The 84,047-nt window shown below is 65.8% G+C and carries 66 protein-coding genes and 1 tRNA gene (1 of these 67 running past the window's edge); 31 read left to right on the top strand and 36 right to left on the bottom strand.

Annotated features, from left to right (window positions below; all coding sequences use genetic code 11):
• Nucleotides 1-56 precede the first annotated feature (56 nt).
• From ABE464_RS14620 to aspS, 7 genes are all read right to left on the bottom strand, one after another.
• On the bottom strand, nucleotides 57-1,907 hold the full coding sequence (locus ABE464_RS14620) for a potassium transporter Kup (RefSeq protein WP_184997297.1): 1,851 nt from the start codon (nucleotides 1,905-1,907) through the stop codon (nucleotides 57-59).
• A gap of 128 nt (nucleotides 1,908-2,035) precedes the next feature.
• Nucleotides 2,036-2,626, bottom strand: coding sequence for a Holliday junction branch migration protein RuvA (gene ruvA, locus ABE464_RS14615; RefSeq protein WP_346472554.1), 591 nt, complete (start codon nucleotides 2,624-2,626; stop codon nucleotides 2,036-2,038).
• Between the two features lie 10 nt (nucleotides 2,627-2,636).
• Complete coding sequence (ruvC, locus tag ABE464_RS14610; RefSeq protein ID WP_346472553.1) at nucleotides 2,637-3,158, bottom strand: crossover junction endodeoxyribonuclease RuvC; 522 nt, start codon at nucleotides 3,156-3,158, stop codon at nucleotides 2,637-2,639.
• A gap of 129 nt (nucleotides 3,159-3,287) precedes the next feature.
• The gene (locus tag ABE464_RS14605) at nucleotides 3,288-4,019 is read right to left on the bottom strand and encodes a YebC/PmpR family DNA-binding transcriptional regulator (RefSeq protein ID WP_346472552.1); all 732 of its coding nucleotides are present in this window, start codon (nucleotides 4,017-4,019) and stop codon (nucleotides 3,288-3,290) included.
• Between the two features lie 83 nt (nucleotides 4,020-4,102).
• Nucleotides 4,103-4,735: an alpha/beta fold hydrolase gene (locus tag ABE464_RS14600; protein ID WP_346472551.1), complete on the bottom strand. Its 633-nt coding sequence runs from the start codon at nucleotides 4,733-4,735 to the stop codon at nucleotides 4,103-4,105.
• Nucleotides 4,736-4,846: 111 nt separating this feature from the next.
• Nucleotides 4,847-5,380 (bottom strand): GNAT family N-acetyltransferase, encoded by a 534-nt coding sequence (locus ABE464_RS14595; protein WP_346472550.1) that lies wholly within the window; start codon nucleotides 5,378-5,380, stop codon nucleotides 4,847-4,849.
• A gap of 172 nt (nucleotides 5,381-5,552) precedes the next feature.
• On the bottom strand, nucleotides 5,553-7,310 hold the full coding sequence (gene aspS, locus ABE464_RS14590) for an aspartate--tRNA ligase (RefSeq protein WP_346472549.1): 1,758 nt from the start codon (nucleotides 7,308-7,310) through the stop codon (nucleotides 5,553-5,555).
• A gap of 171 nt (nucleotides 7,311-7,481) precedes the next feature.
• Here aspS and ABE464_RS14585 point away from each other — a divergent pair, with 171 nt between their 5' ends.
• Nucleotides 7,482-8,432 (top strand): DUF3011 domain-containing protein, encoded by a 951-nt coding sequence (locus ABE464_RS14585; RefSeq protein WP_346472548.1) that lies wholly within the window; start codon nucleotides 7,482-7,484, stop codon nucleotides 8,430-8,432.
• An 82-nt stretch (nucleotides 8,433-8,514) separates the two neighbouring features.
• Here the strand turns inward: ABE464_RS14585 and ABE464_RS14580 are convergent, their stop codons facing one another.
• A complete protein-coding gene (locus ABE464_RS14580; RefSeq protein WP_346472547.1) occupies nucleotides 8,515-9,150 on the bottom strand; it encodes a hypothetical protein in 636 nt (211 codons plus the stop codon).
• Nucleotides 9,151-9,313: 163 nt separating this feature from the next.
• On the opposite strand from ABE464_RS14580, the gene ABE464_RS14575 reads away from it, so the two are divergent.
• A complete protein-coding gene (locus ABE464_RS14575; protein WP_346472546.1) occupies nucleotides 9,314-10,582 on the top strand; it encodes an MFS transporter in 1,269 nt (422 codons plus the stop codon).
• A 62-nt stretch (nucleotides 10,583-10,644) separates the two neighbouring features.
• Nucleotides 10,645-12,891 (top strand): glucosylglycerol-phosphate synthase, encoded by a 2,247-nt coding sequence (gene ggpS / locus ABE464_RS14570; protein ID WP_346472561.1) that lies wholly within the window; start codon nucleotides 10,645-10,647, stop codon nucleotides 12,889-12,891.
• A gap of 127 nt (nucleotides 12,892-13,018) precedes the next feature.
• Here the strand turns inward: ggpS and blaL2 are convergent, their stop codons facing one another.
• A complete protein-coding gene (blaL2, locus tag ABE464_RS14565; protein WP_346472545.1) occupies nucleotides 13,019-13,921 on the bottom strand; it encodes a L2 family extended-spectrum class A beta-lactamase in 903 nt (300 codons plus the stop codon).
• A 207-nt stretch (nucleotides 13,922-14,128) separates the two neighbouring features.
• Here blaL2 and ABE464_RS14560 point away from each other — a divergent pair, with 207 nt between their 5' ends.
• The gene (locus tag ABE464_RS14560) at nucleotides 14,129-14,989 is read left to right on the top strand and encodes a LysR family transcriptional regulator (RefSeq protein ID WP_346472544.1); all 861 of its coding nucleotides are present in this window, start codon (nucleotides 14,129-14,131) and stop codon (nucleotides 14,987-14,989) included.
• Between the two features lie 68 nt (nucleotides 14,990-15,057).
• On the opposite strand, the gene ABE464_RS14555 is transcribed toward ABE464_RS14560, so the two are convergent.
• Complete coding sequence (locus ABE464_RS14555) at nucleotides 15,058-16,914, bottom strand: ABC-F family ATP-binding cassette domain-containing protein (protein WP_346472543.1); 1,857 nt, start codon at nucleotides 16,912-16,914, stop codon at nucleotides 15,058-15,060.
• A gap of 344 nt (nucleotides 16,915-17,258) precedes the next feature.
• Between ABE464_RS14555 and ABE464_RS14550 the strand changes: the two genes are divergently transcribed.
• Nucleotides 17,259-19,652, top strand: coding sequence for a TonB-dependent receptor (locus ABE464_RS14550; protein ID WP_346472542.1), 2,394 nt, complete (start codon nucleotides 17,259-17,261; stop codon nucleotides 19,650-19,652).
• 218 nt (nucleotides 19,653-19,870) lie between these two features.
• Complete coding sequence (gene ybaL, locus ABE464_RS14545) at nucleotides 19,871-21,574, top strand: YbaL family putative K(+) efflux transporter (RefSeq protein WP_123730382.1); 1,704 nt, start codon at nucleotides 19,871-19,873, stop codon at nucleotides 21,572-21,574.
• A gap of 6 nt (nucleotides 21,575-21,580) precedes the next feature.
• Here the strand turns inward: ybaL and ABE464_RS14540 are convergent, their stop codons facing one another.
• From ABE464_RS14540 to ABE464_RS14525, 4 genes are all read right to left on the bottom strand, one after another.
• Entirely contained in the window at nucleotides 21,581-22,462 is an 882-nt protein-coding gene (locus ABE464_RS14540; RefSeq protein ID WP_346472541.1) for an AraC family transcriptional regulator, read from the bottom strand.
• A 167-nt stretch (nucleotides 22,463-22,629) separates the two neighbouring features.
• On the bottom strand, nucleotides 22,630-23,931 hold the full coding sequence (locus ABE464_RS14535) for an aminotransferase class I/II-fold pyridoxal phosphate-dependent enzyme (protein ID WP_346472540.1): 1,302 nt from the start codon (nucleotides 23,929-23,931) through the stop codon (nucleotides 22,630-22,632).
• A gap of 122 nt (nucleotides 23,932-24,053) precedes the next feature.
• Nucleotides 24,054-26,639 (bottom strand): ATP-dependent chaperone ClpB, encoded by a 2,586-nt coding sequence (clpB, locus tag ABE464_RS14530; RefSeq protein WP_346472539.1) that lies wholly within the window; start codon nucleotides 26,637-26,639, stop codon nucleotides 24,054-24,056.
• A 105-nt stretch (nucleotides 26,640-26,744) separates the two neighbouring features.
• Nucleotides 26,745-28,061 carry a retropepsin-like aspartic protease gene (locus ABE464_RS14525; protein WP_346472538.1) on the bottom strand — a complete coding sequence of 439 codons (1,317 nt, stop codon included), beginning with the start codon at nucleotides 28,059-28,061 and terminating at the stop codon, nucleotides 26,745-26,747.
• Between the two features lie 114 nt (nucleotides 28,062-28,175).
• Between ABE464_RS14525 and ABE464_RS14520 the strand changes: the two genes are divergently transcribed.
• On the top strand, nucleotides 28,176-28,886 hold the full coding sequence (locus ABE464_RS14520; RefSeq protein ID WP_346472537.1) for a glutathione S-transferase: 711 nt from the start codon (nucleotides 28,176-28,178) through the stop codon (nucleotides 28,884-28,886).
• Between the two features lie 117 nt (nucleotides 28,887-29,003).
• Here ABE464_RS14520 and ABE464_RS14515 read toward each other — a convergent pair whose 3' ends face one another.
• From ABE464_RS14515 to ABE464_RS14500, 4 genes are all read right to left on the bottom strand, one after another.
• A complete protein-coding gene (locus tag ABE464_RS14515; protein WP_346472536.1) occupies nucleotides 29,004-30,602 on the bottom strand; it encodes a hypothetical protein in 1,599 nt (532 codons plus the stop codon).
• Nucleotides 30,603-30,758: 156 nt separating this feature from the next.
• Nucleotides 30,759-32,480 (bottom strand): thiamine pyrophosphate-dependent enzyme, encoded by a 1,722-nt coding sequence (locus tag ABE464_RS14510; protein ID WP_259259384.1) that lies wholly within the window; start codon nucleotides 32,478-32,480, stop codon nucleotides 30,759-30,761.
• A gap of 84 nt (nucleotides 32,481-32,564) precedes the next feature.
• On the bottom strand, nucleotides 32,565-33,425 hold the full coding sequence (locus ABE464_RS14505; protein ID WP_346472535.1) for an SH3 domain-containing protein: 861 nt from the start codon (nucleotides 33,423-33,425) through the stop codon (nucleotides 32,565-32,567).
• Nucleotides 33,426-33,460: 35 nt separating this feature from the next.
• The gene (locus ABE464_RS14500) at nucleotides 33,461-33,943 is read right to left on the bottom strand and encodes a DUF3574 domain-containing protein (protein ID WP_346472534.1); all 483 of its coding nucleotides are present in this window, start codon (nucleotides 33,941-33,943) and stop codon (nucleotides 33,461-33,463) included.
• 250 nt (nucleotides 33,944-34,193) lie between these two features.
• Here ABE464_RS14500 and ABE464_RS14495 point away from each other — a divergent pair, with 250 nt between their 5' ends.
• From ABE464_RS14495 to otsA, 4 genes are all read left to right on the top strand, one after another.
• On the top strand, nucleotides 34,194-36,644 hold the full coding sequence (locus ABE464_RS14495; RefSeq protein ID WP_346472533.1) for a TonB-dependent receptor: 2,451 nt from the start codon (nucleotides 34,194-34,196) through the stop codon (nucleotides 36,642-36,644).
• A 140-nt stretch (nucleotides 36,645-36,784) separates the two neighbouring features.
• Entirely contained in the window at nucleotides 36,785-37,543 is a 759-nt protein-coding gene (gene otsB / locus ABE464_RS14490; RefSeq protein ID WP_346472560.1) for a trehalose-phosphatase, read from the top strand.
• Nucleotides 37,544-37,629: 86 nt separating this feature from the next.
• Nucleotides 37,630-39,411 carry a glycoside hydrolase family 15 protein gene (locus tag ABE464_RS14485; protein WP_346472532.1) on the top strand — a complete coding sequence of 594 codons (1,782 nt, stop codon included), beginning with the start codon at nucleotides 37,630-37,632 and terminating at the stop codon, nucleotides 39,409-39,411.
• Nucleotides 39,408-40,772: an alpha,alpha-trehalose-phosphate synthase (UDP-forming) gene (otsA, locus tag ABE464_RS14480; RefSeq protein ID WP_313213011.1), complete on the top strand. Its 1,365-nt coding sequence runs from the start codon at nucleotides 39,408-39,410 to the stop codon at nucleotides 40,770-40,772. The genes ABE464_RS14485 and otsA overlap by 4 nt, the downstream gene beginning before the upstream one ends.
• 112 nt (nucleotides 40,773-40,884) lie before the next feature.
• Here the strand turns inward: otsA and pgeF are convergent, their stop codons facing one another.
• Complete coding sequence (pgeF, locus tag ABE464_RS14475; protein ID WP_346472531.1) at nucleotides 40,885-41,664, bottom strand: peptidoglycan editing factor PgeF; 780 nt, start codon at nucleotides 41,662-41,664, stop codon at nucleotides 40,885-40,887.
• Complete coding sequence (rluD, locus tag ABE464_RS14470; protein WP_123730367.1) at nucleotides 41,664-42,659, bottom strand: 23S rRNA pseudouridine(1911/1915/1917) synthase RluD; 996 nt, start codon at nucleotides 42,657-42,659, stop codon at nucleotides 41,664-41,666. The genes pgeF and rluD overlap by 1 nt, the downstream gene beginning before the upstream one ends.
• Nucleotides 42,660-42,775: 116 nt before the next feature.
• Here rluD and ABE464_RS14465 point away from each other — a divergent pair, with 116 nt between their 5' ends.
• Nucleotides 42,776-43,660, top strand: a complete 885-nt coding sequence (locus ABE464_RS14465) for an outer membrane protein assembly factor BamD (protein ID WP_259259374.1) — start codon at nucleotides 42,776-42,778, stop codon at nucleotides 43,658-43,660.
• 48 nt (nucleotides 43,661-43,708) lie between these two features.
• Here ABE464_RS14465 and ABE464_RS14460 read toward each other — a convergent pair whose 3' ends face one another.
• The 3 genes from ABE464_RS14460 to sucC all read right to left on the bottom strand — a co-directional run bounded on the left by ABE464_RS14460 (nucleotide 43,709) and on the right by sucC (nucleotide 47,507).
• Complete coding sequence (locus ABE464_RS14460; protein WP_346472530.1) at nucleotides 43,709-45,343, bottom strand: NAD+ synthase; 1,635 nt, start codon at nucleotides 45,341-45,343, stop codon at nucleotides 43,709-43,711.
• Between the two features lie 97 nt (nucleotides 45,344-45,440).
• On the bottom strand, nucleotides 45,441-46,316 hold the full coding sequence (sucD, locus tag ABE464_RS14455) for a succinate--CoA ligase subunit alpha (protein ID WP_137190155.1): 876 nt from the start codon (nucleotides 46,314-46,316) through the stop codon (nucleotides 45,441-45,443).
• A 21-nt stretch (nucleotides 46,317-46,337) separates the two neighbouring features.
• Nucleotides 46,338-47,507, bottom strand: a complete 1,170-nt coding sequence (gene sucC / locus ABE464_RS14450) for an ADP-forming succinate--CoA ligase subunit beta (RefSeq protein WP_346472529.1) — start codon at nucleotides 47,505-47,507, stop codon at nucleotides 46,338-46,340.
• A 333-nt stretch (nucleotides 47,508-47,840) separates the two neighbouring features.
• Here sucC and ABE464_RS14445 point away from each other — a divergent pair, with 333 nt between their 5' ends.
• The 3 genes from ABE464_RS14445 (at nucleotide 47,841) to ABE464_RS14435 (ending at nucleotide 52,100) form a co-directional block, all read left to right on the top strand.
• On the top strand, nucleotides 47,841-49,454 hold the full coding sequence (locus ABE464_RS14445; RefSeq protein ID WP_346472528.1) for an ATP-binding protein: 1,614 nt from the start codon (nucleotides 47,841-47,843) through the stop codon (nucleotides 49,452-49,454).
• Nucleotides 49,455-49,526: 72 nt separating this feature from the next.
• On the top strand, nucleotides 49,527-50,915 hold the full coding sequence (locus ABE464_RS14440) for a sigma-54 dependent transcriptional regulator (RefSeq protein ID WP_346472527.1): 1,389 nt from the start codon (nucleotides 49,527-49,529) through the stop codon (nucleotides 50,913-50,915).
• Nucleotides 50,916-51,083: 168 nt separating this feature from the next.
• Nucleotides 51,084-52,100: an acyltransferase gene (locus ABE464_RS14435; protein WP_346472526.1), complete on the top strand. Its 1,017-nt coding sequence runs from the start codon at nucleotides 51,084-51,086 to the stop codon at nucleotides 52,098-52,100.
• Nucleotides 52,101-52,148: 48 nt separating this feature from the next.
• Here ABE464_RS14435 and pilB read toward each other — a convergent pair whose 3' ends face one another.
• From pilB to ABE464_RS14420, 3 genes are all read right to left on the bottom strand, one after another.
• Entirely contained in the window at nucleotides 52,149-53,873 is a 1,725-nt protein-coding gene (gene pilB, locus ABE464_RS14430; RefSeq protein ID WP_346472559.1) for a type IV-A pilus assembly ATPase PilB, read from the bottom strand.
• Nucleotides 53,870-55,906 carry a sulfatase-like hydrolase/transferase gene (locus ABE464_RS14425; protein ID WP_346472525.1) on the bottom strand — a complete coding sequence of 679 codons (2,037 nt, stop codon included), beginning with the start codon at nucleotides 55,904-55,906 and terminating at the stop codon, nucleotides 53,870-53,872. The genes pilB and ABE464_RS14425 overlap by 4 nt, the downstream gene beginning before the upstream one ends.
• A 179-nt stretch (nucleotides 55,907-56,085) precedes the next feature.
• Nucleotides 56,086-56,514, bottom strand: a complete 429-nt coding sequence (locus tag ABE464_RS14420) for a pilin (RefSeq protein WP_346472524.1) — start codon at nucleotides 56,512-56,514, stop codon at nucleotides 56,086-56,088.
• Between the two features lie 361 nt (nucleotides 56,515-56,875).
• On the opposite strand from ABE464_RS14420, the gene ABE464_RS14415 reads away from it, so the two are divergent.
• The 3 genes from ABE464_RS14415 to coaE are packed head-to-tail and all read left to right on the top strand — an operon-like array spanning nucleotide 56,876 to nucleotide 59,628.
• Nucleotides 56,876-58,135, top strand: a complete 1,260-nt coding sequence (locus ABE464_RS14415) for a type II secretion system F family protein (RefSeq protein WP_346472523.1) — start codon at nucleotides 56,876-56,878, stop codon at nucleotides 58,133-58,135.
• 7 nt (nucleotides 58,136-58,142) lie between these two features.
• Nucleotides 58,143-59,006 carry an A24 family peptidase gene (locus tag ABE464_RS14410; RefSeq protein ID WP_346472522.1) on the top strand — a complete coding sequence of 288 codons (864 nt, stop codon included), beginning with the start codon at nucleotides 58,143-58,145 and terminating at the stop codon, nucleotides 59,004-59,006.
• Between the two features lie 10 nt (nucleotides 59,007-59,016).
• Nucleotides 59,017-59,628, top strand: coding sequence for a dephospho-CoA kinase (gene coaE, locus ABE464_RS14405; RefSeq protein ID WP_346472521.1), 612 nt, complete (start codon nucleotides 59,017-59,019; stop codon nucleotides 59,626-59,628).
• A gap of 36 nt (nucleotides 59,629-59,664) precedes the next feature.
• Here coaE and ABE464_RS14400 read toward each other — a convergent pair whose 3' ends face one another.
• The 4 genes from ABE464_RS14400 to rimK all read right to left on the bottom strand — a co-directional run bounded on the left by ABE464_RS14400 (nucleotide 59,665) and on the right by rimK (nucleotide 63,433).
• Nucleotides 59,665-61,029, bottom strand: coding sequence for a HAMP domain-containing sensor histidine kinase (locus ABE464_RS14400; protein WP_123730355.1), 1,365 nt, complete (start codon nucleotides 61,027-61,029; stop codon nucleotides 59,665-59,667).
• Nucleotides 60,992-61,669: a response regulator transcription factor gene (locus ABE464_RS14395; RefSeq protein WP_019183933.1), complete on the bottom strand. Its 678-nt coding sequence runs from the start codon at nucleotides 61,667-61,669 to the stop codon at nucleotides 60,992-60,994. The genes ABE464_RS14400 and ABE464_RS14395 overlap by 38 nt, the downstream gene beginning before the upstream one ends.
• Nucleotides 61,670-61,804: 135 nt before the next feature.
• Nucleotides 61,805-62,296 carry a hypothetical protein gene (locus tag ABE464_RS14390; protein WP_259259358.1) on the bottom strand — a complete coding sequence of 164 codons (492 nt, stop codon included), beginning with the start codon at nucleotides 62,294-62,296 and terminating at the stop codon, nucleotides 61,805-61,807.
• A 243-nt stretch (nucleotides 62,297-62,539) separates the two neighbouring features.
• Nucleotides 62,540-63,433, bottom strand: a complete 894-nt coding sequence (rimK, locus tag ABE464_RS14385; RefSeq protein ID WP_259259357.1) for a 30S ribosomal protein S6--L-glutamate ligase — start codon at nucleotides 63,431-63,433, stop codon at nucleotides 62,540-62,542.
• An 88-nt stretch (nucleotides 63,434-63,521) separates the two neighbouring features.
• Here rimK and ABE464_RS14380 point away from each other — a divergent pair, with 88 nt between their 5' ends.
• The 5 genes from ABE464_RS14380 to ABE464_RS14360 all read left to right on the top strand — a co-directional run bounded on the left by ABE464_RS14380 (nucleotide 63,522) and on the right by ABE464_RS14360 (nucleotide 68,418).
• Nucleotides 63,522-64,001 (top strand): hypothetical protein, encoded by a 480-nt coding sequence (locus ABE464_RS14380; protein ID WP_346472520.1) that lies wholly within the window; start codon nucleotides 63,522-63,524, stop codon nucleotides 63,999-64,001.
• Between the two features lie 163 nt (nucleotides 64,002-64,164).
• Nucleotides 64,165-65,322, top strand: a complete 1,158-nt coding sequence (locus ABE464_RS14375) for an FtsX-like permease family protein (protein WP_346472519.1) — start codon at nucleotides 64,165-64,167, stop codon at nucleotides 65,320-65,322.
• 32 nt (nucleotides 65,323-65,354) lie between these two features.
• Nucleotides 65,355-66,533 (top strand): FtsX-like permease family protein, encoded by a 1,179-nt coding sequence (locus tag ABE464_RS14370; protein WP_346472518.1) that lies wholly within the window; start codon nucleotides 65,355-65,357, stop codon nucleotides 66,531-66,533.
• A gap of 47 nt (nucleotides 66,534-66,580) precedes the next feature.
• The gene (locus tag ABE464_RS14365; RefSeq protein WP_346472517.1) at nucleotides 66,581-67,720 is read left to right on the top strand and encodes an efflux RND transporter periplasmic adaptor subunit; all 1,140 of its coding nucleotides are present in this window, start codon (nucleotides 66,581-66,583) and stop codon (nucleotides 67,718-67,720) included.
• Nucleotides 67,717-68,418, top strand: coding sequence for an ABC transporter ATP-binding protein (locus tag ABE464_RS14360; protein ID WP_346472516.1), 702 nt, complete (start codon nucleotides 67,717-67,719; stop codon nucleotides 68,416-68,418). The genes ABE464_RS14365 and ABE464_RS14360 overlap by 4 nt, the downstream gene beginning before the upstream one ends.
• Before the next feature lie 78 nt (nucleotides 68,419-68,496).
• Here the strand turns inward: ABE464_RS14360 and ABE464_RS14355 are convergent.
• Both ABE464_RS14355 and ABE464_RS14350 read right to left on the bottom strand, forming a co-directional pair.
• Nucleotides 68,497-68,570 (bottom strand) — tRNA-Gly (locus ABE464_RS14355).
• A 124-nt stretch (nucleotides 68,571-68,694) separates the two neighbouring features.
• The gene (locus ABE464_RS14350; protein WP_346472515.1) at nucleotides 68,695-70,524 is read right to left on the bottom strand and encodes an autotransporter domain-containing protein; all 1,830 of its coding nucleotides are present in this window, start codon (nucleotides 70,522-70,524) and stop codon (nucleotides 68,695-68,697) included.
• Between the two features lie 205 nt (nucleotides 70,525-70,729).
• Here ABE464_RS14350 and thiS point away from each other — a divergent pair, with 205 nt between their 5' ends.
• Genes thiS through ABE464_RS14330 form a run of 4 tightly spaced genes read left to right on the top strand, consistent with a single transcriptional unit; the run spans nucleotide 70,730 to nucleotide 74,369 of the window.
• A complete protein-coding gene (gene thiS, locus ABE464_RS14345) occupies nucleotides 70,730-70,930 on the top strand; it encodes a sulfur carrier protein ThiS (protein WP_346472514.1) in 201 nt (66 codons plus the stop codon).
• 38 nt (nucleotides 70,931-70,968) lie between these two features.
• Nucleotides 70,969-71,763, top strand: a complete 795-nt coding sequence (locus tag ABE464_RS14340) for a thiazole synthase (protein ID WP_346472513.1) — start codon at nucleotides 70,969-70,971, stop codon at nucleotides 71,761-71,763.
• The gene (gene trmB / locus ABE464_RS14335) at nucleotides 71,763-72,497 is read left to right on the top strand and encodes a tRNA (guanosine(46)-N7)-methyltransferase TrmB (RefSeq protein WP_346468957.1); all 735 of its coding nucleotides are present in this window, start codon (nucleotides 71,763-71,765) and stop codon (nucleotides 72,495-72,497) included. The genes ABE464_RS14340 and trmB overlap by 1 nt, the downstream gene beginning before the upstream one ends.
• Before the next feature lie 24 nt (nucleotides 72,498-72,521).
• On the top strand, nucleotides 72,522-74,369 hold the full coding sequence (locus tag ABE464_RS14330; protein WP_179460220.1) for an SLC13 family permease: 1,848 nt from the start codon (nucleotides 72,522-72,524) through the stop codon (nucleotides 74,367-74,369).
• Nucleotides 74,370-74,468: 99 nt separating this feature from the next.
• On the opposite strand, the gene ABE464_RS14325 is transcribed toward ABE464_RS14330, so the two are convergent.
• Nucleotides 74,469-74,816 (bottom strand): Rieske (2Fe-2S) protein, encoded by a 348-nt coding sequence (locus ABE464_RS14325; RefSeq protein ID WP_346472512.1) that lies wholly within the window; start codon nucleotides 74,814-74,816, stop codon nucleotides 74,469-74,471.
• Nucleotides 74,817-74,995: 179 nt separating this feature from the next.
• Here ABE464_RS14325 and ABE464_RS14320 point away from each other — a divergent pair, with 179 nt between their 5' ends.
• The 4 genes from ABE464_RS14320 (at nucleotide 74,996) to ABE464_RS14305 (ending at nucleotide 78,193) form a co-directional block, all read left to right on the top strand.
• Nucleotides 74,996-75,271 carry a hypothetical protein gene (locus ABE464_RS14320; protein WP_121039319.1) on the top strand — a complete coding sequence of 92 codons (276 nt, stop codon included), beginning with the start codon at nucleotides 74,996-74,998 and terminating at the stop codon, nucleotides 75,269-75,271.
• A gap of 108 nt (nucleotides 75,272-75,379) precedes the next feature.
• Nucleotides 75,380-76,087 carry a fumarylacetoacetate hydrolase family protein gene (locus ABE464_RS14315; RefSeq protein ID WP_346472511.1) on the top strand — a complete coding sequence of 236 codons (708 nt, stop codon included), beginning with the start codon at nucleotides 75,380-75,382 and terminating at the stop codon, nucleotides 76,085-76,087.
• A 54-nt stretch (nucleotides 76,088-76,141) separates the two neighbouring features.
• The gene (mscL, locus tag ABE464_RS14310; RefSeq protein ID WP_319212825.1) at nucleotides 76,142-76,555 is read left to right on the top strand and encodes a large-conductance mechanosensitive channel protein MscL; all 414 of its coding nucleotides are present in this window, start codon (nucleotides 76,142-76,144) and stop codon (nucleotides 76,553-76,555) included.
• A gap of 216 nt (nucleotides 76,556-76,771) precedes the next feature.
• A complete protein-coding gene (locus ABE464_RS14305; protein ID WP_346472510.1) occupies nucleotides 76,772-78,193 on the top strand; it encodes a M20/M25/M40 family metallo-hydrolase in 1,422 nt (473 codons plus the stop codon).
• A gap of 324 nt (nucleotides 78,194-78,517) precedes the next feature.
• Here the strand turns inward: ABE464_RS14305 and ABE464_RS14300 are convergent, their stop codons facing one another.
• The 3 genes from ABE464_RS14300 to ABE464_RS14290 all read right to left on the bottom strand — a co-directional run.
• Nucleotides 78,518-79,357 (bottom strand): TrmH family RNA methyltransferase, encoded by an 840-nt coding sequence (locus ABE464_RS14300; RefSeq protein ID WP_346472509.1) that lies wholly within the window; start codon nucleotides 79,355-79,357, stop codon nucleotides 78,518-78,520.
• Nucleotides 79,350-80,867 (bottom strand): alanine/glycine:cation symporter family protein, encoded by a 1,518-nt coding sequence (locus ABE464_RS14295; RefSeq protein ID WP_346472508.1) that lies wholly within the window; start codon nucleotides 80,865-80,867, stop codon nucleotides 79,350-79,352. Before ABE464_RS14295 ends, ABE464_RS14300 begins: the two co-directional genes overlap by 8 nt.
• 129 nt (nucleotides 80,868-80,996) lie before the next feature.
• A protein-coding gene (locus ABE464_RS14290) for an efflux RND transporter permease subunit (protein ID WP_346472507.1) crosses the window boundary here: on the bottom strand, nucleotides 80,997-84,047 show its 3' portion. The gene runs 75 nt beyond the window's last position; only the last 3,051 of its 3,126 coding nucleotides appear in the window; its start codon lies beyond the right edge, outside the window — the gene reads right to left on this strand; its stop codon occupies nucleotides 80,997-80,999.

Raw genomic sequence — 84,047 nt, 5'->3', positions numbered from 1 at the left:
GGCCGGCTCCGCGCGATGCAGATGTCACGAGGAGCCGGCCAGCGGCCGGCACTCCCTCAGATCTCGACCTGGGCGCCCAGCTCCACAAGCCGATTACCCGGAATCCGGAAGAACCCGGTCGCCGGCGCCGCGTTCCGGTGCATCAGCGCGAACAGTTTGTCGCGCCAGATCGGCATGCCGCGGTTGGCGGTGGCCACGATGGTCTCGCGGCTGGCGAAGAACGTGGTGTCCATCGGGTCGAAGTAGATCCCGCCGTGGTCGCACGAGCGCATCAGCGCCAGCGGCACGTCCGGCGTCTCCATGAAGCCGAACTTCACGTAGATCCGGTAGAACTCATCGCCCACCGATTCGATCTTCAGGCGCTGGCCCGAGGGCGCGTACGGCACCGGCAGGGTTACCACGTGCAGGAACACATTGCGCTCGTGCAGCACCTTGTTGTGCTTGAGGTTGTGCATCAGCGCATGCGGCGCCACCGAGGGGTCGGCGGTCAGGAACACGGCGGTGCCCGGCACCCGCACCGGCGGGGCCAGCATCAGGCCCGGCAGGAAGGTGTCGATCCGGATGCCGTCCTTGCGGATTTCATCGCGCAGCAGCTCGCGGCCACGGCGCCAGGTGCGCATCATGGTGAACAGCACGATGCCCAGCACCACCGGGAACCACGCGCCCTGCAGCAGCTTGGCGCCGTTGGCGATCACAAAGCCCAGATCGATCACGAAGAACACCGCGCACAGCGGGATGATCCAGTAGCGCGAGGTCGGCCACAGCGCGCGCGCCACCAGGGCCAGCAGCAGGGTATCGATCAGCATCGTCGCCGACACCGAGATGCCGTAGGCCACCGCCAGGTTGGAGGAGCTGCGGAAGGCCAGCACCAGCCCGATCACCATCACCGCGATGCCCCAGTTGATGCCCGGGATGTAGATCTGGCCGATGGTGTCGTGCGAGGTGTGGGTGATGCGCATGCGCGGGATGTAGCCCAGCTGCATGGCCTGGCGCGACACCGAGAACGCACCGGTGATGACCGACTGCGAGGCGATCACCGCGGCCATGGTGGCCAGGATGATCATCGGGTACAGCGCCCAGTCCGGCACCGCTTCGAAGAACGGGTTCTTGACCGCCTCGGGGTTGTTGAGCACCAGCGCGCCCTGCCCCAGGTAGTTCAGCACCAGGCACGGCAGCACGAAGAAGTACCAGGCGTGGCGGATCGGTTTGGCACCAAAGTGGCCCATGTCCGCGTACAGCGCCTCGCCGCCGGTCACGGCCAGCACCACCGCGCCGAGGATGAAGATGCCGTGCCAGCCATGCTCCATGAAGAAGCGCAGCGCCCACATCGGGTTGAACGCCTTGAGCACCTCGGGCGCATCGACGATGTTGTAGATGCCGATCGCGGCCAGCGAGATGAACCAGATGGAGGTGATCGGGCCGAACAGCTTGCCGATCTTCTCGGTGCCGAAGCGCTGCACGGCGAACACCGCCAGCAGCACCACCACCGTGATCGGCACGATGAAGGCATGCAGGCCCGGGGCCGCGACCTCCAGGCCTTCCACCGCGCCCAGCACCGAGATGGCCGGGGTGATCACGCCATCACCGAAGAACAACGAGGCACCGAAGATGCCCAGGATGCCCACCACGTAGGCCGAGCGCGAGCCGTTGCGCAGCGTGCGCTGGGTCAGCGCCATCAACGCCATGATGCCGCCCTCGCCCTCATTGTCGGCGCGCATGATGATGGTGACGTACTTGAGGGTGACCACGATGTTCAACGCCCAGAACGCCAGCGACAGCACGCCCAGCACGGTGTCATGGTCGCTGTTGAGCCCGTAGTGCGGTGAGAACGCTTCTTTCAGCGTGTACAGCGGGCTGGTACCGATGTCGCCGAACACCACGCCGATGGCGCCGATCATCAGCGCCATGCCGCCGGCCGCTGGCGCGTGCCCGTGCGGGGACTGGCCGTCGCTGTGCTGGGAGGAAGTGGTGGACATGGGGCTCCGGGCGGACGCGGTCGGTAGTGTCGGTAACTAGGGAAGGACAGGCGCGCGGCTCAGCGCAGCGCGGCCTGCAGGGCCTTGCGGATGACCGTGGCGACATCGTCGCCCTCGGCATTGGCATCGCGTGCCATGCGCGCGGCCTCGGTTGGCTTGTAGCCCAGCTGCTGCAGGGCCACGGTCGCCTCGGAGACCGGATCGGTGGCCGGTGCGGCACCGGCGATCGGCGCGCCGCCCCCACCAAAGTTGGCCGCGCGATCGCGCAGCTCCAGCACCATGCGCTCGGCGGTCTTCTTGCCGATCCCGGGGATGCGGGTCAGCGCGGTGATGTCACCGGCCTGCAGCATGCGGGCGAACTCGTCCACACTCACCCCGGACAGCACGGCCAGTGCGATCTTGGCGCCGATCCCGGTGACCTTCTGCACATCGCGGAACAGGCGGCGCTCACCCTCGCGCAGGAAGCCGTACAGCGAGACGCTGTCTTCCTTCTGCGCGTAATGGGTGAACAGCGTGACCTCACGCCCCAGCTCGGGCAGATCGTAGAAGGTGCTCATCGGCGCCTCCAGCTCGTAACCGACGCCATTGACGTCGACCATGAGCCACGGCGGCGCCTTGTAGGCCACGATCCCGCGCAGACGACCAATCATGCAGTGTTCCTCATTTCCGGCTCCAGGCCTGGCGTGCATTGACGCCCAGGCGCAGCGCCGTTGCCCGGACATGGGCGTGGGTGATCGCCACGGCCAACGCATCGGCAGCGTCGGCCTGCAGCTTGGTTTTCAAGTTGAGCATGAGCCCGACCATGTGTTGGACCTGTTGTTTTTCCGCACCGCCGCGGCCGACCACGGCCAGCTTGATCTCGGTGGCGGCATATTCGCTGACCGGCAGGTCGCGCATCACCACGGCCGAGATCGCCGCACCGCGCGCCTGGCCCAGCTTCAGGGCCGAATCCGGGTTGCGCGCCATGAACACCTTTTCGATGGCCACTTCGTCGGGGCGGTATTCCTCGACCAGCGCGGTCAGGCCCACCACCAGCAGCTTCATCCGCTGCGGGAAGTCGTCCGCGCCCAGCAGGACCAGCGGCAGGTGATGCACGTGCACCACCTTGCCGGTGGCGTCCACATCAATGATGCCCACCCCGGTGCGCTGTGAGCCGGGGTCGATGCCGAGAATGCGGGTCATGCGGCACGCACACGGCCGCCCGCGGCCCGGGAGGGACACATGCGGCGGGGATAACAGGGAACGGCTGGAGTCATCATGGTCCGCATTGTCCGCTCACCGGTCGCGCAAAGCGACCGGTGAAGCGCCCGCTCAGGCGTAGGCGTCCGCGCCGAGATCGGCGTTGGAGAACACGTCCTGCACGTCGTCCAGGTCTTCGAGCATGTCCAGCAGCTTCTTGACCTGCAAGGCGGTGTCGCCTTCGACCTTGATGTCGTTGTCGGCGCGGTAGGTGATTTCGGCGTGGTCCGGGGTGAACCCGGCAGCCTCCATCGCATCCTTGACGGCGTGGTAGCCGTCGGCCGCGGTGACGACATCGATCGCCCCGTCTTCCGGGTAGACCACGATATCGTCCGCGCCGGCGTCGATCGCGGCTTCAGTGACGGCCTCTTCGTCCGCACCGGCGGCGAAGTGCAGCACGCCCAGGCGCTTGAACATGAACGACACCGAGCCTTCGGTGCCCATGTTGCCGCCGCACTTGCTGAACGCATGGCGGACATCGGCCACGGTGCGCACGCGATTGTCGGTCAGGCAGTCCACGATCACCGCCACGCCACCGGGGGCATAGCCCTCGTAGCGGATCTCTTCGTACTCGACGCCCTCCAGCTCACCGGTCGCCTTCTTGATGGCGCGCTCGATCACGTCCTTGGACATGTTTGAGGCCAAGCCCTTGTCCATGGCCACCCGCAGGCGCGGGTTGTTGTTGGGGTCGCCTCCACCGCCGCGCGCGGCAACGCCGATCTCGCGGATGATCTTGGTGAAAATCTTGCCGCGCTTCGCGTCAGACGCGTTTTTGCGGTTCTCGATGGAGGGGCCTCTACCCATGGGGTGACTCTCGTGCTTCTGTCAGGAACAGGGCGCGAATTCTACCTGATCCATCGGCCCGCCCGTGTCAGTACCCAACCTGCTCAGGCAGCGTGGGCCGCGTCGTCGCGCCGGAACCGGCCATCGCGGAGGAACGCAGCGGTCTGGCGCGCCGCATCGGGCGAAAACACCAGCCCGCTGTGGCTGGCCGGGATCACGCAGTGGTCGGCCAGGCCCGGCAACTGGGTCTCATCCAGTGCCACGGTGCCATCGGAGGCATCGCCGCAGGCACCCAGCAGACTGCCCAACCCATGCGGGACCGAGCCGGCGATCAGGCCGACCTGCGCCCTGCCCTCCCAGGCCGGCAGGCCATCGAGCAACAGCTCCGAGCTGCGCCCCAGCGCCAGCGACCAGCCGTGATCGCTCAGGGAACGGGCGGTCACGCTGCCGCGCAGCGGCGAACCCAGGCAGACCACCCGCGATACCGGCAGCTCCGGCGCACGCCGCAAGGCCTCCAGCGCCACCAACCCGCCCAGGCTGTGCCCGACCAGCGAGACCGGGCCACTGCCCTTGAGCCGCTCGAGCAACTGCGGCACCGCCACCTCCGGCCCCCCGAACACGCTGGCGTAGCCAAAGGTATCCACCGAAAACCCACGCGCGCGCAGGCGCCAGGCCAGGGGGCCGACCCAGGCGCGTGCGTTCCAGATGCCATGCAGCAGTAAAACAGGGGGAGTCATGGTGTCAGCCTAGCCCGTTGGGCTGGGCGCCTGCAGAAGGAAACAGCGTCATTAGACGAATGGACCGGACAACGGCAGGTGAAGCCATGATGGCCCTGCAGGGAGCGGCACTCAGGCGGCGGTGGGCGGGCGGCGCAGGATGAACTCCAGGTCGCGCACGTTGCCGACCGGGAACTCGTAGGTGCCGACCTTGCTGAAGCCATAGCGGGCATAGAAACGCTGCGCGCCGAAGTTCTCCGACCAGACACCGAGCCACAGCGTGCGCGGCCCCTCCCGCTCCAGCCAGGCAAGCGCCGTTTCGAACAGACGGCTGCCCCAGCCACAGCTCTGCTGGTCCTTGATCAGGTACAGGCGCTTGAGCTCGCCATCGCCGGGCTGCACCTCAACATGCGGCAGCCCACAGGGGCCGGCGGCAGCATGGCCCACGGCAACACCGTCCAGCTCCAGCAGCCAGACCGCGTAATCGGGGTGTTCAAGAATGATGCGCTGGCGCTCCGCCGGGTACGCCTCATCAAGGAAAGCCTGCAGGTCTTCCGGCGGATACAGGTGGCCGAAGGTTTCCACGAAGGTACGGGCGGCCAGCACCGACAGGGTCTGGGCATCGTCCGGGGTGGCACGGCGGATGGTGTAGCGGCCTGGGGTCACGGCGGGAGCATCGGCATCGGCGAGAAGCGCCAATTTACCTGAACGCGGCGACGATGGCGCCTCCATGACTATCGACGTTTTCGATCACCACGGGCGCCATCATCGGGCGAGCACCGACTCCTGTCGGCGCCGCCCCCCCATCCACACCGACCGATGGCCGGCGTTTCCCGGCTTATTCCTTGACGGCGCGCGGGCGTACCTGGACGTGCACTTCCGCCAGCTGCTCGTCCGGGATCGGCGACGGGGCGCCGGTCATCAGGCACTGCGCGCCGGTGGTCTTCGGGAACGGGATGACATCGCGGATCGACTCGGTACCGGCCATCAGCGCGGCGATACGGTCGATGCCGAAGGCGATGCCACCGTGCGGCGGCGCGCCGAAACGCAGCGCATCGAGCAGGAAGCCGAACTTGCCCTCGGCCTCTTCGGCACCGATGCCCAGCAGGTCGAACACCGCACTCTGCATGTCCGAGCGGTGGATACGGATCGAGCCGCCACCGATCTCGTTGCCGTTGAGCACCATGTCATAGCCGCGCGACACCGCCGTCTTTGCATTGGCGCGCAGGTCGGCGATGTCGTCCACCGCCGGGGCGGTGAAGGGGTGATGCAGGGCGACGTAGCGCTGGGCTTCGTCGTCGTACTCGAACATCGGGAAATCGGTGACCCACAGCGGGGCCCAGCCGTCGGCGACCAGGTTGAAGTCCTTGCCGGCCTTCAGGCGCAGGGCGCCCATGAAGTCGGAGACCTTGTTGTAGCCACCGGCGCCGAAGAACACGATGTCCCCGTTACCGGCGCCGACGTGGGCGACCAGCGCGGCGAAGGCTTCTTCGCTGAAGAACTTGGCGATCGGCGAGCTGACTTCGCCGCTCTCGCTGATCTTGATGTAGGCCAGGCCCTTGGCACCGTACTTGGCGGCATGCGCGGCGTACTCGTCGATCTGCTTGCGCGACAGGCTGGCACCGCCCGGGATGCGCAGCGCAGCCACGCGGCCATCGACATCGTTGGCGGCCGCGGTGAACACCGGGAACTCGCTGGTCCTGACCAGTTCGGCCACGTCCACCAGCTCCAGCGCGATGCGCAGGTCCGGCTTGTCCGAGCCATAGCGACGCATCGCCTCGGCCCAGGTCATGCGCGGGAAGCTGGCGGCCAGCTCCACGTCGACCACTTCGGCGAAGATGGCGCGGATCATGGTTTCCACGAAGTCCTGCACATCGCGCTCGCGCACGAAGGCGAATTCCATGTCCAGCTGGGTGAATTCCAGCTGGCGGTCGGCACGCAGGGCCTCGTCGCGGAAGCAGCGCGCGATCTGGTAGTAGCGGTCGAAGCCGGCCACCATCAGGATCTGCTTGAACAGCTGCGGGCTCTGCGGCAGGGCGTAGAACTCGCCCGGGTGCATGCGCGCCGCCACCAGGAAGTCGCGGGCGCCTTCCGGGGTGGCCTTGGTCAGGATCGGGGTTTCGATGTCCTGGAAACCGGTGGCGTCCAGGTGACGGCGCAGGGCCTGCACCAGCTTGATGCGGGTGCGCTGCATGCGCTGCATTTCCGGGCGGCGCAGGTCCAGGTAACGGTACTTCAGGCGGGTTTCCTCGCCCGGGTTCTCGTGCGCGTGGAACGGCAGCGGCTCGGCCTTGTTGAGGATGGTGATCGACGTGGCGATCACTTCCACGCTGCCGGTGCGGAGTTTGTCGTTGGCCGCATGCCGCGCGCGCACCACGCCCTCCACCTGCAGCACGTCCTCGTAGCCCAGGCTGGCGGCCACCGCGAACACGGCCGCGTTGTCGACTTCCACCGTCACCTGCACGATGCCTTCATGATCGCGCAGATCGATGAAAACCACGCCACCCTGGTTGCGGGCAACGTCGGTCCAGCCGGCGAGGGTTACGGTTTGGCCAATCAGGGTCTCGTCGACCAGGCCACAGAAGTGGGTACGCATGGGGGTAAAGCTCCGCAGGAGAGTGCCGACGCCAAGCTGCGCCGGAAAGCCCGTTATTCTGCGGCCGCCAGCCCGGCGGGGCAAATCCGGGCGCCGCGGCCGGGCATCACGCGCTCTGAACCGGGGGCATTCCTATAGTCCGCGCACCAACGACCGCACGGGGATGTCGCCATGCAACGCCGTCTGAGCACCGTCTGCCTCACCCTTGCCCTGGCCTGTACGGCCCCGGCCCTGCACGCCCAGATGAGTACCCGGGCCTATGCCCCGGAAAATCTGTCGCAGCTGTCCTCCTCCGACCGCAGCCGGGTCATCACCCAGGAATACGCCGACCAGTCCAATGGCCGCCGGATCCCGGATGACCAGCTGCGCTTCTATCTGGCCCAGGTCAACTCGGGCTGGAGCTTCTCCCGCATCAAGCAGGACATCGCTACCTCGCTGCGCGGCAACGGCGGCGGCAACTGGAATGGCGGCGGCAACGGCCCGGGCAACAACGGCACGGTCCGCTGTGAAAGCCAGGACAACCGCGAGCGGGTCTGCAACACCGGCTGGCGCAGCGCGCAGCTGTCGCGCCAGATTTCCGGAACCACCTGTACCGAGGGCCGCAACTGGGGCTCGCGCAACGGTACCGTCTGGGTCAGCGGCGGCTGCCGTGCCGAATTCGTCGAGGGGCGCGGCAATGGCGGCAACTGGGGCGGCGGTGGCGGCACCGGGGCCACCATCCGCTGCGAGAGCCAGGACAACCGCGAGCGCACCTGCAACACCGGCTGGCGCAATGCCACCCTGGTCCGCCAGATTTCGGGCTCGGCCTGCGTGGAAGGCCAGACCTGGGGCGTGCGTAATGGCGCGGTCTGGGTCAACCGTGGCTGCCGTGGCGAATTCGCCGAAGCGCGTGGCAACAGCGGCGGCAACTGGGGCGGGCCCGGCGGCAACAGCAACTACAGCGTGACCTGCAGCAGCAACGACAAGCGCCAGCAGACCTGCGCCTGGGACGACCGCCAGGGTCGCCCTGCACTGGTACAGCAGCTGTCGGGAACGGCCTGCGTGGAAGGCCGCAGCTGGGGCTACAGCAACGGCAGCCTGTGGGTCAGCGGCGGTTGCCGTGCCCGGTTCGGGGCGCGCTGAGCGCCCCTTTCCGGATAGGTGCCGACCGTTGGTCGGCACGCTCGCGGTGACGCCGGCCCGCGGCCGGCATTACCGCGCGGCGTTACGGCGCAGGTGTTTCACTGCCCCACGGTGCCGGCGGCAATGCCACCGGCTTGCTCAGGTCGAACACCACCTGGAAGTGGCGCCCGCCCGGGCGGGTCAACTCATAGACGAAGCGCTGGTCCGGCTCCACTTCCATCGCCCAAGTGTTCTGCACTGACGCGAGCATGTCGGCCTTGCGGAACATCGCGACCGAGTCCGAATCCACCGGGAACGACTGGCGCTGCGCGGTACCCGGCGGCTTGCTGTCGCCACCGTAGAGGGTGACCGCATCCGGACTGCCGTCTTCGTGGCGGTGATCATGCTTCAGGCGCAGACCGTTCTCGGTGCGGGTCAGCACCCAGGTGCGCGAGTGGTCGTCACCGACATGGAACGGGATGCGCAGTTCATGCGCCGGATCCTCGCAGCCGCGCACGTGCATAACCAGCCGCTTGCCCTCGAAAGGATCAGGCGCCTCGGTACGGGGCTCATTCACCGCGATGCGGCCTTCAAAGGCCTTGCCACAATGCGCGGCGACGGCCGACATGAAGGCATCGGACGGCGCCATCGATACTTCATGGCCAACCGTGTCGTTCGAGCCGCTGCAGGCGGTGACCGCCAATGCAGCGGCCAACGGAAGAAGTTTGACTACGTTCATGCCCCCCACCCTAACGGGCACGACCGGACAGCGCAAACCGCGTGCCGGATGCGACGGACACGCTCATGGGCGCGTCGCTTCCGCTGCAACCGGGGCTTCATTCCCCCTGTGTTATGGTCGATCACGTGATTTGTTCGCCTTCTTCCCCACGAAGGGCGCACGCATGTTGCGGTTGACCGCCCTCCTCGCGGGGGTGGCACTGCTGCTGACAGGCAGCGGCCTGCTCGGCACATTGCTGGCGGTGCGTGGTGGTGAAGCCGGCTTTGGTGCCGGTACGTTGGGGTTGGTGATGTCCGGCTATTTCGCCGGGTTTTTCATCGGCACCTTCTTCGCCCCCTCGCTCATCGGCCGGATCGGCCATATCCGTGCGTTCGCCTTCTTTGCCGCCCTCGCCGCCATTGCGGTGCTGGTCCACCCGCTGTGGATCAATCCCGTGGGCTGGGGCGTGCTGCGCATCCTGACCGGCATCGCGCTGGTGGGCCTGTACACCGTGATCGAGAGCTGGCTCAACGCCGAGCCCGATCCGCGCCTGCGCAGCCGCGCCTTCTCGCTGTACATGGTGGTCAATCTCTCGGCGCTGGCACTGGGCCAGGTGCTGCTGATGCTCGGCGATGCCGGCGCGACCTCGATGTTCATGCTCACCGCCATCCTGGTATGCGCGGCGGTGTTGCCGGTCACCGCAACGCGCCTGCGCCCGCCGGAGATTCCCTCGGTACCGCGCCTGAAACTGGCGCGCCTGTACGCCATGGCACCCGTGGCGACCGTGGCCGCCGGCCTGTCCGGCCTGGCGATGGGGGCGTTCTGGGGCCTGCTGCCGGTGTACGCCGGTGAGATCGGCCTGGACGGCAACGGCGTGGCCTTGTTCATGCTCACCGCCATCGCCGGCGGTGCTTTGCTGCAGTGGCCGCTGGGCCATATCAGCGATGGGCATGACCGGCGCACCGGGCTGGTCGCCTTGAGCCTGGCGGCCGCCGGTATCGCCGTGGTGGCGTCGCTGCCGATGATCCAGATACAGACCCATCTGGTGTTCGGCCTGTTTTTCTTCTACGGCGGGCTGGCCTTCGCGCTGTATCCGTTTGCGGTCGCGCACATGCTTGACTACCTGCCGCGCGAAGATCTTCTGTCGGGCTGCTCCAGCCTGCTGCTGGTGCATGGCGTGGGCGCCGCGCTTGGCCCTGCGTTGGCGGGTGCGGCCATGCAGCGCTTCGGCGCGCCGGCACTGCCGCTGTATTTCGCGGTGGTGTTGATGCTGCTGGCGCTGTTCACCACCGCGCGCCTGCTCAGCTTCCAGCGCCTGCGTACCCATCCGGTCGGCTTCCGACTGATGCTGCGCACCACGCCCTCGGCGCTGGAACTGATTCCCGAGACCGACACCGCGCCGCCGGATCCCGATACCCCCCTCCCCTCTGACTCCGATAAGGAAGTGCATTGACTGTTTCGACACCGACCTCCCTCACTCCAACCCGTACACCGCCGGCCCCGCCGGCACCGCAACTGATTCTTGCCACCGATCTGGATGGCACCTTCCTCGCCGGCGATGCCGCCGCGCGCCATCGGCTCTACCGGCTGGTCGACCAGCACCCCGGCATCCGCCTGATCTTCATCACCGGCCGCGGCCTGGAAGCGGTGATGCCCCTGCTCTCCGATCCTGCCATTCCGCGCCCGGACTACGTGGTCTGCGATGTCGGCGCCACCGTCGTCGATGGCCACACCCTGCAGCCGCTGCAACCCCTGCAATCGATGATCGACGCACACTGGCCGGGCGAGCAGGTGGTCGCCGCCGCGATGCGCCCGTTCACCGCGCTGCAGCGCCAGGACGTGCCGCAGGAACGCCGCTGCTCGTATTTCTGCGATCCCCAGACGCTGGCGCCGCTGCGCTCACAGATCCAGGCGGCCGCACAGGCGCTGGGCTGCGATGTGCTGTATTCGGCCGACCGCTATCTGGACATCCTGCCGCCCGATACCGACAAGGGGCGCACCCTGGCCGCGCTTGCGCGCCTGCTGGAACTGCCGCGCGACCGCATTCTGGTGGCCGGTGACACACTCAACGACCTGTCGATGTACACCTCCGGTTTCCGCGGCGTGTGCGTGGGCGATTCCGAGCCGGCGCTGACCGCTGCGACGGCAGATCTGAAGCACGCCTTCCATGCGCAGGCCCCGGGCTGCGGCGGCATTCTCGAAGCGATCGAGCATTTCGGTCTGCTCGCCGACGACGATCCCTTCCTGCGCCCACCAGCGCAGGCGCGCGCGGACGGTGCCGATCTGGTGATGGTCTACCACCGGCTGCCCTTCGATGAAGTGATGGAAGACGGCGTACTGGTGCAGCGCCCGCCGCGCTCACCGAACGGCATCATTCCCTCGCTGTTGAGCTTCTTCGAAGGCGGCCAGAAAGGCTCCTGGGTCGCCTGGGGCATCGATGATCCCAAGCGCGGCCCGTTCCAGACGCATCTGGCGGTGGATGCCGAGCGCTATCCCACCCTGACCGCCGCGCGCGTACCGCTGAGCAAGCAGGAAGTGGACATCTTCTACAAACGTTTCTCCAAGGAAGCGTTCTGGCCGATGCTGCATGTGTTCTGGGAACGCGCGAAATTCCGCGAGGAAGACTGGCAGGTATTCCTGAAGGTCAACCGCAAGTTCGCCGAGGCCACCGCCGCCGAAGCCGCGCATGGCGCGACCGTGTGGATCCACGACTACAACCTGTGGATGGTGCCGGCCACGCTGCGCGAGCTGCGCCCTGATCTCAAGATCGCCTTCTTCCACCACACCTACTTCCCGTCGGCCGATGTGTTCAACGTGGTGCCCTGGCGCCGCGAGATCATCGGCAGCCTGCTCAGCTGTGATTACATCGGCTTCCACATTCCACGCCAGGTGGAGAACTTCGTGGACGTGGTACGCGGCGCGATGCCGGCCGAGCGCCTGGCGTGGGAAAGCTGCGCCCCGCGCTTCCTCACCTACGGCTGCGCAGTGGGCCTGGATACGATGACCACGCGCCTGCGCGTGGGCGACCGCGAAGTCGCCCTTGGCGCGCATCCGGTCGGCACCGATCTGCGCCGCATCCACAACGTGCTCGCGCGCAGCGATGTGCGCAACGACATCTTCAAGCTGCGCCGCGAGATCGGCGCACGCAAGCTGGTGCTGTCGGTGGAGCGGCTGGATTACACCAAGGGCACGCTGGCCAAGCTGGAGGCGTTCGAGCGCCTGCTGGAACAGCATCCGGATCGCCAGGGCAAGGTCACCCTGCTGATGATCTGCGTGCCGGCCGCGCGCGAAATGACCATCTACCGCACGTTGCAGAACCAGATCGAGCAAGCGGTCGGGCGGATCAACGGGCGCTTCTCGCGATTGGACTGGACCCCGGTGCGCTTCTTCGCCCAGGCACTCCCGTTCGAAGAAGTGGTCGCGCACTACGCCGCCGCGCAGGTGATGTGGATCACCCCGCTGCGCGATGGCTTGAACCTGGTGTCCAAGGAGTTCGTGGCCACCCAGGGCATCGAGGGCAGCAACGGCGTGCTGGTGCTGAGTGAGTTTGCCGGTGCGGCCGCCGAGCTGAAGGGCGCGGTACTGACCAATCCGCATGACCCGGCCGACCTCACCGCCGGCCTGTTGCAGGCGTTGTCGATGCCCGACGAGGAAGCCACCGGGCGCATGCGCCAGCTGTTTGGCAGCGTGGAGTATTACGACGTGGATCGCTGGGGCCGGGACTTCCTGGACGCGGTGCGCACCAGCCACGCCGAAGGCTGACCGTGTACAGGTAGTGCCGGCCGCGGGCCGGCTGCGTGCGGGGCGGTTTTCCGGGGTGGCCGCCCCGCGCCCGGCACTACCATCGGCGCGCACCGACCAACGGTCGGTGCTTACCGCGCGGCATGGGTTATCCAGCGTTCTGCATGATGCCTTCGGCGATCACCGCCACCTGCCGCAGCACGTCGTTTCGGCCGGCATCATCCACCGTCGCGCCCTGCAGGTAGCTGGTCAGCACCCACGGTGCACCGCCGGCGAGCGGCCACAACAGAGCGATGTCATTGGTGGTGTCCTCGCCATTGCTGCCGGTCTTGTCACCCACCCGCCACGCCTTGGTCAACCCGGCGCGCAGCCGTGTATCGCCGGTTTCGTTGTCGATCAGCCAGTCGGCCAACTGCTGTTTCGAGGCGGGCTTGAGGACGTCTCCGAGCACGAAGCGCTGCAGGCTGGCCGCCATCGCGGCCGGGCTGGTGGTGTCGCGCGGGTCGCCCGGGGCGAAGCGGTTCATCTCCGGCTCGAGGCGATCGTTACGGGTCACCGCATCGCCGTTGGCACGCAGGAACGCGGTCACGCCGGCCGGCCCGCCGACCACGCCCAGCAGCAGGTTCGCGGCGGGATTGTCGCTGGTGATCATGGTCGCCCGGCACAGGTCGCGCACGGTGACGTCCTTGCCGATATGCCGTGTGGTCACCGGCGCATGCGAGAGCATGTCCTGCTGGCGCACGGCCACGCGCTGATCCAGCGAGAGCCTGCCCTGATCAGCCAGATGCAGCACGGCGGCGGACAGCACGAACTTGAAGGTGCTGCACATCGGGAAGCGTTCGTCCTGCCGGTTGCCGGTGCGCCAGCCGGTGCCGGTGTTGAGCAGGGTCACGCCCAGGCGACCGCCGCTTGCTACTTCCAGCGCCGCGAAGTCCTTCGCCGCGACGGCGGGTTTCGGTGCGGGCAGCGGGGTCTTGGCGAAGGCGGTGGCGGCCAACGCAGAGGCGGCGGCCGCGCCGGTCCATTGCAGGAACTGACGTCGAGCGATCATGCAGATTCTCCTTGGCGAAGGCCCGAGTATTGGCACGCGGCCGTGCTTCCACCAGCGACGTTTTTCAGCATGAGCCATTACTTCATCTAATACCCAAGGCTGCCACCGTTCGCAGCACTCCTGATGGCACTGCCGCGCCCGGCCTCCATTGCTCCACCTCTGCCCGGGCAATGCGAAGATGCATCATCCCTGCTCACGGCTCGCCGCATGCTCCGCCCCCAGTTGCCGCTCAATGCCCTGCGCGCCTTCGAGGCCGCCGCCCGGCACCAGAACTTCACCCGCGCCGCCTTGGAGCTGTGCGTCAGCCAGGCCGCGCTGAGCCATCAGATCCGGGCACTGGAGGATCGGCTCGGGGTGTCGCTGTTCACCCGATTGCCGCGCGGGGTCGCCCTGACCGATGAAGGCGCCCGTCTATATCCGGTGCTCAACGAGGCCTTCGACCGCATCGCGGTGAGCCTGGACCGGTTCGTCGGCGGGCATTTCCGCGAGGTGTTGAGCGTGGGCGTGGTCGGCACCTTCGCCACCGGTTGGCTGCTGCCACGCCTGGGCGACTTCAACGCGCGCCATCCGGATATCGAGCTGCGCCTGCAGACCCACAACAACCGCATCGATCTGGCCGGTGAAGGGTTGGACCTGGCGATCCGGTTCGGCGATGGCGACTGGCAGGGGCAGATCAGCGACGCCGTGCTGGATGCCCCGTTCGCGCCCCTGTGCGCGCCGGCGCTGGCCCGCACGCTGCGTCAGCCGCGCGATCTGGCCAACGTGGCGTTGTTGCGCTCGTACCGCAGCGACGAATGGCCACGCTGGCTGCAGGCCGCTGGCGTGCCGGAACTGGACGCGCGCGGGCCGGTGTTCGATTCGTCACTGACGCTGGCCAGTGCCGCCGCTGCCGGTGCGGGCGTGGCGCTGCTGCCGTTGAAGATGTTCGAGCAGGATCTGGCCCAAGGCCGGTTGATCCAGCCTTTTGCGCAGACGTTGGACCTGGGCAGGTATTGGCTGACGCGGCTGCGCTCGCGCCCCGAGAGCGATGCGGCGCGGCGGTTCCGGGAATGGTTGGAAGCGCGGTAAACCCACGCATGGCGTGGATCTACGCGGGCGGATGCGGACGTACGAACGTGCCGCATCCCCCACTGCGATCAGGCGTCTAGCAGCTCCATCCACGTCTGCTCGGCCTTGCTGAGCAGGGTGGCGGTCGCTTCGCGGTCACGGCCGAGCACGGCCATGCGGGTCGCATCGGCATAGTTCTTCGGATCGGCCAACTGGCGGTCCAGATCGGCCAGCAGCGCTTCCAGTTCGCCCACCTTGGCTTCGGCGGCGGCCAGCTTGTGCGGGTTGGCCGGCTTGCGCGCGGGCAGCGGCGGGGTCGGCGGCACCGGCTCCGGGGCGGCCGCGGCCATCTTCTGCTTGGTGCCCTGCGCGGCCGGTCGCGAACGCAGCCACGCCGCGTAGGCATCCAGATCGCCGTCGAACGGCTCGACCACGCCATCGGCCACACGCCAGAACGTGTCGCAGACCAGACCGATCAGATGGCGGTCATGCGACACCATCACGATCGCGCCTTCGAAGTCGGCCAGTGCTTCGGCCAGCGCTTCGCGCATTTCCAGATCCAAGTGGTTGGTCGGTTCGTCGAGCAGCAGCACGTTCGGCTGCTGGTAGGCGATCAGCGCCAGGGCCAAGCGCGCGCGCTCGCCACCGGAGAAGCCATCCACCGGTTCGAAGGCACGGTCGCCGGCGAAGTTCCACTTGCCGAGGAAATCGCGGAAAGACTGGTTCGGTGCGTCCGGGGCCAGGTCGCGGAAGTGCTCCATCGGCGACTGGCCTTCATGCAGCGACTCCACCGTGTGCTGGGCGAAGTACCCGATGCGCAGGTCCGGGTGCGCGGCGCGCTCGCCGCTGATCGGGTCCAGCTCGCCCACCAGGGTCTTCACCAGGGTGGTCTTACCGGCCCCGTTCGGGCCGAGCAGGCCGATGCGCTGGCCGGCTTCCAGGCCGAAGCCCACGTTGTGCAGGATCACCGAATCGGCACCGTAACCGGCCTCGACCTGGTTCAGGCGGATCAGCGAGAACGGCAGTTTGGCCGGCGGCGCGAACTCGATGCGGAACTCGCGCTCGGCGCGCACCGCTTCGGTACCGGCCAGCTTGGCCAGGCGCTTCATGCGGCTCTGCGCCTGCGCAGCCTTGCTGGCCTGCGCCTTGAAGCGATCGATGAAGCTCTGCAGATGCGCACGCTCGGCCTGTTCCTTGTCGTGGGCGAGCTGCTGCTGGCGCAGCTGTTCGGCGCGCTGGCGCTCGAAATCGGTATAGCCGCCGACGTACAGCTTGGCGCCGCCCCCGTGCAGATGCAGGGTGTGGGTGGCCACGTTGTCCAGGAACTCGCGGTCATGCGAGATCAGCAGCAGAGTGCCCGGGTACTTGAGCAGCCACTGTTCCAGCCAGAACACGGCGTCCAGATCCAAGTGGTTGGTCGGTTCGTCGAGCAGCAGCAGGTCGCTGGGCATCATCAGCGCGCGGGCCAGGTTCAGGCGCACACGCCAGCCACCGGAGAACGAGGACACCGCGCGGGAGTGCGTCTCGGCCGGGAAGCCCAGACCATGCAGCAGCTTGCCGGCACGCGCCTCGGCGTCATAGGCACCGATCTCGGCCATGCGCTGATGCGCGGTGGCCACCGCTTCCCAGTCTTCACGCGCCGCGGCCTCGGCCTCTTCGCGCATCACGGCGGCCACCTCGGTGTCGCCCTCCAGCACGAACTGCAGCGCCGGGTCGGGCAGCGACGGGGTTTCCTGGGCCACGCTGGCGATGCGGATCTTGCCGGGCAGATCGACGTCGCCCTTGTCCGCCTCCAGCTCGCCCTTCACGGCAGCGAACAGGCTGGACTTGCCGGCGCCATTGCGGCCGACCACGCCGACGCGGTACCCCGCGTGCAGGGTCAGGTCGACGTTGGACAACAGCAGCCGCTCGCCACGGCGCAAGGCGAAGTTACGAAGGGAGATCATCTTGGGGGTCCATATAACGGAATGGAATGTGCTGGTGAGCACCTTTCCTGCGACGTAATTCTAGCGTTAACGAATACTTGACGGGCCCCGGGATGCGCGGCGGGACTCGTTCCTCTCTCCCACGACCCCGCCTGCGCTTCCCCGGGACCCTCCTGTCGGATCGATCGCCGCACGTAAATGGTTGCTGCTGCAACGTTTTTTACGAACGTGGCGAAAATTTGACAAGCGATGAATATCCCGTTAATTCGTCTATTGCGCACCGCAACAACCGCCTTCGCTGACCCGATCCTCGATGTCGTCATGTCGCTTTGGTGCAGCACCGTCACTACCGGAGCCACATCCTGATGAACCGCAAGACCAGTACGCTCGCCGCCGCCGTAGCTGTCGCGCTCGGTATGTCCAGCTTCGCCGCCACCGCCCAGGACGCACCGGCCCGCACCGCGGCCAACACCCTGGACACCATCATCGTCACCGGCACCCGCGTGGCCGACCGCACCGTGGCCGAGTCGCAGTCGCCGATCGACATCATCACCCCCGAGGCATTGCAGTCCACCGGCACCACCGAGCTGGCCACCGCGCTGGCCCGCGCCCTGCCCTCGCTGAACTTCCCGCGCCCGGCACTGACCGATGGCACCAGCGGCATCCGCCCGGCGCAGCTGCGCGGCCTCTCCCCTGACCAGGTGCTGGTGCTGGTCAACGGCAAGCGCCGCCACACCTCCGCGCAGATCAACGTCAACGGCAGCATCGGCCGCGGCTCCTCGGCAGTGGACATCAACGCGATCCCGATCGCCTCGATCGAGCGCGTGGAAGTGCTGCGCGACGGCGCCTCGGCGCAGTACGGCTCCGATGCCATCGCCGGTGTGATCAACATCGTGCTCAAGGGGTCCTCCTCCGGCGGCAGCCTGGCGCTGGATGCCGGCCAGTACTCGGCCGGTGACGGCAACAAGTACCAGCTCTCCGGCGACACCGGCATCGGCTTCGCCGACGGCCGCGGCAGCGTGCATGTGGCCGGCCAGATCGTCCAGCAGGACGAGAGCAACCGCGCCGGCCCCTACCAGGGCACCGCGCCCAACACGGGCAACTTCCCGAACATCGGCCAGACCACCTTCGTGGTCGGTGACCCGCAGGTGGATGCTACCGCGGCCTCGGCCAATGCCAGCTTCCAGTTCAGCGACCACGTCTCGGCCTACGCCACCGCGATGGCCAGCAACCGCGACATCACCTCGTTCGCGTTCTACCGCTCGCGCAATAACAGCAACCAGGGCGCGCTGCTGGCGCAAACCTACCCGGACGGCTTCGTGCCGGAGATCAATCAGTACTCCAAGGACCGCTCGCTGGTCGCCGGGGTCAAGGGCGATACGGACAGCGGCTGGAACTGGGACGTCAGCTACAACTACGGCGCCAACAAGATCGATTTCCACACCCGTAACAGCATCAACTACGCACTCGGCGTGAACAGCCCGCGCTCGTTCTACGATGGCGCGCTGGAGTACACCCAGAACATCGTCAATGCCGATGTGACCAAGACCCTGGACTGGGGCCTGGCCTACCCGGTCACGCTGTCCTTCGGCGGTGAATACCGCAAGGAAAAGTGGGAGCAGTCCGCTGGTGAACTGAACGCCTATACCGGCAGCGGTGCGCAGGGCTTCGGCGGCTTCACCCCGCTCAACGCGGTGGATGCCGACCGCGACAACTACGCCGTCTATGCCGGCCTGGAAGCCGACCTCACCGACAAGTTCTCCGCCGGTGTGACCGGGCGCTATGAGGATTACTCGGACTTCGGCGACAAGTTCTCCGGCAAGCTCTCCGCGCGCTATGCCTTCACCGACAAGGTCGCCCTGCGCGCCACGGCGTCGAGCGGCTTCCGCGCCCCGTCGCTGGCCCAGCAGAGCTACCAGGCCGTCACCAGCACGATCGTCAACGGCGTGTTCGTCGAACGCGGCACCTTCCCGACCACCAGTCCGGCCGCGCAGGCCCTGGGCGCCAGCCCGCTGAAGGCCGAAAGCTCGACCTCCTACAGCCTGGGCCTGGTGCTGCAGCCGGTGGATCGCCTGTACCTGACCGTGGATGCGTACCAGATCGACATCGACGACCGCATCGTCTTGTCGACCAACATCACCACCAATGCCGCCGCCAATTCGCTGCTGTCCGGGCTGGGGCTGCCGGGCGTCACCGCGTTCTCCTACTTCACCAACGGCGTGGACACCCGCACCCGCGGCGTGGATGCCGTTTCCAGTTACACGATTCCCTTCGCCGCCAGCTCGCTGGAGCTGACCGCGGCCTACAGCTACAACGAGACCGAGGTGAAGAAGTTCATCGCCTCGCCGGCGGTGTTCGGCGCGCTGGGCATCACCCAGTCGCTGATCGGCCGCGATGAGATCGGCCGCATCGAGGACAGCTACCCGCGCGACAAGGCCATCCTCAGCGGCACCTGGCGCACGGACCATTGGGACCTGAACCTGGCGGCCACCCGCTACGGTTCGTTCACCGTGCGCAACTCGGCCACCGCCCTGCGCGACCAGACCTATGACGCCTCGTGGGTGCTCGATGCCTCGGCCAGCTACAAGCCGAGCGAGAACTGGACCCTGACCCTGGGCGCGGACAACATCCTGGACCAGTACCCGGACCGCACCGTGGACCTGCAGAACTCCACCTGGGGCATGCTGCCGTACAGCAACTACTCGCCGTACGGGTTCAATGGCGCCTACGTGTACGGGCGCGTGACCTACAAGTGGTAAATAGATCTGCCTGAAAAACGCAGTGCCCCGGTTCGCCGGGGCATGTGCGTTCTGGCCGCGAGAAACCGGGATTCCGCGCATTCACCGTTCAACACACCCGCTGTCCCGGACAGCACATGACCTGACCACGGGGACATAGCAGCAATACGGTCATCGATGTTTGCCCGGATCGGCCGCATCGGTGAAAATCGGGGCATCCCCTATTTCTGCGAGCCCCGATGCACCATGACACCGACCTGATCAACATCGTTGCCGTTGGCCTGGGGCTCGCCTTCATACTCGGCGCGCTGGCCAACAAGCTGCGTTTGTCTCCGCTCGTCGGTTATCTGATTGCAGGCATCTGCGTAGGGCCGTTCACGCCGGGCTTCGTTGCCGACCAGGCGCTGGCCAACCAGCTGGCCGAAATCGGCGTGATGCTGCTGATGTTCGGGGTCGGTCTGCATTTCTCGCTCAAAGACCTGATGGAGGTCAAAGCGATCGCCATCCCGGGCGCGATCGGCCAGATCCTGGTCGCCACCCTGCTCGGCTGGGGGCTGGCCGCGCTGATGGGCTGGCCGGTTATCTACGGCGTGGTGTTCGGTTTCTCGCTGGCCACCGCCAGTACCGTGGTGCTGCTGCGCGCGATGGAAGAACGGCGCCTGCTGGAAACCACCCGCGGCAAGATCGCCATCGGCTGGCTCATCGTGGAAGACCTGGCCTGCGTCCTGGCCCTGGTGATGATGCCGGTGCTGGCCGGCGTGTTCGGCCCGGATGCGGCCAATGAAACCCATACCGTGGGCAGCGTGCTGGCCAGCATTGGCTGGACCTTCGTGCAGCTGGGCCTGTTCGTGGCGGTGATGCTGGTGGTCGGCCGCCGGGTGATTCCGTGGATCCTGGAGCGCATCGCCGGCACCGGTTCGCGCGAGCTGTTCACCCTGGCCGTGCTGGCCATCGCGCTCGGCGTGGCGTTCGGCTCGGCGATGCTGTTCGGCGTGTCCTTCGCGCTGGGCGCGTTCTTCGCCGGCATGCTGCTCAACGAATCGGAGCTGAGCCACAAGGCCGCCAACGATTCGCTGCCGCTGCGCGATGCGTTTGCGGTGCTGTTCTTCGTCTCGGTCGGCATGCTGTTCAACCCGGCCATCCTGATCGAGCACCCGTGGCAGGTGCTGGCCACCGCGGCGATCATCATGTTCGGCAAGTCCGCCGCCGCGTTCGTGATCGTGCGTGCCTTCGGCCACCCGACCGGGACCGCGCTGACCATTTCGGCCAGCCTGGCGCAGATCGGCGAATTCGCCTTCATCATCGCCGGCCTCGGCGTGACCCTGAAGATCCTGCCGCCGACGGGCCAGGCGCTGGTACTGGCCGGTGCGCTGATCTCGATCATGCTCAACCCGCTGGTATTCGGCCTGCTCGACCGCTGGCTGCTCAAGAACCAGGAAACCGCCCCCACCACCGTGGAGACGGAATTGCCGCCGGGCCCGTCGCTGGATCTGCACGACCACGCCATCGTGATCGGCTACGGCCGCGTCGGCAGCGCGCTGGCGCAGGTGCTGCGCGATCGCGGCGTGCCGGTGATGATCATCGACGACAACAAGGAACACGTCGCCGAAGCGCACGCGGCGGGCCTGCCCGGCATCCGTGGCAGTGCGGCTTCCGACCGCGTGCTGGCCGAGGCGCATCCCGAGCGCGCCAAGATCGCCGTGCTGGCCATCCCGCAGCCGCTGGAAGCCGGTGAGACACTGGCCAAGCTGCGCGCGCTCAATCCCGGCCTGACCCTGCTGGCGCGCGCGCACAGCGACGCCGAGGTGAAGCACCTGCTCGCCCACGGTGCCGATGGCACGGTGATGGCCGAGCGCGAGCTGGCCTACTCGCTGGCCGAGATGGTGATGTCCACCCCGCCGTACCGCACGATGGGGCAGCAGCACAGCATCCCGGTGGTGTAAGGGCCGCTACACCACCGGCACGCAGACATCAGCGCGCAGAATGCTCTCGGGTACCTCTTCCGGGTCATCCAGGTAGTGGTAGTACAGCTCCGCATCGCGCAGCGTATAGCCACTGTCGGGCAACCAGTCGCGCAGCAGCGCGTCCGTGGCCGCTTCCAGGCCCGCGTAGCTGCCGACATGGCGCAGCACCGCATGTGTGCCGCCTCCCAGCGTCAGCGCACGCAACGGGGCTGGCAGCGCCACCGGCGTGCGCCCGAATCCCATCGCGCAATCGAACACGCAGCGTTGCGCCGGCGCGTCGCGGTGGTCCGTCCGTGCGATGCCGATCAGCTGCTGCAGCTGCTCGGCCCAGCCCTGCTCCGCCGCCCAGGTGAAGATCTCGCCGAAGGCCTGATCCAGATCATCGAAAGCCCCTTCCCTGCGTAGCGCCACCACATCGAAAGGCGCCAGCGTCGTCACCGTGACCTGCAACGGCACCGTCCCGTCCGCGTGATCGCCCGCCGGCAGTGACAGCCGCTGCTGCCAGCGGCTGCGCAGCGCGGCATCCTCGCGCAGGCGGGTGGGGGTGGCATCCAGTGCCTGGCGACAGGCCCGGGCCAGTGCCTGCGGACTTTCGAAGCCGACGTTGAGCGCGACCTCGGTGACGCGGCTGTCGGTCTGGCCCAGCAGGGTCAGCGCCTGCAGCAAGCGCAGGCGCGCCACGGTACGCCCGGGGGTCTCGCCGGTCAGCGCACGGTACAGGCGATGGAAATGGAATGGCGACTGGTGCGCGATCGCGGCCAATGCCTCCAGATCGGGCAAGGGATCGCCAGCACGCAGGCAAGTCTGCAGATGGGCGATGACGCGGTCGATACCGTGGCGCTGGCGTACCTGGGCATTGCGGTGCATGGCGGGTTCCCTCTCTTGGTGACGCTCAGCGTGCGTCCTCCCCAAGGCCGCCGCGTGGCCGATCTTGCGCAGTTGCAGGAACGTCAGCCGATGCTAACCCTGCCGGCGCAGACACGCCAAAAAACCCCACGGCGGCCGGCCCGCACCGGCCGCCGTGGGCCCTGCCTCTACGCCTTGGCCAACGCCTGCTCCAGGTCCGCCAGCAGGTCATCGATGTGTTCAATACCCACCGACAACCGCACCGTATCTTCGCTGACGCCGGCCTTCTCCAGCTCGGCCGCATCCAGCTGCCGGTGCGTGGTCGAGGCCGGATGCGTGGCCAGTGATTTGGCATCGCCCAGGTTCACCAGCCGGGTGAACAACTGCAGCGCGTCCAGAAAACGCGCACCCGCGGCGCGGCCACCGGGCAGGCCGAAGGTCAGCACGCCGGAGCCGTGGCCGCGCAGGTACTTCTGCACGAGCGCATGCTCGGGGTGATCGGGCAGCGCGGCATAGTTGACCCAGGCGACCTTGGGATGGCCCTGGAGGTGTTTCGCCACCGCCAGCGTGTTGGCGTTGATACGATCCAGCCGCAGCGCCAGCGTCTCGATGCCCTGCAGGATCAGGAAGGAATTGAACGGTGAGATCGCCGCGCCGGTATTGCGCAGCGGCACCACCCGCGCGCGGCCGATGTAGGCGGCGGGCCCGAGTGCGTCGGTGTAGACCACGCCGTGGTAGCTCACGTCCGGTTCGTTCAAACGGCGGAAGCGCTGCTTGTGCTCCGCCCAGGGGAAGCGCCCGGAGTCCACGATCGCCCCGCCCAGACTGGTGCCATGACCGCCGAGGTACTTGGTCAACGAGTGCACCACGATGTCCGCACCGAAGTCGAACGAGCGCTGCAGGTACGGCGTCGCCACCGTATTGTCCACGATCAGCGGCACGCCATGCGCATGTGCGATCTTCGCCACCGCCTCGATGTCGGTGATGTTGCCGCGCGGGTTGCCGATGGATTCGACGAACACCGCCTTGGTACGCTCATCGATCAGCGCGCCGAACGCCTGCGGGTCGCGATAGTCGGCAAAGCGCGTCTCGATCCCGAACTGCGGCAGCGTATGCGCGAACAGGTTGTAGGTGCCGCCATACAGGGCGCTGGCCGAGACGATGTTGTCGCCGGCCTCGGCGATGGTCTGGATCGCGTAGGTGATTGCGGCCTGCCCGGAGGCCAGTGCCAGTGCGCCGATGCCGCCCTCGAGCGCGGCGATGCGCTGCTCCAGCACATCGGTGGTCGGGTTCATGATGCGGGTGTAGATGTTGCCCGGCACCTTCAGGTCGAACAGGTCCGCACCGTGCTGGGTGTCATCGAAGGCGTAGGCCACGGTCTGGTAGATCGGCACCGCCACCGCGCGGGTGGTGGGGTCGGGTCGATAGCCGCCATGCACGGCGATGGTCTCCGCGCGCCACTGTGATTCGGGACTGCCGTGTTCTGACATCGCATCGTCTCCAGGTGAATGCCGACGATACCGAACAAAAAACCCCCGCCGAAGCGGGGGTTCATGCCAAACATGCATGGTCTGAGGCGCAACGGTTATCAGACCACCGTTACGCGCGGAGCTCAGCCCTTCACGAACACCAGCTTGCCCTCGGCCGCATCGACCCGGATCACATCGCCGTTGAGGAACTCGCCGGACAGGATCTTCTGCGCCAGCGGATTCTCCAGCTGCGACTGGATCGCACGCTTGAGCGGGCGTGCGCCGTAGATCGGATCGAAGCCCACATTGCCAAGCAGCTCGAACGCCGCATCGCTGACCTCGATGCGCAGGCCACGTTCGGCCAGGCGCTTTTCCAGCCCCTGCATCTGGATGCGCGCGATCTGCTTGATCTGCACCTTGTCCAGCGGATGGAACACCACGATGTCGTCCAGGCGGTTGATGAACTCCGGGCGGAAGTGCGCCTGCACCACGCCCATCACCGCCGCCTTCATCTGCGTGTAGGCCTCCGGGCTGTCATCGCTGCTCATGTCCTGGATCTGGTGCGAGCCCAGATTGGAGGTCATCACGATGACGGTATTGCGGAAGTCCACCGTGCGGCCCTGGCCATCGGTCAGGCGGCCGTCGTCGAGCACCTGCAGCAGAATGTTGAACACATCCGGATGCGCCTTCTCCACCTCGTCCAGCAGGATCAGCGAATACGGGCGGCGACGCACCGCCTCGGTCAGGTAGCCACCTTCTTCGTAGCCCACATAGCCCGGGGGCGCACCGATCAGGCGCGCGACGCTGTGCTTCTCCATGAACTCGCTCATGTCGATGCGGATCATCGCGTCGCTGCTGTCGAACAGGAACTCGGCCAGCGATTTGCACAGCTCGGTCTTGCCTACGCCGGTCGGGCCCAGGAACAGGAACGACCCGCTCGGGCGATCCGGATCGGACAGGCCTGCACGCGAGCGACGCACCGCATCGGAAACCACCTTGATCGCCTCTTCCTGGCCGACCACACGGTTGTGCAGCACCTCTTCCATGCGCAGCAGCTTGTCGCGCTCACCTTCCAGCATGCGGTTGACCGGAATGCCGGTCCAACGCGAGACAACCTCCGCGATCTCCTCGGCGGTCACGCGGTCCTGCACCAGCTTGAACTCGGTGGTTTCCACTTCCTGCGCGGCAGCCAGCTGCTTTTCCAGCTGCGGAAGCTGCCCGTACTGGATTTCGCTCATGCGGCCGAAATCCTGGCGGCGCTGGGCCGATTCCAGTTCCAGCTTGGCCTGCTCGATCTGTTCCTTGATCCGGGTCGCGCCCTGCAGGGTTGCCTTCTCCGACTTCCAGATCTCGTTGAGATCGGAGAACTCGCGCTCCAGTGCATCGATGTCATTTTCAAGATCGGCCAGACGCTGGCGCGAGGCGTCGTCCTTTTCCTTCTTGAGCATCTCGCGCTGGATCTTGAGCTGGATCACACGGCGCTCAAGGCGATCCAGTTCTTCCGGCTTGGAGTCGATCTCCATGCGGATGCGCGAGGCAGCCTCGTCCATCAGGTCGATGGCCTTGTCGGGCAGCTGGCGGTCGGCGATGTAACGGTGCGACAGCGTGGCCGCCGCGACGATCGCCGGGTCGGTGATTTCCACGCCATGGTGCACGGCGTATTTTTCCTTCAGCCCGCGCAGGATCGCGATGGTGTCTTCCACGCTCGGCTCGCCCACCAGCACCTTCTGGAAACGGCGCTCCAGCGCGGCATCCTTCTCGATGTACTTGCGGTACTCGTCCAGCGTGGTCGCGCCGACACAGTGCAGCTCGCCGCGCGCGAGCGCCGGCTTGAGCATGTTGCCGGCGTCCATCGCGCCATCGGCCTTGCCCGCACCAACCATGGTGTGCAGCTCGTCGATGAACAGGATCACCTGCCCCTCGCTCTTGGCCAGGTCGTTGAGCACGCCCTTCAGGCGCTCTTCGAACTCGCCGCGGAACTTGGCGCCGGCGATCAGCGCGCCCATGTCCAGCGAAAGCACGCGCTTGCCGCGCAGGCCTTCGGGTACTTCGTCGTTGATGATGCGCTGGGCCAGGCCTTCCACGATGGCGGTCTTGCCCACGCCGGGCTCGCCGATCAGCACCGGATTGTTCTTGGTGCGGCGCTGCAGGACCTGGATGGTGCGACGGATTTCCTCATCGCGGCCGATCACCGGATCCAGCTTGCCGCTCTCGGCACGCGCGGTCAGGTCGATGGTGTACTTCTCCAGCGCCTGGCGCTGGTCTTCGGCATTTTCCGACTGCACGGTCTCGCCGCCGCGCACCTTGTCGATGGCGGTCTCGATCTTCTTCCTGTCGGCACCGGCCGCGCGCAGCGCCATGCCCAGGGTGCCGCCATCGTCCACCGCAGCCAGCACGAACCACTCACTGGCGATGAAGGCATCGCCATGCTGCTGGGCCAGCTTGTCGGTGTTGTTGAGCAGCCGGTTCAGATCGTTGCCGATCGACAGGTTGCCTTCCTGCCCGGAGACCTTGGGCAGGGCCTCCAGGGTTTCATTCAAGCGTTCGCGCAATACCGGCACGTTGACGCCGGCCTGGGCCAGCAGCGGGCGCGTGCTGCCGCCCTGCTGGTCCAGCAGCGCGCTGAACACGTGCACCGGTTCGATGATGTTGTGGTCGCGGCCCACGGCCAACGACTGCGCGTCGGCCAGCGCCTGCTGGAAACGCGAGGTGAGCTTGTCCATCCGCATGTTCTTGTCCTCGATGTAAACGGGGCTGGCCGTGCCAGCACTGTCCCTGAAATGCGGTTACGGGGGCGTGTTTCAAGGGTGGATGAGATGCCGATTCAGGGTTCGTCAGGCCGTCGGTGGCCGGGCCAGCAGCGATGGTTCGGGCGGCTGCGGGACCAGGCAGCCGAGACCGGCGGGCAGGTCCAATGCCACGGTGTAGCCCCCGGTGACGCCGTAGCCGATCCGCCACGACGACGGGAACAGATCCGGCGGCTGGAACGCGATATCCACCGCAATGTCGCTCAACGTATCGGTGACCTGCAGTGGCGTGCTGGCGGGCGCGTACTCGATGTCCTCCGCACCGCGCGTGGTGATCACGTTCCTGCGCTGGATCGCAGCGGCCGGCACCGACGAGCGCGGCGCACCGCGCATCTGGAAGGCCCCATGGAAGCCCGTATCGACCAGCATCAGGTTGTTCTCGCGGCCCCGGATCGGAAAGCGGACCTGCTGGAAGGGACCCCACAACGAGGAGGTGAAGACCGTCCGCCGCGTGCACGCGGCCGGCGACTGTGCCCCCAGCAGGGTCAGCGTTTCACGCGAGAGCGTGATCCGACCCAGCGCGCGCAATACATCCAGCCCGATCAGGTTCAGCTCGCGCGCGGGTTCGCTGTTGAACGACACATCGCGCACGCGCTGGCCGCCCAGCTCGATGTCGATCGGTGCCGCCAGGCCCGCCTGCTGGATGTCGCCGGCGACGATGCGCGACACCACGAAGTTCTCCGTCACCGACAGGCCGAGCGACTCGGCCAGCGCGCGGCTGATGTGCGAGCGCGGGGCGCCGGTATCGACGATGAAGGACGCCTCCCGGGCGACCGGCGCGCCATCGCGCGTGCCGTGCAGGGTAAGCGTCACCGAGGGCAGCTCATTGCTGAACTGGATCGGCACCGCCACGTCCTGTGCGCGCGCTGCCGAAGGCACCGCGCTGCGCGGCCAGGTGGTGAAGGACGCGAACGCCGGCCGGGTGACATCGGGGACTTCATCGCCGGCCCTGAGCATCGGCACGATGGTGCGCTGGTAGTCCTCGCGCACGCGCAGCATCAGGCTCGCCCATCCCGCGATGTCGCCCTCGATCAACGCATTGCCCGCGAGGGTGGATTCGCAGAGAAAGGCCAGCCCCTGCAGCGCGGGGGGTGCATCCCGGGTTTCCTCCAGGCACTGGCGTGCTGCACGGTTGGAGGCGGCCAGCTCGCCACGGACGCGGTGATACCCCGCCGCGCCCAGGTGACGACGCGGACCGGGTGCGCCGCTCATGTCGCGCAACGTGGTCAGCTCCGCACGCAGCACCGCATCGCTGTAGCCGAACCCATCGTGCAGCGCCACCGGATCGGCCGCTGCCGTGGCCGGCAACACCGCCACACACATTGCCAGTACCCACCTCCGCATCGCGTACTCCCATCAACCGCCCCGCTCGACCCTAGCACGGGAACCACGCTGCGCTCACGCCTGCTTCCCCGGGCGTGGGCGATGCTGGCCACAGGTGACGCACGGAGTGGCTGCATGCATTACGAACTGTATTACTGGACCGGCATCCAGGGTCGCGGCGAGTTTGTCCGCCTCGCGCTTGAGGATGCCGGCGCTGGCTACACCGATATGGCGCGGGTGCACGGCGATGCCGTGATGCAGCCATATCTGGACGGTAAGGTGGAGGGTCTGCAGCCGTTCGCTCCGCCGTTCCTGCGCACGGGCAAGCAGGTCATCGCCCAGGTCGGCGCGATCCTGGATCATCTGGGACCGACGCTCGGTCTGGTGCCCGATGCCAGCTCACGGCGGCAACAGGCGCTGCAGTTGCAGATGACCATCGCCGATCTGGTCGCTGAGGTGCACGACACCCATCACCCCATCGCTGCGTCGAAGTACTACGAGGATCAGAAGCACGAAGCCAAGGCGCGCGCCGAGTCGATGCGGGCCGAACGCATGCCCAAGTTCCTGGGGTATTTCGAGAGTGTGCTCAAGCACAACGGCGGGCGGCATCCGCTGCGCGAGCATTCGTATGTGGATCTGTCGCTGTTCCAGCTGCTCAGCGGGCTGGACTACATGTTCCCGCGCCGCATGCAGGCGCTATGGCCCACGCTGCCGCAACTGCGCGCGCTGAAAGACCGGGTGGAAACCCGCCCCAACATCGCGGCTTACCTCGCCTCCGAGCGGCGCCTGGCGTTCAACACGAATGGCATTTTCCGGCACTACCCGGAGCTGGATGGCGAGCAATGATGTCTCGCCGGGGTTAGCGACGCATGCGGCGGTAACGACGCATGCGGCGGTAGCTCACGACCGTTGGTGGTGAGCGCAGGAAAAAGCAGCCGGCCAGCGGCCGGCACTACCAGAGCGCTACACGCGCTCTGAAGGCTGCTTCTGCAGTGACAACAGCGCCAGCAGCCCGGCCAGCGCCACGTAGGCACCGGCGAATTGCCAGCTGATGATCTTCGCCAGGCCTTCCAGGTGCCACGGCAGGTAGATGCCACCGCGCGGATCCACCGAGTGGATCAGGCCGAACAGCGTCAGCGCGGCCGCCACCAGCAGGAACCCGGAAGCGCGCAGCAGCTTGCCATCGATCATCGCCACCACCGCCGCGATCCACAGCATCGAGGTGATGATGAAGCCGTTGCCCAGGGTGAAGATCACCGCCAGCTCCGGCAACCCATGGCCATCCAGCGTGGTCGTCAACGCGACCAGCTGCTCCGGCGCGATCCAGCCCGGCGCCTTGATCGCCAGCAGGTACGCCACCGAGGGCAGGAAGCCCAGCACCATCGCACCGGCATGTTCGCGCGGCGTGGCCTGGAAGGCCTGGGTGGTGATGTCGATCGCCACGTACACGATGATCGGCGCCAATACCGCCAGCGGCAGCCACTGCACCAGGCCGGAGATCACGCCCAGCATCCCGCCGATGCCCACGAACAGGCCGGTCAGCAGCGTGTAACCGCTGCGCGCACCCATGTGCTTGTACGCCGGCTGGCCGATGTACGGCGTGGTCTGCGCCACACCCCCGCAGAGACCGGCCACCAGCGTGGCGACGGCTTCCACCAGCAGGATGTCGCGGGTGCGGTAATCGTCACCGGCTGCGCGCGCACTCTCGGAGACGTTGATGCCGCCCACCACCATCAGCAGGCCGAACGGCAGCAGCAGTGGCAGGTAAGTGATCGCAGTCGGCAGGCCGTCGATGAAGCCCAGCGTGGGCCACGGCAGCACCACCTGCGGCGGCACCCATTCGGGCACTTTGAAGCCCGGCGCGCCCAGCCCGGCCAGGCCGAGGCCGTAATACAGGATGGTGCCGAACACGAACGCGACCAGCACGCCCGGTGCGCGGATCGGCAGCTTGCGCTTGGCGATCAGTACGTACAGCAGCAGGCCCAGCGTGACGAAGCCGACGATCGGCGAGCGCAGCGTTTCCAGCAGCGGCAGGAAGCCCATCAGGACAATCGCGATACCGGCGATGGAGCCGAGCAGTGAGGCACGCGGCAGCGCGCGGGTGACCGCCTCGCCGAAGAACGAGAGGATCACTTTCAGCACGCCCATGATCACCAGCGAGGCCATGCCCAGCTGCCAGGTCGCAATGGCGGCATCGTGCGGTGCCAGTCCCTGCCCCTTGAAGGCGAGGAAGGCCGGGCCGAGCACCAGCAGCGCCATGCCGATGCTGGTCGGTGCATCCAGGCCGAGCGGCATCGCGGTGACATCGTCACGCCCGGTACGCACAGCCAGGCGCCGGGCCATCCAGGTATAGAGCACGTTGCCGACCAGCACGCCGAAGGCCGTGCCCGGGAACATGCGGCCGAACACTACATCGGCGGGGAACTGGAAGATGCCGACCAGCGCCATCGCGATGAAACCGAGGATCGACAGGTTGTCGACCACCAGGCCGAAGAAACCGTTGAGATCGCCGGCAACGAACCAGCGGGGACGTCCGGAGGGGACGGGAGCAGTGGCGGACATGCGCAGGGCGGCCGTGGGGAGGGGGTAGCCGATGGTAGGGCCTCGCCGCCCCCAGTAACAGGCGCATGAATGGAACACCGGGAGACGCCCGCCGATGGATCGCGCCACCGCGCGGTGGTGCCGGTCAGCGGCCGGCACCACCGGACCGCGTGGGGATCAGGGCTTGTTGAGGAAGTTGTTCGCCAGCAGATCGCGCACATCCCCGACCCGCCCGCTGAGCAGCGCCTTGGCCGCGTAAAGGGCGGTGCCGGCCACCTGCTTGGCCTCCACCTGCGGCGGCATCACCAGCTCGGTCGGGCTGGTGTGCACGTCCAGCAGGGCCGGGCCGGGATGGGCCAGGATGTCCTGCACGGCCTGCTCCAGGTCTTCCGAGCGGGTGACCGTGCGCCCGTAGAATCCGATCACCTCGGCCAGCCGACCGAAATCGGGGTTCTTCAGGTCGGTGTAATTGTCCAGCAGGCCCTCGACCTTCTGCTCCAGCTCCACGAAGTTCAGCGAGCTGTTGTTGTAGACCACCACCTTGATCGGCAGGTTCTCCTGCACGGCGGTGAGCAGATCGCCGAGCAGCATCGCCAGGCCACCATCACCAGACAGCGAGATCACCTGTCGGCCCGGGTAGGCCTTCTGCAGACCCAGCGCCTGCGGCATCGCGTTGGCCATCGTGCCGTGCAGCAGGCTGGTCAGCGTGCGGCGGCGGCCGTTGACGCGGATATGGCGCAGGATCCAGACCATCGGCGAGCCGCCGTCAGCGGTGAACAGCGCATCGTCGGCGGCGTGGCGGTCGATCAGCGCGGTCAGGTGCTGCGGGTGGATCAGCTCACCCTCGCCCGGCTGCTCTTCCTTGGCACGCGTGGCTAGCGCCTTCTCGCGGTGCTCCAGGCATTCGTCCAGGAAGCTTCGGTCCTCGCGCTCGGGCAGCAACGGCAGCAGCGCTTCCAGGGTCGGGCCGATATCGCCGACCACGCCAAGGTTCACCGGATGCCGGCGGCCAAGATGGCTGCCATCGCGATCCACCTGGATCAGCGTGGCCTTGTCCGGGTAGTACTGGCCCCATGCGAAGTCCGCGCCGAGCAGCAGCAGCGTGTCGCAGGCCATCAGCGTGTGATACCCGGATTCGATGCCGAAGATGCCGGTCATGCCCATGTTGTACGGGTTGTCGTACTCCACGAAATCCTTCGCGCGAGAGGTATGCGCGATCGGCGCCTTGAGCCTGGCACCGAGCGCCACCAGTGCATCGTGCGCATGCTCGCAGCCGGCGCCGGCATAGATGCCGATCCGCTTGCCCTCGCCGATCAGCGCGGCGATGCGCTGCAGTTCGTCGTCCGAGGGGCGCAGTACCGGCTGGGTGTAGTGCACCGAGAACGGCACATCGTGTTTGACCTCGGCTTCGCTGATATCGGCCGGCAGGATCACTACCGCCACGCCGCGACGGCTGATGGCGGCCTGGCAGGCAAGGGTCACCACGCGGCGCGCCTGCTCGGCGCTCTGCACCTGTTCGCAGAACACGCTGCAGCTGCCGTAGACCGCCTTGAAATCGACTTCCTGCGGGAATTCCATGCCCAGCTCGGCAGTGACCACCTGGCTGGCGATCAACACCATCGGCGCGCGGTTGCGGTTGGTTTCGAACACGCCGTTGATGAAGTGCAGGCCACCGGGGCCGCATGAACCGGCGCAGGCGGTGAGCTGCCCGCTGATCAACGACTCGGCACCGGCGGCAAACGCGGCCACTTCCTCATGCCGCATGTGCACCCACTCGATCTCGCTGTGGTGGATGGCATCGGTGACGTAGTTGAGGGTATCGCCGACGATGCCGTAACAGTGACGGACACCGGCGGCCTGCAGGGTTTCAACCACGATCTCGGCAACGCGCTTGCTCATGACATGCTTCCACGACGAGGGGGAAGCGTCAGCGTAGTCCCGGGCAAGTGACACTCATGTGGGTTTACCCGTGGCAGCGCGCGATCACGGCTGCGTGTTCACCCAGCCCAGCACTGCGCCGCGTGTGGGATTGTCATAACGCACCTGCACCCAGCCATCGCGCTCATCCAGCAGTTCCACGCGGTCATCGCGCACCAGATACCGCTTGGTCGTGGCATCACCGGGCTGGCTGTAGAGGGGCAGCCGCGCCACCATCACATGGCCGGAAATGCGCAGCAGCGGCGAACCGGCGCGCGGTGTCTCCAGGCCATCGCCGATGGCCGTCTCCAGCACGTTGCCGTCGGGATCGAAGGTACTCCAGACCGCCAGCGGACCGCTGTCGGCGGTCTGCTTCACGAACACGTAAGGCTCGAGCACATCGTCGAGCATCAGCATGCGCTCGGCGCGGTACAGGTACAGGCGACCGCCGTCGTAGCGGTACTGATCCACGTACCACATCGGCCCGCTGCGGCAGCTGCTGCTCAGGGTGCGGTTGTCTTCCTCCACGGTCAGACCCATCAGGTCACCGCATTGCGCGCGGTCGTTCGGGATGGGCGCCAGCGCCACCAGTTCCTGTCGCGCTGGCACGTAGCGGTAGACCGCGACCGCTTCGTTGACCATGCCGACCGCGGCGCGCGCGACCAGCTCCGGGTAGCCATCGAAATCAACGTCCTCGGCGGACAGGCGTGCGTTGCCGTCCGCGTCGGTCACCCCCGGCAGCACCTGACGCTTGCCCGACGGTGCCAGTACGACGGCAATGCCGCCGTCGTCCTGCAGCGTCGCCTGCACCTGCACGCCGGCAGCCACCTCGAGCTGAAGCCGGGCCGGGTCGGCATCCTGCGCGTGCGCGCACGTCACCGCCAGGCCCATCAACAGCGCAGCCAGCATCGCATCCCTGTGTTTCATCATCGCTCCGTGCAGCGCCACCGCGGCGCCCTGGATCAGAACGATACTTCAACCGCCTGCTGCGCCCACAGCACCGACTGGTGCCCGGTGGCCTGCTTCCACGCCCGTCGGATCGCTTCGATGTCGGCGCGGCGCTGCGGGGTGTTCTCGTGCAGGACCACCAGCACCTTGGTGCGCAGGCGATTCGGCTCGGGCGCGCCGCGGAACAGCCACTGGCCGTAGGCGTCGAACACGGTCAGGCCGTCCGGGAAGCGTGGGGTCACTTGCTTGTCGAGGAAGGCGCGCCACTGCGCGTCGGTGATGCCCTCGGTCTGCGGCCGGTCGGCCACGCCGGTTTCTTCCCCCACGCCGAAATAGAGCTCGCTGCGGACCCAGCCCGCAGCCGCGTCCGGGCGCGCCGCATCGCCCTGCAGGGTGGCCGTAGCGGTGGCGGGCGGGATAGGTTTGGCCGCGGGGGCGGCGGTGGCACAGCCGCTGGTGGCCAGGACCAGGGCAAACAGAAGGGCGCGGAACGACATGGACAACTCTCCGGAACACAGGGACAGGCAGGGGAAGGAGCGTGCCGGACATCCGGGTCCGGTGCAGATCGCCAATGGCTATCTGCTGATAACCACTTCGATGGGACTTGCGTCACACAGGGCGATCACGCGAAGATAATATATCGCTTCATCCGGATGGATTGGTAGTGCCAGCCATCGGTCGGCAAGCCCCCTCCTCCTCCCCCTCCTCCTCCCCCTCCCTCCCCCCTCGTCGTCTGCTGGAGTCCGTATGTCCCGTCCGTCCGCGTCGCGTCTTGGCCTTGCCATCGCGCTCGTCCTCTCCTCCCCCCTGTTGGCCCAGGACGTAGTTGCGCAGGACGCGCCGAACACCGCCCAGACGTTGGACACCGTGATCGTGACCGGCACCCGCGCCGTCGACCGGACCGTGCTGGAATCCACCTCGCCGGTGGACGTGCTCACCGCCGAAGACATCCGCAAGGCCGGCGTGGTCAATGGTGAGCTGGGCAGCGCGCTGCAGGCGCTGCTGCCCTCGTTCAACTTCCCGCGCCAGTCCAACTCCGGCGGCGCCGACCACATCCGTGCCGCCCAGCTGCGCGGGCTCTCGCCCGATCAGGTACTGGTGCTGGTCAACGGCAAGCGCCGCCACAGCAGTGCGCTGGTCAACACCGACAGCAAGATCGGCAAGGGCACCACCCCGGTCGACTTCAACGCGATCCCGGTCAGCGCGATCAAGCGCATCGAGGTGCTGCGCGATGGCGCCGGCGCGCTGTACGGCTCCGATGCGGTGGCCGGCGTGATCAACGTGATCCTGGATGACGCCCCGGAAGGTGGCGCGTTCGAAGCCAGCTTCGGCGCCAACCACACCGATCTCAAGCCGATCGACCGCACCCTCACCGATGGCCAGACCAGCTACGCCAGCGCCAAGGTCGGCACCGCGCTGGGTGACAACGGCGGCTTCCTGCGGGTCGGCCTGGAGCTGAAGAATCACGAGGGCACCAACCGCGCCGGCTTCGACCAGATTCCGCCGTGGGACCAGACCCCGACCAACCTGGCCCTGCAGGGCAAGCGCAACTACGCGCTCGGCGATGGCAAGACCAAGGATCTGAACGCCTGGTACAACGCGCAGCTGCCGTTCGGTGAGACCTCCACCTTCTACAGCTTCGCCACCTTCAACCAGCGCGACAGCGAAGGCGCGAACTACTTCCGCTACCCGGACAGCGACGCCAACTGGGCGCAGATCTACCCCAACGGCTACCGCCCGATCTCCGAAGGCGAGAACCGCGACGTGCAGGCCGTGGCCGGCGCGAAGGGCCAGTGGGGCGAGTGGAACTACGACGCGAGCCTGGATTACGGCGTCAACACGTTCACCTACCGCCTGCGCAACTCGCTCAACGCCTCGCTGGGCCCGACCAGCCCGACCCGCTTCAAGACCGGTGATTACCGCAACGAGCTGACGGTGGCGAACTTCGACCTCGGCCGCGTGTTCTCGCAGGGCGACAGCATCACCCACAGCCTGGGCCTGGGCCTGGAAGCGCGCCGCGACCATTACCAGACCCGCCCCGGTGACCCGAGCAGCTATGCTGCCGGCCCGTTCACGGATCGCCCGACCGGCTCGCAGGCCGGTGGCGGCCTGACCCCGCAGGATGCCACCTCGCTGTCGCGCGATGTCGCCAGTGCTTACGCCAGCCTCTCCAGCCAGTTCGGCGAGCATTTCTCCAGCGATCTGGCCGCGCGTTACGAGCACAGCGATGACTTCGGCGGTGAGCTCACCGGCAAGCTCGGTCTGCGCTATGAATTCACCCCGGCCTTCGCGCTGCGCGGGGCGATCTCCAACAACTTCCGTGCCCCGTGGCTGGCGCAGATCGGCTACGAATCCACCTCCACCGGCTACAACGCCGCCGGCCAGCTGGTGCAGGGCCGCGTGCTGTCGGTCAACAATCCGATCGCGCGTGGCCTGGGTGCCACCGATCTGAAGCCGGAGAAGTCGCTCAACACCAGCCTGGGCTTCACCAGCCGCATCGGCGACCACTTCGATGTCTCGCTGGACTTCTTCCAGATCGACATTGATGACCGCATCGCGCTGTCGGAGAGCATCACCGGTGATGCGTTGACCGACTACGTGCAGCAGCAGTTCGGCGTGGCCGGCCTGCAGAGCGCCAGCTTCTTCGTCAATGCCGCCGATACCCGCACCCGCGGTGCCGAACTGGTGAGCAACTGGCGGCAGTCGCTGGGTGGCGGCGAACTGGTGCTGACCGGCACCTATGCCTATACCAAGACCACGCTGAAGAACGTGCTCGCCACGCCGCCGGGCCTGCTCGCGCTGGATCCGGACTACGTGCTGTTCGGCGTGGAAGAAACCAATACGTTGACCGATGCCACGCCGCGCACCCGCGCTGCGCTGGCTGCCAGCTGGGCCGACGATCATTGGTCGCTGAGCAGCCGTCTGAGCCGGTATGGCAGCGTGACCCGCGTGTTCAACTTCGGCGATGGCTATATCCCCCGCCAGACCTACGGCGCCGAGTGGCAGCTGGATGCCGAAGTGGAATACAAGATCACCCCGCAGTGGAGCGTGGCCGTGGGTGGACAGAACCTGACCGACAACTACTCGGATCTGTCCAACGACGACATCTACTACTTCGGCAACCTGCCGTACGACGTGCTGTCACCGATCGGCAGCAATGGTGCGTATTACTACGGACGCGTGCGGTATACGTTCTGACGGGTAGCGCCGGCCGCTGGCCGGCGCCTCCGTGCAGCGGCGCAACGCCATGAAGGGTTGCCGGCCAGCGGCGGGCATTACAGCGTGGATGTGGTCATCATTAACCTGGTAATCACATCCACGCTGGCATGTTGGCCGCTATGGCCAACGACTTCCCCCAACGTCCGCCGCCGCCACTGCTGGACGATGCCTGTGCGCTGTTCCTGGACGTGGATGGCACCCTTATCGAATTCGCGGACGACCCCGAGTCGGTCGTCCTGCTGCCGGATGTGCGTGAAGCCATCGGCCGCATCAGCGACCGGCTGGATGGCGCGGTCGCCTTGATCAGCGGGCGACCGCTCGCCCAGCTGGACGCGCTGTTCGCTCCCTTGAACCTGCCCGCCGCCGGGTTGCACGGCCATGAGCTGCGCAACCATGAACAGCGCGCGCAGAGTAGCGATCCGTCCGCCGATACCAGCGAATGGCTGCATGCCTTGCACCAGCAGGCGATGCGGTTTGCGCACGGCACGCCCGGCGTCCTGGTGGAGGACAAGGGCCGCAGCCTGGCCCTGCACTGGCGCGGTGCCCCACATGCCGCCAATGACGTACGCGCCTTCGCCGAGCGGCATATCCGCGGCCATCCCGGCTACCGGCTGCAGCCCGGCGACCATGTCATCGAATTCCTGCCGGAAGGCAGCGACAAGGGGCGCGCGATGCGGCAGTTGATGCTGCAGCCCCCGTTCCGCGATCGCATGCCGGTGTTCGTCGGCGATGACCTCACCGATGAATTCGGTTTCGGCGCCGCCAACGACCTGCATGGCTGGAGCGTGCTGGTCGGTGAACGCGAGCCCAGCGATGCGGTGTTCGCCCTGCCGACCATACGCAGCGTGCACGCCTGGCTTCGCGAGAATGCCTACTGATGCCTTGATCCCCAAGGCCCCCTGACGCCGCGCGCAGGTCTCCCCCACCGGTGTCCGCCGCGGCATGACACGAGACTTTCTGCATCATGAGCGAACCCGATCTGAATCTGGGCGTGGTCGGCAATGGCAGCTTCGGCGCGCTGATCGACAAGCACGCGCGTGTTGTCTGGAGCTGCCTGCCGACCTTCGACGGCGATCCGACCTTCTGCGCCCTGCTCGGCCCCAATCAACAGGAAGGCGGCGACTTCGGCATCGAGCTGGAGGACATGGTCGACAGCGAGCAGAGCTACCTCACCAACACCGCCATCCTGCGCACGGTGCTGCGCGACAAGCACGGTGGCGCGCTGGAAATCATCGACTTCGCGCCGCGATGGCGCCAGAACGACCGTTTCTACCGGCCGGTCAGCCTGATCCGCCAAGTGCGGCCACTGTCCGGCAACCCGCGCATCATCGTGCGCGCGCGCCCGCTGGCCGACTGGGGCGCCCGCGTCCCGGATGCCACCTGGGGCAGCAATCACATCCGCTGGGTACTGCCCGACCATGTGCTGCGCCTGACCACCGATGTGCCGCTGCGCTTCGTGCGCGACGGCCTGCCGTTCGTGCTCAACCATCCCGTGCATCTGGTGCTCGGCGTGGACGAATCGCTCAACCGCTCGCTCAGTGGCTACGTGCAGGAATCCTTCCAGCGCACGCGCGACTACTGGCGCGAATGGGTGCGTTATCTGTCCATCCCGCTGGAGTGGCAGGACGCAGTGATCCGCAGCGCGATCACGCTCAAGCTGTGCCAGTACGAAGACAGCGGCGCGATCATCGCCGCGATGACCACCTCCATTCCCGAAGCGCCCGGCAGCATCCGCAACTGGGATTACCGCTACTGCTGGCTGCGCGACGCCGCCTTCGTGGTGCGCACGCTCAACCGCCTCGGCGCGACCCGCACGATGGAGCAGTTCCTGGGCTACATCTTCAACCTGGCCACGGCCGATGGCAGCCTGCAGCCGCTGTATGGCATCAGCTTCGAAGCCAAGCTGGAGGAAACCGAAGTCGCCTCGCTGTCCGGCTACCGCGGCATGGGCCCGGTGCGGCGCGGCAACCTCGCCTGGGTGCAGCGCCAGCACGATGTGTACGGCAGCGTGGTGCTCGCCTCCACCCAGCTGTTCTTTGATCGCCGCCTGCAGGATCCGGGCGATGCGCATACCTTCGCCCGGCTGGAACCGCTCGGCGAGCAGGCCTTCACCCTGCACGACGTACCCGATGCCGGGCTGTGGGAATTCCGCGGCCGCACGGAGGTGCACACCTACACCAGCGCGATGTGCTGGGCCGCGTGCGACCGCCTGTGCAAGATCGCGGTGCGCCTGAAGCTCGATGACCGCGCCCACTACTGGCGTGAGCGGGCAGACACCATCCATGCGCGCATCATGCGCGAGGCATGGAGCGAAGAACTTGGTCACTTCACCGATACCTTCGGCGGCCACCGTCTGGATGCCTCGTTGCTGCTGCTGGCCGATATCGGCTTCATCGAGGCCACCGACGCGCGCTTCGTCGCCACGGTCGAGGCCATCGGCCGCGATCTCAAGCACGGCAACGCGCTGTACCGCTACGTGGCGCCGGATGACTTCGGCGAGCCGGAAACCAGCTTCACCATCTGCACGTTCTGGTACATCGACGCCCTCGCCGCGATCGGTCGCCTGGACGAAGCGCGCGAGATGTTCGAAACCCTGCTGGAGCGCCGCAACCATCTGGGCCTGCTCTCCGAAGATCTGGCGTTCGACAACGGCGAAGCATGGGGCAACTTCCCGCAGACCTATTCGCACGTGGGCCTGATCACCGCCGCCATGCGCCTGTCGCGCAGCTGGCAGGAGGCCTCATGAGCCGCCTGGTCGTCGTCTCCAACCGGGTCGCCGTTCCCGGTGAATCCCGCGCCGGCGGCCTGGCGGTCGGCCTGCTGGCCGCGCTCAAGGAGCGTGGCGGGCTGTGGTTCGGCTGGAGCGGCAAGTCCACCCGCGACAACAGCGGCACGCTGCACGAGCAGGTGGACGGTGACATCCGCTACGTCACCATGGACCTCAACAAACGCGACGTCGATGGCTACTACAACGGGTTCGCCAACCGCACGCTGTGGCCGCTGCTGCACTTCCGGCTGGACCTGGTCGACTACGATCGCGCCACGCGCGAAACGTATCGCCGGGTCAACGCGCTGTTCGCCGAGAAACTCGCGCCGCTGCTGCGCGAGGACGACATCGTCTGGATCCACGACTATCACCTGATCCCGCTGGCCTCGCTGCTGCGCGAGCGTGGCATCGGCTGCCGGATCGGCTTCTTCCTGCACGTGCCGATGCCCTCGGCCGATCTGCTGCAGGCGCTGCCGGACCACCTGCGTCTGTTCTCCAGCCTGTACGCGTACGACCTGGTCGGCTTCCAGACCCAGCGCGATGCGGACCGCTTCCAATCCTACGTGCGCCTGTTCGGTGGCGGCCGTGTATTGCCCGATGGCGAGCTGGAAGCGCCCGGCGGTCGGCGTTTCCGCGCGGCCGCTTTCCCGATCGGCATCGATACCGAGTTCATCGCTCGCCAGGCCAAGGCCGGTGCGAACAAACCGGCGGTCAAGGACCTGCGTGGCAGCCTGCGCAATCGTCAACTGGCGATCGGCGTGGACCGTCTGGATTACTCGAAGGGCCTACCCGAACGCTTCCAGGGGTTCGAGCGGTATCTGGAGCGCCATCCGGACCAGCACGGCTCACTGACCTACCTGCAGATCGCCCCGGTCTCGCGCGGGGATGTCACCGAGTACCGTCAGCTGCGCAGCCAGCTGGAACAGATCGCCGGCCACATCAACGGCGGTCATGCCGCGCCGGATTGGACCCCGCTGCGTTACGTCAATCAGAACTTCACCCACGCCACCCTGACCGGTTTCTACCGGGCGGCGGCGGTGGGACTGGTAACGCCACTGCGCGATGGCATGAACCTGGTCGCCAAGGAATACGTGGCCTCGCAGGACCCGGAAAACCCGGGCGTGCTGGTGCTGTCACTGCTGGCCGGTGCCGCCGATGAATTGAAGCAGGCGCTGCTGGTCAATCCGCATGATCTGGATGGCGTGGCCGATGCCATCGCCACGGCGGCGACCATGCCGCTGAAGAAGCGCGTGGAGCGCTGGCAGGCGATGATGGAGCACCTGCGCACGTACGACATCAATCATTGGCGTCGGACGTACCTGCAGGCATTGGAAGGGTGATGCCGGCCAACGGCCGGCACTACCGGTGATGGCGGGCGTGATGCAGCCAGGCTACGGGGAGCGCATGCGGTAGTCCCGGCCGCTGGCCGGCGCGCTGCTACCGTTCAAACGGTCAGGGCGCGATCCACGCCAGGGTCGCCATGCGCCCGGTGCGGCGGTCGCGCCGGTGCGAGTAGAACCGCTGCGGGTCGGCCAAGGTGCAGTACTGCCCGCCACTGATGTCTGCCGCGTCCAGGCCTGCGGACTGCAGGCGCCGGCGGGCCAGCGCGTACAGGTCCACCTTCCAGTGGCCCCGCCGGGTCGCCACGAAGGCCACCGCGGCGCCCTCGTCGCGCTCCACGAAGGCCTCGAACACGTCTTCGCCGATCTCATACAGCGCCGGCCCGGCCGCCGGGCCCAGCCATGCCTGCAGCTGGGCGGCCGGGGTCTGCATGGCGGCCACGGTGGCCTCCAGCATGCCGTCGGCCAGCCCACGCCACCCGGCATGGGCCGCCCCGACCTCGCTGCCATCGCGGGCGGCGAAGACCACCGGCAGGCAGTCAGCGGTGAGGATGGCCAGCACCACGCCCGGGACCGAGGTCACCGCCGCATCGGCGGTGGGTTCGGCCTCGACACCAACGACCGTCGGCGGCGCGGTGAAGCGACGCACCCCGGTGCCATGCACCTGACGCAGCCAGTGCGGCGCCGAGGGCAGGCCCAGCCCGGGCACGAGCAGGTCGCGGTTGCGCTGCACCTGCGCCGGGTCATCGCCGTCGGCGGCGTACCGGTTGCCCATGTTGAACTGGTCGAACGGGGCCACCGAACCGCCCGCGCCGAAGCGCAGGGTGGTCAGTGCATGGACCCCGCTCGGGGCCTGCCAGTCGGCTGGCAGCACGGGCACGGTGGCGTCCATCAGCGGCGGTTGCGTTCCTGCTCGGCGAAGCGCTTGCTGTCTTCGCGCAGGGCGTGCAGCAGGGCCTGCATGTCGGCCGGCGGCGGTGCGCTGTTGGTGATCTTCTCACCGGTGATCGGGTGCACGAACTCCAGCGTTTCAGCATGCAGCGCCTGGCGCTTGAAGCCGCGCAGTTCGGCCACCAGCTCCTCGCTGGCGCCCTTGGGCAGCTTCAGCGCACCGCCATACAGCTGATCGCCGATGATCGGATGACGCAGATGCGCCATGTGCACGCGGATCTGGTGGGTACGGCCGGTTTCCAGGCGGCATTCCAGCGCGGTGTGCGCACGGAAACGCTCGCGCAGGCGGTAATGGGTGATCGCTTCCTTGCCGTCTTCGCGCACGGCCATGCGGATGCGGTCGCGCGGGTGGCGGTCGATACCGGCGGTGGCGGTGCCGCCGGAGACCAGCGCACCGACCACCACGGCCAGGTACTGGCGATGCACTTCACGCGCGGAGAGCTGCTCGACCAGCGCGGTCTGCGCCTGGATCGTGCGGGCGATGACCATCACGCCGCTGGTGTCCTTGTCCAGGCGATGCACGATGCCCGCACGCGGCAGCACCGACAGCGAGGGATCGCGGAACAGCAGCGCGTTCACCAGGGTGCCGGTCGGGTTGCCCGCGCCGGGGTGGACCACCAGGCCGACCGGCTTGTTGATCACGAACACATGCTCGTCCTCGTACAGGACCTCCAGCGGGATGTCCTCCGGCTCGGCGTGCGTCTGGGTGTCGAGCACGACATGCAGGCTGGCCACCTCGCCGCCGCGCACCGGGTCGCGGCCGCGCACGGTGTCGCCGTCCAGCAGGACGTCGCCGGACTTGATCCACTCGGTCAGCTTGGACCGGGAGAACTCGGGGAACAGCTCGGCCAGGACCGCGTCGAAACGCCGGCCGGCGGCGGTATCGGGCACGATGGCCTGGCGGGGGGAATCGGAATCAGCAGGGGTATCGGACATGGGGGCACACCGCAATAGGGACAATTTTGGGGTCCGGGCGACCAGTTTCAGTCGCGGGACAGGCCACTAGGCTATCATCGACCCTTCGTATTCCAGCCGCGTCCCGCCCTGACCCCATGATCCGACGCTCCGTTATGCTGTCCGCGCCCGTCCGCCTCGCCGCCCTGATGCTGGTGCTGCTCTTCGTTGCCACCGGTTGCCACCGCGGTACCAAGGGCAAGAATCCGGATGAAGGTCTGCCGGTCGAAAGCCTCTATGAGAAGAGCCACAAGCTCATGGAAGGGGGGAACTGGAGCGGTGCCGAAGCCAGCTTCCGCCGTCTGGTAGCCCAATACCCGTATGGCCCGTATACCGAACAGGCCATGATCGAAAGCGCATACGCGCAGTACAAGGCCGGCAAGCACGATGACGCGGTGTCCAGCGTGGACCGCTTCATCCGTACCTACCCGACCCACCGCAACATCGCCTACATGTACTACCTGCGCGGCCTGGCCAATGGCAATCGCGACACGGTCTTCCTGCGCCGCGTCTGGTCGCTGGACCCGAGCCGCCGTGACCTGTCCAGCCCGCGCCAGGCCTATGCCGACTTCACCATCGTCACCGAGCGCTACCCGAACAGCCGCTACGCCGCCGATGCGCGCCAGCGGATGATCGCCCTGCGCGACGTGTTCGCCCAGTACGAGCTGGACAACGCCCTGTACTACCTGCGCCGCGAGGCGTACGTCTCGGCCGCTGGCCGCGCCAACTTCCTGCTGGAGAACTACCCGCAGAGCGCGTTCCAGTACGACGCCGTGGCCGCCCTGGGCGAGGCCTACACCCACCTGGGCAACAAGACCCTGGCCGACGATGCCCGCCGCGTGCTCGAGCTGAACCAGCCCGACCACCCGTGGCTGCAGGGCAAGTGGCCGAAGTACCCGTGGATGGTGCGCAAGCTGAACCCGTTTGCCGGCGAGAAGTCTGCCAGTACCGGTGAACGCAACGCCACGATGAACCGCAAGTAATAAAAAAGGCCCCGAAAGGGGCCTTTCTTATTGCGGTAGCGCCGACGCCTACCCCTTGTACCCATTGCTGATCGGGTACCTGCGCTCCCGCCCGAACGCCCGGCGCGAGACCTTCGGGCCCGGGGCGGCCTGATGGCGCTTCCACTCGCTGGTGCGCACCAGGCGCAGCACACGGTCGACAACCTCGGGGGCGTACCCGGCGGCCACGATCTCCTCGCGCGACTGCTCCTGGTCCACATAGCGGTACAGGATGCCGTCCAGCACGTCATAAGCGGGCAGCGAGTCCTGGTCAGTCTGGTTGGCGCGCAGTTCGGCCGAGGGCGGGCGGGAAATCACCGCCGGCGGGATCACCGGGGCGCCGCCCACGGTATTGCGCCACTTGGAGAGGCCGAACACCTCCGTCTTGTACAGATCCTTGAGCGGGGCGTAGCCGCCGCACATGTCGCCGTAGATGGTGGCGTAGCCAACCGCGTACTCGCTCTTGTTACCGGTGGTCAGCAGCAGCCCGCCGAACTTGTTGGACAGCGCCATCAGGATCACGCCACGGCTGCGCGACTGCAGGTTCTCTTCGGTCACATCGGCCGCCTGCCCCTCGAACATCGGGCCCAGCGCGGCCATCAGCCCCTCGAACACCGGTTCGATCGAGACCGCCTCCAGTTTCACGCCCAGCGCGCGGCACTGCTCGGCCGCCAGATCGTTGGACATGTCCGCCGTGTAGCGCGACGGCAGCCGCACCGCGGTGACGTTGGCCGCGCCCAGCGCGTCCACCGCCATCGCCAGCACCAGGGCCGAATCGATGCCGCCGGACAGGCCGAGCCAGACCTTTTTGAAGCCGTTCTTGCGGCAGTAATCCTGGATGCCGCGGGTCACCGCACGCCAGGCCAGCGCATCCATGCTCTCGTCGCCATCGTCCATCCACTCGCGCGGGAGGAATCGGCGTGCATCGGCGTCGTAATCCACCACCAGCCACTGGTCGGTGAACGCCGCGGCGGCCGGATGCACCGTACCGTCGCCGTCCGCGACGACCGAGGCGCCATCGAACACCAATGCATCCTGACCGCCCACCACATTGAGGTAGGCGATCGCCGCCCCGCTCTCACGGGTACGCTCGGCCAACAGCGCATCGCGCTGGGCATGCTTGCCACGCTCGTACGGGGAGGCATTGGGCACGATCACCAGCTGCGCGCCTGCACGGACGGTATCGGCCAGCGGCTCGGCGAACCACAGGTCCTCGCAGACCAGCACGCCGACCGGCACGCCCTTCAGCTCGAACACGCAGCTGCCGCCGTCTGGATCGACATCGAAGTAACGGCGCTCATCGAACACCGCGTAATTGGGCAGCTCGCGCTTGCGGTAGGTGTGTTCGACCTTGCCATCGCGCAGCACGCTGGCCGCGTTGTAGACCACCGCACCGGCGGCCTGCGGCCAGCCGACTACCGCGGCGATGCCGGTGGTGGCCGCCGCGATGCGCTCCAGCGCCTGCTGGCAGTCGTACAGGAAGCCCGGGCGCAGCAGCAGATCCTCCGGCGGATAGCCGCTGATCGCCAGCTCCGGGAACACCACCAGCTCGGCACCGTACTCATCGCGCGCCTCGGCAATCATCGCGATGATGTTGTCGGTGTTCTGCGCCACCGCGCCAACCGGAAAATCAAACTGCGCCAGGGCAATGCGGAGCGACGTCATGGGGGTCCAGCCTGTGGTTGCAATACGCTCATTGTAGTGCCTGAAAAGCAGAAGGCCGCCCGGAGGCGGCCTTCTTTACATCACGCGAGCAGGTCGATTACTTGACCAGCTTGGCGATGGCAGCGCCCAGGTCGCCCGGCGAACGGACGGTGACAACACCGGCAGCTTCCATGGCGGCGAACTTGCCTTCGGCGGTGCCCTTGCCGCCCGATGCGATCGCACCGGCGTGGCCCATGCGCTTGCCGGCCGGAGCCGAGGCGCCCGCGATGAAACCGACGACCGGCTTCTTCACGTGGTTCTTGATGTACTCGGCACCGGCTTCTTCAGCGTCGCCGCCGATTTCGCCGACCATGATGATGCCCAGGGTCTGCGGATCTTCGTTGAACAGCTTCAGGCAGTCGACGAAGTTCAGGCCGTTGATCGGGTCACCACCGATGCCGATGCAGGTGGACTGGCCCAGGCCGACTTCGGTGGTCTGCTTGACCGCTTCATAGGTCAGGGTGCCCGAGCGCGACACGATGCCGATCTTGCCCGGCATGTGGATGTGGCCCGGCATGATGCCGATCTTGCACTCGCCCGGGGTGATCACGCCGGGGCAGTTCGGGCCGACCAGCACGGTGTCCGGATGGGCACGGGTCAGCACGTTCTTGACGCGCAGCATGTCCAGCACCGGGATGCCTTCGGTGATGCACACGATGACCTGGATGCCGGCCGCAGCCGCTTCCAGGATCGCGTCAGCCGCGTACGGCGGCGGCACGTAGATGACCGAAGCGTTGGCGCCGGTGCTCTGCACGGCGTCGGCAACGGTGTTGAAGACCGGCAGATCGATATGGGTGGTGCCGCCCTTGCCGGGGGTCACGCCGCCAACAACCTGGGTGCCGTACTCGATCATCTGAGTGGCGTGGAAGGTGCCCTGCTGGCCGGTGAAGCCCTGCACGATCACCTTGGTGTTCTTGTTAATCAAAACAGACATTGGATTTCCTTCGGTGTCGGATCAGGCAGCGTTCTTGACAGCTTCGACGACCTTCTTGGCACCGTCGTTGATGTTGTCGGCCGGGATGATGGCCATGCCGCTGTCGCGCAGCAGCTGCTTGCCTTCTTCCACGTTGGTGCCTTCCAGGCGCACCACGACCGGAACCTTGACGCCCACTTCCTTCACAGCGGCGATGATGCCTTCGGCAATCATGTCGCAGCGGACGATGCCGCCGAAGATGTTGACGAAGATGCCTTCGACCTTGTCCGAGGACAGGATCAGCTTGAACGCTTCGATGACGCGCTGCTTGTTGGCACCGCCGCCCACGTCCAGGAAGTTCGCCGGCTCGCCGCCGTTGAGCTTGATGACGTCCATGGTGGCCATGGCCAGGCCGGCGCCGTTGACCATGCAGCCGATGTTGCCGTCCATGGTGACGTAGTTGATGTCCAGCTCCGAAGCGATCACTTCGGTCGGATCTTCCTGGGTCTTGTCGCGCATGGCGACCAGCGCCTTCTGGCGGAACGCGGCGTTGTCGTCGCTGTCGAACTTGCCGTCCAGCGCGTACAGGTTGCCGTCGTCCAGGATGGCCAGCGGGTTGATTTCAACCAGGGCCAGGTCCTTTTCGTTGAACAGGCGGTACAGGTTCACCATGATGCTGGCGAACTGGCCGGCCTGCTTGGCGGTCAGGCCCAGCTTGAAGCCGAAATCACGGCCGTGGTAACCCTGCACGCCTTCAACGAAATCGACGTTGAGCGAGTGGATCAGCTCCGGGGTTTCAGCGGCGACCTGCTCGATCTCCACGCCGCCTTCCGAAGAGGCGATGTAGGTGATGGTCTTGGTGCCACGGTCAACCAGCACCGACAGGTACAGTTCCTTGACGATCTCACCGGCGGTGGTCACCAGCACCAGGTTGACCGGCAGTTCAACGCCAGCGGTCTGGTAGGTGGCCATCTTGGTGCCGAGCATCTTGGCCGCAGCGGCCTTCACGTCGTCGGTGGTCTTGCAGAACTTGACGCCGCCAGCCTTGCCGCGGCCGCCAGCGTGGATCTGCGCCTTGACCATCCAGGGGCCCTGGCCCAGGGCGTTGGCAGCTTCAACCGCTTCGTCCGGGGTAGCCGCGACCTTGCCGGCCGGAACGGGAATGCCGTACTCGGCAAGCAGCTGTTTTGACTGGTATTCGTGGAAATTCATGCGTCACCGTGGGAATAGGAACGACCGCACGCATCTCCAAGGCTCCCTCACGGGGGCGCCGGTAAGGACCGCGGCGGGCCCACTATTGTGGACGACCCGGCGCGCGCGCGCAAAGAAGTCAGTCCCAAGACACCCGCGCGAGGCCGTTTCCAGCGCAATTTCAGGCAGTTGCAGGCGGTGCCGGAAACAACCGGCCGGCCCGTGCGGGGCGTCGCCGCGCAGGCGGTCCACCCGCTCGCCCGGCCCGGCCTTCACGCGCCTGGCCCCGGCCCGCCGCCCCCAAACCGGGCCGGACCCCCTACACTGGCCCGGTGCCAGAAGGGGAGTTCCGGCGTGTCACCCAGTGCTTCATTGATCGACCGCATCGAATCGATTCCGCGGCGCGAGCTGTATTTCTTCGCGCTGTACCGCCTGCTGATGGCCACCGTCATCGGCGCCCTGCTGTTCAGCCCGTTGAGCGGACTGGTCGGCGCCGCGGACCACCCGAAGCTGGCCACCATCGTGGCCAGCAGCTACTTGATCGTGGCCGTGCTGGTGCTGCTGTTCGGCCGCAACGAGCGCTGGCTCCGCACCATCGTGGTGTGGAGCGTGGCTGCCGACATCATCGCTGCCACCCTGCTGGCGCATGCACTGCCCGGTGCCAGCGCGGGCATCTCGATGTCGCTGCTGTTCAACATCGCCGCCGCGGCCACGCTGCTGCCGCTGAGCATGGGGCTGGGCCTGGCTGCTGCAGCCAGCGTCGCCACCGCTGGCGAATACATGTGGAAGCTGGTCGAAGGCGGTGATCCCACCCGCACCCTGGCCGAGCTGGCCATGTTCGTCACCAGCTACCTGGCCATCGCCTTTATCAGTTACCAGGTCGGCAACCGCGCCCGCATGAACCAGCAGCTGGCCAACCAGCGCGGCGATGAAGTGGCCAACCTGTTCCAGATCAATGAACTGATCATCCGCCGCATGCGCACCGGCGTGATCGTGGTCGATGGTGCCAACCGCATCACCCTGGCCAACGAAGCGGCCTCCACCCTGCTCGGCGATGCCGACGGCAACAGTGGCAGCGGCCGCCTGGAGCTGGGCAGCGCCGCGCCCGAGCTGAGCCGCCGCCTGCAACGCTGGCGCAACGGCTGGACCAATGAGGAACTGCCCCTGCAGCTCTCGCCGGACCAGCCCGAGGTGCAGCCGCGCTTTGCCCGCCTGCTGGCCGGCAGCGACCTGACCCTCGTGTTCCTGGATGATTCCACGGTGGTCTCGCGCCGCGCCGAATCACTGACCCTCTCAGCGATGGGCCGCTTCTCGGCCAGCCTGGCCCATGAGATCCGCAACCCGCTGGCGGCGATCAATTACGCGGCCCAGCTGCTGGAAGAATCGGCCGACATCGGCGATACCGACCGCCGACTGCTGCAGATCATCGGCCAGCAGTGCCAGCGCACCAACGGCATCGTGGAGAGCGTCCTGGGCCTGGCCCGGCGCGAGCGCGCCAACCCGGAAAACGTGGACCTGGCCGCCTTCGTGCGCCGCTTCGTGCTGGAGTACAAGCAGGGCCTGTCGCTGGAGACCGACAGCGTGGAGCCGATCATCAGCGAGACCTCGGTGCATGCGCTGGTGGACCCGCGCCACCTGCACCAGATCCTGACCGTGCTGGTCCACAACGCGCTCAAGTACGGCCGCGTGGCCGAAGAGCCCGCGCGCGTGCGGCTGCGCGTGTCGCGCCAGGACCGCATCGCCATCATCGATGTGATGGACCGCGGCCCGGGTATTCCCGAGACCGTGGCCAGCCAGTTGTTCCGCCCGTTCTTCACCACCTCCGAGCACGGCACCGGGCTGGGGCTGTATATCGCCCGTGAGCTGTGCCGCGCCAACCAGGCCCGGCTGGAGTACGTCTCGGTGCCGGCCGGCGGCGCCTGCTTCCGGCTGATCCTGGCCGGCCCGCACACGATGATGCCCGGATGAGCCACGCGCACACCCGCCTGCCACCGTCAAACATTTGTCGCCAACGACCGCCCTCGGCTATCTTCCTTCCTTATGAATGACACCCGCAGCGCCCTCGTCGTCGACGACGAACGCGACATCCGCGAACTGCTGGTACTGACCCTGGGCCGGATGGGCCTGCGCATCAGCACCGCAGCCAACCTCGCCGAAGCCCGTGAGCTGCTCGCCAGCAACCCCTACGACCTGTGCATCACCGACATGCGGTTGCCCGACGGCAACGGCATCGAGCTGGTCACCGAGATCGCGCAGCACTTTCCGCGCACGCCGGTGGCGATGATCACCGCGTTCGGCAGCATGGACCTGGCGGTGGAAGCACTGAAGGCCGGCGCGTTCGATTTCGTCAGCAAGCCGGTGGACATCTCCGTGCTGCGTGGGCTGGTCAAGCACGCACTGGAACTCAACAACAGCGAACGTGCCGCCCCCGCGCCCCTCGCTCCGGAGCAGGCCGCGCGCCTGCTGGGTGATTCGCCTTCGATGGACGTGTTGCGCGCCACCATCGGCAAGGTCGCGCGCAGCCAGGCCCCGGTCTACATCCTCGGCGAATCCGGCGTCGGCAAGGAGCTGGTGGCCCGCACCATCCATGCGCAGAGCGCGCGCGCGCCCGGTGCCTTCGTGCCGGTGAACTGCGGCGCAATTCCCTCCGAGCTGATGGAGAGCGAGTTCTTCGGCCACAAGAAGGGCAGCTTCAGCGGCGCCCACGCGGACAAGCCCGGCCTGTTCCAGGCCGCGCATGGCGGCACCCTGTTCCTGGATGAAGTGGCCGAGCTGCCCCTGCAGATGCAGGTCAAGCTGCTGCGCGCCATCCAGGAAAAAACGATCCGCCCGGTCGGCGCCGCCACCGAGGTACCGGTGGACGTGCGCATCCTCTCGGCCACCCACAAGGACCTGGGCGAACTGGTCGAGGACGGCCGCTTCCGCCACGACCTGTACTACCGCATCAATGTGATCGAACTGCGGGTGCCGCCGCTGCGCGAGCGCCGCAGCGACCTGCCCGCGCTGGCCGCCTCGATCCTGGCCCGGCTCGCCCGCACCCACGGCCGCCCGACCCCGCTGCTGGCGCCCTCGGCACTGGAAGCACTGGCCCAGTACCACTTCCCCGGCAATGTGCGCGAACTGGAGAACATCCTGGAGCGCGCACTTGCGTTGGCCGAGGAAGACCGCATCGGTGCCAGCGACCTGCGCCTGCCGCAGCACGCGCCGCGCTTTGGCGCCAGCAGTGCCGCGGCCACCACGCAGCAAGAGGCCGTGATCGACCTGCCCACCGGCAGCGGCGCCCTGCCCTCCTACATCGAACAGATGGAGCGCACCGCGATCCAGAAGGCACTGGAAGAAAACCGCTGGAACAAGACCCGCACCGCCGCGCAGCTGGGCATTACCTTCCGGGCGCTGCGCTACAAATTGAAAAAGTTGGGGATGGACTGATCGCTTTCCGCGATGGAACTATTTGCGATCCACATCAACTGAGTGCAATGCACTCGGAATGTGGTTTGGTACGGCTCGGTGCGCCCAGATACTGAGCCATATCCGGTGAAGACTCAGATGTATTGCATCTGATCCCAATTCTCAAATCACCCGTGCACCGGGAATCTCATGCACTACAGCGCCGCCTTGGACGGGCTCAGAAGCGTCGCCCTTTTGCTCGTGCTTTGCTATCACGCTCGGGTCCCGGGAATGCAGGGAGGATTTCTAGGCGTCGACGTCTTCTTCGTACTTTCGGGGTACTTGATCACGCGCACCCTAGCTGCTCAATACAATGAGTATGGAAAGATCCGCATTGCGCGTTTCTACGGACGCAGGCTGCGACGCCTTTATCCAGCACTATTGCTTCTATTGTCCGTCTATCTGCTTATCGCCCCGCGCGCTTTCCCCACTCCTGATTCGCATGTGCGTGACGCAGCGTTAGTCGCAGCGTACCTTTCTGACTACGGATTCGCATTCTGGCAGGCCCCATGGTTCCTGCAGCACACTTGGAGCCTTTCGGTAGAAGAACACTTCTACCTTTTGTGGCCACTCGCACTCATCCCTATTTTCAAACTCTCCACTCCAAACCAGGCCCGAATCATCCTCGGGCTGGCCGCAGCCGCCACCCTCTGGCGGTGGCATGTGATCCAGAATACTGATCCTTGGCAGCAGCCCTACTACCGTTTTGACACTCGCCTCTCGGGTCTGCTCCTCGGCTCAGCCGCAGGCATACTCCGTCCTAACGCCCCTAGGCTCGCACCAGTCATCGGTGCAGCACTCCTGCTTGCTGCCTTGCTTGGTGCCAACTTCAAAGATGCTCGGGCACTCATGCAATGGATGGCAGCTGCGGAACTCGGGGCGGTGCTTCTGGTAATCAGCGCTGACCGCATCACAGCCCTTACTTGGTCACCGTTGGTATGGCTTGGAAAGCTATCGTACGGCGTCTACCTGTGGCACTTCCCAATCATGTTTTGGCTACGCAGACAAGAAGTCACCGGATGGCAAAGTCTGGCATTGGGAGGCGGCATTTCAATCTTACTTGCGGCAATCTCTTATTACTCAGTCGAAGCTTGGGCGAGGCCAAAGCGTGCTCAACCGAGCGTCGAACCGCCCCCCAACGGTTCAACCGTCAGAGGTGCCACTTAAGCAGGCACGAGCCAAAGCAAGAGGCTTCGAAAACGAGGAGGCAACACCTCAATCCTTCGTAACCCGATTAATCTCCGCCAATCCGGTCACACCAGCCGCCGCCTTGATCAATGCCGACTGGCGCAGGTCGTTGACGCCTGCCTGCTGCGCGGCCTCGGCAATCTGCAGCGCATTGCCACCGGCCAGCACGATCGTCGAAATCTCATCGGTCATCGGCATCACCTGGTACAGACCGGTACGCCCCTTGTAACCCTCGGTGCACTCATCGCAGCCGACCGGCTCGAACAACTTGATGCCCGCATCCAGCTGCGCCTGGGTAAAGCCCTCGGCCAGCAACGCATTGGTCGGCAGCTCCACCGGACGCTTGCAGTTGTTGCACAGCCGACGCGCCAGGCGCTGGGCGATCACCAACGTTACCGAGCTGGTGATGTTGTACGGCGCGATGCCCATGTTCATCAGGCGCGCGATGGTCTGCGGCGCATCGTTGGTGTGCAGCGTGGAGAGCACCATGTGGCCCGTCTGCGCCGCTTTGATCGCGATCTCAGCCGTTTCCAGGTCGCGGATTTCGCCGACCATGATGATGTCCGGATCCTGGCGCAGGAACGAGCGCAGCGCCGCAGCGAAGGTCATGCCGCGCTTGACGTTCTGCTGCACCTGGTTGACCCCGGGCAGACGGATTTCCACCGGGTCTTCAGCGGTGGAGATGTTGCGCGTCTCATCGTTGAGTATGCCCAGCGCGGTATACAGCGAGACCGTCTTACCCGAGCCGGTCGGGCCGGTGACCAGCACCATGCCGTAGGGCTTGTGGATCGCATCCAGGAACAACTTCTGCTGAGCCGGCTCGTAGCCGAGTTTGTCGATGCCCAGCTTGGCTGCGCTGCCATCGAGGATACGCAGCACCACCTTCTCGCCAAACAGCGTGGGCAGGGTGCTGACGCGGAAATCGATCTGCTTGGTCTTGGACAGGTTGAGCTTGATGCGCCCATCCTGCGGCACGCGCTTCTCGGCGATGTCCAGCTGCGCCATCACCTTCAGGCGCGCGGCGATGCGCTGATTGAGCTTGACCGGGGCCTTGGCCACGTTCTTGAGCAGACCATCGATGCGCAGGCGCACCCGATAGTCGTCTTCATAGGGTTCGAAGTGGATGTCCGAGGCGCCTTTGCGGATGGCGTCTACGAGGACTTTGTTGACGAACTTTACGACAGGGGTGTCGTCGCCTTTGGCGTCGACGCCGGAATCGCTGACTCCGCCTTCTTCATCAGCTGCCGAAACATCAAGGTCACCCATGTCGTCATCTTCGCCACCGAGCGCCGACCCCAAGGTGTCCTGCTTGGACTGCCACTGCTCCAGCGTGCGGCGGATCTGGTCCTCGTCGACCAAGATGGGCTCCACTACCAAATTTGTGTGGAATTTGATCTCGTCCAGTGAATGAGTAGGGTCGCTTGTACCTACGAATAGTCTGCCGCCACGCTTGAAGAGCGGCAGCACGTGGTGCTTACGCAGCAGTTCTTCGCTGACGAGACCCATTGCATTCTGATTGTTATCGAAGACAGACACGTCCAGCAGCGGCATACCGAACTCCAGTGCATTAGCGGCAGCTAGCTGAGCACTGGTAACCAGTTTTTTTTGCGCAAACCACTGCGGCAACGGCAACCGCGCTGCGGTTGCTTGCATCATTGCCTCGCGCGCTGCCCCCTCTTCAATCGCGCCATCCTGTACCAGGCGCCTAGCGATGCCGGTAATACCAACTAAATTCAAAACCTGGGTATTCATTGTCGTACCTGATGGGTTTCCGGGGCTACTGATCGGCCTGCTTCCTGCCTCCGACACCAATGCTGCCTAAATGTACCATCCGCGCCGTAGTATTCGCAGACAGCCTCTTGCAGAGCGGCGATCCCTGGAGCACTTGACGGGTACTCAGTGCAGCTCAAGACCTTGGACTCGTAGTCGATCGCCTTCCAGCAGCCCGTGCCACCTGAGCCTCCTTCTAGGACAGGGTCGGTCATGACGCCTAGGCGACCAACGGAAGCCCCGCGCTGCTTCTGCGAGATTTTCAGCGGAAGCAGCTCGGGCTTGACCTCGAACCTAAGATCAGAAGTAACGCCATAAAGATAGGACATCTCCATTGCGACTGCCCTTTCATCAATATCCGCCCTTTCGACCCCCGCAGAACGAAGTCCATTCTCAAAGAATCTCACTCTTTGCGAAGAGATGTCTAAGCCGCTACCCAAAGCCTCCGACCATGAAACACCTTCATAACCACCAACAGGAAGCCCAATCTCCTCACTGATAGTGGGAGCAACATCAATAATGGATGCAGCGCCACGCATCGTCCTCGGAAGAAAATCAGGCTCACCGTTTCGATAGCGTTGAATGGCCATTACAATGCTATTTTGCGCACTAGAGAGTGCAAAGCTCCCATGCCCATGAAAGCCAAGCAAACTACTGCGCCCCGCCCCATCGCGATGAACAACAGCATCACGCCGCATAGCGAAATCCTCACCATGATCCGACATAATCAGGACGATTGCATTTTGAAGACGCCCCTGGCTCCTTAGCTCATCAATCAAAGATCCAACCTGACGATCTACATGCTGCAGCGCGCGCAGGTATTGAGAAGGCGCGTCTTCATAGCCAGGAACAGTCGTTATGGCAGAGAAATCGCTCATCTCGAAGAGCCCAGAAGGCATGTAGGGCCAATGCGGGAGGCAGAAGTGACTTACCAGGAAAAGAGGCTTGTCTGCCGGCGCATTTCGAATGGATCGAACCAAACGTTGCGTGTGATCAGCAGCCCTATAGCTTCGATAAGCAGCGCGATTACCCTGTATTGGGCTCAGCCACTCGGTAGACGGCATCACCAAAGTCAGCAGATTCGTGCCTACTGTGTCCAAAGTCCCACCGACAACAAAGTCCAGTGCACCCGGTGTCGGCGTTACCACTTCATCAAAACCGAAGGACGAATCAAAATTCGCGAAACGTGATTCGTCCATCGCCAGCATTGTGCTGTATCCACTACCCTTAAGCGTCCAGGCCAACGTATCCGCGCGATCAAAAACGGCACGAGGGTACAAGTTGAATCTTGCGCCATGCTTTATCGGGTTCTTTCCAGTAAAAAGACTCATGTAAGAAACAAAAGTCCTTGCCAAGGGAGTCTTGGCATCGGAGACGATTACGAAATCGCTCATCATCCGATCTAAATTTGGCGTAACACCCTGAACCCTCACCCCATACGCCGGAAGAAAATCCGGCCGCAGTGAGTCAACCCCAATAATTATTACGCTTGGCGCCTGTCCTTCAGGGAAAGACGCATCATTTCCAGCGAAGATGTCGAAAGAACCCCACACAGCAAACATGAGAAGCGCCGAAATAGCCGCGAATCCCGCAATCTTACGAAATCGCCTGATAATGGCGTATAGGGCACACACTGTCGCCACAAGCACACAACCCAGTAGCGCAAAGATAAGCACTGGCGATAGCGATTGCACCATCAACACTTCTGATTCCCGAAATGCAGTAGATAAAGGGAAAAAGTATTGGTTTACAAAGAAAGCCAGGAGAACCACGCCAAACACAAAGCACAAGCAGCCCCAAAGGGACTCCTTGTACTTTGGCCAAAGAATGTAGGCCGATTGCCGAAAGATGAAAACGGCACCGACCGTCAGCGCCAGATGCGTTACAACTCCCAGTGCTAGATACCCAAGAACCGCCGGTAACGCGCCGCGACCGGATAGTAGTTCTTGAGCCAACTGTTGCTGCATTACATCTGCCTTGGCATTTGCGCCCCCCTGGCCGAAAGCATGCAACATCTCTGACAACTGGAAACAGAAAATTGCGACTCCGACGAAAAAAGCAACTAGAAACTGCCGCCATCTCATCCACATACACGTCCCTCCATGGAAAAAGGGCCCTGCAAAGCAGGACCCTTTGATATTCCAGCACCTGTCAACTCACGTCGGCAGATACCTTAGCCCTCGATGAGGACTGATTAGCTACGGCATTCCGCCGGGTAATACTTCTGCTCGCTGGCGCTACCGACACACTTCCAGGTGGTACCGACGGCACCGGACTGAGCGGTAGGCGTATAGGTCAGAACGGTACCCTTGCCCTTGTCCGTGGTCATGGTCACAGCAATCGCGCCAGTGGCGGCGGTGCAGGTCATCGATTCCACGTTCGGATTGTTGGCAGGAATGGCCGTGTCAACTCCAACGCAGGCATCATCCGGCACGGTCCCACCATTGTTAGCGATGTTCTCAGCAACGGTGACCTTCGCCCCAGCTGCAATGACCGAGGCCTCAGACACCCGAGCGCGAACGGTGTAGTCCTGATATGCCGGCAGCGCGATGGCGGCCAGGATGGCGATGATCGCCACAACAATCATCAATTCGATCAGGGTAAAGCCCTGCTGCTTCTTCATGAGTACATCCCCTAGAGGTAGAAATATAGAAAGGGCACTGGGCCATTGCCTGACCGGCGAACCGGGTGAGCGAGGCGGGCGCCCCGTGCGGGTGGATCGAAGCAGGTTGCGTGCCAACAGTGCCAGCAATGCTCCCCAGCATTCCCCGGCGCAATGATGGCACCAATCTTCAGGATTGGAACCCCCCTCACAACAATTTGCGACGCATCCTGCAAAGTGACCTGCTGCGTCACCTTTTGCCCTCCCCCGTCCGAGAAGGGTGTCGCAGCAGGACGTCCAACAGGACTGCCAACGCACTCCGGAACCGGCTACCATGCGGCGAGATAGCCCGCCTGGGGATGGTGTGGCTGGGGAGCCCTGTATGTCTGTCAGCCGTAGCGCGATCAAGAAAGAGCCCGTGGCGCGTAGCACCATGGAAATGAAGCCGTTTGTGTGGGAGGGGACCGACAAGCGCGGCGTAAAGATGAAGGGTGAGCAACCCGCCAAGAATGCCAACCTGCTGCGTGCTGAGCTGCGGCGTCAGGGCATCATGCCCAGTGTGGTAAAGCCGAAGCCGAAACCGCTTTTTGGGGCTGCCGGCAAGGCTGTTGGCGCCAGGGACATCTCCTTCTTCAGTCGCCAGATGGCGACGATGATGAAGTCTGGCGTACCCATCGTTAGCGCTCTGGAAATCATCGGCAGCGGGCACAAGAACCCGCGGATGAAGAAGCTGGTCGATACCGTCCGCACCGACATTGAGGGGGGCTCTTCGCTTCATGAAGCGATCAGCCGGCACCCCGTTCAATTCGACGAGCTTTACCGCAACCTTGTAAGAGCTGGCGAAGGCGCCGGCGTGCTGGAAACCGTGTTGGACACGGTGGCCACCTACAAGGAGAACATTGAAGCACTGAAGGGGAAGATCAAGAAGGCCCTCTTCTATCCAGCAATGGTTGTTGCTGTTGCCATTATTGTTAGCGCCATCCTCCTGATGTTCGTTGTTCCTCAATTCGAAGAGGTCTTCAACGGATTTGGTGCCGAGCTTCCCGCGTTCACTCAGATCATCGTCGCAGCATCCAGGTTTATGCTGTCGTACTGGTGGCTGATGGGCGCGATCGTGCTCGGCTCGATTGTCGGCTTTCTGTACGCCTACAAACGATCCCCGAAGATGCAGCACACCATGGATCGCCTGATCCTGAAGGTGCCGGTCATCGGCCAGATCATGCACAACAGCTCCATCGCCCGCTTCGCCCGTACGACTGCGGTGACCTTCAAGGCAGGCGTCCCGCTGGTGGAAGCTTTGGGTATCGTCGCCGGCGCCACCGGCAACAAGGTCTACGAAGAAGCGGTGCTGCGCATGCGCGACGACGTGTCCGTCGGCTACCCGGTCAACATGGCCATGAAGCAGGTCAACATCTTCCCGCACATGGTCGTGCAGATGACGGCCATCGGCGAAGAGGCCGGCGCGCTGGACACCATGCTGTTCAAGGTGGCCGAGTACTATGAGCAGGAGGTCAACAATGCCGTGGACGCCCTGAGCAGCCTGCTGGAACCGATGATCATGGTGTTCATTGGTACCATCGTCGGCGGCATGGTGATCGGCATGTACCTGCCCATCTTCAAACTCGGCGCGGTAGTTGGATAACTAATCAATGGCATTTCTCGACCAGCATCCCATCCTCGGCTACCCCGCCGCGGCCGGACTGGGACTGCTGATCGGCAGTTTCCTCAACGTGGTGATCCTGCGCCTGCCCAAGCGGCTGGAGTGGGAGTGGAAGCGCGATGCGCGCGAGGTGCTGGAAGAGCCGGACATCTACGAGCCGCCACCGCCGGGGATCGTGGTGGAGCCGTCGCACTGCCCGCACTGCAAGCACAAGCTGTCCTGGTTCGAGAACATCCCGCTGTTCAGCTGGCTGGCGCTGCGCGGCAAGTGCCGCCATTGCCATGCCCCGATCTCGATCCAGTACCCGCTGGTGGAGCTGCTGACCGCCGTGCTGGTGCTCGCCAGCGTCTGGCAGTTCGGGTTCGGCTGGCAGGGCTTTGGCGCGATCGTGCTGAGCTGCTTCCTGGTGGCGCTGTCCGGGATTGACCTGCGAACCCAGTTGTTACCGGATCAATTGACCCTGCCGTTGATGTGGCTGGGCCTGATCGCGGCCAGCGACAACCTGTACATGCCGGCCAAACCGGCCTTGCTGGGTGCGCTGGCCGGCTATCTGTCCTTGTGGTCGGTGTGGTGGCTGTTCAAGCAGATCACCGGCAAGGAAGGCATGGGCCACGGCGATTTCAAGCTGTTGGCCGCCCTGGGTGCCTGGTGTGGGCTCAAGGGCATCCTGCCGATCATCCTGCTGTCGTCCATCGTGGGCGCCATCATCGGCTCGATCTGGCTGTACTCGCGCGGCCGCGACCGGGCCACGCCGATCCCGTTCGGGCCGTACCTGGCCATCGCCGGCTGGATCGTGTTCATGTGGGGCGAGCCGTTGATCAACGGCTACCTGAGCTACGCCGGCCTGCGTTGAGGCCGGTGCGATGAGCCGTTTCGTCATCGGGCTGACCGGCGGCATTGCCGCCGGCAAGAGCGAGGTCAGCCGTCGCTTCGAAGCGCTGGGCATCACCGTGGCCGACGCCGATCTGGCTGCCCGCGCGGTGGTCGCGCCTGGCAGCGAGGGGCTGGCGCGGATTGCCGCGCATTTCGGAACGAACATCCTGCTGGCCGATGGCCAGCTTGACCGTGCCGCACTGCGCGCGCGCATCTTCGATTCGGCGCAGGAGCGCCAGGCGGTGGAGGCGATCACCCATCCGGCGATCCGCCAGTTGCTGCGCCAGACCTGCGAGCAGGCCGAAGGGCCGTACGCGATCGCCGCGATCCCCCTGCTGACCGAGGCCGGTGGCCGCCAGCAGTACCCGTGGCTGGACCGCATTCTGGTGGTGGACGTGCCGGTGGCCGTGCAGCACGCACGGCTGATGCAGCGCGATGGCATCGATACCGCCCTGGCCGACCGCATGATCGCCGCCCAGGCCAGCCGCGAAGCGCGCCTGGCATTGGCCGATGATGTGGTGGTCAATGACGGGCACCCGGATCATCTGCAGGCGCATGTGGAGCGGCTGGATCGGGCGTATCGGGAGTTGGCGGCGCGGTAGAGCTCGGGGAGCCGACCAACGGTCGGCTCTACCGTTTTACGCTGGTGAGAAGGTCAGCGTGGCGATGACGCCGCGCTCTGCGCCCGGGCGCACGTTGACCTGCCAGCCATACAGATCGCACAGGCGGCTGACGATGGACAGGCCGATGCCCCCGCCCTGCGAATGGCCCGCGTGCGTGCCGCGATAGCCGCGCTGGAACAGCTTGGCCGCATCCTCTTCGCTCAGGCCCGGGCCGCTGTCGATCACTTCGACCGCGTTGTTGCCCACGCGCACGCGAACCGCGCCTTCCTTGGAGTACTTCACGGCATTGCCGATCAGGTTGCCCAAGGCGACCGACAAGGCCGATTCCGGCGCGTCGATCACCAGGTCGTGATTGCCTTCCAGGATCAGCTCCAACGGCTTGCCGCCCAGCTGGGCGCGATGCGAATCCAGCAGTTGTTCCGAGACCCGGGCGACATTGCTGCTGCCCTGCCCGCGCTCGTTGCGCGAGAGCAGCAGCAACGCGCCGATCAGGTCGGTGCATTGCTGCTCGGCACGCTGGATGCGCTGCAGGCGCTGCAGCACCTTGGGATCGAGATCCGGGCGGGTCAGCAGCAGCTCGGTGGCGCCGCGGATCACCGCCAATGGCGTGCGCAGCTCGTGGCTGACGTCCGCGTTGAATTCGCGGTCGCGCTGCACCACCTCGGTGAGCCGCGCGGAATAGTCGTCCAGCGCCTGGGCCAGCTGGCCCACTTCATCGTCCGGGAAGCGCGGAGCCAGCGGCTCCGGCTCGCTGGTGCCACCGCGATACGCGCGCAGGCGGGCAGCCAGATCGGATACCGGCTTCATGACCTTGGAAGCCGACCACCAGCCCAAGACCAAGGACAGGACGCTGAACACCAGAACCGAGAAGAACAGCGCACGGTTGAGCTGGCTCTCCCCGCGGATGCTCTCGGTCATGTCGTAGGCGAGGAAGAACCACACGTCTGGCGTTTTGCGCACCGCGAGCTTGTAGGAAAACGGCTTGCCGCCCTCATCCACACCGCTCACGCCGTGGATGCCATCGTTGAGGTTGTACCAGTCCGGCTGTTCCTGGCGCAGGGCTTCAAACTTGTCCGGCCGGACCAGCCGGGCGTACATCTGCTGCACTGGAAGGTCGGGGCTGCGCGACGGGTCCGCCGCGAAGCGCTTGGCGTACTCGTTGATGTTGCGATTCATCACATCTTCGACCAGCTGGTTTTCCACGCGGGCGCGGGTCCAGTTGGTGGCGAACGCAAACAACGTGGTCAGGCAGAAGCCCAACAGCACGAATGAGACGATGATGCGGCTGCGCAGCCGGCGCCGATATGGCGCGCGGCGGCGCTCCCCCTTCCCCGTCACCGGATCAGGCTTCCGGCGCGGCGATGCGGTATCCGATGCCATGACGGGTCTGGATCATCGGGACCTCGAAAGGCTTGTCGACCACGGCGCGCAGGCCATGGATATGCACGCGCAGGGAATCCGAATCCGGCAGTTCTTCACCCCAGACGCGGGTTTCCAGCTCTTGGCGGGTGACGACGGCCGGCGAGGCCTCCATCAGCGCCTGCAGGATCTTCAACGCGGTCGGGTTGAGCTGCAGCAGCTTGCCCTGGCGGCGCACTTCCAGCGTGTCCAGGTTGTATTCCAGATCGCCGGTTTCCAGCACGCGGGTCTGCACGCCCTTGCCGCGACGCGAAAGCGCGTTCAAGCGCACTTCCACTTCCTGCAGCGCGAACGGCTTGATCAGGTAGTCATCGGCACCGGAATCAAACCCGGCCAGCTTGTTGTCCAGCGAATCGCGGGCGGTCAGCATCAGCACGGGGGTCTGCTTGCGCGCTTCGTTGCGGAGCTTGCGGCAGACCTCGATCCCGTCCATGCCGGGCAGGTTGAGGTCCAGCACGATCGCGTCGAACTCATGGACGACCGCCAGATGCAGGCCGGTGACGCCGTCGGCGGCGAAGTCGACGGTGTGACCGCGGTCTTCGAGGTAATCGCCCAGGTTGGCGGCAATGTCGCTGTTGTCTTCGATGACGAGAATTCGCACTGGGACCTCTGTTTCAGGGTGTTCGACGGAAAAGACTGACCTGCACCGCTGCGCGTCGGAGCGCACGGCGCGGGTTCAGGCTGAAGATACAGGCTTCATTGTTAACATTAGACACCGTCGAATGCTGAGGGCGCGTCAAAGCGTCATTTCCTTGGGTGCCAAGCGGCGCGGATCGTCCATCAGGCTCTTGGCCCGTTCCATCGCTTCCCGGCGCTGGGCCACGGTCATGCAGACGCTCTTGTTCATGTTGCTGCCAGTGGCGCGCTCGCGGCGGCAGACCATGCGGCTGTCGGCCTTTGCGCGGGTCATGATGGTATTGACCACTTCCTGATCGTTGAAGATCTCGGTGCGCTGCTGCTCCGGCAGCTGGTTCATACGTTCACGGTCGCCCATCCGGTTGCGGATACGGCTCACGGCCGCCTGCACCCGGCTTTTGTCTTCCATGCTGATCTCACTGTAAGCCTCGCTTCCCAGCGCGCGTTCGACATTGGCCAGTTGCTCGGCCACGGGCGCATCGGCGGTGATGGCCACCGCAGCATCCCGGCCCTTGCCGTCGGCGCTGGCCTGCGCGGCCAAAGGGAGGCTTGCAAGCACTGCAATAGCGAGCAATCGATACATCCGCGACATCCTTATCCACATGTATGAGCGCCAACTTTACGAGCTTGGCAGCGACGCCCACAAGTTACTGATGGCAGGGTGGAATCGACCGACGCCACCCGGAAAAAGGCCCGGACAGCTGGCGCTGACCGGGCCTGAAGGTGTTTCCCGATTACCGTTCCTGCTGAGGAGGGCAGAGCTGCGGTTCGACAGAGCCTACGCCGGGATCGATTAAACCGATGTTAAGACCTCACCCTGCCTTGCAAAGGCCTCTCAACCCTTTGTAATGGATGGCTTTTTTAGAGAAACCACGTGGTCGATGATGCGCCCGGCAAGATCGGCCTGGCAGATCGCCTCAATGCCCTCCAGCCCGGGGGTGGAGTTGACCTCCAGCACCAACGGGCCACGGCTGGAGCGGATCAGATCGACCCCGGCCACGCCCAGGCCAAGCGCCTTGGCCGAGCGCACGGCCACCTGCTGCTCCGCCCGGCTGGCCTTGGCCGCGCGGGCACTGCCGCCGGCATGCAGATTCGAGCGGAAGTCGCCCTCCGGGGCTTGGCGCTGCATCGCCCCGACTACCTGATCGCCCACCACCAGGCAGCGCAGGTCCGCGCCTTGAGCCTCACCGATGAACTCCTGCATCAGGAAGTTGGCGTACAGCCCGCGCAGGGCCTCCACGATGCCCCGCGAAGCGCTGGCCTTCTCCGTGAGGATGACCCCCCTGCCCTGCGTGCCTTCGTTGAGCTTCACCACGTGCGGCGGCGGGCCGAGCATCGAGAGCAGATCGACGGTGTCGTCCGGGTTGTCACCGAACACCGTGACCGGCATGTCGATGCCCTTGGAGGCCAGGATCTGGTGCGCCCGCAGCTTGTCCCGGGCGCGCAGGATCGCATCGGAGGGATTGGGCGTGCGCGCGCCCATCATCTCGAACTGGCGCAGCACGGCCGTCCCGTAGCGGGTGACCGAGGCACCGATGCGCGGGATCACCGCATCTACCCCGGTGATCGGTCGCCCCTTGTAATGCATGGTGAAGCCATCCGCCGCAATTCGCATGTAGCAGCGCAGCGGATCAAGGATGCGCACGGTATGGCCCCGCGTACGCGCGGCCTCCACCAGGCGACGCGTGGAGTACAGCTTGCTGTTGCGGGACAGGATGGCGAGTTTCATCGCAGCGCAGGGGGCGGGAGAGCGCGAAGCATAGCGCGTGGCCGGTAGGGCCGGATGACGGTGATCAGGTCGCCGCCGGAGGCAGCCCATGAGCCGATCTCACGCGCGAGGTGATCCGGCTATCCACGACATCCGGTCGCGCTCACCGTCTCAGCATTGTTCCGCGGTGCCTGCACGGCATGAGAGCAAAGATGCTTGGGGAACGGATGGTCCAAAAAAATCGAAAACGCTCGATTTATATCGCTACTGGGACAGGCTGAGAACCTATCGAATTCTGCGCCTCACTGTAGGAGAACCCTTGTTTTGCAAAAGCGGACTTTCGTCCTTGTTGCCCGATTTTTTTGCGAATAACTTGCGATCGCCGGTCAATCAGACAGGCAACGCAGATACACGCATGGACAACGCAAAGGAGACAAGCATGACGGACAAAATCCGGGCCTCTCTACTCAGCCTGGCGGTGGCAGGCACGGCCATCTTTGGATCAACCGCGTCGTTCGCCGCACAAGCGAACGACGTTGTCATCATCATTATCTGTGATGACACAGGCTGCGTGATCATTGAGCGGTAACAGGTAACGGCCGGGGCATCTGCGAATCGATGCCCCTGTTTTCCGGAAAGTACTTCCGACCCGAAACAAGACCAAGGCGTTGTCCTCGGAGAATGCAGCCAACGAATCGCACTCTTTACTACCCAACAATCACTGGATCTCCGAGACAGGGAAGCGCCCCGCCATGTTGTCCACCTTTCACCCGATGGCAAGCATCGCTTGGATGCGCGTCGCCGAACAGCCCCAACGCCTGCTGTATCTTGCAGCGACGCTTGCGGTCTGCACGCTCGCGTGGGTAGTCCTCTCCGCCTTTTCCTCCCCGTTTCTCGCATCGCGTGTCGGAATGGCAGTCAATGCTGAGCTGGCCGTCGCCAATGCACAGACTCAGAACGGCTCATTTCCACTTCGTCATGCCCTTCGTATGGAGGAGATGCCAGGGGTCTCCGCAGTGTCCTATTTCGGCCTCGCCAGCCTTCCCTGCGGTGATGGGCGCAGCAGCCTGAGTATCAACGCGTACGGCGGGTCCGGCGTGGACACCCTGCTGCGGGGACGGGGCGCCAGCCAGGGAACGCTGGATCGATGGAGATCCACGCGCACTGGACTGCTTGTCGGCGCCGACGCCGCAGCGCGATGCGATCTGACACCTGGAATGTCGCTGAGTCCCCGGGACCATCTATCCGGCGTAGAGATTCCTGTCACCATCGTCGCCATTCTGCCCGGCGGAGGCGGTGCTCTGGATGACCGTATCGCTTACGGTCACTACGACTATTTCAATCGCCTGATGCCAGACGGGCGAAGCGATCAGGTTCTGCGGGCCCGCGTGGTCGGTGAGAACGCCGCAACGTTGAGTGCGCTCGCGCGATCAATCGATCTTGCGTTTGCCAGCAGCGATCCCCCACTGCAGGCCAATCCCGCCAGCGGCACGGAATCCGCATTGGGCAGATTTGGGCAGGTACAGGCGCTGCTCGGACTCATCATGGTAGCCATGGCCACCTGTGCGCTGCTCGTCTGGGTAACCGTGCTGGCACACCTGGTCACCCAGCGACGCCCAAGCATGGCAGTCCTCCAGAGCATGGGATTCGGTCGCGCACTCCAGTTCGGGGCATTGATCATCGAGCTCGGCGCCGTGATCACGGTCGGCGCGTTGCTGGGTGTCCTGGGCGGACAAGGCGTCATAGCGCTGCTCACCCCTCGCGTGTCCTGGCTGCTTGGGACGTTGCGCGCACCAGATTGGGCCTTCGCGTCACTGCTGCCTGCACTCCTTCTACTTGCGGCCATCTCACTTGTCTGGCCTGCGCTTCAAGTCAGGCGCCTGAAACCCATCGACCACCTCCAGACCTGACGCTGGGCGTTTCCTTCAATCGCGAGCTCGCCATGAATACCTTCACCCAGATTGGGCCCCTGTGGGCGTTTCTGCTCTCCATGCATCGCCGTCGCCCCGGGGACACTCTGCTCATGGGTGCGGGCTTCAGCATCGCCACGGCTGCGCTGGCGGTGATGCTGGCCATTCCGGCCGGTATCGACCGCATTGCCGGCCAGACGGGGCAGCCGGACATCGCGCTGGCGCTCTCCAATGGGGCGCTCGACGAGGCCGGTAGCAGCCTTTCTCCGGAACAGGTCGCCGTGGTGTCCCATCTGCCGAGTGTCGGACGTGATGCCAACGGCCGTCCTCGTGCCGCGCCTCAGTTTCTGGCCAACGCCAAGCTATCGCGGACGGACGGACAAACCAGCCCGGTACTGCTGCGCGGCATCTCCGCCGACACGTGGGCGATGATCGATCCCACCCGTATCGATGTCGCCATCAAACCTCGGGAAGGAGCCCGCGAATTGGCCGCCAGCGCCACGCTCCAGGCCCAGTTCCCCGAGCTCGCGCGCTCCCACGTCGATATACAGGGATCCTCCTGGCGGCGAACCAGCGAGCTCCGTGCCGCGGGGAATCTCTGGGAGTCCGAGTTATGGACCGATCTGTCCGCCCTGCAGGCCGCCTACAACCGTCCGGGCCGGGTGTCCTCGTTGTGGTTGAAGTTGGACTCGCCTGATGTACTGCCCGCATTGCGGGCCGCCGCCGCGGATGATCCGCGCCTGCAGGGCGTCCGGATCCTGAGTCAGGTCGAGTACTACGAGCAGCAGGTCGGATTCTTGACGCGGCTCGCCCGCAGCGCCGCGCTGGGCGTGTCCCTGCTGCTGGGCGCAGGTGCCATCCTGGCCATCTCCACCACGCTGGGCATGGTTCTGGAAAGACGCCGCAGGGAAATGGCTACGCTCCGGGCGCTGGGCTTCAGCGATACCGCAGTGGGCACTGCGCTGCTGCTCGACCTGCTGGCCATTGGAGCGCTGGCCTCGCTGGCCACATTCGGGATTGTCCATGTCTTTCTTGATGGTGCGAGCTTTGGCACGTCCAGCGTCAACCAAGCCGTATACGCACGCTTTGTGGTCGATGCCGAGGTGATGACCGCGGTGCTGGGCTACGCCTTGCTGGTCGGTTTGGCCAGCGCGGCGATGCCGCTGCACAAGGTCATGTCAGGTCGTCTGGTGGATGCCCTCAGGGAATAAGTCCGCCGCCGTCCGCTACTGCTGCCGCCCGTCAAGGAATCACTCAAATGACCACCCCCTCCAAAACCACCTCTGGCGATCTGCTGCAGGAGCTCCACATCGAACGAGCCGCCCAGCCCGATGTGACACCGCCCCGTTCCGGTCGTCGATCTGTCTCCGTCGGCTTGGCCGTGGCGGTAGGCGCCAGCCTTTGCCTCGTGTTGTGGGGACGCACCAGCACGGATGCCGAGGCCGACGCCGCCGTCGCTACCTCCGCGGTTCCCGCGGCGCCGACGACCACCACCGGGCCCACGCTCGACGCAAGCGGGTATGTCGTGGCCCGGCGGACCGCCACCGTGTCCTCCCAGCTCACCGGGGTTGTCACCGACGTCCTGTTTGAAGAGGGCGATCACGTCGAGCAGGGACAGGTGCTGGCGCGACTCGATGCACGATCAGCCATGGCCGGCCTTGAATCGGCGCAGCGGCAGGTCGCCGCGGCGGGACAACTCGCGCGCCAGCATGAGATCCAGTTCGCCCAGGCATTGCGCGACAGCCAACGTGCGCTGGAACTGTCAGAGAGCGGACTGGTGTCTCGTCAGGATGTCGAACAGGCGTCGGCCAAGGCCAATGAGCTCCAGGCACAGATGCTCTCGCAACGGCGCAACGCGCAGGCGGCGCGCGCGCTGGCCGATGTCGCACAGGTGAATCTGGACCACGCCGTCATCCGCGCCCCCTTTGCGGGCGTGATCACCTCCAAGGCTGCGCAGGTCGGCGAGATCATCTCTCCCGGTGCTTCCAGCGGCTACACGCGTACCGGTGTCGCGACCATCGTGGACATGAACTCCCTGGAAGTGGAAGTCGATGTCGGCGAGGCCTACATCGGCCGGGTGCGCATCGGCATGGCGGCCGACGTGCGTCTCAACGCCTATCCGGAGCTGTCCCTGCCCGGCAAGGTGATCGCGATCATTCCCACGGCGGATCGCGGCAAAGCCACGGTCAAAGCCCGTATTGGCCTGCAACGCAAAGACCCCCGCATCCTGCCCGACATGGGCACCCGTGTGAGTTTCCTGGTTGCCGCATCCAGCGCACCAGACATCCCGAATGCACGCAGGCAAGGGGACAGCAATTCGGCAGAACGTATGGCACATGCAAGCCCGTATATCACAGGTTTGACAAGCCCCCCCATCACTCCCCAGGAGCAGCAATGACGTGTTCGATTTCGCTTACCGACGTCTCCAAAACCTACCAGCGCGGCCGACAGCGCGTCGACGTGCTCCGCTCGGTGGACCTGCAGGTGGGCAGCGGGGAGTTTCTGGCCCTGATGGGCCCATCGGGGTCCGGCAAGACAACCCTTCTCAATCTTCTCGGCGGACTGGATACGCCTACGTCCGGCACCATCAAGGTCAATCAACAACGCATCGATCAGTTGACCCGCAGGCAGCTGGCGGAATGGCGAAGTCAGAGCGTGGGTTTCATTTTCCAGTTCTACAACCTGATGCCGACCCTGACCGCGTTGCAGAACGTGGCACTGCCCCTGCTGTTGTCGCCCTCAGCCAAAGCACAGCGCAACCGGCGGGCGGAAATCGCACTTCAGCTGGTCGGGCTGGCCGAACGCCTCAGCCATCGCCCCACCGAGCTTTCAGGTGGGCAGCAGCAACGTGTCGCAATTGCACGTGCCATCGTGGCTGACCCCGCGTTCCTGATCTGCGACGAGCCAACGGGCGATCTGGACCGCGAGTCCGCCGCCGGGGTGATGGACCTGCTGCAGCGGCTGAACCGGGAACATGGAAAAACGATCGTCATGGTGACGCACGATCCCAAGGCCGCCGGATACGCGACACGCGTGGTGCATCTGGACAAAGGAGAGTTGCTCGAGCCCACGGGCGCCGGTGCCGGGTTGAGCTGACGCTGCGTCGAGGGAGTCCAACGGCAGTCTGATGGGCATGCCTCGCGCCGGGGCAGGCAGGCAAGAAACCTCCTGATATGGAGCGGGTGAAGGGAATCGAACCCTCGTCAGTAGCTTGGGAAGCTACAGCTCTACCATTGAGCTACACCCGCAAGGCGCAGCGTAAGTCTATTCGGGCGGGGGCATGAAAGGCAACGGGCGGCACTAGGCCGCCCGTTGTTTCTCGCTTTTCGCTGCCGTGCGCGGCGCCCGCGAACGGGCACTGCGCACGTGGGATCAGAAGCTGGCGCCGAAGCTGGCGAACAGCGACACGTCACGCGCACGCTTCTGCATCGTGGTGGTGCTCATGCCGATGTTGCTGCTCAGGCCCCACAGGTTCAGGCGCGCACCCAGCACGGCGGTGGCGTAGTCACGGTCGAACTCCAGGCCCGGCACCTTGTACATGCCCACGTCCGGCATGGTCTGCAGCCAGGCGCTGGCCTGCTTGCTGTCCTCGAACTCGTGGTCGTAGGTGACCTGCACGTACGGCTTGACGTTGCCGCCATCGAAGCGGGCCTGCCAGCCGACGCGGCCGACGGTCGAATCCACATCCTGGTCGGCATAGCCCAGCGCCGAGGCGCTCAGGTTGGATTCGGTGTAGCCGTCCAGCTTCACCTTCTGCCAGATCACCGCAGCGACCGGACCGTGGCGGAAGCCGCCTTCGGTGCCGAACTCGTAACCGGCGTTCAGGGCGGCGGTCAGGTTGCTGCCTTCCGGCGAGCCCTTGTGGATGCGCGTTGCCGGGCCGAGCTGCAGCTTGCGGGTCACGTCGTAATCCAACCAGCTGTAGCTGACCTGGCCGTTGACCCAGGCGCGCTCGCCATACCAGCCGGCGAACAGGCCCAGCGTGGTGTCGGACTGGGTGAAGTCACCCTTGTTGTTGCCGAAATCGGCGTCCATGCGGCCATAGCCGGCGAAGCCGCCGACCACCATGCCGTCACGCGCCCAATCCACGCCGAACAGGCCGGCCGGGGCCATGCCGTCGTACAGATCGGCGTGGGCGTAGCGCTGCATGTCGCCACGCAGGTTGCCCCACCAGCTCAGGCCGTCGGCCGGACGGCCATCCACGTGCCAGCTGACCTGGTCAGCGCGCGAGCGGCCGATGGTCTGCGCCGAGTGGGTCAGGATCTGCTGGTTGCGCGGGGCTTCCAGGATGGACAGGGTGTACTCGCCCAGCATCTGGTGCGTGGCGGTGGTCGGGTGCACGCCATCGGCAAACACGTAGCTGTTGGCAGCATTCGGGGTGGCGTAGCTGGTCGGGTTGCAGGTCAGCGACGACGCCGTGGTGCAGGCCGGGCTGGTCACGTTGACGAAGCCGTACTGCGCCGGGTTGGCGACGATTTCCTGCAGGATGTGGAAGGTGTCGACCGGGATCACCTGCAGGCCGGCGGCCTTCAGGCCACCGAACAGGGCGTCGTTGTAGGCCTTGGCCAGTGCGGTGCCGGCGGCCATGGCGGCCGGGCCACCCGCGCGGGCACCCGGGGTCAGGCCGACGTCCGGAATGGTCGGCACCACGATGTATTCGGCGCCAGCGCCCTTCAATGTGCCGACGATGCCGACCTGGTCGCGCACCGCATTGGTCAGCGTGGAGACCAGCGGCGCGCCGGCCTGGATCGCGAACAGATCATTCGCACCGCCCCACACGGTGTACAGCGCGTTCGGATCGGCCTTGCCGCCGTTGGCCGCCAGGTACTGCGCGGTCTGGGTCTTGAGCGAGTACACCGGAATGGCCGGGGTACCGGCAGCCAGCACCTGGCTGGTGTCCACGCCGACGCGGGCGCCGCCGATGGCGTAGTTGTCACCGTTCTGGCCATTGCCGTGGGCCGCACCGTTGGTGCCGTAGTAGTTGGCCACGTGCTGGGCCCAAGTCCAGCCCGGGTTGGTGGTGAACTGGCCGGTCACCGGCTGCACCGAGGCGGGCAGCAGCGGACGGAAGTAACCGGCATCGGTCAGGCTGTCGCCGATGAAGACGGTCTTGGTGTACGGCGACTGCGCCATGGCCGGCATCGCAGCCAGGGCGATGGCCACGGCCATGAGGGAACGGATGGGGCGTTTGCTGAGCAACATGAAAATTCCTTTAAGGTGGGGAAAACGGCGGACGTACGCCGGCGCACGGTGCCATGTTTCCACTGCACCTCGCCGGCATCACGCTGCGCTGCGGCATGAACTGCCACAGCCCGCCGCCCGGCCATCGTTGGCCTGACGCGCGCGGCACCTCTGCCGCGGGGCGCACAGGGTACGCACTGCGGGGTGATTGCGGGACAATACCGTCATGAACATCCAGCTCAACGGCGAGAACCGCCAGCTTCCGCACACCGCCACCGTCCACGACCTGCTGCGCAGCGAAGACCTGCTCGAGCGCCGCGTCGCGGTCGAGGTCAACGGCGAGATCGTCACCCGCAGCGAGCACACCCGCCATGTCCTGGGCGAGGGTGACGTGGTCGAGATCGTGCATGCGCTGGGCGGTGGCTAAGGCAGCATCGTGACGCGCGATAGGCGATAATTCGGGCCATGAATGCACCTGCCCCCACTGACTCGCTGGTGATCGCCGGCAAGACCTATGCTTCCCGCCTGCTCACCGGCACCGGCAAGTTCAAGGATCTGGAAGAAACCCGCCTGGCCACCGAGGCCGCTGGCGCCCGGATCGTCACCGTGGCGATCCGCCGCACGAACATCGGGCAGAACCCGGGCGAGCCGAACCTGCTCGACGTGCTGCCGCCGGACCGTTACACCATCCTGCCCAACACTGCCGGCTGCTACACCGCCGAAGACGCCGTGCGCACCTGCCGGCTGGCCCGCGAGCTGCTGGACGGCCACAACCTGACCAAGCTGGAAGTGCTGGGCGACCAGAAGAGCCTGTACCCGGATGTGTTGCAGACCCTCAAGGCGGCCGAGCAGCTGGTCAAGGATGGCTTCGAGGTGATGGTCTATACCTCCGATGACCCGATCCTGGCCAAGCGCCTGGAAGAGATCGGCTGCGCCGCGGTGATGCCACTGGCCGCGCCGATCGGCTCGGGCCTGGGCATCCAGAACAAGTACAACCTGCTGCAGATCATCGAAGACGCCAAGGTGCCGATCATCGTCGATGCCGGCGTGGGCACCGCCTCCGATGCGGCGATCGCGATGGAGCTGGGCTGCGACGGCGTGCTGATGAACACCGCCATCGCCGGCGCGCGCAATCCCATCCTGATGGCCAGTGCGATGCGCAAGGCCGTGGAAGCGGGCCGCGAGGCCTTCCTGGCCGGGCGCATTCCGCGCAAGCGCTACGCCAGTGCCTCCTCGCCGATCGACGGGTTGATCGCCTGATGACCAATCCTTTCGACAGTGCCGGTGCCAAGGCACCGCCCAAGCCGTTCACCATCACCGAAGGCCGCCGCGAGGTCCGCAGTTTCGTGCTGCGCCAGGGGCGTTTCACCCCCGCCCAGCAGCGGGCATTCGATGACCGCTGGCCGCGTTTCGGCCTGGATTTCACCGGTGAGCCGCGCGATCTGGATGCCACCTTCGGGCGCGATGCGCACAAGGTGCTGGAGATCGGTTTCGGCAATGGCGCCGCGCTGCGCTTCGCCGCGCAGCAGGATCCGAGCCGCGATTACATCGGTCTGGAAGTCCACGCCCCCGGCGTGGGCCGCCTGCTCAATGCCCTGGCCGACGACAACGCCGACCACGTGCGCCTGTACCACCACGACGCCGTGGAGGTGCTGGAGAAGGAAATCGCCGATGGCGCGCTGGATGAAGTGCGGATCTACTTCCCGGACCCGTGGCACAAGAAGCGCCATAACAAGCGCCGCCTGATCCAGCCCGGCTTTGCCGACCTGCTGGTTCGCAAGCTGCGCGTCGGTGGCCGCCTGCACTGCGCCACGGACTGGGAAGACTATGCCGAGCAGATGTGGGACGTGCTCGACGCCACCGCCGGGCTGACCAACCGCGCCGGTCCGCGTGGCCAGGTGGAGCGGCCGGAATGGCGCCCGCAGACCCATTTCGAAACCCGTGGCCAGAAACTCGGCCATGGCGTGTGGGACCTGTTGTACGACCGCACCTGATCCGACAAGGAACCGCGCCACCCCATGGACACCGCGCTGACGCTGACTACCGACATGAAGCTCGTCCTCGGGCTGGTCGGCTTCACGATGGCGATGTTCCTGTTCGAGCGCATCCGCGCCGACGTGGTGGCATTGGTGGTGCTGGTGGTGCTCGGCGTCACCGGCCTGATCGCCCCGGAAGAAATCTTCGGGGGCTTCTCCGGTAACGCGGTGATGAGCATCATCGCCACCACCATCCTCGGCGCGGGCCTGGACCGCACCGGGGCGCTGAACCGGTTGGCGGCCTGGCTGCTGCGGCGCGGGCATGGCGTGGAAACGCGCCTGTTGATGATGACCACCGCGATCGCCGGCTTGAACTCCTCGTTCATGCAGAACCCTTCGGTGATGGCGCTGTACCTGCCGGTCGCCTCGCGGCTGGCCGCGCGCACCGGGCTGACCCTGCAGCGCCTGCTGCTGCCGATCGCCGCGGCCATCGTGATGGGCGGTGCGCTGACCATGGTCGGCAACTCGCCACTGATCCTGCTCAACGATCTGCTGGCCTCGGCCAACAACAACCTGCCCTCCGGCCTGGCCACCATCGAACCGCTGCGCATGTTCGCGCCGCTGCCGATCGGTGTGGCCCTGCTGATCGCCTCGCTGCTGTACTTCCGCTACTTCGGCGACCGCAAGCTGGTGGAGGAAGAGACGCTGGCCAACGATGGCGTCACCCCGTCGCGCACGGAGAGCTACTTCGCCAAGACCTACGGCATCGAAGGCGATGTGTTCGAGCTGGTGGTCACCGCCGAGAGCCCGCTGGTCGGCATGACCCTGGGCGAGGCCGAGAACGTGCACGATGCGCCGCTGCTGCTGGCGCTCAAGACCGGCAATGACACCCGCCTGGCGCCACCGGCCGAGATGCGCATCTGGGTGGGCAGCGTGCTGGGTGTGATGGGCGCGCGCCAGCAGGTCAGCGATTTCGCGCAGAACCAGTTCCTGCGGATGTCCTCGCGCCTGAAGCACCTGGGCGATCTGTTCAACCCCAGCCGCGCCGGCATTTCCGAAGCGGTGGTGCCGCCAACCTCGGATGTGATCGGCAAGAGCGCTTCGGACCTGCGCCTGCGCAAACAGCGCGGCATCAGCCTGCTGGCGATCAACCGCGACAAGCAGGTGATCCGCGAAGACGTGCGCAACGTGGCGCTGCGCGCGGGCGACATGCTGGTCTTCCACAGCATCTGGACCGACCTGGCCCAAGCCGCCAAGAGCCGCGACTTCGTGGTGGTGACCGATTACCCCAAGGGTGAGCAGCGCCCGCACAAGTTCAAGATCGCGATGAGCATCTTCGCCCTCACCATCCTGATCGCGCTGACCTCCAAGCTGCCGGTGGCGCTGACCCTGATGACCGGCGTGGCCGGGATGCTGCTGACCGGCGTGCTGCGCATGGACGAGGCCTACGCTTCGATCAACTGGAAAACCGTGTTCATGATGGCTGGGCTGATTCCGCTCGGCTGGGCGATGGACAGCAGTGGCGCGGCGGCGTGGATCGCCGGCCACACCATCGACCGCCTGCCGACCGGCATCCCGGTGTGGGTGCTGGAAATCGCGCTGGCGTTGTTGACCACGATGTTCTCGCTGGTGATCAGCCATGTGGGCGCGACCATCGTGATGGTGCCCATCGCGGTGAACCTCGCGCTGGCCGCCGGGGGCAGCCCGACCGCGTTCGCGCTGATCGTGGCGTTGTCGGCCTCCAACAATCTGATGACGGCGTCCAACCCGGTGATTTCGATGATCACCGGCCCGGCCAATTACACCCCGCGCGAGCTGTGGCGCGTCGGCGCCCCGCTGTCGTTGATCTATACGGCGGTGGTGGTGCTGATGATCAACCTGATGTTCTAGGGAGTGGCGGCCGCTGGTCGGCTCCACGTACGGTTTGTCATCAAGAGCAGCCGGCCAGCGGCCGGCACTACCCGTTCGTGGGTGACCGACCGTCCGTTGTCATCCCAGCCAGACCTGCCCGTCGCGCACCTGCACCGGCACCGCGCGCAGGCGATCACCGCGACACGGCCCGGCCACGCAGTCGCCGTTTTCGAGGGAGAACGAGGCGCCATGCGCCGCGCAGACCAGATGGCCGTCCTTGCTTTTCAGGAACTGACCCGGTGCCCAATCCAGCCGGCGGCCCGCGTGCGGGCAGATGTTCAGCCACGCGCGCACCTGGTCGCCCTCGCGATACAGCACCACCGATTCACTGTCGCCCTCAATACTGGCATCGGTCTCGGCGAAACCCCCGTCGGCCAAGGCATCCAGGGCAATCAGGGCGGCGGTGGTGGTCTCGGGCAGGGACATGGCATCCAGACAACAGGCAGTGGAGGCACAGTGTCTCACGCGCTCATGTCACTGGCTCCCGGATGAATACAAGTCATTGATTTGCAATGCGTGCGGGGTACATTTAACGCTTTTTTCACTCAGTAACAAAGGCCAGCACGGATACTCGTCCACTGCTGACCTCAGCCAAAAAGAGTGCCATGTACAGCCGCATCTTCCAGTTCAACCAGTTCCGTGCCCTGTTCGCGCCGCGCAAGCCGCGCCACCCGTTGGTGCGCGTTGCGGTCGGTCTGTTGGGCCTGGCGATCCTGGCCGCGCTGGTGTTCGTGGGTGTGTTCGTGGGCGCGGCGATGATCATCGCCGGTCTTGCATGGAAGCTGCTCGCCCAGCGCAAGAGTGCGCGCACCGTTCCGTCGCAGGTCGTGGACGGCGAATACCGGGTGGTCCGCAAGCAGGCCTTGCCGATGTCGCGTTGATCGACGCGCTTCCCTCCTGATGACGGCCGCGCCCTGCGCGGCCGTTTCTGTTTGTGGGGGCGGAAAAACGCTCTAGACTGCGGCGAAACCTCTCCACAGGACGCACGCATGACCGATGTAATTCCCACGCCCGAGCCGCCCCGCATTCCGGTCGCCGGTGGCGGTACCTTCCCGGTGCGTCGCATCTACTGTGTCGGCCGCAACTTCGCCGATCATGCGCGCGAAATGGGCGCGGCCGTGCCGTCCGCCGATGATCGCGGCCGCCCGATGTTCTTCAGCAAGCCGGCCGATGCGATCGTGGTCGGACATGACGATGTGATTCCCTACCCGCTCGCCACCCAGGACCTGCACCACGAGGTGGAACTGGTGGTGGCGATCGGCAAGGACGCCCCCGCCGGCGAGCTGCCGGTCGACCAGGCCGAAGCGCTGGTGTTCGGCTACGGCGTCGGCCTGGACCTGACCCGCCGCGACCTGCAGGCGCAGGCCAAGGCCAAGGGCCACCCGTGGGATCCGGCCAAGGGGTTCGATCAGTCTGCCCCGGTGAGCGAGCTGGTGCCGGCCGGCGAAGTGGGCGACCTGGCCGCGCTCAACCTGTCGCTGGAGATCAATGGCGAAGTGCGCCAGCAGTCGCTGCTGGACCAGATGATCTGGAACGTGCCTGAAATCCTGCACGAGCTCTCCAAGTTGTGGGCGCTGCGCGCAGGCGATCTGGTCTTCATGGGCACGCCGTCGGGCGTGGCCGCGTTGAAGCCGGGCGACCGTTTCAGCGCGCGCCTGGAAAACGTGGCCGAACGCCACGGCATCATCGCTGGATGACATCGGCTGCGTTACGCTGCGGCGTCTTTTTCCCCACTGCGACAGGAGAGCCCGATGGGTGTACTGACTGAGTTCAAAGAATTCGCCATGCGCGGCAACGTCATCGACCTGGCGGTCGGTGTGGTCATCGGTGCGGCGTTCGGCAAGATCGTCACCGCGCTGGTGGACAAGATCATCATGCCGCCGCTGGGCTGGGTGATCGGGCGCGTGGACTTCTCCGAGCTGGCCTGGACCCTCGCCCCGGCCCGGATTGCCGCCGATGGCAAGGAAATTCCGGCGGTGGTGATCGGCTACGGCGACTTCCTCAACACCGTAGTGCAGTTCGTGATCGTGGCCTTTGCGATCTTCATGGTCGTCAAGTTCATCAACCGCCTGGCGCGCAAGAAGCAGGCCGAGCCGGCCGCCCCGGCGGCGCCGAGTGAAGAAGTGCTGCTGCTGCGCGAGATCCGCGACAACCTCAAGCACTGAGGCTGCAGCACCGGTGGTGCCGGCCGCTGGCCGGCTCAACGGATAGCCTGCATCGCGCGGAGCCGGCCAGCGGCCGGCACTACCTTGAGAACCCCGCTCCGGCGGGGTTTTCGCTTTTGGAAAACAGCATCCACCGGAGCATGACCTACCGCCCATGTGCGCGCGGGAGAGGCTGGTAAGCTCGGACGCTTCCGCCCCGTTTCCCGGAGTTCGTCCATGCGTCGCCGCGTCCTTGCCATCGCATCTTCCCTCGCCCTGCTGGCCGCGCCCGCCTTCGCGGCGACCGGTATCACCACGCTGCCGCCCAAGTCGCTGGCCACCGCTGCCGAGCTGCGCGAGCAGGCGCTCAAGGACGACACCGGCTGGAAGGTGGTCGAGTCGCTGACCACCGAGATCGGCCCGCGCATCGCCGGCAGTGAAGCCGATGCACGCGCCGTGGCGTGGGCGGTGGCCAAGTTCAAGTCGCTGGGCTTTGACAAGGTCTGGACCGAACCGGTCACCTTCCCCAAGTGGGAGCGCCGCAGTGAGCACGCTGAAGTGATCGGCAAGCATGCCCAGCCGCTGACGATCACCGCCCTTGGCGGCAGCCCGGGCGGCACGGTGGAGGCCGAAGTCGTGCGCTTCGCCGACCTGGCCGCGCTGCAGGCCGCGCCGGAGGGTTCGCTGAAGGGCAAGATCGCCTTCGTGGATTACCAGATGACCGCCTACCGCGATGGCCGCGACTACGGCAACGGAGGTGCGGTGCGCAGCAAGGGCCCGTCCGAGGCGATCCGCAAGGGCGCGATCGGCTTCGTGATGCGCTCTGCCGGTACCGATTCGCACCGCGTGCCGCATACCGGCATCACCCGCTTCGATGACGGCCTGACGCCGGTCCCGGCGGCGGCGCTGTCGGTGCCTGATGCCAACCAACTGGCGCGCCTGGTCGCGCTCGGCAGCACCACGCTCAAGCTCAGCCTGGATTGCGGCTGGGACGGCAAGGCGACCTCCCACAACGTGATCGGCGAGATCACCGGGCGCAGCCTGCCCAAGGAAGTGGTGGTGATCGGCGGTCACCTGGATTCCTGGGACCTGGGCACCGGCGCGGTGGATGACGGCGCCGGCGTGGGCATCACCATGGCGGCCGGCCATCTGATCGGTCAGCTCAAGCAGGCGCCCAAGCGCACCATCCGCGTGATCGCCTTCGCCAACGAGGAGCAGGGCCTGTACGGCGGCAAGGCCTATGCCGAAGCGCACGCCAAGGACGTGGTCCTGCACCAGCTCGCGGCCGAGAGCGATTTCGGCGCGGGCCGCATCTATGCCTTCAATACCGGCTCGCCGAACCCGGCCAACTCGCGCGAGGCGACCCGCCAGATCGCCGAGGTGCTCAAGCCGCTCGGCATCGAGTACGCCGCGGACAAGGGCGGCCCCGGTCCGGACATCGGTCCGCTGGCGGCCAAGGGCGGCGCCTGGGCATGGCTGGCACAGGACGGCAGCGATTACTTCCACCTGCACCACACCGCTGACGACACGCTGGACAAGATCGATCCGGCGGCGCTGGCGCAGAACGTAGCGGCCTACACCGTGTTCGCCTATCTGGCGGCCGAGGCCGAGGGCAGCTTCGGCAGCGAAGCCAAGCCGACCACCCCGCCGAACGAGTAATCCCGACACGCAAGCGGCAAGTACCGACCGTGGGTCGGCACAAAAAAAGCCCGGTCGCAACGCGACCGGGCTACCGGGATACATCACACCCCACGCGGTGAGCGCCGCTAGACCCTCGCGGTCCGGACAAGCGGATCGCCGCGCTGCGGGGGTGTCTCTCCTCACCCACGCAGCACAGCGTCCACTCCCCACTGTGCGCAGATTTCGCTGCATGCACTATGCGATTAATCCGAAAGCGATGTAGTCACGACGAGTTCGGTGAAACCGATCACACCGTGGGTGGCGCGAATGACGACGCGCTCCCCCGAAACATGCGGCCAAGGGTCAAACGCGACTGCGTCCGAACCACTGCGCCAGCAGTACTGCCGTCGCCGAGGCGACGTTGAGGCTTTCCACTGCACCGGTGCCCGGGATCGACACCTGGTGATCGCACTCCTGCGCCAACGCACGGTCCATGCCTTCGCCTTCGGCGCCCATGACATATACCAGGCGCGCCGGCAGCGTACTGGCGAACAGATCTTCGCCACCGTCCACCAAGGTCGCGGCCAGGCTCAGGCCTGCCGCGCGCAGCTGTGCCATCGCTTCGGGCACGGCCGGCAGCCGCACCAGCGGCACCGATTCAGCGCCGCCCTCGGCCACACGCGCTGCAGCACCGGACAACGCCAATGTCGCGCCCGGCGGCAGCAGCAGGCCGGCCACGCCGAAGTGCGCGGCCGAGCGCAGGATCGCACCGAAGTTGTGCGGGTTGCCCACGCCATCCAGCCACAGCGCCAGCACCGGCTTGTCAGCCGGAAGCGTAGCGAGCCACTCCTCCAGATCCAGCATCGGCGCGCGCAGCACATCGGCCACCAGGCCTTCGTGATGCGTGGTCGCGGCGAGCTTGTTCAGATCGCCGTCTTCCACCACGCGATAGCCGACGCGGTTGGCCACGCACCACTTCAGCACCGGCTGCATGCGCGGGATCAGCGCCTCGGTCAGGTACAGCTTGCGCAGCGCCTGCGGGCGATGCTCGAACAGCGCCTGGACGGCATTCCAGCCGTACAGGCGCAGCTCGTCGTTGCCGCGGCCGGGCGGCGGCGGGGTGCCACCTTCGCGGGGCGGCAGCGGCGTGGCGCGCGGCGGCCGTGCGGACGGACGGCGCGCATTCTTCCAGGGATCATTCACTACGGGACAGCTCCAGCTTGCGTTGACGCCAGAAATCGGCGTTCTTGATGCCCAGGGCATCGGGGTCGAAGGTCGGATCCAGGCCGAGCTTCTTTTGACGCTCATAGTCGCGCAGCGCCAGCATCGCCGGCTTCTGCACGATCAGGATCGCGATGATGTTCAACCACGCCATCAGGCCCACGCCGATGTCGCCCAGTGCCCAGGCCATGCCGGCATTGTGGAAGGCCCCGAAGATCACCATGCCGATGATGCCCAGGCGCAGCAGCAGCACGGTCAGCGGACGCTTGGCGTTGTTGTTGACGTAGGTCAGGTTGGTCTCGGCCATGTAGTAATAGGCCATGATCGTGGTGAAGGCGAAGAAGAAGATCGCGATCGCCACGAACGCCGAACCGAAGCCGGGAATCACGGTTTCCACCGCGGCCTGTGCGTAGCCCGCACCTTCAGCGACACCGGCCAGGCCAGCGAACACCGGCGCGCCGCCCGGGACGGGCGAGTACACGTTGTAGGTGCCTGCGGCCAGGATCAGGAACGCGGTGGCGGTGCACACCATCATGGTGTCGAAGTAGATCGCGAAGGCCTGCACGTACCCCTGCTTGGCCGGGTGCGAGACTTCCGACGCGGCAGCCGCGTGCGGGCCGGTACCCTGGCCGGCTTCGTTGGCGTAGATGCCGCGCTTGACGCCCCACTCCACCGCCAGGCCCATCATCGCGCCGAAGGCGGCATGCGCACCGAAGGCACTGCTGAACACGGTACGGAACATGTCCGGCACGCGATCATAGTTGATGACCATGATGGTGATGGCCATCAGGATGAAGGCGGCGGCCATGAACGGCACCACCACCTCGGCGAAGTTGGCGATGCGCTTGACGCCGCCGAAGATCACCACGGCCAGCAGCAGTGCGACCACGATGCCGATGCCCAGCTTGAGCGCCTGCACTGATTCCAGGCCCATGAACTGGCCATCCAGCGGCCCGCACAGGGCACCGCCGCGGCAGGCGTTGATGATGCTGTCGGCGATGGCGTTGGCCTGCACGCCCGGCATCAGGAAGCCGGCGGCGATGATGGTCGCCACCGCGAAGGCCAGTGCGTACCACTTCAGGCCCATCGCTTTTTCGATGTAGTACGCCGGGCCACCGCGGTAGCGGCCTTCGGCATCCTTGGTCTTGTAGATCTGCGCCAGGGTGCATTCCACGTAGGACGTGGACGCACCGAGGAAGCCCATCACCCACATCCAGAAGATCGCACCGGGGCCGCCAAAGGCGATCGCGGTGGCGACACCGGCGATGTTGCCGATACCCATGCGGCCGGCCATGGACATGGCCAGCGCCTGGAAGGAGGACACACCCGCGTCGGATTTCTCCCCCTGCACGGTGAGCCGGCACATTTCCACGAAGCCACGGATCTGCATGAAACGGGTCCGGGCACTGAAGTACAGGCCCGCGGCAAGACACAGGAAGATCAGGGCTTTGCTCCAGATGATCCCGTTGATGAAACTGACTACTTCTTCCACGCGCTCTCTCCAGTCGGCGGAAACAAAAAGAACGTCCCCGTCGGCTGGGACCCGGTCGATTCTCCACGATCCGGGCCGGGCTGCGTAGTGGCAATTTCAATGAATGGGCGGCATTGCCGCCCATTCGGGTCAGGCATGGCCACCGACCGAGGGGGTTTCCGCTTCCTGGCGGGCCAGTTCGCGTGCCACCGCTTCCGGCGAGCGGGTGTACGGGGCCAGCAGCGAGTAGAACGCAGGCACCACGAACAGCGACAGGAAGGTGGACACGGTCACGCCGAAGATCACCACCACGCCGATCGTGCCGCGGCTGGCCGAGCCGGGGCCACCAGCCACCACCAGCGGGATCGCACCGACCACGGTGGCGATGGAGGTCATCAGGATCGGGCGCAGGCGCACCATTGCCGATTCCACGATCGCCTGGTGCACGTCGCGGCCTTCATCGCGCAGCTGGTTGGCGAACTCCACGATCAGGATGCCGTTCTTGGCCGCCAGGCCGACCAGCATCACGATGCCGATCTGACTGAACAGGTTGATCGTGCCACCACTCACGCACAGCCCCAGCAGCGCACCGAGCACGCCCAGTGGCACGGTCAGCATGATGACCAGCGGATGGATGAAGCTCTCGAACTGTGCGGCCAGCACCAGGAACACCACCAGCAGCGCCATCGCGAAGGTCAGCAGCACCGCGCTGCCGGCGTTCTGGTACTCGCGCGATTCGCCCTTCCAGCTGATCTGTGCGTGCTGGGGCAGCTCTTCGCTGGCCACCTGCTGGGCCCAGGCGATCGCCTCGCCCAGCGGGTAGCCCGGCGCCAGGCCGGCGCTGATGGTGATCGAGCGCAACCGGTTGAAGCGGTTGAGGCTGCCGGCTTCGGCCACTTCGCTGAGCGTGACCAGGTTGGACAGCGGCACCAGTTCGCCGCCACTGGCACGCACGCGGATCGCGGCCAGATCGGCCGGTGAGGCGCGCCCTTCGCGGCCGGCCTGGACCAGCACGTCGTATTCCTCGCCGTTGTCGACGAAGGTGGTGACGCGGCGTGAGCCCATCATCGTTTCCAGAGCGCCACCGATCGCGGTGACCGACACGCCCAGATCGGCCGCACGCTGGCGGTCGATGTTCACGCGCATCTGCGGGCGGGTTTCCTTGTAGTCCGAGTCCGTGCCGACCAGGCCCGGGTTGTCGGCCATGCGCAGCAGCATGCGGTCACGCCACTGCGCGATTTCCGCGTACTCCGGGCCACCGAGCACGATCTGGAACGGCTGGCCCTGGCTGCGCACCAAGCCACCACCGACCTGGGTGCGCACGCGCACGCCACGCAGATCGTTCAGATGGGTCTGCAGCTCAGCCGCCACATCCGGCGTGGACACATCGCGTTGCCGCCACGGCTGCAGGAACACGCTGATGCGGCCGGTGTGCATTTCCTCGCTGGCACCGAAACCACCGGGAACGCGCGGGTTGGCGCGCACGATCGGCTCATTCTCGCCGACGAACCCGGAGACGATCTTCTCCACCTGCTGGACCTGGCCGACGGTGTAATCGAAGCCGGCACCTTCCGGGCCATCGATCATGATCTGGAACGAGCCACGGTCTTCAGCCGGGGCCAGCTCGGACGGCAGCACCTTGAGCAGCAGCGCGCTGGCCAGCAGCGACAGGATCATCACCACGATGTAGATCCAGGTGCGCGTGACGTGCGCTTCCAGGAAACGCCCATACGCGCCTGAGAGGCGATCCAGGTTGCGGTTGATCAACCCGTGCAGGCCCTTGGGCGCCTGGCCGGTATGCGGCTTGAGCAGCTTGGAGGCCATCATCGGGGTCAGCGTGAGCGACACGAACGCCGACAGTGCCACCGCGGCGGCCAATGCGACGGCCAGCTCGCGGAACAGGCGGCCGGTATTGCCTTCCAGGAAGCCGACCGGCAGGAACACCGCGACCAGCACGGCGGTGGTGGCGATCACCGCGAACGCCACCTGGGTGGTGCCGCGTTTGGATGCAACCAGCGGTGGCTCGCCCAGATCGATGCGGCGCTGCACGTTCTCCACCACCACGATGGCGTCATCCACGACCAACCCGATACACAGCACCAGCGCGAGCAGGGTCAGCAGGTTGATCGAGAAACCGAACGCATACAGCGCGATGAAGGCGGCGATCAGACACACCGGCACCGTCACCGCCGGAATCAATGCGGCACGGAAACTTCCCAGGAACAGCCAGATCACCGCCAGTACCAGCAGCATCGCCTCGACCAGCGTGGCGTACACGCGATCGACCGCGGCCTCGATGAAGGTGGTGTTGTCGAAGGCGACGAAGATGCGCGTGCCTTCCGGCAACGTGCTGCTGATCCGATCGGCTTCGGCGCGTGCTTCGCGCGCGACATCCAGCGCATTGGCGGTGGAGGTCTTGACGATGCCCAGGCCGATGTTCGGCTCACCATTGCTGCGGTAGTACGCGCGGCGTTCGGACGAGGCCAGTTCGATCTTGGCCACATCGCCCATGCGTACCACGTACCCGTCTGCGCCCTTGCCGAGCGGAATGCCGGCGAAGTCTTCGGGTTTGACGTAGTTGCGCTCCACGCGCAGGGTGAAATCGCGGTCGGCCGATTCAATGCGGCCGGCCGGCAGTTCGACGTTCTCGTTGCGCAGCGCGCTTTCCACATCGCCCACGGTCAGCCCGCGCGCGGCGAGCTGGTCGCGATCCAGCCAGATCCGCATGGCGTAGCGCTGACGGCCACCGATGCGCACCTGGGCCACGCCATCCAGGCTGGAGAAGCGGTCGACGATGTAGCGGTCGGCGTAGTCGCTCAGCTCCAGCGTGTCCATCGAGGTCGAGCTCATGTTGAGCCAGATGATGGGATCGGCGTCGCTCTCGACCTTGGCGATTTCCGGCGGCCGCGCTTCTTCGGGCATGCGGTCGGCAACACGGCTGACCGCATCGCGCACGTCGTTGGCGGCCGCTTCGATATCGCGGTTGGAAGTGAACTCGATGCTGACCTGCGAGCGCCCGTTGGAGCTGCGCGCGTTGATGGTATCGATGCCTTCGATGCCGGCCAGGGCATCTTCCAGCACCTGGGTGATGCGGCTCTCGATGACTGCCGCGGAGGCACCTGTGTAATCCACCGAGACCGACACGATCGGCGGATCGATGGCGGGCAGTTCGCGCAGGGTCAAGCGGGTGAACGACATGAA

Origin of the sequence: Stenotrophomonas sp. TWI587 (assembly GCF_039674145.1) — a bacterium.
Classification (GTDB): domain Bacteria; phylum Pseudomonadota; class Gammaproteobacteria; order Xanthomonadales; family Xanthomonadaceae; genus Stenotrophomonas; species Stenotrophomonas maltophilia_AY.
Note: the sequence above shows the minus strand (reverse complement) of the source record. Positions and strands in the feature narration are given on the sequence as shown.

What these genes read in the sequence shown, in the direction of transcription:
- coaE (WP_346472521.1), top strand. Translation starts at nt 59,017, where the DNA reads ATGAGCCGTTTCGTCATCGGGCTGACCGGCGGCATTGCCGCCGGCAAG.
- ABE464_RS14365 (WP_346472517.1), top strand. Translation starts at nt 66,581, where the DNA reads ATGACCACCCCCTCCAAAACCACCTCTGGCGATCTGCTGCAGGAGCTC.
- sucD (WP_137190155.1), bottom strand. Translation starts at nt 46,316, where the DNA reads ATGTCTGTTTTGATTAACAAGAACACCAAGGTGATCGTGCAGGGCTTC.
- pgeF (WP_346472531.1), bottom strand. Translation starts at nt 41,664, where the DNA reads ATGGACGCCACCGTGCCCGTGCTGCCAGCCGACTGGCAGGCCCCGAGC.
- ABE464_RS14525 (WP_346472538.1), bottom strand. Translation starts at nt 28,061, where the DNA reads ATGCGGAGGTGGGTACTGGCAATGTGTGTGGCGGTGTTGCCGGCCACG.
- rluD (WP_123730367.1), bottom strand. Translation starts at nt 42,659, where the DNA reads ATGTCCGATACCCCTGCTGATTCCGATTCCCCCCGCCAGGCCATCGTG.
- ABE464_RS14560 (WP_346472544.1), top strand. Translation starts at nt 14,129, where the DNA reads ATGCTCCGCCCCCAGTTGCCGCTCAATGCCCTGCGCGCCTTCGAGGCC.
- ABE464_RS14580 (WP_346472547.1), bottom strand. Translation starts at nt 9,150, where the DNA reads ATGAACGTAGTCAAACTTCTTCCGTTGGCCGCTGCATTGGCGGTCACC.
- ABE464_RS14425 (WP_346472525.1), bottom strand. Translation starts at nt 55,906, where the DNA reads ATGTTGCATGCTTTCGGCCAGGGGGGCGCAAATGCCAAGGCAGATGTA.
- ABE464_RS14605 (WP_346472552.1), bottom strand. Translation starts at nt 4,019, where the DNA reads ATGGGTAGAGGCCCCTCCATCGAGAACCGCAAAAACGCGTCTGACGCG.
- otsB (WP_346472560.1), top strand. Translation starts at nt 36,785, where the DNA reads ATGGCCAACGACTTCCCCCAACGTCCGCCGCCGCCACTGCTGGACGAT.
- ABE464_RS14465 (WP_259259374.1), top strand. Translation starts at nt 42,776, where the DNA reads ATGATCCGACGCTCCGTTATGCTGTCCGCGCCCGTCCGCCTCGCCGCC.
- trmB (WP_346468957.1), top strand. Translation starts at nt 71,763, where the DNA reads ATGACCAATCCTTTCGACAGTGCCGGTGCCAAGGCACCGCCCAAGCCG.
- ABE464_RS14415 (WP_346472523.1), top strand. Translation starts at nt 56,876, where the DNA reads ATGTCTGTCAGCCGTAGCGCGATCAAGAAAGAGCCCGTGGCGCGTAGC.
- ABE464_RS14460 (WP_346472530.1), bottom strand. Translation starts at nt 45,343, where the DNA reads ATGACGTCGCTCCGCATTGCCCTGGCGCAGTTTGATTTTCCGGTTGGC.
- ABE464_RS14390 (WP_259259358.1), bottom strand. Translation starts at nt 62,296, where the DNA reads ATGTCGCGGATGTATCGATTGCTCGCTATTGCAGTGCTTGCAAGCCTC.
- blaL2 (WP_346472545.1), bottom strand. Translation starts at nt 13,921, where the DNA reads ATGATCGCTCGACGTCAGTTCCTGCAATGGACCGGCGCGGCCGCCGCC.
- rimK (WP_259259357.1), bottom strand. Translation starts at nt 63,433, where the DNA reads ATGAAACTCGCCATCCTGTCCCGCAACAGCAAGCTGTACTCCACGCGT.
- ABE464_RS14435 (WP_346472526.1), top strand. Translation starts at nt 51,084, where the DNA reads ATGCACTACAGCGCCGCCTTGGACGGGCTCAGAAGCGTCGCCCTTTTG.
- ABE464_RS14540 (WP_346472541.1), bottom strand. Translation starts at nt 22,462, where the DNA reads ATGCACCGCAATGCCCAGGTACGCCAGCGCCACGGTATCGACCGCGTC.
- ruvA (WP_346472554.1), bottom strand. Translation starts at nt 2,626, where the DNA reads ATGATTGGTCGTCTGCGCGGGATCGTGGCCTACAAGGCGCCGCCGTGG.
- ABE464_RS14380 (WP_346472520.1), top strand. Translation starts at nt 63,522, where the DNA reads ATGAGCCGATCTCACGCGCGAGGTGATCCGGCTATCCACGACATCCGG.
- ABE464_RS14550 (WP_346472542.1), top strand. Translation starts at nt 17,259, where the DNA reads ATGAACCGCAAGACCAGTACGCTCGCCGCCGCCGTAGCTGTCGCGCTC.
- thiS (WP_346472514.1), top strand. Translation starts at nt 70,730, where the DNA reads ATGAACATCCAGCTCAACGGCGAGAACCGCCAGCTTCCGCACACCGCC.
- ABE464_RS14495 (WP_346472533.1), top strand. Translation starts at nt 34,194, where the DNA reads ATGTCCCGTCCGTCCGCGTCGCGTCTTGGCCTTGCCATCGCGCTCGTC.
- aspS (WP_346472549.1), bottom strand. Translation starts at nt 7,310, where the DNA reads ATGCGTACCCACTTCTGTGGCCTGGTCGACGAGACCCTGATTGGCCAA.
- ABE464_RS14555 (WP_346472543.1), bottom strand. Translation starts at nt 16,914, where the DNA reads ATGATCTCCCTTCGTAACTTCGCCTTGCGCCGTGGCGAGCGGCTGCTG.
- ABE464_RS14350 (WP_346472515.1), bottom strand. Translation starts at nt 70,524, where the DNA reads ATGTTGCTCAGCAAACGCCCCATCCGTTCCCTCATGGCCGTGGCCATC.
- ABE464_RS14370 (WP_346472518.1), top strand. Translation starts at nt 65,355, where the DNA reads ATGAATACCTTCACCCAGATTGGGCCCCTGTGGGCGTTTCTGCTCTCC.
- ABE464_RS14535 (WP_346472540.1), bottom strand. Translation starts at nt 23,931, where the DNA reads ATGTCAGAACACGGCAGTCCCGAATCACAGTGGCGCGCGGAGACCATC.
- mscL (WP_319212825.1), top strand. Translation starts at nt 76,142, where the DNA reads ATGGGTGTACTGACTGAGTTCAAAGAATTCGCCATGCGCGGCAACGTC.
- ABE464_RS14620 (WP_184997297.1), bottom strand. Translation starts at nt 1,907, where the DNA reads ATGGCGCTGATGATCGGCGCCATCGGCGTGGTGTTCGGCGACATCGGT.
- ABE464_RS14305 (WP_346472510.1), top strand. Translation starts at nt 76,772, where the DNA reads ATGCGTCGCCGCGTCCTTGCCATCGCATCTTCCCTCGCCCTGCTGGCC.
- ABE464_RS14520 (WP_346472537.1), top strand. Translation starts at nt 28,176, where the DNA reads ATGCATTACGAACTGTATTACTGGACCGGCATCCAGGGTCGCGGCGAG.
- ABE464_RS14400 (WP_123730355.1), bottom strand. Translation starts at nt 61,029, where the DNA reads ATGGCATCGGATACCGCATCGCCGCGCCGGAAGCCTGATCCGGTGACG.
- ABE464_RS14440 (WP_346472527.1), top strand. Translation starts at nt 49,527, where the DNA reads ATGAATGACACCCGCAGCGCCCTCGTCGTCGACGACGAACGCGACATC.
- ABE464_RS14340 (WP_346472513.1), top strand. Translation starts at nt 70,969, where the DNA reads ATGAATGCACCTGCCCCCACTGACTCGCTGGTGATCGCCGGCAAGACC.
- ABE464_RS14485 (WP_346472532.1), top strand. Translation starts at nt 37,630, where the DNA reads ATGAGCGAACCCGATCTGAATCTGGGCGTGGTCGGCAATGGCAGCTTC.
- ABE464_RS14505 (WP_346472535.1), bottom strand. Translation starts at nt 33,425, where the DNA reads ATGAAACACAGGGATGCGATGCTGGCTGCGCTGTTGATGGGCCTGGCG.
- ABE464_RS14330 (WP_179460220.1), top strand. Translation starts at nt 72,522, where the DNA reads ATGGACACCGCGCTGACGCTGACTACCGACATGAAGCTCGTCCTCGGG.
- sucC (WP_346472529.1), bottom strand. Translation starts at nt 47,507, where the DNA reads ATGAATTTCCACGAATACCAGTCAAAACAGCTGCTTGCCGAGTACGGC.
- ABE464_RS14315 (WP_346472511.1), top strand. Translation starts at nt 75,380, where the DNA reads ATGACCGATGTAATTCCCACGCCCGAGCCGCCCCGCATTCCGGTCGCC.
- ybaL (WP_123730382.1), top strand. Translation starts at nt 19,871, where the DNA reads ATGCACCATGACACCGACCTGATCAACATCGTTGCCGTTGGCCTGGGG.
- ABE464_RS14515 (WP_346472536.1), bottom strand. Translation starts at nt 30,602, where the DNA reads ATGTCCGCCACTGCTCCCGTCCCCTCCGGACGTCCCCGCTGGTTCGTT.
- ABE464_RS14410 (WP_346472522.1), top strand. Translation starts at nt 58,143, where the DNA reads ATGGCATTTCTCGACCAGCATCCCATCCTCGGCTACCCCGCCGCGGCC.
- ABE464_RS14600 (WP_346472551.1), bottom strand. Translation starts at nt 4,735, where the DNA reads ATGACTCCCCCTGTTTTACTGCTGCATGGCATCTGGAACGCACGCGCC.
- ABE464_RS14360 (WP_346472516.1), top strand. Translation starts at nt 67,717, where the DNA reads ATGACGTGTTCGATTTCGCTTACCGACGTCTCCAAAACCTACCAGCGC.
- ruvC (WP_346472553.1), bottom strand. Translation starts at nt 3,158, where the DNA reads ATGACCCGCATTCTCGGCATCGACCCCGGCTCACAGCGCACCGGGGTG.
- otsA (WP_313213011.1), top strand. Translation starts at nt 39,408, where the DNA reads ATGAGCCGCCTGGTCGTCGTCTCCAACCGGGTCGCCGTTCCCGGTGAA.
- ABE464_RS14585 (WP_346472548.1), top strand. Translation starts at nt 7,482, where the DNA reads ATGCAACGCCGTCTGAGCACCGTCTGCCTCACCCTTGCCCTGGCCTGT.
- ABE464_RS14320 (WP_121039319.1), top strand. Translation starts at nt 74,996, where the DNA reads ATGTACAGCCGCATCTTCCAGTTCAACCAGTTCCGTGCCCTGTTCGCG.
- ABE464_RS14500 (WP_346472534.1), bottom strand. Translation starts at nt 33,943, where the DNA reads ATGTCGTTCCGCGCCCTTCTGTTTGCCCTGGTCCTGGCCACCAGCGGC.
- ABE464_RS14575 (WP_346472546.1), top strand. Translation starts at nt 9,314, where the DNA reads ATGTTGCGGTTGACCGCCCTCCTCGCGGGGGTGGCACTGCTGCTGACA.
- pilB (WP_346472559.1), bottom strand. Translation starts at nt 53,873, where the DNA reads ATGAATACCCAGGTTTTGAATTTAGTTGGTATTACCGGCATCGCTAGG.
- ABE464_RS14375 (WP_346472519.1), top strand. Translation starts at nt 64,165, where the DNA reads ATGTTGTCCACCTTTCACCCGATGGCAAGCATCGCTTGGATGCGCGTC.
- ABE464_RS14420 (WP_346472524.1), bottom strand. Translation starts at nt 56,514, where the DNA reads ATGAAGAAGCAGCAGGGCTTTACCCTGATCGAATTGATGATTGTTGTG.
- clpB (WP_346472539.1), bottom strand. Translation starts at nt 26,639, where the DNA reads ATGCGGATGGACAAGCTCACCTCGCGTTTCCAGCAGGCGCTGGCCGAC.
- ABE464_RS14325 (WP_346472512.1), bottom strand. Translation starts at nt 74,816, where the DNA reads ATGTCCCTGCCCGAGACCACCACCGCCGCCCTGATTGCCCTGGATGCC.
- ABE464_RS14510 (WP_259259384.1), bottom strand. Translation starts at nt 32,480, where the DNA reads ATGAGCAAGCGCGTTGCCGAGATCGTGGTTGAAACCCTGCAGGCCGCC.